Source organism: Amycolatopsis sp. lyj-109, from assembly GCF_046548995.1.
Lineage (GTDB): Bacteria > Actinomycetota > Actinomycetes > Mycobacteriales > Pseudonocardiaceae > Amycolatopsis.
On sequence record NZ_JAJPWR010000010.1, the window covers coordinates 164,044 to 279,135 of the forward strand.

Here is a 115,092-nt window from a genome sequence, read left to right on the forward strand (position 1 = left end):
TCGACCCGGCCGAGCGCAAGCGGCTCGTCGCGGCCTACCTGGAGGCCCGCACCGAGCTGGGAAACCGGCCGGTCGAGGGCGAACTCGAGCTGCTCACCGTCTTCGCCGACCTGTCCGAGCTGAGCCGCAACACCCCGGGCGGCGAGCTCGACACCGAGCCGGGCAGCCCGGTGCACAGCTCGCGCGAGTTCTTCCACAGCTACCTGCAGAGCCTCGACGTCGAACGCGCCGGTGTCACCGATGGCTTCCAGACGAAGCTGAAGCGCGTCCTCGCGCACTACGGCGTCGACGACCTCGAGCGCACGCCGGAACTGGAGGCCGCGGTCTTCCGGGTTTTCCTGGCCCAGCAGCGGATGGCGGCCGACGTCGCGGTGGTCTCGGAGCTGCTGCGGCAGTGGCTGACCGGCGCCCAGCCGGCCGAGGCGCTGAGCGAGCGCGCCGGGCTCACCCTGGAACACCTGGTCGAGGCCACGCAGGTGCGCTTCCCCACGGTGTCCGACCTGGCCCGCGGCGTGGTCTTCCGCTGGTTCGCCCAGCCGCTGCTGCGCCGCAACCGCGCCCGCGTCTACGCCGCCGTCCGCACCGAGCTGACCTACCTCGACCAGCACCCGGACGCGCCGGACCGCGCCGAGCGGATCCAAGCCATGATCACCGGTTCGCAGCCGCTGGTCCGGCTGATCGGCCAGCGGATCGGACGGCCGGGCCGCGACCACGCGCCGCTGCTGGAGGTGCTGACCCGCCGGTACTACGGCAACCGCCGGCTCTCCGGGGTCGCCGTGCGCGAAGCCGGCGGCCACCGCTGGCTGACCGCCGAGCTGAACGCCCCCGAAGGCGTGCTGCCGCTGGTCACCACCGCCGTCGACATCGCCGCCCTGCCCGACGCGCTGCGCGCGCTCGGCGAGGTGGCCACCGAAGGCGTGGTCGCCGACCTGTACCTGCGCTGGGAAGACCAGCCGGACGTCGACGCGACCGCGGAGCGGCTCGGCACGCTGCTGGGCGAAAACCCGCTGCCCGCGGGAGTGCGCCGGATCGTGGTCACCGTGGCCGGTACCGGCGGCGCGGTGATGCACCACCACTTCACCTTCGAGCGCGCCGGCGACAGTTTCACTGAAGACCGCCTGATCCGCGGCCTGCACCCGCAGATCGCGCAGCGCCTGCAGCTGCAGCGGCTGCGCGAGTTCGACCTCACCCGGCTGCCGTCGGCGGACGAGGAGATCTACCTGTTCAAGGCCGCGGCGAAGACCAACCCGGCCGACGAGCGGCTGATCGCGATGGGCCAGGTCCGCGACCTGACGCCACTGCGCGAAGCCGACGGACGGCTGGTCGCACTGCCGGCGCTCGAGGACGCGGTCACCGCCTGCCTCGACTCGATCCGCAACATCCAGGCGCAGCGGCCGCAGAACAAGCGGTTCGACACGAACCGGATCATGATGTACGTCTGGCCGCCGACCGACCTGACCACCGAAGAGCTGAACACCCTCGTCCAGCGCATCCTGCCGACCTCGGTCGGCGCCGGGCTCGAAGAGGTCCAGTTCCTGGCGCGGCGGCGCACGGACGCGGGCAAGCTGACCGAGCTGGCCGTCCGGATCACCCTCGACCCCGGGCACGGGGCGCGGCTGCACGTCGAGGCGCCGTCGACCGAGCCGGTGAAGCCCCACGACGACTACCGCCTGAAGGTGCTGCGCGCGGCGCGGCGCGGGACGGTCTACCCGTACGAGCTGACCGGCCTGCTTTCCGGGCCGGAGGGCACCTTCGTCGAATACGACCTCGACACTGGGTCCGATGCGCCCTCGGCGGGGAAGAGTGCCTCGGGCGGCGGTGTCCTGGTCCCGGTCGACCGGCCGAAGGGCAAGAACGCCGCGGCGATCATCGCCGGCGTCGTCACGACCCCGACCGAGCGGCACCCCGAAGGCGTCACCCGCGTCGTGTTGCTCGGCGACCCGACGAAGTCGCTCGGCGCGCTTTCGGAGCCGGAGTGCTCGCGCGTCATCGCGGCGCTCGACCTGGCCGAGCGGATGCAGGTGCCACTGGAGTGGTTCGCGCTGTCGTCGGGCGCGCGGATTTCGATGTCGTCGGGCACCGAGAACATGGACTGGGTCGCCGCGGCGCTCAAGCGGATCGTCACGTTCACCCAGGACGGCGGCGAGATCAACATCATCGTCAACGGCATCAACGTCGGCGCCCAGCCGTACTGGAACGCCGAAGCCACGATGCTCATGCACACCAAGGGCATCCTGGTGATGACGCCGGATTCGGCGATGGTGCTCACCGGCAAGCAGGCGCTCGACTTCTCGGGTGGCGTGTCGGCCGAGGACAACTTCGGCATCGGCGGCTACGACCGCGTCATGGGCCCGAACGGCCAGGCGCAGTACTGGGCGCCGAACCTGCCCGCTGCGCGGCAGGTGCTGATGGCGCACTACGACCACACGTACGTGGTGCCGGGTGAGGCCGGGCCGCGGAAGGTGGGCACGAGCGACCCGGTCGACCGGGACGTCTCGCCGTTCCCGCACGCGATCGTCGGCAGCGATTTCACGACGGTCGGCCAGATCTTCTCGGCCGAGCACAACCCGGACCGCAAGAAGCCGTTCGACATCCGCACCGTGATGCGCGCGCTGTCCGACCAGGACCACCCGGTGCTGGAGCGCTGGGCGGGCATGGCCGACGCGGACACCGCGGCGGTGCAGGACGTGCACATCGGCGGCCGCCCGGTCTGCCTGGTCGGCATCGAGTCGCGGTCGGTCCCCCGCCGCGGCTTCCCGCCCACCGACGGGCCGGACACCTACACCGCGGGCACGCTGTTCCCGCGGTCGTCGAAGAAGACGGCGCGAGCGATCAACGCGGCGTCGGGCAACCGGCCGCTGGTGGTGCTGGCGAACCTGTCGGGCTTCGACGGCTCCCCGGAGTCGCTGCGCAAGCTGCAACTGGAGTACGGCGCGGAGATCGGCCGGGCGATCGTCAACTTCGAGGGCCCGATCGTGTTCACCGTGATCTCGCGCTACCACGGCGGCGCGTTCGTGGTGTTCTCCAAGGCGTTGAACCCGAACATGACGGTGCTGGCCCTGGAAGGCTCGTTCGCCTCGGTGCTGGGCGGCGCCCCGGCGGCGGCGGTGGTGTTCGCCGGCGAGGTCAACAACCGCACGGCGAACGACCCGCGCGTGACGGAGCTGCAGGCCCAGGTGGCGGCGGCCACCGGCGCTTCCCGCGCCGCGGTGAACGCCCAACTGGCGGAGGTCCAGTCGGCGGTCCGCGCGGAGAAGGTCAGCGAGGTGGCGGCGGAGTTCGACCGGGTGCACAGCATCCAGCGCGCGGTCGAGGTCGGCTCGGTGGACGCGATCATCTCGGCGGCGGAACTGCGGCCGCGGATCATCGAGGCGATCGAACACGGCCTGAAGCGCTAGCAAGTCCGAGGTCTGCCGCAGCTCGTCGTGAGTGGTAATTCGGGTTCTAACCCTAATTACCACTCACGACCGGGCCGCGGTGGACTCGCGACTTTCGGGGGTATGGCCCCTTTGCCCCGTACCGACACACTGTGCGTGCCGGTACGGTGACCACGGGTTCCGACCGGACCTCCATCCGTGCGGCGTGAGGAGATCCCCCGATGGCCTCAAGGTCCCTGTCCCGGCTCGCCCTCGCGGCGTCCGGTGTCCTGCTCACCTCCCTGCTCGGCGGCACCGCCGTCGCGCAGACGGCGGACACACCGGTGTTCTGGCGCGTCCCGGCCACCGTCACCCAGGCGCAGGCGCTGGCCGCGGCCGGTTTCGACGTCGAAGAAGGGGATGACGCCGGCAGCGTCAACGTCGTCGGCGGCCGTGCTGTCGCCGCGAAGCTGCGGGCGCTCGGTTACCGGCCCTCGTTCTTCGACACCGTCTACAAGGAACTGCCCGCCGAGACGAACAGGCTGGCGGCGGACACCTACTACGGCGGGTACCGGACCGTCACCGCGCACGAGAGCCACCTCGCGCAGGTCGCCTCGGCGCACCCCGACCTGGCCACGAAGTACACGATCGGCCAGTCGTGGAAGAAGACGAAGGGCCAGGGCGGCCACGACATCCAGGCGATCTGCCTCACCAAGAAGCAGGCCGGCGACTGCACGCTGTCGACGACGTCGACCAAGCCGAAGTTCTTCCTGATGGCCCAGATCCACGCGCGTGAGCTGTCGACCGGCGAGCTCGCCTGGCGCTGGATCGACTACCTCGCCGACGGCTACGCCACCGACGCCACCGCGAAGTCCATTCTGGACACGACGGAGGTGTGGGTGGTGCCGATCGCCAACCCTGACGGCGTCGACATCGTCGCCTCCGGCGGCAACTCGCCGAAGCTGCAGCGCAAGAACGCCAACAACTCCCGCGGCTGCAGTGGCACGAGCATCGGCGTCGACCTCAACCGCAACTCGACGTTCAAGTGGGGCGGCGACTCCAACTCCGCCTGCTCCGAGACCTACCAGGGCGTCAGCGCGGGTTCGGAGCCGGAGGTGCAGGCGCTGGAGAAGCTGGCCCGCGCGATCTACCCGGACCAGCGCGGCACCGGCAACAACGACCCGGCGCCGTCGACCGCCAAGGGCACGATGATCACGCTGCACAGCTACGGCAACGACATCATCATCCCGTGGGGCTTCACCCAGGCCACCTCACCGAACGACGCCCAGTACCGCAAGCTCGGCGCGAAGATGGCCGCGTCCAATGGCTACCTCGTCGGCACCAACGAGGAGACCGTCGGCTACGACACGACCGGCACCACCGACGACTTCACCTACGGCGAACTCGGCGTCGCCAGCGTGACGTTCGAGGTCGGCAGCTCGAGCGGTACCTGCGGCGGCTTCCTGCCGAAGTACACGTGCGTCGACAGCACGTTCTGGCCGAAGAACAAGGGCGCGCTGGTCACCGCAGCCAAGGCCGCCGCGGCGCCGTACCAGCAGTGATTCACGGGCGGCAGGCGTAGATGCAGTTCTGCGGGCGCGGGGATTCGAGCACTTCGACGTGCCGGAACCCCGCGTCCGCGAGCATTTCCGACGCCTTTTCGGTGCCCCACACGGCACCGAGCGCGGCGCCGCCTTCGGCCAGTGACGTCGTCGTGCAGTACAGCAGGCTGATCGAGTAGGTGAGGGCCGCCAGCGGGTTGCCGACGTTCTTTTCCAGGTGGCTGGAGAAGTTGGTGTCCACCATGAAGAACAGCCCGTCCGGGGCGAGCGCTTCGCGGATCCGGCGCAGCACGACGTCCGGGCGGTCCTGGTCGTGGATCGCGTCGAACGCGGTGATGACGTCGTAGGGCGGATCGGCGCTCAGCTCGGCGGCGTCCCCGACGATGAAGCCGATGTTCGGCAGGCGGTGTTCTCTCGCCTGCTCGACGACACCGGCGTTGATGTCCAGGCCGGTGAAGTGGGAGGCAGGGAACGCGCGCGCGGCGACGGCGACGGCGTTCCCGGTGCCGCAGCCGAGGTCGAGCACGCGGGCGCCGGCCGTGAGCCGATCCTCGAGACCGGGGACCGCGCCGAAGAAGCCGTCCACGAGGTGCTCGCGGTAGATGTGCTTCCAGCTGTCGCCGGCTTTCGCGCCGAGGGTCTCGAGGTAGGGCCCGTAGGCCGACCTCGGGACGCCGCCGCCTTCGGCGAACGCGCGTTCCAGGTCGGGGAGGATGCCGGTGAACGCGGACAGGGTCAGCAGCGAGGGCATGAGGTTCGACGCGGTTTCGCCGAGCAGGAACTTGGCGTGCTGCGGCGGGAAGGTGTACTCGCGGCCGTCGTAGGTGAAGACGCCGCCGGTGACCATGGCGCCGAGCCACTCGCGGACGTAGCGTTCGTGCAGCCCGGCGCGCTCGGCGAGCCCGGCACTGGTGGCGGGCCCCCAGGCGGCGGCGGTGAGAAGGCCGGTGCGGTGGCCGACGCCGATGAGCATGGTGAGGGCGCTGCCGGTCATGGCCGCGGTCAGGTGCGCGGCGAAGTCCTTCTCCTCCATGGGTGAAGCTTACCCGCCGGCCGGACCGTCCGATGTGGACGATCCGGCCGGCAGGGACGGCATGACAGGCCGTCAGGCGTCCTCGTCCTCCAAGCCCGCGTCCGCCAGTACCGCGTAGACCCGGCGACGCGCGTCCGCGAGGATCTTCTTGACCTCCGCGACCTGGGCCTCGTTCCCGCTGTACCCCACCTGGGCCGCCGCTCCCGACAGTTCGCCCAATGCGTGCCACAGCGCCGCGAAACGGTCGGCGCCCGGCTCCTCCTCCGGTTCCTCCCACAGCGCCGCGAACTCCGCCTCGCGGCCCGCCACGTGCTCGCGCCCGGCGTCGGTCAGTTCCGCTACCCGGCGACCGGCCGTCTCGACCGTGTGGACCATGCCTTCGTCCTCCAGCTGCTGCAGGATCGGGTACACCGAGCCCGGGCTCGGCCGCCAGCGGTCGTGCGTGCGGCGGCGGATCTCCTGCATCAGCTGGTACCCGTGCCTCGGCTCCTCGGCCAGCAGCGCCAGCACCGCCGGCCGCACCGGGCGGGCCGGTGGGCGGCCGCCGCGGAACTCACGTACCCGCTGGAACGGCCCGGCACTGCCGAACCAGCCTCCCGGGCCGCCGAACGAGCCCGGGCCGCCCGGGAAGCCGGGGAAACCCGGCCCGCCCGGCGGCTGGGGTGGGTGCGGTGGCGGCGGTGGGAAGCCGCGCGCCAGCTCCGGGCCGCCGTCCCAGTCCTCGTGCCCCGGCACGCCGTGCTCCGGCCCGAAGTGGCCGTGCCCCACCCCGGCATGCCCCGGCCCGCCGTACCCCGGGTGCCCGAGGTGGTGCTGCCCCCCGAACCCGGCGAAGATCCGTCCCGCTCCCGCGCTCATCTCCATGATGACCTCCTAGTCGTATCGGCGACATTCACACGATATATCGCCGCTCGATCGACGGCAAGGAAGGTCAGCCGAAGTGAGTGCCCGGCGTAGCCGTGCCGGCCCACCTCACCAGCCCGGAGACGCCCGCCACCGAACGTCCTGAATGAGTCGTTCAGGACGCCGCCGGTCATGCGTTTCCGGACTTCACCGCCAGCGTCAGCAGGTCCGCCGCCGGGCCCGCCAGGCGTCGGCCGGCAGGCCACACCGCGCGCAACACCCGGTTCAGCTCCATCCCCTCCACCGGCACCGGCACCAACCGTCGGCCCGCCACTTCGCGCACCACGTCGAGCTCGCTGATCACCGCCGGCCCGGCGCCCGCGATCACCGCGTTGCGCACCGCCGAAGCCGAACCCAGCTCCAGCAACGGCTTCACCGGCCCCGCCCCGGCCCGGCGCAGCGCCGCCTCGACCGTCTCGCGGGTTCCCGAACCCGGCTCGCGCACCACCAGCGGCGTCGCGGCCAGCTCGTCGGCCCGCAACGGACGACGGCGCCGGGCCCAGGCGTGCCCGGCCGGGACCACCACGACGAGCCGGTCCGTCGCGACCCGGCGCGTGGCCAGGCCTGGCCACGGCCCCGGCGACTCGACGAATCCCAGGTCCACCCGGCCGCGCGCGACCAGCTCGGCGACCTGCTCGGAGTTGACCACCTCGAGCCCGACGTAGGTGTCCGGTCCGGTCCGCTTGACCTCGCCGATCCAGACGGGCACGAAGTGCTCGGCGAGCGTCATGCTCGCCGCGACCCGCAGCTGCGCGCCGCGCTGCGTGCGCAGCGCCTCCGCGCCGGTGCGCAGTCCGTCCACTTCGGCCAGGACGCGATGGGCCCAGCCCGCGATCACCCGGCCGTCCGGGGTCAGCGCCGAGCCGCGCCGGGTCCGGTCCACCAGGGACAGTCCCAGCTGACGCTCCAAAGTGGACAGGCGTTTGCTCGCCGACGGCTGGGCAATACCGAGCGCCCCGGCCGCCTGGCCGATGCTGCCGAGGTCGTCGACGAGCACCAGCAGGCGCAGGGAGTCCAGATCCGGTCCGGTCATAGCTTCAGTCTATGACCTCAGCACGAATCACCGGCTACCGCGCATGCCCGGCACCGGCGACGCTGGAGGCATGGCACTGACGACGGCCAAGACTTCCGGCCTGGCGATCACCGGGCTCGGCGTCGCCGTGGCGTACGCGTTCAGCTCGGTGTGGCCGGTGGCCGGCGCGCTCACCGTCGCCGTCGTGCTCGGCGTCGCCTTGGGCAGCACACCCGTCCTGAGCGACGAGCACCGCCGGGCCGTCGCCCGCCTCACGAAACGCCTGTTGCGCGCGGGCGTCGTCCTGCTCGGGCTCCAGCTCGCCGTCCCCACCGTGCTCGCGCTCGGCCCCGGCACGCTCGCTGCGGTCGTGCTGACGGTCGCGGTCACCTTCCTCGGCACACTCGGCCTCGCCCGCCTGGTCCGAGTGCCGCGCCCGCTCGCCCTGCTGGTGGCCACCGGCTTCTCGATCTGCGGTGCCTCGGCGATCGCCGCCGTGGAAGGCGTGATCGAGCGCGACGACGAAGACGTCGCCACCGCCGTCGCGCTCGTCACCTGTTACGGCAGCTTCGCGTTGGCCGCGCTCCCCCTGCTCGCCCGCGCGCTCGGCCTCGACGCCACCAGGACCGGCAGCTGGGCCGGGATCTCGGTGCACGAGGTCGCCCAGGTCGTCGCGGCGGCCGGCCCCGCGGGTGCCGCCGCGGTCGGCATCGCCGTCGTGGTGAAGCTCAGCCGCGTCGTCCTACTCGCCCCGGTGGTCGCGCTCGTCGGCGCCACCGAACGCGGCCGCCGCGACGCGCACGCTCCGCTCGTGCCGCTGTTCGTCCTCGGCTTCCTCGCGATGGTCGCGGTCCGGAGCACCGGCTTGGTCCCGGGGTTCGTGCTCGACGTCGCGAAGACCGCGTCGACGCTCCTGCTCGCGGGCGCGCTGTTCGGCCTCGGCTGCGCCGTCCGGCTCGGCGCGTTGCTGCGCGGCGGCGGACGGGCGCTGCTCCTGGGTCTCCTTTCCACGCTTCTGGTGCTGGCGACCGGATTCGGCACGCTGGCCGCGTTCACCTGAATCTTCCCTCGCGGTCACGCATAGTTCGTTATACGCGCCGTTGTACGGGGCTTGTACGGGCCGGGTCGACGCTTCTGCCCAAGACATCGGACGTAGAACGAACTCGTAGGGAGTTTCCCCGTGAAGATCACCCGACTCGCGCAGGGCCTGCTGGCCGGGCTGCTGGGGTGCGCCGCCCTGGCGGTCCCGGCGGCTGTCGGCGCCGCCACCGCTCAGGCCGACGTGGCCAGCTCGGTGGTGTTCGCCAGGGGCACCGACAACCATGACTGTTACCGCATCCCCACCATCGTCAAGGCGAACAACGGCGACCTGCTCGCCTTCGCCGAGGGCCGCAACGACGGCGCCAGCTGGTGCAACGACCTCGGCAAGATCGACCTCGTGATGAAGCGCTCCACCGACGGCGGCAAGTCTTGGGGAGAGCTGAACACCGTCATCACCGCGTTCGGCGACGTGAAGGGCAACCCCGCGCCGATCGTCATCCCGGGCAGCAACCGGATCGTGCTGCTGTCGACCATGGAGTGCTTCACCAGTCCCGACTGCGGCCGGGTCCCGCGCGTGTCCATCAGCGACAACAACGGGGCCACGTGGAGCGCGCCGAAGACGCTGACCACGGAACTCGGCTTCTCGACCGCGCCGAAATGGCTGGCCACCGGACCGTCCCACGGGATCGTGCTCACGCGCGGCGCCCACGCCGGGCGGCTCGTCGCCGGGATGGGCTACTCGAACGTCGGCGCGCTGATCTACAGCGACGACAAGGGCAGCACCTGGCACCTCGGTGCCAAGGACCAGCCCTCGTCGAGCGCGATGAACCCGCAGGAAATCAGCGTCACCGAGCTGGCTGACGGCCGGATCTACACCGCCGCGCGCAACCACGCGAACAGCGGCAAGTGCGACAATGGTGGCACGCAGAACCACGCCTTCGCGATCAGTTCGGACGGCGGCGCGAGCTTCAGCCAGAAGTTCGCCTACACGACCGACCTGGTCGCCCCGGACGTGGAGGGCTCGACGGGCCGGATGAGCGCCACCGACACCGGCGGCAAGTACAACCGCCTCCTGTTCGCCGCGCCGTCCCTCTGCGACGACCGCAAGGAACTCCGGATCCACTCGTCGTTCGACGAGGGCGCCAACTGGACCGGCACCGCCGGCAGCTTGCTCGTGTGGGGCCAGGACGCGGCGTACTCGGACATGGTTCCGCTGTCCCAGTCGTCGACCGGAGTGATCTTCGAAGCGGGAACCGGGGGCGAATACCGCAACTCGATCCGCTACGCCACGATCACCGAAGCCGCGCTCGGCGCGCCGGCCTGCGGCGGCGGCTACACCGTGATCGAATCGCAGCCGCTCGGCACCGCGGGCACGGCTTACCTGTCCTACAACGCCGCCAACGGCAAGAACTGCGTCAGCACGATGAAGAGCGCGTCCGCCGGGACGGCCACCACGACCTCGGCCTACCTGGAGGTCAAGGGCTCGGCACGGGTCACGGACTCCGGCTCGTTCTCCTACTTCGCCGGACCGGTCTCGGCCGTCGCCGCGGACAAGTGCGTGAAGTGGGGCGGCTCGACCGGGGGCGAGTCGTTCAACAGCGAGTTCTCGCACTGCAGCTGAACGCGAAGGGTGGGACCCGCCCCCTGGCCGGGTCCCACCCTCTTCCCGGTGCCACCCGGCCCCCTCAGCCGGGTGGCACCGGCGGTTCAGAAGCCGGTGCAGGTGGCGACGGCTCCGGCGCCGGCCGCGGTCGCGGTCTTGGCCTCCTTGCCGTCGACGATCACCTTGCAGCTGACCGAACCGCCGTCGGGGCCGGCGGTCGCGGTGAACTGCGCCCCGGCGAGAAACCCGGTGGCTTCGACGGTCTTGGTCCACGGCACCGCGGCGCCGGCCTCGGTGTTGATCAGGATCGTGTTCCGGTCGAAGGTGCTGTAGTCGATGTCGACGGCCTTCGCGTCGCCACTCACCTGGTAGACGATGGTGTGGTGCGCGGTGGCCTCCTGGTTGACGTCGTTGATCGCCTTGCCGATCACCACCGTCCACAGGATGCACACGACGAGGCCCAGCAGCGACACGATGACGCCGGCGATCGCGAGCCCCTTGTTGGTCGCCTTCCCGGACCGCACTCTGGCGACGCCGACCGCCGACAGGATCAGGCCGAGCACCACCAGCGGCCAGGCGACCACGCCGACGATCGGGATCGGCGAAAACACCAGCCCGAGCAGGCCGAGGACGAACCCCGCCGTGCCGAGGCCGTTGCGGGGCGGCGCGGCCTGCGGGGCCGCGTGCTGCTGGAGCGGGGTGTAGTCGGTCATCGGGATTCCCTTTCGCCTCTGCTTGACGGCGAGAAGGAAACCAGCGGCGCGGCCCGGCCCGCGTCGTCCGCAGGCCTCGACCCGGTACGACGAAAGTCGTCACCGGCCGGGCGGTGAACGAGCGGAACGGCTGATGGGGCCGCGGTGGCCACCTCGTAGGCTGATCCCCATGGGACGGTCCGTGCTGGGCGTGGTGTGCACCGTGCTGGCAGTCGCCGCGAGCCTGGTGACGGGCATCGTGAATGTATCGCTGGAGATCAGCCTGCCGGGCACCGACGAACTGCACGTGACCGCCCCGGCGGTGCTCGGCTGGTTCCTCGGGGTCGGCGCGTCGATCCTGCTGGTGTGGCGATGGCAGTGGCCCCTGGTGGTGACGGGCATCGCCGTGGTGCCACCGTTGCTGCTGGTGTCCGACTCGCTGGCCGCGTTGATCGCCCTGGCCGCGCTCGCGACCCGCTTCACCGGCTGGTGGCGCTGGAGCGCGGCGGCGCTCGTGTTCGCCGCGACGGGGCTCGCGGTGTGGCGCGACGCGAGCCGGTACCAGGACTCGTCGCTGGCGGAGGCCTGGATCTCGACCGAGACGACCACCGCCAAGCTGATCGGCGTCGCCGTCACCGCGGCGGTCTACACGGCGGTTCCGCTCACCCTGGGGATCGTCCGGCACACGATCACCGAGAAACGCCGCCTGGCCGCCGAGGAGGCGACCCTGCGCGACCAGGTCGCACGCCGGGAAGAGCAGGCGCGGATCGCCCGCGAGATGCACGACGTCCTCGGGCACCGGCTGTCCCTGCTGTCCCTGCAGGCGGGCGCGCTGGAGGTCACCACCGCCACGACGCCGGACGCGGTGGAGGCGGCCAAAACGGTCCGGACCACCGCCCGGCAGTCGCTCGACGACCTGCGTCAGGTGATCGGCGTCCTGCGTGGCGCGGGCTTCGCCGACCGGGCGCCCGGCGGGCCCGCGGAGCCGCCCCAGCCGACCCTGGCCGACATCCCCGACCTGATCACCGGCGCCCGGCAGGCGGGCTTGCCGATCAACCTGACGATCCTGCTCGACCAGTCGTCGGCGGCCCCGGCCCCGCTGGGCACGGCGGCGTACCGGATCCTCCAGGAGGCCCTGACCAACGTCCTGCGGCACGCACCGGGGGCGACGGCGGAGGTGCTGGTGCGGGGCGGCCCGGGCGCGGGGCTGTCCGTCGAGGTGTTCAACCCGCTGCCGCCGCACCCGGTGCCGTCGCCGGGGTCGGGCACCGGCCTCACCGGCGTCAACGAGCGCATTTCCCTGCTCGGCGGCGCCCTCACCGCGGGCCCGGTCGACGAGCGGACGTTCGCGTTGCGGGCCTGGCTGCCGTGGGTGACAGCGGCGCCCTAGCATGGGCGGGTGAGCGTGCGCGTACTGCTCGTCGACGACGACCCGCTGGTCCGCACCGGACTGTCCATGATCCTGGGCAGCACGCCGGATCTGCGGGTGGTGGCCGAAGCGGGCGACGGCGACGAAGCGGTCCAGCAGGTCGCCCTGCACGCGCCGGACGTGGTGATCATGGACATCCGCATGCGCCGCATGAACGGGCTGGTGGCCACGGCGGCGGTGCTGGCCCAGCCCCGCCCGCCGAAGGTCCTGATCCTGACGACGTTCGATCTGGACGAGTACGTGTTCGAGGCACTGGCGGCGGGAGCGAGCGGCTTCCTGCTGAAGGAAGGCTCGCCGCAGGAGATCATCGAGGGCGTCCGGGTGGTCGCGAACGGCGACGCGATGTTGTCGCCGCGGACGACGAAGCAACTGATCGGCCAGTTCGTGGCGTCGCGGGCGAACCCGCGGCGGGGCCGGGCCCAGGCGAAACTGGAACTGCTCAGCGACCGGGAACGCGAGATCGTGACGGCGGTGGCGCAGGGGAAACCGAACGCGGCGATCGCGGCGGAGCTGTTCCTCAGCGAAGCGACGGTGAAGACGCACATCACGCGGACGTTCGCGAAGCTCGATGTGTCAAACCGGGTGCAGTTGACGATCTTCGCCTATGAAGCGGCGCTCGTGACGCCCTGAGCTACTTCGAACCGGCCGGGGCCGTCGCCACCGCGGACTCGCCGAACCTGATCCCCTTCGCCTCCTTCCCGATCGCCGTCAGCACCGCCACCGCGATCAACCCCGGCACCACCGTCCACACCAGAGCCGACGGGTACCCGTGGGACTCCGCGATCGCCTGCTGGATCGGCAGGTTCAACGCCGCCAGCAGGTTCCCCAGCTGGTACGTCACGCCCGGGTAGAAGCCGCGGATCGCGTCCGGGGACATCTCCGTCAGGTGCGCCGGGATCACGCCCCACGCCCCCTGCACCATGATCTGCATCAGGAAGGACCCCAGGGCCAGCATCCCCGCCCCGTGGTCGACCGCGAAGATCGGGACCACCGGCAACCCCAGCACCGCCGCCGCCACGATGGTCCGGCGGCGGCCCAGCCGCTCGGACAGCGTCCCGAATGTCAGGCCGCCGATGATGGCGCCGATGTTGTACAGCACCGCTATCCACGTGCTCGTCGCCGCGCTCAGGCCCGCGCCGCCGTTGTCGTGGGCCTTCAGGAAGCTCGGGTAGACGTCCTGGGTCCCGTGGCTCATCCAGTTGAACGCCGTCATCAGCAGGATGAGATACCCGAAGCGGCGGATCACCTTCGGGTTCAGCAGGATGTCCTTCACCGACGTCCGCGTCACCTTCAGCTTCTCGCGAGCCGTCTCCCACACCTCCGACTCGCGTACGCGCGCGCGGATCAGCAGGCTGATCAGCGCCGGGAAGATGCTCAGGACGAAGATCCACCGCCACTGCAGGTCGAGCGCCGAATGGAACAGCAGGTACGCCAGCGCCGCCAGCAGGTAGCCGATCGAATAGCCGACCTGCAGCAGGCCGGAGAAGAACCCGCGGCGTTCCGCGGGGATCTTCTCCATCGCCAGCGCCGCGCCCAGGCCCCACTCGCCGCCCATGCCGATGCCGTAGACGAACCGCAGCACCAGCAGCACCGTGTAGTTCGGGGCGAACGCGCACAGCAGGCCGGCCACCGAGTACAGCACGACATCGGCCATCAGCGGGATGCGGCGGCCGACCCGGTCGGCCCACAGGCCGAACAGGAGCGCGCCGACCGGGCGCATCACCAGCGTCGCCGTCGTGATGAACGCCAGTTGCGTGGCCGTCGCTCCGAACGAGGAGTCCTTCGCGATGTCGGCCAGCACGAAGACGACGAGGAAGTAGTCGAACGAGTCCATGCTCCAGCCGAGCAGCGCCGCGAGGAACGCGTTGCGCTGATCGGAAGTAAGCGCTTTCCGGTCCGTCACGTTCGCCCCGTTCCGTCGGTTTCCCACCGGAATACCTCAGGATCGGTCTAGCACCCACCACCCCCGACGGGCAAGAGGTCAGTGCGCGACGCGGGTGCGGACCCGGCGGCCGACGTCCCGGGCCCACGCCCTGATCCGGTCCCAGTCCCGGAAATCGCCGGCGCGCCGGCCCGACGCCAGCAGCTTCGGGATCAGGCCGCGCACGGTCGCCGGGTCCAGCCGGCCGCCGAAGGTGGCCGTGCGCTCCGCGTCGATGCGCGCGGCGAGCAGGGCCACGTTCGCCGGCAGGCTGACCTGGTGCGTGGCCGCGCCGGGGCCGCACGGTCCGCTGTGGAACAGCCACACCGGACGCTCGGCGAGCGCGCGGGCGTTGCGTTCCAGCAGCCGGACGGCTTCCGGCCGCCACCGGTGGTAGTACAGGGCACTGCCGATGACGACCGCGGCGTAGTGCTCGACGCCGGCCACGTCGGCGGCGTCGCGCACCTCGACGGTCAGGCCGGCTTCGCCGAGCTCGGCGGCGATGACCTCGGCGATCTGCCGGGTTCCGCCGTGACGCCCGGCGTAGGCGACGAGGACTGCGGTCATGGGCTCCATTGTCGGGCCTCACGGACGGGACTGCCCCGTGGGTTGCACACGATCCGCCGAACGGGCGCTTCCACGCTACTCTCCGCATTCCTCATGACGGCGGCAGGAACGCGGGTCGCTCCGAAGGGTCCGCTTCGTCGTAATAGCGGTGGAAGACCGCGGTCTGCGCACCGGACAACGGCGGCACGATCCAGCTCCACTCCGCCGGGCACCGGCGCCCGGCGCGCTCCTCGCGTTCCAGGTGGGACAGGAACCGGTGGGACTCGGTGTGGTGGTCGGCCATCGTGATGCCGGCCGCGTCGAAGGAGTGCTGCACCGCCAGCGTCACCTCCACCAGCGCGCGATCGCGCCACAGCGTGCGTTCGGACGCGGTGTCCAGGCCCATCAGCTCGGCGACGACCGGCAGCAGGTCGTAACGCCGCTCGTCGGCCAGGTTGCGCGCGCCGACCTCGGTGCCGAGGTACCAGCCGTTGAACGGCGCCGCCGGGTAGGTGACGCCGCCGATCTCCAGCGGCATGTTGCTGATCGCGGGCACGGCGTGCCAGCGCAGTCCCAGCCCGGCGAACCAGCGGTGGTCGGGGTGGGTCAGCGGGACCTCCAGGACGGCGTCCGGCGGCAGCGTGAACAGCCGCGGCTCGCCGGGCGCGGCCTCGATCAGCAGTGGCAGGACGTCGAAGGAACCTCTTCGTTCCGGCGGGCGCCAGCCGAGTCTTCGCACCTGCTCGGTGAACTCGGCGTACCGCGGGTCGCCGAGGACCGAGCCGTCCTCGAAGCGGTAGCCGGCGTAGCGGATGAGCTGTTCGTTGTGGATGCGCGGGCCCGGCGTGCCCGGGGTGTCCGGCGCGAACACGGTGACCGTCGGCCGGATCCGGCCGCCCCGGGTCGCCTGGCGGAGGTGGGCGACGCATTCGCCGGCGATCGCGGCGGGGTCGGTGACCCCGCGGCGGTCCCGGATCCGCAGGCTGCGCCAGTACAGCCGGCCGATGCAGCGCGCCGAGTTGCGCCACGCGACGCGCGCGCCGTACGCCAGTTCGGCCGGCGTGTGCCGATAGGTGCCGGTTTCCTGGATTTCCGCGCGCACCGCCGTCAGCCGCGTCTCGAACCGCTCACCTTCTTCCGCGGCGCCTTCGGCGAACATCCGGTCCAGGAATTCCTCCGCCTCCGCGGAATTGACGCTCTGCTCCTCCGAGACGCGCTGGGGACAGAGCGACAGCGAGGGCGTCACCCGCTCGGGTGTAACGGTCACCTCGGTTCCCCACTCTCCGAAATCGCGATCTGCAGCCCGACGAAAAGGTTCACCGTTCCTCCGAAGGTCGCCGACGACACTGCCGGCCGGAAGTCCCCCTGCCCTGGGAAATCCGGTCAGGCCGGGGAGGATACCCCACGTTCCACGAGGCAGGCTCCGCCACTCGGGAACAACGTCCCGGCGAACCCGGAATTCCGGCGAAAGCCGGGCGGGGGCCGAAAAAATAACTGCTACCAAGCGTTATTCGGACATGGCTCAGCGCATTTTTCGTCAATCGATCACTCCGGGCGGCGAAATCCGCGTGATCCTTTCCCGCGTGGCCACCTTCGTCTTTTCGTGGGCATTCGCCGAACGGCCTTCACCGAGGGCGGCCACCCGGGTACGCGCGCCCGCGTTAGAGTCGCGGTGATCAGCAGAGGAGGAGTTCAGTGAACGCCAGGCGCATCCCCGTGGTCCTCGTCGCCGGGTTCCTCGGCGCGGGCAAGACGACGCTGCTCAACCACCTGCTCGCCAACCGCGAGGGTGCCCGGGTCGGCGTCGTGGTCAACGACTTCGGCCAGGTGAACGTCGACGCGCTCGCCGTCGCGGGCCAGGTCGACACGATGGTCTCCCTCGGCAACGGCTGCCTCTGCTGCGCCGTCGACGCGAGCGGGCTGGACGCGATGCTCACGAAGCTCTCGAGCGCGGAGGCGGGCATCGACGTCATCGTCGTCGAAGCCAGCGGCATCGCCGAACCCCGCGACCTCATCCGGCTGATGATCGCCAGCGAGAACCCGGACATCCGCTACGGCGGGCTGGCCGAGGTCGTCGACGCCGCGGAGTTCGAAGCCGCCCGCGAACGCCACCCCGAACTGGCCGACCACCTGCGGCTGGCCGACCTCGTGGTGCTGAACAAGGCCGACCGGGTGCCCGCCGAGGCGCTCGCGAAGCTCGCCGCGACCGTCGAAGAGCTGGCGCCGGGCCGGCCGCTGCTGGTCACCGAGCACGGCCGGGTCGACCCGCGGCTGTTCTTCGACCCGGAACCCCGCGGCGAACGGGCCGGCCAGCTGTCGTTCGACGACCTGCGCGAGGACGACCACGACCACTCGCGGCACCTGCACGCCGAGTACCAGACGGTCACCTTCACCGCCGGGACCCCGCTCGCGCCGCGCGCCTTCGTCGAGTTCCTCGAGCGGCGGCCGGCCGGGCTCTACCGGATGAAGGGGCAGGCCGACTTCGGCCCCACCGGCCCGAAGTCGCGCTTCCACCTGCACACCGTCGGCGGGTTCGTGCAGCTGGACCGATCCGCCTGGCCGCCGGGCGAGCCGCGGCGGACCGAGCTGGTACTGATCGGCGCCGGCATCGACACCGACGCCGTGCTCGCCGACCTGGGCCGCTGCCTCGCCGAAGACCCGGACACCGTGGACGAACGCGGCCTGTTGCACGTCCTGCGCTACCTGCCCGACCAGGCCTGACCGCCCCGCCACGCCGAAGATCGGCAAATGCGGTCCGGTCCCGGCCACCGCGACGGACACTGACCGCCATGACGACCACCGCGGTGAGCGCACCACGCTGGTACCTGGTCGGCGCGCTGCCCGAAGACATCCCCCTGGCCCACCTGATGACCCGCTCCGGCGACCTCCGCTACCGGCGTTCGGCCTGCGGGGCGCGGGAGTCCCGCAGCTGGAAGCCGGTGGACCTGACCACAGCGGAGCTCACGCCGTGCCCGGCGTGCGTCGCGACGCTGTCCGGCGTCGGCGCGGACCGCGGCCAGCTCACCCTCGACCTGGAGGTCTAGGCGGTCAACGTTCGCGCCAACCGCTTCGCCGTCTCGAACGGCTGCGAGCTCTGCGCGACGACCGAGGTGACCGCGGCGCCCTCCAGCAGGAGCATCAGCTCGTCGGCCAAGGCGTCGGCACGCCCGGGTTCGCCGGTCCTCAGCTGCGCCCGCAGATAGCCGTGCAACGCGGTCTTGTGGTGGCGGACCACCTCGCGGACCGGATCGGCGGGGTCGGGGAACTCCGAGGTCGCGTTCAGGAAGGCGCAGCCGCGGTAGCCGTCGCGCGAAACCCAGGCTTCATAGGCGTCGAAGACCGCCGGCACCCGCTCTCGTGGATCGGGGTGCGCGACGGTGATCCGGTCGATCTCCTCCTGCCACCGCCGGTCGCGTTCCCGCAGGTACGCGACGACGAGCCCGCTCTTCGAACCGAAGTTGCCGTAGAGGGCCGCCTTCGTCACCCCCGCCTCGGCCGCCACCGTGTCGACGCCGACGGCGTGGATGCCGTCGCGGTAGAACAACGTCGACGCGGCTTTGAGCACCTTCGCGCCCGCATCCCCGGGACGGGTCCGGCCCACAGCAGTCCTCCGAACAGGTTGGTATCACCACCTAACTGCGGTGACCCTACCATCGCTTGACACAAGACAGACCTGTCTGTTCAGTGGCGGTGATGGCGACACAGACGAAGACGGACCGCTGGTGGTCCACGGCCGCGGTCGGCGCGGTCGTGATCGCCCTCTGCTACGGGTTCGCGCGCTACGCGTATGGGCCGTTCGTGCCCCGGTTCAGTGAGACGTTCGGACTGACAACGGTCGGCGTCGGCGTACTCGGCGGCCTCTCCACCGCGGGATACGGCCTCGGGCTGCTGCTCGCGCCGAGAACGTCGGCGCGGTCGGCGCGCGGCACCGTGCTGCTGGCCGCGGCGTCGGCGGCGCTCGGACTCGGCCTCATGGCGTCGGCTCCGCACGTCGTGGTGTTCGGCGCCGGGATCGCCGTCGCGGGCGCCGGCGCGGGACTCGTGTCGCCGGGCGTCGCCCAGCTCATCGGCGAGACGGTCGGAGCGCGCACTCGCGACCGGGCGCAGACCTGGGCCAACACCGGGACCGGCCTGGGGCTGGCCGCGTCGGCGTTCACTCCCCTGCTGGCCTTCGGCTGGCCGGTGATCTGGGCGGCGTTCGCCGCCCTCGGCGTGGCGGTGACGCTCGGTGCGTGGCGGACGTTGCCGCGGTCACCCGGCGTCCCGGCGGCCGCCGGTCCCGTCCGCGGGATGGTCCCGCTCGTGGTCAACTCCGTCCTCATCGGCGTGACCAGCGCGCCGTACTGGACGTTCGCCACCTCCCGGCTCGCCGAAACCGGGCTGAGCCCGGTGGCCGCGACCTGGTGCTGGGCCGCGATCGGCGTGGCCGGGTTGCTCGGCGGCCTCGCGGGACGGGCGGCCGGGCGCGCGGGCCTGCGGACGGTCAACCTTGCGACGTGGACACTCGCGGCCGCGGGCATCGCCCTCCTCGCGCTACCCGAGCCGGGGGTACCCGTCGCCCTGCTTTCCAGCGCCCTGTTCGGCAGCACCTACATGGCGCTGACCGGGCTGTGCATCCTGTGGGCGGCGCGCCTATTCCCCGAACGGCCCGCGCGGGGCATCACCTGGTCGTTCGCCGGGCTCGGCGCGGGCCAGACCGTGGCCTCACCCCTGGCCGGCGCGGTGGCCGCGGGCATCGGCTCCGGGGCGGTGTTCGGCCTGGCCGCGCTGGTGGCGCTCGCGGCGTGGAGCCAGCTCCACGTCCGTCTTGCGCCGCCACCGCGGTGACGCCGCTGGGGGCGCAGGCGGCGTCAGCTCGCCGTTACGCCTTCTTCGCGCGGCTCGGTGCCACCCGCGGCGGTTCGTTGGGCATCTTCGGGTACACCGGCGGCCACGGCGCGTCCATCAACCCGGCCGCCATGTCGCGTCCGGACATCTCGAGCAGCGGCTCGATCGACTGCGGCCGCTCCCCCGCGCCGGCCCACGGATCGCCTCGCTCCGCGACCCGCGCGGGCACCGTGCTCAGCGTCAGCGTGCCGGGCTCGACGGTGTCCAGCTCGTCCCAGCCGATCGGCGTGGACACCTGGCCGCCGGTGCGCGGGCGCACGCACCACGCGCCGAACACCGTTTTGTGCGGGGCGTTCTGGTTGAAGTCGACGAACACGCGGCTGCCGCGTTCTTCCTTCCACCACTGCGCGGTGATCTTGTCGGGGTGACGGCGTTCGAGCGCCCGCGCCAGCGCGACCGCGGCCGCCCGCACCTGGAAGCCGTCCCAGCGCGGCTCGAGCTGCACGTACAGGTGCAGCCCGCGCGAGCCCGACGTCTTCAGGCGGCCCTCGATGCCGTGCTCGGCCAGGAACTCCCTGGTCAGCACCGCGGCTTCGCGCAGTTCGTCGAAGCCGATGCCGGGCGACGGGTCGAGGTCGACGCGGAGTTCGTCGGTGACCTCGGGCGTGTCGGCGAGGTAGGGCCAGACGTGGAAGCCGAGGCAGCCGAGGTTCACCGCCCAGAGGATGTGGGCGAGGTCCTTGGCCACCAGCGCGTCGCTCGTCGTGCCGTTCGGCGTCGAGACGACGGTGGTGGTCAGCCACGGCGGCGCGCCTTTCGGGACGCGCTTCTGGTACCAGTTCTTGCCGCCGGCGCCGTCCGGGTAGCGCTCCAGCAGCAGCGGGCGGCCGCCGAGCCGGGCCAGCAGCGGCCCGGACACCGCCCGGTAGTACTCGACGAGGTCGAGCTTCGTCTCGCCGCGGTCCGGGAAGTAGACCTTGTCCGGACTGCTGATCTTGACCTCGACGCCGTCGACGTCGAGCAGGACCGCCCCGCTCATCGTGCCTCCCCGAACAGCTTCGCGAGCTCGGCCGGCGGCGCCTCGTCGAGCTGGGCGTACGTGCAGGACTCCGGCGTGCGGTCGGGGCGGAAGCGGACCAGCCGACCGCCGTGCCGGAACCGGCCGCCCTGCAGGTGCTCGTAGCGGACCTCCGCCACCCACTCCGGGCGCAGCGGCTCCCACGAGAGGTCCTTCTGCGGCGCCCACCGGCTGTTGACGCCCGGTTGCCGCCCCGGCTCGGGCTCGTACTCGGCCCAGGACCGCCACGGGTGGTTCTCGAGCGCGTTCTCGCGCAGCGGCGCCAGTTCTTCGACCAGCTCGACCCGCCGGGCCTTGGTGAAACTGCTGGCCACCCCGACGTGGTGCAGGACGCCCTCGTCGTCGAACAGGCCGAGCAGCAGCGAACCGACGCCCACGCCGTCCTTGTGCCAGCGGAACCCGGTGACCACGCAGTCGGCCGTGCGCTCGTGCTTGACCTTCAGCATGACGCGCTTGTCCTGCTCGTACGGCAGGTCACCGGGCTTGGCCATGACGCCGTCGAAGCCCGCGCCCTCGAACCGGGTGAACCAGTCCTCGGCCTGTGCCGGGTCCTCGCTCAGCGGGGTCAGGTGGACGCGCTGCAGCCCCTCGGCGGTCGTGGAGAGCACGCTTTCGAGCAGCTTGCGCCGCTCGCGGAAGGGCTGCTCGGTGAGATCGGTGTCGCCCAGGGCGAGCAGGTCGAAGGCGATGAAGCTGGCCGGTGTCTCCTCGGCGAGCTTGCGCACGCGCGAAGCCGCCGGATGCAGCCGCAGTTGCAGCACCTCGAAGTCGAGCCCCTGTGGCGTGACCAGCACGATCTCGCCGTCGACGACGCACCGGGGCGGCAACGCGGCGGCCAGCAGCTCCACCAGCTCCGGGAAGTAGCGGGTCAGTGGGCGGTCGTTGCGGGAGCCGAGCTCGATCTCGTCGCCGTCGCGGAAGACGACGCAGCGGAAGCCGTCCCACTTGGGTTCGTACAGCAGCCCCGGTGCACGAGGTACCTCGTGCACCGCTTTCGCGAGCATCGGCCGCACCGGCGGCATGACGGGCAAGTCCACGACCGAGAGCTTAAAACACGGGTACGACAATTCTCGGCGAAAGACAGATCTGGGCGTGATACACACTCCTTCGTGACCACCGAACGCCCCGCACCGCCCCTCACCGGCGGCGAGCGCGAAATGCTGCGCACCTTCCTCGACTTCCACCGCGCCACCCTCGCGATGAAGTGCGACGGACTGTCCGACGAGGACCTCCGCCGCGCCTCGAGCCCGCCGTCCACCCTGTCGCTGCTCGGCCTGGTCCGGCACATGGCCGAGGTCGAGCGCACCTGGTTCCGGCGGGTGATCAACGCCGAGGACGTCCCGCTGCGGTGGTCGTCCGAAGGGGACTTCCAGGCCGCCTACGACGCGAGTTCGTCGACGCGCGCCGAAGCTTTCGAAGCGTGGCAGGCCGAGGTCGAGCAGTCGCGCAAGATCGAAGAGGCGGCGGAGTCCCTGGACGTCACCGGGCACCAGCCGCGCTGGGGCGAGGACGTCTCGCTGCGGCTGGTGATGCTGCACATGATCCACGAGTACGCCCGGCACAACGGCCACGCGGACTTCCTGCGCGAGGCCATCGACGGCGTCACGGGAGCCTGATGGACGTGCTCGCCTGGCTGCGCGACGCCGATCCGGCCCTCCGCTGGCAGGTGGAGCGCGACCTGGCGGGCGAACCGTCCTCGGTTTGGGAAGCGACGCGCGCGCGGATCGCCACCGAAGGGTTCGGTGCGCGGCTCCTCGGCCTTCAGGACCCCGACGGCCGATGGGCGGGCGGCGCGTTCTTCCCGGCGGGCTTCCGCGGGGACGAGGACCAGCCGTGGACGGCGACGACGTGGTCGTTGAACGCCCTGCGCGAATGGGGCCTCGACGGCGCCGTCCTGCGCGGCACGGCCGAGCGGCTCGCCCGGAACTGCCGCTGGGAGTACGACGACCTGCCGTACTGGGACGGCGAAGTCGACTGCTGCATCAACGCCTGGACCCTGGCCAACGGGGTGTGGCTCGGCGCGGACGTCACCGGCATCGCCGAGTGGTTCGCCGGGCACCGGCTCCCCGACGGCGGCTGGAACTGCGCGTGGGTCGAGGGCTCGACGCGTTCGTCGGTCCACTCGACGCTCAACGCGCTGAAGGGCCTGCTGGCCTGGGAAACCGCGACGGGCGGCACCCCGGCGTCCCGGGCGGCACGGCTCTCGGGCGAGGAGTACCTGCTGGAGCGCGGGCTGTTGCGCCGCCTGTCGACGGGCGAGCCGATCGGCTCGTGGGTGCGCGAGTTCGGCTACCCGTTCCGCTGGCGCTACGACGTGCTCAACGCGGCGTCCTACTTCCGTGACGCCGGCCGCCCGGACGAGCGGCTGGCCGAGGCGATCGCGCTGATCCGCGACGCCCGGCAGCCCGACGGGACGTGGCTGCAGGTACGGACGGATGCCGGCCGGGTGTGGTTCGACGTGGACGTCCCGGCCGGGCAGCCGTCGAAGTGGCTGACGCTCCACGCCACCCGGGTCCTGAACTGGTGGGACGCCCGCTAAAGCTCCGCCAGTACGAGCCCGCTGCGCGGCTTCGGCGTGAAGTACGTGGCCTTCCGCGGCATCCGGCGGCCGGACGCGTGCACGGCGAGGACGTCCGCGTAGCTCACCGGCGCCAGCAGCACCACCGCGTCCGCGTCCGGCGGCAGCGGGCGCCCCGCCGGGAGCGGGCGGACGCACGGCCCGTCCGGATCGACGCCGAGTGCGTGGGCGAACAGGACCTGCTCCACGAGCTCGTGGTCGATCACCGGCCAGGGTCCCTCCCGGGCCGGGAGCGGCACCCGCAGCACGACCGCGCCGGCGCGCACCACGGCCTCGCCGGTCACCGGCACCGCGTGCTCGTCGTAGCGGACGTCCAGCCCGGCCGCGCACCAGCGCGTCACCAGGTCCTCCGGGCCGAAGCCGGTGCCGGTGAGGACGCGGTGGATCGCGCCGATCTCCAGGGCCGGTCCCGCGGTGACCAGGGCGAGCAGTGCGCCGTGGCCGGCCGCCGCCGCGGCGGCCACGCGGTGGTTGCCGTCGGCGACCAGCAGGTCCGTGCCGGCCACCGCGGCCAGCAACCGGCGCTGCAGTGGTCCTTCGGGCACCACCCACAGGTCGTGCCGCCGCCCGGCCGCGTCCGAAGTGGACAGATCGGGCAGGCCGAGGCCCGCGCAGGCCTGCTCGACCTGCTCGGTCAGCTCCGGGCCGCCGGCGGCCGGGACGAGCAGCGCCGCGCTCGTCGCGCAGCCCAGGCCGGCGAGCACCGCGGCCCGCTCGGCGACGACATCGGGGTAGACGTCTTCGGTGTGGCGGACACGCGCGGCGCCGTCGTCGGCCACCGCCGCCGGGTCGACGAGGCAGAGCAGCCCGAGCGCGATGCCGTCGGGCCCTTCCACCCGGTAGGGCGCGACGATGTTCCGCACCGGCCGGTAGAACCGCTTGCGGAGCCGTTCGAGCACGGCGCGCGCGACCGGGACGGCGGCCGTCAGGTCCAGGCCCCGCGCCAGGGCGGCCGGCGTGCGCGCGGGGTGCTGCACGGCCAGCAGGCTGTCCGCGGCACCGGACGCGGCCAGCGCGGCGATCACCCGCTCGGGCTCGGCGAACTCGTCGACGTCGGGGCCGGGGACCGCGTCGCGGACCACCCAGCCACGCCCGATCGGCCGGATCCAGTCGCTCATCCTGACCATCTTGCGCCACGGGCACCGGGAAATTCGCTGGGGCCGGTGCCGCCGGGATGGAATGCTTAGGACTGCAAAGTAGTTGACCCCGGTCATGACCGTTTCGAGGAGCACCCCGCCGATGACGACACCCGCCGCCACGCCGGGGGTCGGCTTCCGGTCCGAACGCGGCCCGGTGCTGATCGCGGTCATGCTCAGCACGGCGCTGGTCGCGCTGGACAGCACGATCATCGCGACCGCCGTCCCGTCGGTGGTGCGCGACCTCGGCGGGTTCGCGCAGTTCCCGTGGCTGTTCTCGATCTACCTGCTCACCCAGGCCGTCACAGTGCCGCTGTATGGCAAGTTCGCCGACGTCCTCGGCCGGCGGCCGGTGATGTTCTTCGGCATCGCGGCGTTCCTGGTCGGTTCGGTCCTGTGCGGCGTGGCGTGGAGCATGCCGGTGCTGATCGCCGCCCGCGCGGTCCAGGGCATCGGCGCCGGCGCGATCCAGCCGATGTCGATGACGGTGATCGGCGACCTGTACACGGTGGAGGAACGCGCGCGGGTCCAGGGCTACGTGGCCAGCGTCTGGGGCGTGGCTTCGGTGATCGGCCCGACACTCGGCGGCGTGTTCGCCGAGTACCTGGACTGGCGCTGGATCTTCTTCATCAACCTGCCGCTGGGCGCGATCGCCGCGCTGATGCTGTTCCGCGGCTTCCGCGAGCGCGTGGAGCGCAAGCCGCACAAGGTCGACTACCTGGGCGCGAGCCTGCTCACCATCGGCTGTTCCCTGATCATCCTCGGCCTGCTCGAGGGCGGCGTCGCGTGGGCGTGGGGTTCGGTGCCGAGCGTGGCGATCTTCGTCTCCGGCGCGGTGCTGCTGGCGGCGTTCGTGCTGGTGGAGAAGCGCGCGGCGGAGCCGGTGCTGCCGCTGTGGGTGTTCACCCGGCGGGTCCTGGTCGGCGGCAACCTGGTGGCGGTGGTGGTCGGCGCGGTCCTGATGGGACTGACGTCGTACCTGCCGACGTACGCGCAGGGCGTCCTCGGCGCGGGAGCGCTGGTGGCGGGCTTCGCGGTGGCGGCGTTGACCGTGGGCTGGCCGATTTCGGCGTCCCTGGCGGGCAAGATCTACCTGCGCATCGGTTTCCGCGACACGGCACTGATCGGCAGTGTGTTCATCATCGCGGGCGGCGTCCTGGTGGCGCTCTTGGGCGCGGGTTCGTCGCTTTGGGCGGCGGCTTTTGCGGCGTTCGTCCTGGGGATCGGGCTGGGGCTGGCGGCGAGCCCGACGCTGGTGGCGATCCAGTCGGTGGTGGGCTGGGACCGCCGGGGCGTGGTGACGGCGACGAACCTGTTCAGCCGGTCGCTGGGCAGCGCGGTCGGAGCGGCGGTGTTCGGGGCGATCGCGAACGCGACGCTGGCTTCGCGGTTCGCTTCTCCGCCGCCGGAGGTCGGGCCCCTGCCGCCTTCGGTGGACGCGACGAGCCTGGTGCTGGGCGGGCACGCGGACGATTCGCCGGCAGCGGTGTTCGTGCGCGGGGCGTTGGCGGATGCGACGCACTATGTTTTCCTGGGGTTGCTGGCGGTGGCCGTGTTGTCCGTTGGGGCACTGCTGCTGATGCCGCGGAAGACCGAGCAACTGGAGTTCTGACTGGCCACGGAGAACTTCCTGCTGATCACCTCGGTCGGGGTTCGGCGGCAACTGACCGTCCCGGCCGGGCCGGTGAACCGTCCGTCAGGATCAGGAACCACCGGCAACCAGGAAGGCCCGACCTTGTCCGTCGCCGAACTCCCGCCGTACCGGGCCCTGCTGGTGGTCGACACCAAGGGGTTCGGCAGCAATCCCGACGCCACCCAGGCGATGCTGTCCGCCGCCATCCCCGATGTGCTCTCCCAGGCCTTCACCCGCGCCGGGCTGCGGGAAGTCTGGGAAACCGCACTGTTCCCGCATGGCACCGGTGACGGCTACGGCCTGGGCTTCGACCCGCGGTTCCTGCCCGCCGTGGTCACCCGGTTCTTCGACGAACTCCAGGCGGTGCTCGCCGAGCGGGACGCGCGGCTGCGGTCGGTCGCGCGGTCGGTGCGCCTGCGGATGCGGGCCAGCCTGAACGTCGGCCCGATCCTCGAGCCGGCGCCGGGCACGACCTCGGCGGCCGCGATCGGCAGCGCCGTGATCACCACGCACCGGCTGCTCGACGCCGCCCCGGTGCGTGCGGTGCTGGAGCGGTCCGACCCCGATGAGACGTTCCTCGCGGTGGCGCTGTCCCAGCGGGTCTTCGAGGACGTGCTGGCCAGCGGGTACGCCGAACTGCCCGAGTCGAAGGTGGTGCCGGCGGACGTCCGGATCAAGGAGTACGGCGGCACCGTTTACCTCTACATCCCGAACCCGAGCGGGGACCTGCTGCGGCACGGCGCCGGCGGCGCCTACGAGAAGGAGCTGGCCGTGGCCAAGGCGAAGATCGAGCCGCCGGGGCCGGGCAGCACGACGAACACCATCAGCGGAACGGTGAGCGGGACCGCGATCCAGGTCGGCCAGGTGCACGGCAATCTCAGCCAGAGCTAGTTCTGCAGCGGCACCAGTTCCGCCTGGAACCTCTCCAGGAAGCCGTCGAAATCGGCGTGCGCCGGCCGGATCACGAACTTCGAAAGCCCGGCCTCGATGTGCTGCTCCACCAGCCGCCGGGCTTCCGGCCAGCTCGTCGCCACGAGATCTTCCAGCGGGGCGTCCGGGCGACGCCGGGCCGCCGCCGCCGCGAGTTCGTCCGGGATCCCCTGGTCCGCGACCGCCAGGCTGAGTCCGAAGTGGTCCTCCTCGATCTCGCGGCCCGCCTCCGCCGCGGCCTGCTGGATCGCGATCCGGGCGTCGCGGGCCTGCGACGGTGTCTGGAAACTGCCCAGCCAGCCGTCCGCGAGGCGGCCCGTCCGGCGCAGGGCGGCCGGGGCGGATCCGCCGAGCCAGACGTCGAGCCGTTTCTGCGGGCGCGGGCCGAGGCGGACACCGTCGACCTGGAAGAACTCGCCGTGGAAGGAGACCTCGTCCTCCTCCAGGAGGCGGCGCAGCAGCACCAGCGATTCGTCGAACACCGCGGCGCGGCGGCCCGCCGGTACCGGGAACAGATCGGCTTCGGCCGCGCGGGCCGGGCGGAGGCCGAACACCGGCAGGACCCGCTTGGGCGCGAGCCCGGCCAGGGTGCGCAGTTGCTTGGCCACCAGCACCGGGTGCCGGCCCGGCAGGATCGCGACGCCGGTGCCGACCTTGAGCTTCGACGTCCGGGCCAGCGCGTGTGCCATGCCGATCATCGGGTCGACTTCGGGCGAGTAGACCAGCTCGGACAGCCACAGCGAGTCGACGCCGGCGTCTTCCAGCCTGGTCGCGAGCCCGGCGAACTCCGCCGGCCCGGTTCCGGCCGCGGGCGCGACGCCCAGCCTGATCTTCAGCAAGGTTCCTCCCGGAGGTTCTCCGGGAGCAACGCGCCGGGCGGCCGGGAATTCCTCAGGCGGTCGCGTCGATGACCCGGATCAGCACGCCGTGCAAGGCTTCCAGCTCCGAGACGTCCATGCCCAGCGTCTCGACCACCTTGTACGGGATCTTCTCCGCCTCCGCCCGCAGCGCCCGGCCCTGCCCGGTCAGCTCGACCGTCAGCCGGCGTTCGTCCGAGCGGCTGCGGGTGCGCGTCACGTACCCGAGCGCCTCCAGCCGTTTGAGCAGCGGTGACAGCGTCGCGGGTTCGTGCCGCAGGGCCGCGCCGAGGTCCTTCACCGACCGGGGCGACCGCTCCCACAACGCCAACATCACCAGGTACTGCGGATGGGTCAGGCCGTACGGCTCGAGCAGCGGCCGGTAGATCGCGATCACGCTGCGCGAAGCCACCGACAGCGCGAAGCACACCTGCCGGTCCAGCTTCAGGGGGTCCTCACCCAGGTCGATCATGTCCCGATCCTACTGTGTCGTCGATCGCGCTAATGATTAGTGCACTAAGCATTAGTGTACTATCAGAGTCATGGAACGACCGAGTGTGCTCCGCTGGTTCGGTTACGCCGTGGGCGTGCGGCTCCCCGAGCGCTACAACGACTGGGCGTTGCACGATGCGACGTCGAAGCACTGGCGAGCCCGGTACGTGCTCCAGCGGTCGGTCGGCATCGCGCCGCTGTGTGCCGTCTGGCTGCTGCTTCCCGGCTCGATCTGGCTGCGGCTCTCGCTGGTCCTGATGGCCGCCCTGGTCGCGTACTTCTACTCGTGCGCGTACATGGAAGAGAGTGTCGAGCACCGGCTCGGCCGGCAGGGCTTCTCGCACAACAGCGGACGCCGCCTCCGCGCCGAGGCCGCCGAAGTGAAGAACGCCGAGGTCACCGCCCGCTACCTCGCGCGCTACCGGACGCCGTCGGAGGGTTAGCTGTGCCGATGGCTGCCAATCCGACCACAGCCACGGCCGAATGGCTTCGTAGCAAGGGTTACGTTCGCCGTGGGGGTCGGCCTACTTTTGGCCGGATCGGCAGTTACAGTCGGGGGACGATGAGACGCAAGCTCCGCCCGCCGATCCCGCCCCGCCACGGCCTCGACCCCGCCCGGCTCAAGCTGCCCGCCGACGGCGATTGGCCCACCTTGCTGGCACACCTCGTCGACCGGCTGCCGCGCGTCGCACCCGATCGCATCGAGCAGATGCTGCGCGAAGAGCGGATCCACGGCACCGACGGCCCGCTCGGCGTCGACACGCCGTACGCGCCCGGCTCGTTCATCTGGTTCCACCGCGACCTCCCCGACGAGGTGCCGGTGCCCTTCGCGATCGACGTCGTGCACCGCGACGAGCACCTGCTCGTCGTCGACAAGCCGCACTTCCTGGCGACCATCCCGCGCGGGCAGCACATCCTGGAGACGGCGCTCGTGCGGCTGCGCCGCGACCTCGACCTGCCGCACCTCTCCCCCGCACACCGGCTGGACCGCGTCACCGCGGGGCTGGTGATGTTCGTGATCACCCCCGAACTGCGCGGCAAGTACCAGACGCTGTTCCGCGACCGCCGGGTGCACAAGGAGTACGAGGCGATCGCGCCGTACGACCCGGCTCTTACGCTCCCCCGGACTGTCCGCAGCCGGATCGTGAAGGAACGCGGGGTGCTCGCCGCCCAGGAGATACCCGGCGAACCGAACGCCGAGACCTACGTCGACCTGCTGGAGCACCGCGACGGGCTGGGCCGGTACCGGCTGGCCCCGTCGACCGGCCGGACCCACCAGCTGCGCGTGCACCTGAGCGGCCTCGGTGTCCCCATCCTCGGCGACGACTTCTACCCGGTGCTGCGCGAGAAACCCCTGGGCGACTTCACGAAACCACTGCAGCTGCTGGCCAAGGTGCTCGACTTCGACGACCCGCTGACCGGCGCGCACCGCCGGTTCACCAGCGCGCGGCGGCTGGCCGCCTGGGACGACCCCGAGGCCTGGGCGGCGCCTCCGGCGTGACCCGGGGACGCCGCCGCGGGCTTCACTTGTGCCAGAACCTGATGCCGCTCCACTCCACCGTGATCGGCCCCTTGCCGCTCGCGGTGCGGTAGCTGCCGAACTTGTCGTAGTAGCTGCCGCCGGGACTCGAAACCGAGTCCTTCTGCGAGCCGTTGATGTACACCTTGTGCGTGCTGCCGACCTGGTTGATCGTGTTCACCCGGACGCTCGTGCCCACGGTCGCGCCGGTGGCGATCGTCTCCCCGCCGTGCACGGCGTAGAGCCGGCCGCCCTTCTCCACCGCCAGCATGAAGTACGGCCCCGCGTCCGAGCCGTCCCGGAAGGTCTGCTTGAGGCTGATCCGGGAGCCGGTCATGCTGGTGATCTTGAAGGAGCCTTCGAACTGGTGGGTGCCGCCGGTGTAGGTGGTGTAGCGGCGTTCCGCGCGCTGGTCGCCGCTGCCGGTCGAGCAGGTGAGCTTGAACGTCAACCCGGAGATGTCACCGCACCCCCGCTCCTGCTCCGAGTAGCCCGGCGAGTCCGCGATCCACGGACCCGTCCCGACCTGGGCGTCCGCCACCGGGGTGAGCACCGCGAGCCCCAGCGCCGCCGCCGCGAGCACGCCCGCACCGTGAAGTCTGCGCACCGTCAACCTCCTGTGTCACTCGAGGCGGCGGTGGCTCGGATAAAGGTCCAGACCTTTATCCGGCGTGCCAGTGACTGTACGAGCCCGCGCGGCCACGGGCAAGACCCACTTTCCGGCCGTGCGGTGTGTCGGAAGTTTCCGCGGCCGCCGTGTCGAATCCGGCTTGCCCCGTTCGACAGACTTGCAGAAGCAAGATCGACCACCGAGGAGCACCGCATGCGCACCCTGATCTCCACCTCGTTCGTTTCGCTCGACGGTGTCGTCGAGGCCCCCGGCGGCGAGCCGGGCTACCGCAACGCGGGCTGGACGTTCAAGGACATCGAGTTCGACCCCCGCCGCCTACGCGATCAAGGGCAGCGAGCAGGAAGAAGCCACCGCACTGCTGCTGGGCCGGGTCAGCTACGAGGCGTTCGCGCCGGCCTGGCCGGGCATGACCGTCGAGTTCGCCGGGTACAACGCGATGCCGAAGTACGTCGTGTCGACCACCCTCGGCGAGGCGGACCTGGTGGACAACTGGGGCAAGACGACCATCCTGCGTTCGCTGGACGAGGTCGCGGCCCTGAAGGAGACCGAGGGCGGGCCGATCATCGTCAACGGCAGCGCCACCCTGAACCGCGCGTTGGCCGACGCGGGCCTGATCGACCGCTACCACCTGCTGGTCTTCCCGGTCCTGCTCGGCGCCGGCAAGCGGCTGTTCGGCGAGACCGACAAGGACAAGCAGAGCCTGAAGCTCGTCGAGAGCGAGGCCTACGGCAACGGGGTCCAGAAGCTCGTCTACGACGTCGCGCACTGACCACCGGCGGGGCTCGGCCGGCATTCGCGATGTTTCACGTAGAACATCTGTTCGAACATCGTGTACGGTCGGACCCATGACGACCCCGGCCCTGCAGGCATCGCTGTTCGGCGAGTCCGGCCCCGTCACGCTGCACACCCTGGCGCCCCGCCGGACCGAACTCGGCGCCGGCGCATGGGTCGATGTGCAGCCGGGCTGGCTCGCCGGCGCCGACGAGGTGTTCACCGACCTCGCCACCGGCGTCCCGTGGCAGGCGGAACGGCGGAAGATGTACGACCGGGTCGTCGACGTTCCGCGGCTGCTGTGCTTCTACCGGGAGGAGGCGCCTCTCCCCCACCCCGTGCTGGCGGAGGCCCGCGCCGCGCTGAGCGAGCACTACGCCGGCGAACTCGGCGAGCCGTTCCGCACGGCGGGCCTGTGCTACTACCGCGACGGCCGGGACAGCGTCGCGTGGCACGGCGACACCATCGGCCGCGGCAGCACCGAGGACACGATGGTCGCGATCCTCTCGGTGGGCACGGCACGCCAGCTGGCCCTGCGTCCCCACGGCGGCGGCGAGTCGCACCGCTACGCGCTCGGCCACGGCGACCTGATCGTGATGGGCGGCTCGTGCCAGCGCACGTGGGAACACGCGGTTCCGAAGACGACCCGGGCGGCCGGGCCGCGGATCAGCATCCAGTTCCGGCCCCGCGGAGTCCGCTGAGCTCAGTCCACCAGCACCGGCAGCTCGTCCAGACCGTACACAATGGACACCTGACGGAAGGACAGCTTCTCCTCGGGCACCGCGAGCCGCAGGTTCGGGAAGCGGCTGATCAGCGCCGGGTACGCCGTGCGCAGCTCCATCCGGGCCAGCTCCGCGCCGATGCAGCGGTGGATGCCGTAGCTGAACGCCAGGTGCGACGTCGGGTCGCGGGTCGCGTCGAACGTCTCCATGTCCGGGCCCAGCTTCGGGTCGCGGTCGGCCGCCGACAGCGACACCAGCACGATGTCGCCCTCGGCGATGCGCACGCCGCCGATCTCCATGTCCTCCTTGGCGAACCGGGGGAACGCCATCTGCACCACGGTCAGGTAGCGCAGCAGCTCCTCGACGAAGCGGTGCACGGACTCGTCGTCGCCGCGGACGGCGTCCATCGCCTTCTCGTCGCGCAGCAGCACCAGCGCGCCGAGCGCCAGCATGCTCGCCGTGGTCTCCAGGCCGCCGGTGAGCACGCCGTCGGCCAGGCCGGCCAGCTCGCGGTCGTCGATCTCGTCGCCGTGTTCCTTGATCAGCATGCCGAGCAGGCCGTCGCCGGGCTGTTCGCGCTGCTTCTTGACGATGTCGAGCAGGTAGGTCAGCGACTCCGACATCGCGCCGAGCGAGGCGCCCGCGCCGCCGAAGAGGTCGAAGCGGGCGGTGCTCAGCCGCTGGAAGTCCTCGCGGTCCTCATAGGACACACCGAGCAGCTCGCAGATGGTCAGCGACGGGATCGGCAGCGCGAACGCCTGCCACAGGTCGACCGGGCCGTCGGCCGCGGCCATCGCGTCGAGCTGCTCGGCGACGATCTCGTCGATGCGCGGGGCCAGCCTGTTCAGCCGGCGCATGGTGAACTCCGGCGTGAGCAGCTTCCGCAGCCGCGTGTGCACCGGCGGGTCCGCGAAGCCGAGCCCGCCGGGGTTCTGGTCGGCGGTGACGCCGGCGTTGCCGACGAGGTTGCCGAAGTCGCTGGAGAACCCGGTGGCCTTCCCGAGGACCGCCTTCGCCTCGTCGTAGCCGGTGACGAGCCAGGCGTTCATCCCGAACGGCAGGTCGAGCTTGCCGATCGGCGCCTCACTCCGTTGCGCGGCCATCGCGGGGACCGGGTCGAGACCCTCCCGCCGCAGCGGCAGCAACGCCGAATCGGGCAGGAGGGACGACATCTTTTCGAGGTCGAAGCCCTTTTTCGACTGCCGGGCGAGGTAGCGCCGGCCGACCCAGCCCAGAACTCGTGAGCGGAGACTCCCCATGGGACCGACAGTACCGTACTAGCCCGATCGGGTGACGGGGAGCGAGACGGGGTTCACCCCGGCCTGCGGCCAGCAGGTAGGCCTGCGGCGTCTTCTCGGGCGGCCGCGGCGCCCGGACCAGCCGCGCTTCCACGACCAGCCCGGCGGCGGCGCACAGTTCGGCGACGAAGTCCGGCTGCAACCGGTACGCGTCCAGGGAAACGTCGTGGCCGTAGCCGTGGGCGACGTGGCGGCGCTCGTCGCCGACCTGGAACGCCGTCAGCAGCCGGCCGCCCGGCGCCAGCACCCGCGCCAGCTCCGCCACCACCGGCGGCAGTTCCTCCGGCGGGGTGTGGATCAGCGAATACCACGCCAGGACACCCGCCAGGCCGCCGTCGGCCAAGTCCAGGGCGGCCAGCGAACCGACCTCGAAGCGCAGCCCGGGGTGCGCCCGGCGGGCCACCTCGACCATGCCGGGCGAGAGGTCCACGCCGAACACCTCCAGCCCGAGCGAGGCCAGGTACCCGGTCGGCCGGCCCGGGCCGCAGCCGAGATCACCGACCGGACCGCTTCCCCCGACCAGTTCGGCGAACGTGCCCAGCATCGCCCGGTCCCACGGACTGTCGTCCAGGTGATCCCGCGACTGCTCGGCGTAGGAGTCGGCGACGGTGTCGTAGGCGATCCGGGTCTCGGTGACGAAGGCGGGTTCGGTCATGGGCCGGACCCTATCCGCGGCCACCGACAATTCGGTTCTCGGTGATCAGCCCGTGCTCGGTCGCGACGTAGTGGAAGTACGGCCGGCCCACGTCGTCCGAGCCGGTGAACAGCGTCTTCGAGCGGCCGTCGGCCTCGGTGTTCACGCCGTTCGTGCGGGCCAGCACGCCGGCCGAGGCCAGCCACTCACGCGACGCGCGCACCGGTCGCCAGTTCCGGCCGTCGCCGGTCAGGTCGCCGAGGATCTTCGTCATGTCCACCGAGCCGGAGATCCGCAGGTTCTGGTCGTCGGTGATGGTGGCGGTCGCGTCGGTGGTCAGGGGGTAGGACCAGGTGTGCCGGGCCGCCGACCGGACTCGCCCGTCCACTGTGGACACCGATGTCTGCTGCCCGGCGTCGGCCTGCACGACGTGCTGGGTGAAGCCGCCGCCGGTGACGTCGTCGCTGTTGCGGTAGTCGCGGGTGCGCTCGACGCGCGTGTACACCCGGCCGGCGGAGGTGTCGACGTAGCCGGCCGTGACGTCGTCGCGCTTCGCGGTGACCGTGACGTTCACGCCGCCGGAGATGTCCTTGACCGTCGTCTGCCGGGCCGGCGCGGCGGCGACGTCGTGCCGGGTGAGGGCGCCGGACGTCCGCGCGGCGTTTTTGTCGGTGTAGAGCAGTAGCGTCGGGACGACGGTGAATTCGCCGCCGATGTCCGGGAAGGAGAAGGAGAGGTCATGGGTACCGCCGTCGACGAGGCGCCCCGCGAAGGGCGTGACGTCGTAGGTCTCGGCGTGCAGGCTGAAGGTGTCGATCGCGACGACCGGCCGCCACAGCTGCGGCACGATCCCGCCGGAGTAGATGTGCGGGAAGGTGAACGCGCTCCCGGCGGGGGTTCCGTCGATCGCGAAGTTCGCCTCGCGGTAGGGGCCCTTCCCGCAGAGCCCGGCCGCCGGGTACTTCGCGGCCACCTCGTCAGGGACGTCGTCGAACCACTGCTCGTCGCAGGCGTGGCCCTCCAGCGTCACCTCGAGGTAGGCGCGGGTGATGTTGCGTGGCAGGCCTTGCGCGGTGAAGTACACGGTGGGCGCGGCGGGCGTCGCGTCGGCGTGCCCGAACCCGGCGACGTGGCCGGGCGTCTCGGGCGCCGGGTGCGTGCGGTCGGCCTGGTAGTAGGTGAGCGTCACGGTCTGGGCGTAGACGCCGGTGTAGACCGAGGAGGTGTAGTTCTCGACACCGCCGTGGAAGGGCTGCGGGGTCCGCAGCAGCGCGGTGTAGGGCGTGAGGTCCTTGTCGAAGTGGTAGGTGATCGCGCGGCGGCCCTCGCCGCTGGGCTCCTCGGTCGTGCCCCACCAGACTTCGGTACCGCCGATCTTCAGGTCACCGATCCGGTCGTACTGCCGCCCGCTCACGGTGACGGTCTGATCCATGACGACCTTCGCCCACGGCCCCGGGCAGGCCTTCGGCGGCGCGAGGGTGCCTTCGTAGTACTGCGGGCTGCCGTCGGCGGCGTTGGAGCGGAAGCCGTCGGCGAGCGTGACGCTGCAGTGCGGCGTGTCCGGCCGCGTGACGCCGGGCGCGGCGGTGACGGGATTGTCGGTATCGCCTTCCACCACCGGCGAAGCCGAGGCGACCCCGGGGAGGAGCAGCAGGGACGAAAGGACCGCACCGATCAACACCAGTCGATTCCGCACGCGGCCACCCTATCCCTGCGGGTTCCCGACGAACGGCTGGACATTCTGCGGACAAAGCCCGGTCACCCGGGTCTGAGCCCTTGGTCCCGACCACGCACGTCCGTAGCATGCTCGGCGGGCGAGGGAGGTCGGCGTGAGCAGCCTGACCGGGGACTTTCCCCCGGGCAGCTTCCTGGCGAAGCTGCCGGAGACGTCAAGAACCGGCCTGCTCGGCCTGGGCACATTGCGCGAATATTCCCCGGGCAAAGTGCTGCTCCGGGAGGGCGAAAGGACCTCCCACACCTTCGTGCTCGTGACCGGGTTCGTCAAGGTGACGGCCACGACGCCCGAAGGACACCTGGCGTTGCTCGCGATCCGTGCCGCCGGAGAGCTGATCGGTGAGCTCGCAAGTATGGACGGGCAGCCCCGGGTCGCGACAGTCACCTGTGCCGGGCGGGTCCGCGCCCAGCTCGTCCCCCAGCCCGAGTTCCGCCGCTTCCTCACCGGCCACCCCGACGTGGCCCTCGCGGTCGGCAGCAGCGTGGCCGGCAAGTTGCGCTGGGCCACCCGGCGCCGGGTCGATTTCGGGAGCCGCGAAGTGCGGATCCGGCTCGCCAGGGTACTGCTCGAGCTCGCCGCCGCCTACGGATCGGTCGGCGGCGGCGGCGTCGAAATCGGCGTGGACCTCACCCAGCCCGAGCTCGCCGGACTGGTCGGTGCCGCCGAGCCGACGGTGCATCGCGCACTCGCCGGGTTCCGGCATGCCGGTCTCGTCGGCACGGGCTACCGGCGGATCACCGTGATCGACCACGCGCGACTGGAAGCCGTCGCCGACGGGTGATCAAGCGAGCGCGGTGACCACGAGCAGCAGTGGACCGCACAGGAACAGGACCACAGTGCCGGCCAGGGCCCGCCGGACGTGGCGGTGCTTGACCATCGCCAGGTCCGCCAGGAGCCGCGACAACTGATGGGCTTCGGCGCACTGTCGGCGCACCGGGCCGGGCACAGTCGTGACGCCGCCGCCCGCGACGGTCGGGAAGGCGAACCGGTTGGGTACCGCGAGGCGCTCCGTCCGCGGCCTCAGGGCTTGGACCAGCTCATAGGCCGAATAGCCGTAGCCCATGACGAAGCAGGCCAAGATCGCGAACACGGCGGTCCGCAGCCAGGCAGCCGGCTGGACCGCCGGCAGGAATGCCAGCTGCGCGGCGACGAGCGCTGTGATCGTGCTCTGCACGGCGACCACGGTGCGCACTTTGTCGTCCGCGTGCTGCACCGCGCCCTGGAACGACGTGATGGTGCTCAACGCGGTGTCCAGCTCGCGCACCAGGTCCGAATCCTTCGCCTGCGCGCGGTCGGCTGCTCTGAGGCTCATCAACGACTCCGTTCTCCCGCTCCCAGATTCGCGTGGTCCACTCGGCCGTACCCCATCGGAAGACGGGTTCACCGGAAGCGATCCGGGCTTGCCTGGCGTAACAACCCACGCACGCGCCGCGACTGGAGCGTTCGGACCCCGGGGGTAGCGCTGAACCAGCAACGGAATTGGCCGGCGGACTCGGTGCTCGGGCTGTTGGGCGCGCGCACCCGGAGCGCCCTGCTCGACCTCGGCAACTCGGTGACCTACGGACGCCGGCAGATCGTCATCAGGCAAGGCGAGCCGAGCCACCACGTCGTGATTCCGCTGACTGGCGCGCTCAAGGTCGTCGTCGACACCGAGTTCGGCCGTCCGGTCCTGCTCGCGCTGCGCGGACCCGGTGACATCCTCGGTGAGATGTCCGTCTTCGAGGGGCGGTCGCGTTCGGCCAACGTGCAAACCTGCACGCCGGTGCAGGCGAGACTCGTCGGCAAGGCCCCGTTCAACGAATTCCTGGACCGCCACCCCGACGTCTGGCGAGCGGTGGCCAGTTCCCTGAGCACCCGGCTCCACTGGGCGAACAGCCGCCGTGCCGAAATCCTCAGCTGTCCGGCGCCCCTGCGCGTCGGCCGGGTGCTGGCCGACATCGTCCAGCGCCACGGTCACCGCTCCGGCGACGGCTGGGTCCTCGACCTGTCGCTCACCCAGGCCGAACTCGCTTCGCTCAGCGGAGTCGCGCTGAGCACCTTCGAAAAGACGACGCAGCGCCTCCACCGGCGAGGTGTCCTACGCAGCGAGTATCGACGCATCGTCGTCGACGACCTCGCCGCGCTGCTCCGATTCGGCCGCCTCGCCGAGCAGAACCCGTATCTGTACGGGGTCGACGACGCGGATGTGGCTCAGAGTTAGGAGAACGCACAGTCGATCACCGGAGGTCACCGTGACGGATGAAGGCCAGTTCGCCCGGATGCTCCTGCTCGCGGTAGACGCCTGGCGGTACGGGACCCGCGACGACCGGCAGCAACACGATCTGCAGCGAGCGCTCGCCGAGGCCCTCCGGGTGGCAGCTACGCGCAGCGGGCTCGATCCGGCGCGGTGGCGGCGGCAGGAGGCCGGCGACGGGCTGTTCGCCATCGTCACCGACGAAAGCGCCGAGCCCAAAGTGATCGGTCCCTTCATCCGGGAGCTGGACGAGTGGCTCGGACGGCACAACCACGACCTCCGGCTCCGCGCCCGGCTGCGGCTGCGGGTGGCGGTCCACCACGGCGTCACACTGCCGGCGGCCCTCGGGTACGCCGGCGACGCGCCGGTCCACGTCTGCAGACTCCGCGATGCCCGTGCGGTCCGGGAAACGCTTGAAGTGTTTCCCGAGGTGAACCTCGTTCTCGCGGTGTCCGAACCGATCTTCGACGGCTCGGTCCGCCAACGCCACACGTCGTTGGCGGCGAAGGACTTCACGCGTGTCGAAGTCGCCGACCCGGCGAAGCAGTTCTTCGCGACGACGTGGGTGTACGTGCCCGGAGTCACGAGCGAACGTGTCGGCGCCTGTCTCGGCACCTTGGCCGTGAGCCTGCGGTTCGCCGGGGCGGCCGCACCTCCCCCCGGTTTCTTCGAACAGGTCCTTCGGCCGTCCTTCGAAGCCGTCGGCGTGGCCGCGCCGGACGGCGAGGAGCCGACGTTCCGCGTGCCCGCAGAGCTCGCCGGAACGGCCCTGACCGGGCGGTGGCTCGAGGAGGTGCGCACGGCTGTCACCGCGCACTGCCCCCTGGCCCGCATAGCCGTCGGCATTGCGTTGGCCCCGGACCCGGCGGCCGCCAGCGCCGAGGCCGCCGAACTCGCCGACGCGGAACCTGCGGCCCGCCTGCTGGCCGCCACCGACCGAGGGCGAATCGTGATCGTCGTGTCCGAGCGGGTCCACGAGGTGGTGGTTGCCCGAGGCGGTCGCCTGGTGTTCCCGGAGTCATACCGACGGTCCCAAGGGAAAACCGGTTGCTGGATCAGGGTTCCCGGGCACTCGGTGCCCCCGGAGGCCGCGCCGGGCCCTGATTCGCCGCCGGCCGGCCGCGAGGTTCCGGCCGCCGACCAGTCCTTCTCCGCCATGACGCACGGAGAGCGCTCGCCGATCCTCGGCCAGAGCACTTTCACCGCCCCGGTCATCCTGGGCGACGTCCACCGTCATGGAGGTCCCCGATGACCGACGCATCGAGCGCGCCGTCGGACAGCTCCACCCCGGCGGCCGCAGACCAGCCGGATGCCCAGACGGGGCCGGGCTCCGGGGACAAGACCCCCGACAATCTGCTCGGGGACGAGAAGCGCGGTTTCACCGAAAGTTTCAAGCAGGGGCAGCACTTCTTGTCCCCGGAGGTCAACCAGTACGCCCGATCCGCGTTGCTCACCGGGAACAACATCAAAGAGCTGCAGATCGGCGACCGGACCCAGATCTTCGTCGGGCACACCGTGTCACGCACGTCCGGATCGGTCCGAGAGGAGGTCCTGAGCTGGATCCGGGAGCGCTACCTCGAGGTTTCCGGGTACGGGGAAATGCTCCGTGCGCTCCGCACCAACCGGGTGCTCCTGCTGCGCGGTCAGCCGGGTACCGGACGTGTCACCACCGCTCTGCACCTGCTGGACCACCTGACGCCCGGTCGGGTGTTCCGCTTGGACAGCGGCGAGACCGTCAAGTCGCTGACCGAGGCCGGGCTGCCCGAAAACAACGCCGGGTACGTCGCCGAGGTCCCGCGCCGGATCGCGGGCTCGCTCACCGAGACACACCTCGAGAAACTGCACGGGCTGTTGAAAGACCATGACGCTTACTGCGTCCTGGTCGGCGAAACCGATCCCCGGCCTTCCGGCGTCTTCGGCGACTACGCGCACGACTACACCGCCCCGGACGCCGGGGCGCTGCTGGAGAGGCACGCTTCGCATGAAGCCCGCACCGAGGACGCGGAGGACTTCGAAGACCGGATGTCCGAGTTGCGGGAGACGGACTGGGTCGCCAAGGCACTGGGCCCCTGCCCCCGCCCCCTCGAATCCGTTCGCATGGCGGCCATGCTCGCCCGGCACGCGAGAGGCCGGATCACCCGGATCGACGTCGAGCGCGAGGCCGCGCGCGCGGTGTACTTCCAGATCACCGAATGGTTCGCCGGGCTCCAGGCCGTGCCCCCCGGCGAGGAGCGGGACGAGGCACTGCGCCTCGCCGCCTTCCGGATCGCGCTGGCCGTGCTCAACAAATCGCCGTACCACCTCGTCGCCGATGCCGCCGGGCGGCTGGCCGGCCGGCTCATCGCCGCGACCGGCGCGACCGGGACGCGGCGCACGTCCCTGTTCACCGACGATCAGGAGCACCGCCTCCCCGCCCTTCGCGCGAAGGTGATCGACGGCTACACCACCTTCGGCCAAGAGCTCGTTCCCATGCCGCTGCTGGTCTTCCACGACGAGCGGTACCCCAGCACCGTGCTCGAGTACGTCTGGGACAACCACCACCGCATGCGGGACGCCATCACCTGGTGGCTGACCAAGCTCAGCAAGGATGCTCGTGCTCTCGTGTGGGTTCGCGCCGCCCAAGCAACCGGTTACCTCTGTGGGCTCGACTTCGTCTACGGGTACACGAAAATGATCGCCTCCGGAGCCTTCGTCGCCCCCACCAAGAAGAACTCGTGGCAGCGCCGCATGTCCGCGGCCATCGCACTGGACCAGGCAGCGCAGAACGAAGACCTCCGTCCGGCGATCCGGCGCATGCTGCGTCGCTGGTGCCGTTCCGGGAGTTACACCGCACGGTGGACCGCCGCAGCGGCACAGGGATTCACCCTCGGACGGCGCTACGTCACGGAATCCTTGAACGAGCTGCGCATCATCGGGACACCCGCGGAGCGCCCCTCGTTCGGCGGAGTCGACGAAGGGCTCGTCTGGGCTGCCGGCTTCAGCGTCGCGAAACTGCTGGCGTTCGGTGAGATCCGTCCGGTACTCGACTGTCTCGGCCAGTGGATCCGGAGTGAGCGCAGCAGTCTCCGCCGGCTGGCGCTGAACGCGGTCGACCAGTTGACGGACCTATACGGGTTCGAACTCGACTATCTGCACATCGCCGCGGGCAGCGAACGGCCCGAGCTGCCCGCCGCGGCGCAGAAGTGGCCGTTGCTGCTCACGCTTCAGTGGCAACAGCCCGCGCTCACCGAGCCGATCGCCGACCTGCTCCGCCAGTCGCTACGCGCCCGGGCCGGCGGGTCCGTGGCCAAACAGGTCCTCGGCAAATGGGTCCGCGTAGCCGAACGCGACGCCGAATGCCTGGAGACGCTGGCCCGATTCCTCCCCTACGTCGTCGACGCGGAAAGCGACCGGCTCCGGCTGAAGCACCTGGTCGACCGGCTCCAGGTGGATTGGGCCGATCCGCTCCGGCCGGAGGTGGCGGCCCGGTTGACCGACGCGGTCCACGCCCGAGAAGAAAGGTGTCTACCGGCATGAATGACGAAGAGAAACCGGACGAAACCCCGCAGCCGGCCACCACGCCGGAGCCGTCCGCCCCACAGGCAGCCAACTGGCGGGAAGACGCGAAGCAGGAGGACGCCCCGGAAGAGGAGGTCCGGACCGTCGAGCCGTCCAACTTCGCACCGCTCGTCGGGGAGTACCGGGTCGGTCGACTGGACTTCCTCGTCCGCCGCGCCCCGGCTCGGCCCTGGACGGCGACGGTCTTCGTCCGCAAGAACGGGGCCATGACGACCTTCCGCGGCGGGAAGCAGCCGACCGTGCGCAAGATGCTGTGGGGCGGGTTCCGCAGCCAGTACGAAGTGGACATGTCCCTACGCCGGCTGACACTGGGCGTCACCCTGCCGAGCGCCGGGGAGGCCTTCGTCTTCCGGGCGGCGGTCGACGTGCAGTGGCGGGTCGTCGACCCGGAACTGGTGGTGCAGAGCGGCATCACGGACGTTCGCCGGGTCCTGGTCCCGCAGCTGCTCGAAGGGTTGCGGCAGGAGACCAGGTCGCTGCAGATCGGTGACGTCGAATCCGCGGAGAAGGCAGCGGCCGCCCGCTTCGAGTCGGCCTGGCTGGAGGGGGAACACGGGCTGTGGACGAAGGTGCTCGTGCGGCTGCGTATGGACAAGCAGACTGAGCAAAACCTGCGCCTGACGTCCGAGGTACAGGCCTTCAAGACGCTGATCGAAGGCGGCGACATCGACCAGTTCGCGCTCCAGCTGGCGCAGAACCCGCAGCAGGTGGCCCCGGTGGTCGACGCGCTCGTCAAGGAGCGGGACACCCATCGGAGGGAGGTGTTCGACTTCGTCAACAACCTGCTTGCATCGGACGCGCTGGACCGCTGGCAGATCGATGACCAGGTTCGGGTCACGCTGGAGTGGCTCAAGGTCTCGATCAACCGCGTCATCTCCGGGACCGACGAGGCTCGTCAGCTATCGTTCGGTGGTGCTCAGCCGGCACCGGCGAGCGGTCGGGAAAACGGGATGGCTCCTGAGGCCTGAAACGTTTCAGATCGTGATAGGCTCACGCCTTCTCAGCGAGGGGGTCCGGTGGTCGGCATCAAGGACGTCGCGAAGCGCGCGGGCGTCTCGATCGGCACGGTGTCCAATGTGGTCAACCGGCCGCACGTCGTCGCGGCCGCGACGCGGAGCCGGGTGCTTTCGGTGATCGAGGAACTCGGGTACGTCCGGGACGAGTCCGCCCGGCAGCTGCGCGCCGGGCGCAGCCGCGTGCTGGGGCTGCTCGTCCTCGATCTGGGGAACCCCTTCTTCGTCGACGTCGCCCGCGGGGCCGAGCAGGCCGCGCACGCCGAGGGCCTCAACATCATCACCTGCAACAGCGGGCAGCGGTCCGAACTGGAAGCGTCGTACCTGGCGATGTTCGCCGAGCAGCGGGTGCGCGGGGTGTTGCTGAGCCCGGTCGCGACCTCCGGCGAGGCCCTGCGGACGTTCCGGCGCAGCGGCACGCCGTACGTCTTCGTCGACCGCAAGGCCCCGGCGGCCGAGGCCAGTTCCGTGTCGGTCGACGACGTCGCCGGCGGGGCGCTCGGCGGACGGCACCTGCTGGAGACCGGGCACCGGCGGATCGCGTTCGTCAACGGCCCCGCCATCCTCGCCCAGTGCCGCGATCGCGAGCAGGGCCTGCGCACCGCGCTGACCGGCTCGGGCGCGGAACTGACGGTACTGGAGGCGATCGGCCTCGACGTCTCCTCGGGCCGCGACGCCGGCGCGCGTCTCCTGGGCGCGAGCCCTCGCCCGACGGCGGTGTTCTGCGCGAACGACCTGCTCGCCCTGGGCGTGCTGCAGGCGATGGTCGGCGCGGGCGTCCGCGTCCCGGACGAGATGGCGATCGTCGGCTACGACGACATCGAGTTCGCGGGTGCGGCGGCGGTCCCGCTGACCTCGGTCCGCCAGCCCGCCCGCCGCCTCGGCCGCACGGCCGCGGAGTTGCTGCTGGCGGAGACGTCGGACACCAAACCCGAACGGCAGGCCGTGGTGTTCACCCCGGAGCTGGTCGTGCGCGAATCGACCCGGGTGCGCCGCTGAGTCCCGCGGCTCAGGTCGTGGCGAACAGCCGGTAGTTCAGCACGATGTAGCCGGACACCTTCACGTCGTTGCAGCCGACCCAGCCCACCTTGCCATCGGAAGTCCGCATGCAGAACTGGTATCCGGCAGCCAGGACGACCTGACCGCTCTGGGCGGGCTTGTCGTTGGCCACCGCTTTGGGGCAGGCGGCGCTCGCCGCTTGCTCGCCGCCGTTGTAGTAGTACGTCGCGGACCGGTTGGCCGTGATCAGGACACCCGAGTAGTAGAGGTCGATGTCCCCGTTCGGGCCGGTGGTTTCGACGGCGCGGGGATCGGCCGCGTCGAGGTCGACGCCGGTCCCGGCTTCGAGCCGCACCTGGGCGGACACCCCACTTGCCTGCGCCGCGCCGGTCGACGCGGGCGGAGGCGCGTTCGGCGGCGCCGTGGCCGTGACGGTCACCGTCCGCGGTGGGACCTCGGCAGCGCCCTGGTCGTTGCCGACCTTGTAGGCCGCGAACAGGCCGCCGATCAACGCGGCGATGACCGTGGCCATCGCGGTGATCAGCGTGCCGCGGCGGTTGATGCGCGCCGCCTGGATCGCCGGGTCGACCGGACCGCCTGCACCTCGCCTGCCCAACTGCTTCCCTTCGCCGAGGACGCCCACCGGCGCGCCACGGGTCATGAGTCTCGGATTCGCTCCGCAGCGTTACGACGGCGCGGCGCGGGAGATCCCTCCCTCACCGGCGGCTAAATCGGTTGGAATTCACCGATCGCTTCGGCAAGCTCGGGATCATGGCGTCCAGGTGGGTGCGGCTGCAGGCCGTCGCGGTGTCCGGTTCGTCCGCCGAAGGCCTGATGCTGGCCGCTCTTCCCCTGCTCGCGGTGTCGATCACCACCGATCCGCGCGAGGTGTCGCTGGTCAACATCGCCGGTCAGGCACCGTGGCTGCTGCTCTCGCTGTTCGCCGGGGTGCTCATCGACCGGGTACGCCGGACCACCGTGCTCGCGTGGGCCTACGCCGTGCAGGCCGGGGCCGCCGTCCTGCTCGCCGCCGTCGCGTCCGCCCATCTGCTGACCCTGCCCGTGCTGCTGCTGGTCGCCTTCGTCGTCACCTCGGCGCAGGTGCTCGGGGACGGCGCCAGCGGCGCGCTGGTGCCGGAGCTCGTCGAGCCGGACCGGCTCGCCCACGCCAACGCGCGGCTCACCGTGATCGACCAGGGGGTCGTGCGGTTCGTCGTGCCGCCGCTGACCGGGTTCCTGATCGCGTTCGCCGCCGGCTCGCCCGCCTGGCTGGCCGCCGGCTGCGCGCTCGTCGCCCTGCTGCTCGCCCGCCGGATTCCGTCGCAGTCCGTGGTGGCCGCGACGACGCACCCGCTGCGGGACCTCTCCGGCGGCCTGCGGCACCTGGTGCGGACGCCGCTGCTGCGGTCGATCACCATCAACGTCGCCCTCGGCTCGTTCGCCGCGAGCGCCGGCAGCTCGATGTTCGTGCTCTACGCGACGCAGGTCCTGCACGTCGGCTCGGTCGGCTACGGCCTGCTGCTCGCCTGCCTCGCCGTCGGCTGGGTGGTGTCGTCGTTCGTGGTGCAGAAGGTGGTGGACCGGCTCGGCTACTCGTGGTCGATGCGGTTCGCGCAGAGCTTCGGCGCGGTCGCGGACCTGCTGATCGCCGTCGTCCCGCCGTGGCCGCCGCTGGTGGGCCTCGTGCTGGTGTCGCTGACGGCGTCCGTGCTGATCTGGAACGTCTGCTCGCAGTCCAGCCGACAGCGCTTCACACCCGCACCCCTGCTGGGCCGGGTGCTCACCAGCCACCGTGCGCTGGCCTGGGGCCTCACGCCGCTGGGCGCGCTGGCCGGCGGCCTGGTCGCGGCGCACTGGGGCCTGCGCGCCGTCTGGGTGATGGGCGCGGCCGTCCAGGCCGTCAGCGCGGTCCTCGTGTGGGTCCAGCTCTCCCCCGCCGCGTTCCGGCGGACCGAGGAACTCGCCGCGGCCGGAACCTGACCCGCTGAAGCCGGGTGGTGTGCCGGGTCGGGGCACCGGCACACCACCCGGACGCTCAACCGCCCAGGGCCAGCGCCACCGCGCCCAGCAGCGCCGCGTCCTGGTCGAAGCGGGCCGCCACCAGCTGTGGCGGGAACGGCACCGCGTGCGCGAGCCGGTCCGCCAGCGCCGGCAGCAGCACGTCCGCCGAGCGCACGAGCCCGCCGCCGACCGCGATGCGCTCCGGATCCAGCGCGATCGCCAGGTTGGCCACGTGCATCGACAGCTCGTCGAGCGCGGCCGTGACCAGTTCCTTGGCCTGGACGTTCTCCTTGGCCAGTGCGAACAGTTCCCCCGCGGTGACCGGGCGGCCGAGCAGTTCGCTCGCCCGGCCGCCCAGCCCACGCCCACCGACGGCTTCCTCGAGCGGCGCCGCTCCGCTCGCGAAACCCTCGGTGTCCTGCGGCGAGAGCAGGTTGTACCCGATCTCGCCGGCAGCTCCGTTGGCGCCGGTCAGCAGCCGGCCGCCGACCAGCACCGCGGCCGCGATGCCGGTGCCCAGTGACAGGAACACCGCCGGGTCGGCCCCGGCCAGCGCGCCCCAGCGCCACTCCGCCAGGGCCGCCGCCTTCGCGTCCGTGCCCACCGAGATCGACACGGCGGGGAACGCCGCGGCCACCAGCTCCGCCAGCCGCAACTGCTCCCAGCCCGGCACGTTCGGCGCGAGCAGGATGCGATCCGGCAGCACGATCCCCGGGCTGACGACGCCGATGCAGGCGGGCTCCGCGCCCTCGTCGGACAGGAGGGCCCTGGCCGCGGCGAGCGCGCGCACCACCACCTGCCTGGCCCCCGCGTGCGCGTCGGTGTCCAGCCGGCGGGTCGCCAGCAGGGTGCCGTCGCGGTCGGCGAGCCCCAGCGCCACTTTCGTGCCGCCGAAGTCGATCCCGAGAATCCGATCCTCGCTCACGCGTGCGCCCCTCCCGTCCCCCGCACCACGATCCGGCCGGCGTTGAAGCCGTCGACGCTGATCACCGGCACCGCGCCGCGCAGGTCGGCGGCCCGGTAGGTGACGGTCAGCGTCTGCGACTGGCCCGGCCAGAGCGTGATGTCGTTGTCGTCCCAGGTCGCGTTCGCGAGCTGGTTGTCCCCCGGCGCTTCCCGCCCGTCCGGCGTGCCGCGGCGGACGTCGGCCCGCAGGAAGAACGCCGCACCCGGCGTCTTCGAGGTGTTGGTGATCGTCACCGCGGTGACCAGGCCCGTCCCGTCCGGCCGGGTCGACGCCACCGCGGCGACCTGCGACTTCGGCAGGTTCTGCAGGGCCTGCAGGTTGCCGTACTGCGACAGCGTCGCCTGCGGGTTCCCCAGCGTCTTGGCCCAGTCGACGACGTCCTTCTGCGTGGAAAGCCAGTAGACGTTCCGGTCGACGACCTTCCCGCCCTGCTTCACCTGCAACTCGACGAAATAGACCTGCGCGGGCGCCGGCGCCTTCGTCTCGGCGGGCACCTTCGGCTTCAGCACCCCGGTCTTGACGCCCTGCGACGCGAGCGAGAGCCCCGAAGCGGTCTGGTCGTCGAGCACCTTGCCCGCGGTGTCGAGCACGCGCGCCTGCACCGAAAGCCCGGACTGCGTCGCCGCCCCGAGGTTGTCCAGGGTGACCGACCCGTTGTCGTAGCCGTAGATCGCGTGCAGCGGCTTGTTCGCCTTCTGCGCGCCGAAGTACGCGCCCGCCTGGTCGCCGTCGTCGTTGTAGAGCGACCACAGCAGCGTCGGCCAGCCCTTGTTCAGCTGCCAGTAGACGACGCCGGTCGCCGGGTTGGCCTTGTCCGTCGAGTGGTGCAGGAACGCCTCGAACTGCGAACGGGTGTTCTCGTAGTTCGCGATGTTCGCCAGGTCCACATAGGACTTGAGCGAGCCCCACTTCCCGTACCGCCGCGCGATCGACTGGTCCAGTGTGTACAGCGTGCCGAAGGCGTAGCCGCCGTGGCCCGGCTCGAAGTTCGCGTGGTACTGGTTGTACGCCGGGTCCTGCCACAGCTTCGCCTGCTCGGCGGGCGAGAGGAACCGCCTGATCGAGTCGAGCGTCGGCACGGTGTGCCCGGCGCTCTGCTCGCTCGCGAAGCCCCACGCGCCACCCGCGTTCGTGCGGGAGGAGTCCTCGGCGTCGAAGTGCGAGCTGTCGTACCAGTACGACGGCGGGACCCAGTCGTACGGGCCTTCCTTCTCCCCGGACTGGCCAAGCGTCGGCGTGCTCTTGTACTCCGCCGAGGCGATCACCGGGACCTGGAAGTCGGCTTCCTTGAACGCCTTGAGCGTCTCGGACTCCTGGCGCGGCACCGGCTCGTTGTCGCTCCAGCCGTAGTTGAAGACGCTCGGGTGGTTCCGCTCCAGCTGCGCGATCGTGTAAGCCGAGTCGTGCATGATCCGGTAGTCGCGCTCGGTCAGCGTCGAGGCGTCCTCCGGCTGCCAGGCGTCACAGCACAGGAACCCGCCGATCACCAGCAGCCCGGCGCGGTCGGCCTGGTCGTAGAAGTCCGGCGGCATGTCGTGGCCTTCGAGGCGGACACCGGTCAAGCCCAGGTTCTTGATCAGCGCGAGCTGGTGGGCGGTGTCGGCCTTGTCGTAGCGCAGGAACAGGTCCGGGGCGAACCCGCCGCCGCGGAACACGAAGTCCTTGCCGTTGATCGTGAACTGCCGCGCGCCTTCGGGCAGCGGCGCGGACTTCCCGACCAGGCGCGAGGTCACCGTGCGGATGCCGAAGGTGCTCTTCGACGACGTCGACAGCACGCCGTCCTGCGAGACCGCGGTGGTCAGCGTGTACAGCGGCTGGTCGCCCATCGAGTACGGCCACCAGACCTGCGGGTGCGCGATCTCGATCGGCGCGAACGTCACCGTCCGCTTGCTGTTCGCCGGGATCGTGACGCGCTGCTTGACGACGACCGGCGCGCCCGAGGGCGCGGTGACCGTCGCGGCGACGTCCCCGGTCTGCGCCGTGCCCGCGTTGTTGGTGACGTCGAGCTTCACGGTCAGCTTCGAGCTGGAGAGATCGGGCGTGTTGTCCTGCACGACGTGGGCGTTGTCGCCGGTGAGCGCGTCGGAGACCTGTAGGGTGGGCGGGAACTGGATGCCGGTGTCGTTGTCCGGCGGGATCTGACCCCAGTCGACCTGGTCGAGGGTGTACATCTTCAGCGGGTCGTTCGGGTAGACCTTGATCGCCAGGGTGTTGCGGCCCGGCTTCACCAGCTTCGTGACGTCGAAGGTGTGTCCGGCGAACGCGCCGCTCACGATGTCCTTCGTGGCGACGAGCGTGCCGTTCACCCAGACGTCGCCCTCGCCGACGATGCCGGGGATGGTCAGCTTCGCGTGCTGCCCCGGGCGGAAGTCCGGGGCGAAGTCGGCGCGGTACCACCACGGGTCGGAGAACGGCTTGGTGACGACGGGCCCGAGCTTGTCGACGTACCCGAAGCACTTGCGCATGGTATCCGAGTAGAAGACGTCCGGGCACTTGCCGTTCTGGACGAGGGCGGTGATCTCGGTGCCGGGCGCGCCGGCGTCGTCCGGCTTCACCGGAAGCCAGCCGCCGGTGGCGTACCCGGGGGTGGAGACCTGGTCGCCGCCGTCCTTGACGCTCGCCGTCGTCAGGACCTGCCAGCCCTGCAGCCCGATGGTGGTGAGCCCGTGGGGCTTCCCGAGGGTTCGGACGTCTTGCGCGGCGGCGGGTCCGGCCACGCTGAGCACGCCCGGTACGAGGAGCAGCGCGGCGAGCACCGCGAGCTTCTTCGTCATGCCTGAGCCCCTTCCGGTTCGGTGGCGAAGGCTTCGTTGATTTCCTTGGGACCGAACGGCCAGGTGTTCTCGGCCTTGGCGTAGACCAGGTAGGCGAGGCCGCCGATGGCGATCCAGCCCAGGGACAGGCCGATCGAGAGCCAGTCGGCCGAGAGGTAGATGTAAACCCAGCCGACGAGCGCGACGGCCGTCGGCATCGGGAAGAGCCACTGCCGGTACGGCCGCCTCAGGTTCGGCTGCCGGAAGCGGAGCACGAAGATCGCGGCGACCTGGGCCAGCGACTGGATGATGACCAGCGTCGCGACCGCCGCGTTGATCACCGTGGTCAGGGTGAACAGCGAGCCGAGGATCGTGATGGCACCCATGGTGAGCACGCCGGCGGTCGGCAGGTGCAGCTTCGGGTGCAGCTTGCCGAACACGGGCAGGAACACCTTGTCACGCGCGGCTTCGAACGGCACCCGGGAGCCGCCGAGCAGCCCGGCGAACACCGACCCGATGGCGGCGATCACGATCAGCACGGTGACGGCCTTCGCCGTGCCGGTGCCCCACGCCTGTTCCAGCACCGACGACGCGACCGACTTCGCGTCCTTCAACTGGTCCAGCGGGATCGACCCGAGCACGCCGACTTGCAGCAGGAAGTACAGGCCCATGATGCCGAGGATGGAGAAGATGATCGAGCGGGGCAGCGTGCGGCCCGGGGTGCGCACCTCGCCGCCGAGGTAGGCGGAAGTGTTGTAGCCGAGGTAGTCGTAGATGGCGATGATCAGGCCGGCGCCGAGGCCGCCCCAGAACGTGCCGTGGCCGAAGGAGCTGAATGCGCCCGGGGTGAAGGCGAACGCCTGCGCCGCGCTGAAGTGCGAGAACGCCGCGACGATCGTCGTCAGCACCGCGACGAGCATGATGACGAACAGCACCGTGGTGAGCTTCGAGATCTGGCCGATCTTGCGGAAGAGCGCCAGGATGATCATCAGCGTGATGCCGACACCGATGATCTTGCCCAGCGGCGTGGTGCCCGCGTCGTCGGTGACGCCGGGGATCAGGTAGCCCAGGTACTGCACCAGGCCGATGATGCCGGTCGACATGATCAGCGGGATGAACAGCACCGCGCTCCACACGAACAGGAACGGCATCAGCCGTCCGGTGCGGTATTGGAACGCTTCGCGCAGGTACAGGTAGGTGCCTCCCGCGCCCGGCATGGCTGCGCCGAGTTCGGCCCAGATCAGCCCGTCGGCCAGCGCGACGATCGCCCCGATGAGCCAGCCGAACATCGCCTGCGGGCCGCCCATGGTGGCGACCATGGCGGGGATGGTGACGAACGGGCCGATCCCGCACATCTGGGTCATGTTGATCGCGGTCGCCTGCAGCGGGCCGATCCTCCGTTCAAGGGCGGGCGACTCCCCGGAACGAGTGGGTGAACTCACGACGTGCCTCCGGCTAGTAGTTAGTAAAGTTTCTTAACATAGAACGCCCCGAGCCGGAAGGGTTCGCGGATAAACTTGCGGCAACTCGGGAGGACGCGCGGGACGAATCGGGCCGCAGGTCGGGACTCCGGCACGGCCCGCGAGCCGACCTTCGACCGCCGGGGCCACCTCAACGCCCCAAGGCGGCCTTCGGTGCGTCAGACGCACCGAAGGCCGCCTTGGGTGCGTCTGACGCAACCAAGGCCACATTGGGGCGCTTGAGTCAGGCGCCGGTGACCGGTTCGCGTAGCAGCGAGCGTGTCCGAGGGGCGGCCGGAACGCATCCACAGTGGACTAGTCGGACGGCCTCCGCAGGGTGAGCACCACCCGCAGCACGTACTCCACCGCCGTCGGGAACGGCGCGCCGCGTAGTTCGCCGCGATCGGCGAGATTGCGGGCGGCGAACTCCAGCTCACGCTCCGGGCCGCCCCGGCGGACGACGAGCGCCGCGATCTCCTCGAGGTCGAGGTCCGGGTGGTCCATGCGCCTCAAGGCGAACTCGATGATCAGTTCCTCGGCCGTCACATCCGCCCCCTCTCACTGCCTTCAGCTTACCCGTGGGCCACGTCACCAGGGTTACTGTACCGTCCAGACGGTATAGTAAACGGCATGACCACCACCCTGCCGACCTCCGCCGGGCTGGTGAGCCCCCGGCGCCGCTGGGCCGCGCTGGGCGTCCTCGTCGGCGCCGTGCTCCTGCTCGCGGTCGACGGCACCGTGCTGTACCTGGCCGTGCCGTCACTCACCCGCGAACTCGCGCCGACCGCCACCGAAATCCTCTGGATCGGGGACGTCTACTCCCTCGCCCTGGCCGGGCTGCTCGTCACGGCCGGGAACCTCGCCGACCGCTTCGGGCGCAAGAAGGTGCTGCTCATCGGCACCGCGGCGTTCGGGATCGCCTCCGCGCTGGCCGCCTTCTCCCCCACCGCCGGCGTACTCGTCGTCGCGCGGCTGCTGCTGGGTGTCGCGGGCGCGACGATCATGCCGTCGACGCTGTCGCTCATCCGGACGCTGTTCGCCGACCCGCGCGAGCGCACCCGCGCCATCGCGATCTGGTCGGCTGGGTCCGGCGGCGGCATCGCGCTGGGCCCACTGGTCGGCGGGATGGTGCTCGAGCACTACTGGTGGGGCTCGGTGTTCCTGATCAACGTCCCGATCGTCGTCCTCTTCCTGATCGCGGGCACCTGGCTGCTGCCGGAGTCGCGGGATCCGGACCCGGGCCGGTTCGATCTGCTGTCGGCCGCCCTGTCGCTGGCGGCGATCGTCCCGCTGGTCTACGCGGTCAAGCACGCCGTCGGCTCGGGCCCCGACGTCCAGGTGGCGATCGCCGCCCTGCTCGGGCTTGCGGCGGGTGTCCTGTTCGTCCGCCGCCAGCGGCGGGCCGCGGCGCCGTTGATCGACGTCACGCTGTTCCGGCACGGCGCCTTCAGCGGCGCGGTGCTGGCGAACTTCATCGCGGTCTTCGCGCTGATGGGCCTGCTGTTCTTCTTCTCGCAGTACCTGCAGCTCGTCCGCGGCTTCTCGCCGCTGCAGGCGGGGTTCGCGGAGATGCCCGCGACGCTCGCCTCGATCGCCGTGGTGGCGGCGGTCGGCGTGGTCGCCGGGCGGCTCGGCCGGGGCCGGGCCGTCGCGGCGGGGCTCGCCGTCGCTGCGCTGGGCCTCGCGCTGGTCGCGGGCGCCGAACGGGCGCCGCAGTACTGGTGGCTGGGCCTGACGCTCGTGCCGGTCGGGCTCGGCGTCGGACTGGCGCTCACGCTGACCGTCGATTCGGTGCTGTCCGCCGTCCCGCGGGACAAGGCCGGTTCGGCGTCGGCGATCTCCGAGACCGCCTACGAACTCGGGGCGGCCCTGGGCATCGCGATCCTCGGCTCGGTGGTGAACCTCGTCTACCGCGCGCTCCTGCCGGCCGGCCCGGTCCCGGGCGAGGTCCGCGACTCCCTCGCCGGCGCCGCGAGCGTGCTCGACCCGGACTCGGAACTCGCCCGCGCCGCACGGGAGGCCTTCACCGGCGCGATGCAGGTGACGTCGCTCGCGGCGGCCGCCGTGACCGCCGTCGCCGCGGTGATCGCCTGGCGTACGATTCCGTCCGGAAAGGACTGACATGCCACGCAAGGCCGGGCGCAGCCCGGAAGAGACCCGCCGCGCCCTGCTCGACGCCGCCGCGACGGTCATCCGCACCCGCGGCGTGTCGGCCTCCCTCGACGACATCGCCCGGGCGGCCGGCGTGTCGAAAGGCGGGCTGCTGTACCACTTCCCCGCCAAGGACGCACTGGTGCGCACCCTCGCCCAGGACCTGCTCGACGCCTTCCGCGCCGAGGTACAGGCCGCGCTCGACCCGGCCGACACCGCCCCGGGCCGGCTGACCCGGGCGTACGTCCGGGCGTCGCTCGACACGTCTTACGACGAGGTCGCGATCCGCGAGACCATCACCCTGATCGCCCAGCTGATCTCGATCCCCGAGATCGCCGGGCTCGCCCGCGCGGACGCACAGCGCTGGGACCGCGAACTCCACGACGACGGCCTCCCCGGCGACGTGGTCACGCTGGTGGTCGCGGCGGCCGACGGCGCGAGCACGGCGCCGCTGTGGGGCGCGGGCATCGACGTGGCGGCCGCACGGAAGCTGGAACAGCAGCTGCTCGCCCTGACCCTCAGGTGAGCAGCCCGGCCGGGGCTCCCGCCCGCACAGCGTGAACCCGGCGATGTCAACCCGACTTTGGTGTTGGGAAATCACCAGTTTCCGGGCCCTACGTTAGTCGGCTCCGGCGAAGGTGTCTTCCGGGTAAATTCTCGACAGCGCGCGCAATTCCGGCAAATCCCCGTCCCCTCACGAGGAGTCTTCCGATGTCGAGGAAGTTCGCCCTGGCCGGCGCCGTTGCGCTCGCCTTGACCGTGACCCCGCTCGCCGCGGGCACCGCGTCGGCCGCCACCGAGCAGGAAGCCGCCGTCACCACGGTCTACTACAGCACCGCCAGCGCACCGACGTTCCGCTCGGTGATCAACGCCGGTGCCGCCAACTGGAACCGCAGCGTCACCAACGTCCGGCTCGTCGAGCGCAACTCCGGCGCGAGCCTGCGCTACACCGAAGGCAACGACCCCCGCGGCTCCTACGCCTCGACCAACGGGCACGGCAGCGGCACCATCTTCATCGACTACAGCCAAGCCCGCCAGTACAACCCGACCCGCATCGCGGCGCACGAGACCGGGCACGCCCTCGGGCTGCCCGACCACTACTCGGGCCCGTGCTCCGAGCTGATGTCGGGTGGCGGCCCCGGCACGTCCTGCACCAACGCTGTCCCCAACGCCGCCGAGCGCAGCCGGGTGAACTCGCTGTGGGCCAACGGGCTCGCCGCGACCGACGCCGGGCAGCGGGTCTACGAAACCGTCTACGGCTTCTGAGCACGAGGGCTGTGGCCCGGGCCCGGTGCCCGGGCCACACCCCTGTCCGGTCGATCTCGGTGATCATCCCGATGTGGAACACTCCGGCCGTCAAAACGGTCAAAGCATGCGAAAACCACCTCTCGTCGCCGGGCTTGCCGGCATCCTTTTACTGACCGCGCTGCCCGCCTCCGCGGCCGCGGCCACCCGGCTCGCCCTGCCCGCGCCCACCGGGTCCTATTCCGTCGGCAGCGTCGATCTGCACCTCGTCGACCACGCACGGCCGGATCCCCGGGTCGCCGGGAGGACGCGGGAGCTCATGGTGACCGTCCGGTACCCCGCGTGCTCCGGAGGGTGGCCCGAAAACTCCTTACCTGGCACCGGAAGCCGCCCGGCTCATCGCCGAGGAAGACGCGCGGACGCTCGGCATCGCCGCCGACCGGCTCGACTACACCTTTCCCACGCACGCCCGCACCGGCGTGCCCGCGGCCGGTGGACGGCGGCCGGTCGTGCTCTATTCGCCCAGCGCCAAGTACCCGCGCTCGGTCGGCACCGCGCAGCTGGAGCAGCTCGCGAGCGAGGGTTACGTGACGGTGGCGATCGACCACACCCACGAGCCGGCGGCCGTGGAGTTCCCCGGCGGCCGCGTCGAACGTCAGGTGCTGCCCTCCGGTCCCGACGCGGGCCGGCAGCTGATCGCCACCCGGGTGGCCGACACCCGGTTCGTCCTCGACGCACTGGAAACGCTGGCCCGCGGCGGAAACCCCGACGCCGAGCGCCGGGCGCTCCCGGCCGGGCTGGCACCGGATGTCTCCCGCGCCGGCATGTTCGGGCACTCCGCGGGCGGGTTCACCACGGGCGAAACCATGGTGTCGGACGCCCGCCTCGACGCCGGAGCCGACCTCGACGGCAGCATGGCGTACTCCCGGTCGAACCGTGAGTACGGCCGGGTCGCCGACGAAGGCCTCGACCAGCCCTTCCTGCTGTTGAGCGCAGGCGACCACAGCGCGGTTTCCGACCCGTCGTGGCAGGAGTTCCTCGCCCGCCGGCGCGGTCCCGTGCGCACGCAGCACCTGCCGGACGGCGAGCACTTCAGCTACACCGACTACCAGGTGCTCCTCCCCCAGCTCGGCCTGGACCCCGCGGCGCTCGCGCCGTTCATCGGAACCGTCGAGGCGGGGCGAAGCCTGGCCACCCAGAAGGCAGCCCTCAGCGCATTCTTCTGCCGATATCTCGCGCAAGGATAATCCCTTCACCGCAGCACCGGATAGCCGATTCCCGAAACCGGGGATCGGCTGTTCTTTTGGGCTTTTTCCTGTTCGCGTGACCATTTCCGGCGTAAGGTCGCAGGCTCCGGGTTTCTCTCCTTCTGTCGATGTGAGGGCACAATGCGGCGATCACCCTGGCCGGCGGCGGCGATTCTGCTGACCGGCCTCTTCACGGCGGCACCCGCGCGCGCGGCGACCACGTTCAGCAGCACGATGGTGAACCAGGGCAGCGGAAACTGCGCCGAGGTGCCCGACGGATCGAGCGCGGTGCAGCTCGTCCAGCGTGGTTGTTCGGCCGCGGCGAACCAGAGTTTCACGTTCACCCCGTACCAGAACAGCACCGACGTCTACACCCTCGCGACGATGACCGCGGGCAGCTGCGTCGACATCTACGGCGCGTCCACGGCCGACAACGCGACCGTAATCCAGTACGCCTGCCATTCCGGCACGAACCAGCAATTCCGCCTGCAGGCGGTCGGCACGAACACGTTCACCGTCGTCTCGGTCGGTTCCGGGAAATGCGTCTCCCCGGCGGCGAGCGGGGCCGGGCTCGTGCAACTGCCGTGCACGACGGCGGCGAACGGCGTCTGGCGGATCGCCGCCGGGACGAGCGCGGCCACCTTCACCAACCCGCTGAGCCAGCACGGCCCGGACCCGTGGCTGCAGTACCACAACGGCTACTACTACCTCGCCACCACGACGTGGAACTCGACGATCACCATGCGGAAGTCCCGCACGCTCGGCGGGCTGGCCTCCGCGCCGGACACGGTGCTCTTCACCCTCACCCGGCCCAACGGCGCCGGGACGATGTGGGCGCCCGAATTCCACCTGCTCACCGGGCCGAACGGGCCGCGCTGGTACCTCTACTACGTCGCCGGGCGCGAGCCGTACGACCTCGGCACGCAGCGCATCCACGTGCTCGAGAGCGCCGGCACCGACCCGATGGGGCCGTACAGCTTCAAGGCCGACCTGCTCGATCCCACCCAGGACAACACCTGGGAGCTGGACCCGAGCATCCTGCAGCTCGACGGCAAGCTGTACCTGCTGGGCACGTTCTACAACGGCTCCCAGCCGAACTTCATCCGGCCGCTGTCCAACCCGTGGACGGCGAGCGGGACGCGGCACCTCCTCTCCAGCCCGAACTACAGCTGGGAGACCGTGGGCGGCGCGGTCAACGAAGGCGCCGAAGTGCTGCAGCGCAACGGGAAGACGTTCATCGTGTTCTCCGCCAGCCACTGCTCCACTCCCGACTACAAGCTCGGCATCCTGACCTACAACGGCGGCGACCCGCTGCAGCAGTCGTCGTGGGTCAAGGCCGCGCAGCCGGTCTTTCAGCGCAGCAACGCCAACTCGGTGTTCGGCCCGGGGCACAACGGGTTCTTCAAGTCCCCCGACGGCACCGAGGACTGGATCGTCTACCACGCCAACAACTCCGTGAACGGCGGCTGCGACCTCAACCGCACCACCCGCGCCCAGAAGTTCACCTGGAACGCGGACGGGACGCCGAACTTCGGCACCCCGGTCGCGCTGGGCACCCGGCTGGCGGTCCCCTCCGGCGAGCCCGCGCAGTGAGATTCGTGAAGGCCACCTTGAGGAACTTGAAGTTCCTCAAGGTGGCCTTCACGAACTTTCAGCCGACGATGATCCGGTCGATGTCCGGTGCCCAGCCCGAGCCGTTGCCGAGGCGGATCGTGTTCGCGCCCGCGGCGAGCGTCAGCGTCACCTGCACCGATCCGACCGTGTCCCAGCCACCCGTGCTCGGCGTGGCGACGGAGACCGCGGCACCACCGTTGACGCTCACCGTCAGCGAACGGGCCTCACCCGAGGCGTAGCAGATCGTCACCGGATGCGCGCCCGCGGTCGAGTTCACGCCGGAGAACTGCAGGTAGTTCGCGCTGCCGTTCCCGACGTAACCCACCAGGGCACCACCCGACGCACCGGAGGAACTCCGCACCGCGGCCTGACCGGCGAGGGTGCCCGCCTCCGCTTCGTACGACGTCCCGGTGGGCGGCGTGCCGGTCAGCCGCCAGTACACCGTGTACCGCTGGTGGTGCGTGGCGTAGAACGGCAGCAGGGTGACCGCGCCCGTGCTCGCCGTCCCGGTGAAACGCAGCGGGTTCGCGGAGTCCTGGACCAGCGAGCCCGTCTGCAACGTCGGCAAGGCGCTGAGGTTCGTCGAGCCGTACTGGCCCGCGAGCACGATCGCGCCGTACTTCGCCGCTCCGACACCTCCGTCGTCGGCGGTCCGCGGGAAGGTCAGGGACGCCGGGACCGCCACGTCGACGACGTCACCGGAGGCCCAGGTCCGGTCGAGCGTGAAGTAAGTCCCTGCCGCCGGGCTGCCCTGGGCGACGCCGTTGACCTTCACCACCGCCCCGGACGTCCACTTCGGAATGCGGAGCTTCAGCGCGATGTGGCCCGACCCCCCGATGGTCAGCTTCGTCCCGGACGACGCCGGGAACGTCGTGTCCTGCCGGACGGTGATCCCGCGGCCCGGCCACGTCAGCACCGACGCGATGAACAGGTTGACGTACAGCGTCTCGCCGGTGAAGAAGTAGACGCTGTCGGCGAACTTGGTCTGCGACTCCATGCCGGAGCCGTGGTCGCAGGTGAAGTCGTCGTAGTCGTTGGCGTAGGTCTTGATCCCGCCCGCGCGCAGCGGCGTGTAGTAGGTGACGAACCCGTGGCTCGAGTTCGGGTCCTGCTCGCCGAGGATCTGGTTGAACAGCGCCAGCTCGTAGTAGTCCATGTACTCGGGCACCGGGTTGGTGAAGAACAGCTGCCGGGTCAGCTTGAGCATGTTGTAGGTGTTGCAGACTTCGCACGTGGTGTCCGACAGCCGGCCGGCGATCGCGTCCGGGGTCTGGAAGTACTCGCCGTCGGAGTTGCCGCCGATCACGTACGAGTGGTGGTCGAGCACGATCCGCCAGAAGTTCGTCGCGATGTCGCGGTAGCGGGTCGTGCCGGTGGCGTGGTACTCGCGGATGGCGCCGATGATCTTGGGGATCTGGGTGTTGGCGTGGAACCCGGACAACCGGTCCTGGTTCGCCGCGAGGGGGTCGAGGATCTGGGCGTGGTCGAACCGCTGGGCCGTGGCGAGGTGGTTCGCGTCGCCGGTGACCTGGTACAGGTTCGTCAGAACTTCCGGCATCCCGCCGAACTCCGTGCGCAGCGCGGCCTGCATCTGCGTGACCGACAGCGGATCGGTGCGGGTCTTCGTCCAGGCCGCCTTGCGCAGCAGGACGTCGAGGGCCTGCTGATTGCCGGCGAGCAGGTACTGGTCGAGCAGCCCGGCCATGATCTTGTGCAGCGTGTAGTAGGGCGCCCAGACCGACTGGCCGCTCTCCAGCCGGTCGAAGAAGTTCTCCGGGAACGCCGAGAGGTAGCCGGCGTGGAAGCCGCGACCCGGCGAGGCCGCCTGGCACACGGCCAGGGCGTCGACCAGGTAGTCGCCCTTGCTCTGGTACGCGGTGTCGCCGGTGTTGGCGTACGCCTGCGCCAGCCCGGACAGCAGGTGGCCGGTCGAGTGCCCGCGCAGTTCCGTGCCGGGGCTTTCCCAGCCACCGCACGGCTGGGCCGAGCTGGCAAGCCCGGCGTTGGTCCGGAACGTGTGCAGCAGGCGGTCGGCGTCGACGAACCGGAAGTACGCCAGCTGCCGGTTCATGTTGTCGAGGAACGGCCCGGCCTGCAGCCGCACCGCGCCCAGCGGGAACGGGAACACCGAGACGCCGATGTCGGGCCGGGAGGCGGCGGCAGCGGTCCCGGCGAGGACGGGGGTCAGCGCCGCGCTCGCGGAGAGCGCGCCCACGGCTTTGAGCAGCAGGCGACGGTCGAAGGTGGGTTCGCGCATCATCATGCCTTTCCGAGTGCGCGGCTTGTCGTGAGTGGTAATTAGGGTTAGAACCCGAATTACCACTCACGACAGCCACGGCAGACTCAGCTCGCGAGGGTGATGGTCACGGTGTTCGCGCTGGCGGTGACCGTGTGCGTGGCGGCGTCGTAGCTGCCGCCGCTGACGGAGTTGACGCCGGTCGTGAGGAACGCCGGCAGCTGGATGGCGACCGCGCCGCCGGGCAGGGTGCCCGACAGCGACACCGTGACGACGCGCGCGCCGCTCGAGCCGCTCACCGCGAGGGAGACCCCGTAGGTGGACCGGCTGCCCGAGGCGACGTCGTAGGTGGTGGTCAGGTTGCCCACCGAGATCGTCTGGCCGGGTGTGAGCCAGGCGTTCGGGACGCCGCGGCCGATGTAGAGCGGCCGGGTGAACGTGTACGGCCCGGAGCCGCTCGACGCGAGGCCTTCGGCCACCAGCGACTCCAGCAGGCCCTGCTGTTGCCCGGCAATCGGCCACGCGTACGGGCACGCGCCGAACTGCGGGCCGGCGTGGCTGCCGATCCACGGGTTGGCCGTGCTCGGCCCGCTGCCGTTGGCCTCCCACCAGGCGTTCGGGCCGCCGGTGGTGGTCTTGAGCTGCCAGGCGTAGCTGGTGATCGGCAGGTCGCGGTAGTTGTTGGAGAACAACCCGTCGGAGGAGTACGACGTGTTGTAGGCCGTCGAGTACCCATTGAACGCCCCGAAGGTCGGGAACGGGTAGCCGTTGGCCGACAGCCGGTTGAAGCCCCACTGGTACATCCGGTCGATCTGGCCCGGGTCGCCCATGATGCCGGTCAGCGCGCCGCCGGACAGCATCGTCGACCACTGGTTCTGCCCGACCCACCCGGGCGAGGCCCAGTTGGCGTCATTGAACGTGTTGCAGCGGTTGGCGCTGTTCGGCTTGTCCACCTCACAGGGCAGGTAGTTGAAGCCGTTCGCGGACTGGTTGCGGCCCACGACGGTGTTCAGCGCGTTCAGCAACGAGCTATACGCGGTGTTCGCCCACGTCGCTTCGGCGGTCTGGCCGATCTTGGTCGCGATGTACTTGTAGGACGCCAGCATCTGCAACGCCGAGAAGTTGCTGAACAGCCAGCGCCCGGTGGAGTCGTTGTCGAAGTTGGTCTGCAGCGTCCCGTCCGAGGCGAGCTGGGCGGGGTACTTCACCCGGGCGATGGTGCGGAGGCTGGGCCCCCACGCGCCGGTGTCGTTGAAGTACTGGCTGACGAACGCGGTGTCGTTCGTCTTCGCCAGGTACGTCGCCCAGGAGCCCATCGTCTTCCAGACGCCGTCCCAGTACCAGTTGGCGCCGACCTCGTCCCAGCCGTCCTGCTGGGAGATCCGGGCGGTGAGCAGCAGGTTGCGTGCGTCCCGGAAGTCGCCGGTCTGGAACTTGGCGGTCAGCTCGCCGGGGACGTCATGGTTGAGGATCCAGTTGTAGTTGTTGGCGCCGGAGAACTGCGCCTTGCCCACCTGCATGATCAGGTTGTAGATGGTCCCCGCCTTATAGGCGTTCGTCATCGCGGTACCCGGGTTCGCCAGGTTCCCGGTGTTGGGCAGGGTCGTGTTCGGCAGGCTGAAGGTGTTCGTCTCGGCCAGCCGCGAGGTCCAGTACGACGTCATCTGGGTGTAGGCGGTGTCGTAGTTCGGCGCGTTCGAGGACAACGTCGAGCCGGTCGGCAGCGCGACGCCGCTGCCGAAGTTGTCCACGGCCACCACGAAGTCGTGGTTGCTGGTCTGACCGGCCGCGACGGTGTCCAATGAGGACGACGTCAGCCGGACGAGACCCGGACCGGAACCACCCGGCGGGACCGTCACCGAGCCGGAGCCGTTGTTCTTTATGGACACCCGCGTGTAGACGAGCATGACCGCGGAGCCGTTGATGGTGACCTTGTCGGCGAAGTTCTTGATGGTGATCCCGACACTGCCGGAGGTCCGGGACGTCGTCATCGCCGGCAGGTAGCCGTTGTCCTCGGTCCACTGCACCGACTGCGCGCCCGGGTTGCCGCCGTAGGTGTAGGCGCTGAACGAGTACATCCCGCCGCACAGGCCGTTGTACGTCGTGTTCACGCCGCGGGCGAAGAACGAGCCGGACAGGTAGCTGAAGACCGGCCAGTAGTTGCCGTCCCAGCCGATCGCGGTGGTGTTCTGGAAACCCTGGCCGTACGGGTCGTTCGGCGTCTGGAAGTTCGTGCCGTACGACCTGGGCAGCCCGGAGTTCTTGCACGCGTTCGGCGCAAGATTGGGAATGCCCTGGTAGGCGTCGGACGTGCCGGGGACGTAACCCGGGACGCGCCAGGCGCTCGCGCTCGAACACGGCAGCTGGACGAGCGCGTTGTTCGCCGGGGTGATGCACTTGCCCGAGCTGACCGCCACGACGTCGAACGTGTTCGTCCCGACCGACTGCAGGCGGAACTGCTGGTTGGTCTCCCCGTGGCAGGCGTACTGGATCACCGCGGCGTTGTCCGCGGTGGACGCGCCGTAGATGTCGACGCAGCTGCCCGAGGTGAAGGTGCCGATGGTGTAGACGTCACCGGACGCCGGGGTGAAGGTGTACGACTGCCCGGCACCGGAGGTGCAGGCGGTCTGGGTGAGCTGGGCGGCGCTGTCGCCGTTGGGGACGGTGGCGCACTGGCCGCTCGTGGAGTTGACCATCGTGCTGGTGAACGTGGCCGCGGCGCGTGCCGGGGCCACCACGGCGAATCCCGCCACCAGGAGGGCAGCGGTGAGCAATACCGGACGTCTCATCGGGGTCTCCGGTTCAGAAGAGGAAGGAGCCGTACGGGCCGGTGAGGATCCCGTTCTTCTGGCTCTGGCTGAAGTGCGTGTTCGGGTAGTCGTAGAACGACGCCGACATCGGCGTCCCGTCGGTCGAAGTGGAGTCCGGCAGGCCGAAGGCGTGGCCGAGCTCGTGCACCATGCCGCCGTACCACCGGTTCATCGGGCCGTTGATCCCGGCCGCGCCGTCGGCGTCGTGCTGGCAGAGGATCACCCAGCCGTTGCCTCCGCCGCCGCCCGCGCCCTGGCCCTCGGCGATGACCTCGCCCACGTTGAGCCACCGGCTGTCCCCGTCGCGGACGTCGAACCGGCGCACCAGCTCCTGCTGCATGTTGAACACGGCCCACCAGTAGCGGTCGCCGCCGTTGGGCGTGTTCTCGTACCAGCTCTTCACGTGCTCGCCGGTGACGACCTGGACGACGGGCTCGTTCAGCCGGAACGTCTTGCCCAGCTCCTGCCGGTAGTACCGCTGGGCTTCGCGCAGCACGTTCGCGATGCCGTCCGGGTAGCGCTGGTCGAAGGGCACGTCGGACGGCCGCAGCAGCCACACCCGCACGGTCTTCTCCGGCGGCACCTGGGGGTCACCGCCGGACTGGTAGCCGGGCAGCCGCCACGCGCTCGCCGCGGCGCAGGGCAGCTGGACGAGCCCGTTGTTCGCCGGGGTGACGCACTTGCCGGAGCCGACCGCGACCAGTTTGAAAGCGCTTTCTGTAGCCTGGAGGCGGAACTGCTGGTTCGTCCCGGAATGGCAGGCGTACTGGATCACCGTGGCGTTGTCCGCGGTGGACGCCCCGTAGATGTCCACGCAGCTGCCCGAGGTGAACGTGCCGACGGTGTAGACGTCACCGGACACCGGGGTGAACCGGAACGACTGCCCGGCGCCGGAACTGCAGCCGGACTGGGTCAGCTGGACAGCACTGTTGCCGTTCGGGACGGTGGCGCACTGGCCGCTCGAGGAGTTGACCACCGTGCTGGTGAAGGCGGTCGCGGCCTGCGCGCTGCCCACGGAGAGCAGCGCGGCCACCAGGCACAGCACCACGGCAGCAGCCAGCCTGAGCACGCCACGCGGATGCCGAAAAACAGGACGCATCATCGAGTCCTCGCAATCTTCGGTTTTGTGAGCGTTAACAGTGACGGCCGGGTGCGCTCCCGTGCTCGTGAGTGGTAATTCGGGTTAGAACCCGAATTACCACTCACGACCGTCAGGTGAGGTGGTTGTGGGCGGCGACCGGGATCCAGACCCGCATCGGGCCGGGTTCCCGGTTGCCCCAGAGGAAGTACGGGATGGCGGTCAGCTCGACCGGCTCGCCGGGCGCCCCGGCGCCCGCGCCGTACAACTCCGCCGACGCGGGAACCTCGACGCGGCCGTGCGCGGTGAGGGCCACCGGCACGTCGGGCAGCGGCCCGGACGAAAACGACGCCGCCGGGTCGATCCGCACATCCTCGAGGATGACGCCCTCAGGCAGGTCGGCCTGCTCCAGGCAGTACACGAGCGGCCCGCGCGTCACGGCGACGCAGCCGCGCACGGCGTCGATCCGCGGGTGCGGCCGGACGACCCGGGCGGGCATCGGCAGTTCGAGCGTCACCGTGGTACCGGCCGTCCAGTCGCGCCGCACCTCCGCGTAGCCGTCGCGGACCTCCGCCGGGACGCCGTCGATCAGGGCCACCTCGGCCCAGCCGGGGACACGCAGTGAAAGCATGAGCGGGGTCGGCGTGGTCACGGTCAGCTCGACCCGGCCGTCCCACGGGTATCCGGTGCGCGTCTCGACACGGACGTCGACACCGTCCACAGTGGTCTGGATCGACCCGGCGGCGTACAGGTGCACCTGCAGCCCGCCGGGGTCGGTGGTGGCCACGTAGCCGGACAGCGACGCGACCAGCCGGGCGAGGTTGGGCGGGCAGCAGGCGCACGAATACCACGGCAGCCGCCGCGACGGCGCGTCTTCGTGCGAGCCGTCGTGCCCGGTCCGCAGATGCAGCGGGTTGGCGTAGAAGAAGTGCGTGCCGTCGAGGGCGGTCGACCCGGCGACGGCGTTGTACAGCGCGCGTTCCATCTCGTCGGCGTACTTGCCTTCGCCGGTGGCCAGCAGCAGCCGCCAGTTCCACTGGAAGCTCGCGATCGCGGCGCAGGTTTCGCCGTACGCCCGGTCCGGCGGCAGTTCGTACGGGTCGCCGTACGCCTCGTCGCGGTGGCGGGAGCCCTGGGCGCCGGTGAGGTAGGTCTTGGCGCCGAACGCGTCGGCCCACAGCCGGCGAGCGGCCTCGAAGAGCGCGTCGTCCCGGGTCTCGACGGCGACGTCCACGACGCCGGCCAGCAGGTAGAGCTGGCGCACGACGTGCCCGGCGACCTCGTCGGCGTCCCGGACCGGGACGTGGTCCTGCAGGTACCGCGGGCCGAACCGCTCGCCGTTGAGCAGGCCGCGTCCGCGCAGGTCGAGGAACCGCAGCGCCAGGTCCAGGTACGGCCGGTGCCCGGTCACCCGGTACAGCTCCACCAGCGCGGTCTCGATCTCCGGGTGCCCGTCGACGTCATCGACGGTGGCGAAGCGCTCGACGATCAGGTCCGCGAAGCGGCGGGCGACCGTGACGAGCTGGGCCCCGACCCCGGCCCGGGCGGCGGCGACGGCGGCCTGGATGAGGTGGCCCGCGCAGTACAGCTCGTGGCTCCAGTGCAGCTCCCGCCACTTCAGGTCCGGCTTGTCGATGCTGAAGTAGGAGTTCAGGTAGCCGTCCTCCTCCTGGGCCTTGGCCACCAGCGCCGCGGTGGAGTCGAGGAACGCGCGCAGTTCGGCGTCGCCCGGGTCGCGGCCGAGCTGCCAGGCGGCGGCTTCGAGGGTCTTGTAGACGTCGGAGTCGGAGAACCACATGTTGCGGCGGTCGCCGTCGACCTCGCCGGTGACGCGGCGGAGGTTGTCCAGTGCGCCCGCCGCGTCGAGCTGCTCGACGCAGTGCGGCAGGGTCCGGCTCGCGTTGCGTGTCTGCCAGCCGCCCAGGAGGCTGTCCGGTGCGAAGGAGACCGCGCCGAGGAAGAGCGGCCGCAACGCCGACTTCGCGGCGGACGTGGGGTGGACGGGCCCGAGGATGCGTTCGGTCATCGAGGTGCTCCTGTCTCAGCCCTTGAGGGCTCCCGAGGTGAAGCCGCGGACGTAGTACCGCTGCAGGACGAGGAAGACCGCCACGCACGGCAGGGCGGAAACCACCACTCCCGCTTGCAGGGCCCCGAAATCGACCGAGCCGAGGCTGCCGGACTGGAGGTTGAACAGCGCGACTGGCAGGGTGAACTTCTCACCGTCGGTGAGGAAGATCAGCGGGGCGACGAACTCGTTCCAGGCCGCCAGGAACGAGAACAGCGCGACGGTGACGACGCCCGGGAGGACGCCACGCAGCAGCACCCTTCGCAGCGCGCCACCGATCGAGCAGCCGTCGATCAGCGCCGCCTCCTCCAGTTCCACCGGCAGTGCCTCGAACGAGTTGCGCATCATGAATAGGCCGAATGGCAGCTGGAGCACGGCCATCACCAGGCCGAGGCCGAGCAACGAGTTCTGCAGACCGAGCCAGCCGAGCAGGATGTAGAGCGGCACCAGGATCGTCGTGTAGGGCACCATCAGGATGGCCAGGGTGACCAGGAACAGCAGGGTGCGCCCGGGGAAGGCGAGCCGGGCCATCGCGTAGCCGCCGAGCGTGGTCGCCACCACCGTGACGCTCACCGCGACCAGCGCGACCACCGTCGTGTTGACCAGGTAGGTGCCGAGGCCGCTGCCGTAGTCGGCGAGCCGCCGGTAGTTGTCGGTTCCGGCGTCCCCCGCCTCCCGCCCGGTCAGCGACGAGTACAGCGTCCACAGCAGCGGCAGCAGGAACAGCACCGCGAGGGCGGCGCTGGTGACGTGCAGGCCCGCGGCCCGGAGCCGGTTCACTTCCCCTCCCGGCGGATGAGCCGCAGCTGGGCGACGTTGAGGACGATGAGCACGGCGAGCGTGGCCACCGAAACCGCGGCGGCGCGCCCCAGGTCCTGGGACAGGAACGCCTCGCGATAGATGTCGATGACGACCGTGGCCGTGTCGTGGCGGCCGCCGGTGAGGATGAAGAACTGGTCGAACGCCAGCAGCGAGCCGGTCAGCGACAGCACCATCGCGAGCGCGAGGGTCGGCCGCAGCAGCGGCAGCGTCACCCGCCACAGGATCTGCCACCGGTTCGCGCCGTCGATGCGCGCGGCCTCGTACAGCGCCGGGTCGATGCCCTGCAGGCCGGTCATCAGGATGAGCATGTAGAACCCGGCGAACCGCCAGGTGATCATCCCGACCGTCGAGCCGAGCGCGCCGCCGCCGGAGCCGAGCCAGTCGACCCGGCCCAGCCCGAGGAAGTCCACCACCTGATTGAGGGCCGACGAGTCGGTGTTGAACAGGCCGTAGAACAGCAGGCTCGTCGAAGCCAGGCCGACTGCGCTGGGCAGGAAGAAGACGGTGCGGGCGAAGCCGGTGCCGCGCCGGTCGTGCTGCACCAGCAGCGCCAGCCCGAAGGCCACGAGGCTGAGCACGACGGTCGTGACCAGCGTGTACTTGAGCGTGAACCCCACAGCACGGAGGAACAGCGGGTCGCTCAGCGCGTCGAAGTTCCCGACCCCGTTGGGGTAGGACGCGCCGACCAGCGGCCAGTGGTTGATTGACATCCACAGCATCAGCCCGAGCGGGATGACGAAGAAGACGGCGACCAGCACGGCCATCGGCGCCGCGTAGGCGATCCCCAGCCGGCGCCGGCCCCGGGCGATCGAGCCGCGGCGGCGGGGTGCCGGCGCCGGGGTCTCCGGCGCCGACACCCCCGGGGAAAGGAGCGAAACCATGGTCAGCTGCCACCGGAGAGGGACTCGGTGACGGCCGCGTTGTGCTGTTTCAGGGCCGATCCGGCGTCACCGCTGCCGAAGACCGCGTCGATCACCGTCGCCGTCCAGGGCCCGTTGGCGTCGTTGAACGTCTTGCCGAAGTTGACCGAGATCGGCGTCTGGCCCTGGCTCGCGAGCCGGTTGAACACGCCGAGCCGGGCATCCTGCTTGGCGTAGGTGTTGTCGGCCAGATCGGACCGGACGGTGATGTTCTTGCTCTTCGCGACGACGTCGACCTGGGCCTGGTCGGAGAGCGTCCAGGCGATGAAGTCCCACGCGGCCGCGGCGTGCGTGCTGTTGCTGCCGATGCCGAGCACGTCCCCGCCGACGAAGGACGAGCTGCCGCCCTTCAGCCCGGGGATCGGGGCGACGCCGACCTGCAGGTCCGGCCCCTCCTTCATGCCCTGCAACGCGGTGGCGCCCAGCGGCTGGATGCCGATCTTGCCGTCGAGGAAGGACTGCGTCCAGGTGGGTCCGGACTCGTTCTTCGCCGACGCCGGCACGACACCCTCGGCGTAGAGCTGCCGCAGGAAGGAGTAGACCTGCGCCGCCTGGGGGCTGTCGAGCGTGGCAGCGGTGCCCTGCTCGTTGAGCACCGTCCCGCCGGAGGCCCAGATCATCGGCCAGCTGGTGAAGAGCTGGCAGCCCGGGCAGGCGCCGCCGAAGAAGTAGCCCTTGGTGTCCCCGCCGAGCGCGGCGATCCTGCGCGCGTCGGCGGCGATCTCGTCCAAGGTGGACGGTGGCTTCTCCGGGTCGAGACCGGCGCGGGTGAACAGGACCTTGTTGTAGAACACCGCCGACAGGTCGATGTCGTGCGGCACGGCGTAGTGCTTGCCGCCCGCGGTGGCCGCCTTCATGTGCGCCGCGGCGAGACTGCCGCTGAACGGCAGCTGCGTCACGCGGGCGGTGAGGTCGAGGAACAAGCCCTTGGCCGCGTAGTTGGGCGCGTAGACGACGTCGGCCGCCAGCAGGTCGGGCAGCTGTTTCGCCCCCGCGGCGGTGCCGACCTTCTGCTGGTAGGAGTCGGCCGGGAAGACGGTCAGTTTCACCTTGTTCTGGTGGCTCGCGTTGTAGGCGTCGATCAGCGTCTGGCTGAACGTCGCCGTCGGCGAGCGGGTCCACATGGTGATCGTGGTGCCGTCGTCCACGCTCGCGGTGTCCCCCGCGGCCGCCCCGGACGGGCCGCTCTGGCAGGCCGCGAGGACGAGCACGCCGGCGACGGCGGCTGCGGCACGCCCCCACCGTGCCCTGGTTCGGATGTGCGAAGTCATCGACTCTCTCCTATCGGGAGGCCGCCGCCTGCGGGTGTCGAAGAACGAAACCGGGAAAATTCAGAAACCGGTTTCCGACTCAAGCTAGGGCCGCTCGACCAGCTCGTCAAGGGGCTGTTTGCCGTAGTCCACGGGTGTTGCGTTGGGTTGCAGCGGGCGCGGAGGTACTGTGCCACCATGCCCTCGCGGAAACTTTCGGAAACTCCCGGCGCTGTTGCGAAGCCGGCCACGATCAGCGAAGTCGCGCTGCTGGCCGGGGTCTCGGTCGGCACCGCGTCGAAGGCGCTCAACGGGCGCGGGTCGCTCCGCGCGGAAACCCGGCAGCGAGTGCTGTCCGCGGCCGAGCAGCTGGGGTTCCAGCCCAACCGCGCGGCGGTGACGCTCAACTCCGGGCGCACCTACACCGTCGGCATGATCACCACCGACACCATCGGCCGGTTCAGCATCCCGCTGATGATGGGCGCCGAGGATGCGCTGGGCGCCGGGGAGATGTCGGTCTTCCTCTGCGATGCCCGCGACGATCCGATCCGCGAGCAGTACTACCTGCGCACGCTGCTGTCCCGCCGGGTCGACGGCATCATCGTCACCGGCCGCCGGACCCAGGCCCGCCCGCCGATCGGCGCGGACCTGCCGATCCCGGTCGTGTACGCCTTCATCAGCTCGACCGACCCGCACGACTGTTCCGTCGTGCCGGACGAAGCCGGCGGGGCACGCAAGGCCGTCGAGCACCTCCTGGCCACCGGACGGCGCCGCGTCGCCCACATCACCGGCCCCGAACGGCACCACTCGGCGACCGTGCGCGCGGCGGCCGCGACCGAGCGGCTCGCCGAGGCCGGGCTCGACCTGGCCGGCGCCCCGATGTTCGGCGAGTGGAGCGAGGCGTGGGGCCGGCAGGCGGTCCGGATGCTACTGGGCACGGAGACCCCGTTCGACGCCGTCTTCTGCGGCAGCGATCAGATCGCCCGCGGTGCCGCCGACGCGCTGCAGGCGGCCGGCCGCCACGTGCCGGGTGACGTCGCCCTGGTCGGGTTCGACAACTGGGACGTCATGGCCCTGGCCTGCCAGCCACCGCTGACCAGCGTCGACATGGAGCTGGAGGCGCTCGGCCGGACCGCCGCCGAAATGCTGCTGGCGGCGATCAACGGCGAGCCCTCCCCCGGACGGCACACCCGGCCGTGCCGGCTGGTCATCCGGGAATCGACGGCCTGAGTCAGCGCCGGGTCCACCGCTGGTTGGCGCCCCCGCTGCAGGACCAGAGGATGATCTTCGTACCGTTCGCGGTGGCCGCGCCGCTCGCGTCCAGGCAGAGCCCGGACACCGCGTTGGTGACGGTCCCGTTCGCGTTGAGCGTCCACTGCTGGTTGCGCTGGCCGTTGCAGTCCCAGACGACCACCGCGGTGCCGTTCGCCGTCCCGCTGTTGTAGGCGTCGAGGCACTTGGTGCCGTTGACGACGAGCTGCCCGCGGACCGGCACCCAGGTCTGGTTCGGCCCCGCCGCGCAGTCCCACAGCTGGGCCTGGATCCCGTTGGTGATGCCGTTGTCGTTCACGTCGAGGCAGCGGCCCGCCTGCGCGCCGACCACCTCGACACCGGTGGTGCCCGGGAGGGGGAGAATGGCGACATCGGTGACCTGCGGCGGGGTGCCCGAGAACGTCAGGGAGTTCGTCCCGTTGCCCAGCGAGACCACCGCCGAGACGGTCTTGGCCGCTCCCCCGGTCGCCGGGAAGGCCACGACGGTCGGCTGCTGGCCGTTCACCGCGAGGGTCGAGGTTTGCGTGGTGGTCGCGTTGTAGGTGAAGGTCGCGACAGCCAGACCCGTGGCACCCGCGGTGACCGTCGTGCCGTGCGTGGCCGCGGCGTCGGTCCCCTCGACGGTCAGCAGCACCGAGTCGCCGGCGGGGACATTGATGCTGTAGCCGGTGGCGAAGCTCCCGGCATTGCTTGCGCCCCAGACGTTCCGGACCTGCGCGGCGGCCGTGGTCAGGCCGAGATCGGCCCACCGCACGGACATCGCCGCCGCCGAGGACGTCCGGTTGAGCAGCACCACCGCGCGCTTGCCGGATCCACTGAGGACCTTCGAGTAGACCTGGAGGCCGGCGGCGTCCTCGGCGACCTTGACGCCCTGCAGGCCGCGCGGGTCCTGGTCGACGGCGATGACTTCCCGGTTCGCCAGGATCGACTTCGTGGCGGCGCTCATCGTCGCGAGGTTGTTGCCCGCCAGCAGCGGCGCACCCGAAACCGACCACAGGCTCAGCTCCGTGCGTGCCTGCGCGTCGGTGAGGCCGGGCATGCCCACGGTCAGCATGTCCGGGTCGTTGACGTAGCCGGTGTGCTGCGAAACCGGGTGCTGCGCCTGGTCGAAGTTGGTCAGCACCTGGCCCAGGTTTGCCGTCTGGCCGTAGTAGATGATGTCCGTGCTGGTGCGCCACATCGGTGCCGTCCCGGCACCCCAGTTCCAGGGGTTCTTCTTGCCCCAGTTGCAGACCGACAGCGTGAGGGTGCGTCCGGTCTGCGCGGTCGCGGCCTTGTTGGCGTCGCTGATCGCCTGGTAGGTGCTCTTCGGGTCGAGACCCTCGGCGTCACCGCCGCACCAGTCGACCTTGACGAAGTCGAAGCCCCAGCGCTGGAACTGCAGCATGTCCTGCAGGTAGTGGCCTTCGCTGCCGCTCCCGGGCGCCGCGGGGCGGCCGGTCGGGAAGTAGTAGCCGCAGCCGTCGCGACCGGCGTCGGTGTAGATCCCGGCCTTGAGTCCCTTGCCGTGCAGGTAGTCCGCGATCGCCTTCATCCCGCCGGGCCATTCGGCGGTGTCCACGGTGATGTTCCCGCCGCTGTCGCGGGTGCCCTGCCACCAGCCCTCGTCGATGTTGACGTAGCTGTATCCGGCGTCCTTGAGGCCGGCCGACACGAGCGCATCGGCCTGGGCCTTGATGGTGTCGTAGTCGATCTTGGCGACGAAGGTGTTCCACGACGCCCAGCCCATCGCCGGCGCCGGGACGGCCACCTCGGCGGCGGTCGTGCTCGCCGCGGCGACCCCGAATCCCGGGACGGCTCCGGCGATCAGCACGAGCGCGGACAATCCGAGGCGCAGCTTCATGGCGGGCTCCGACTTCGTCGTCGAGAACTGTTAGCGCTAACAAGAACGCCTGGATTGTTGACCTCGCGCGGCGTGACGTCAAGATGCGGACGGCGGGACTTGCGAACTTAGCTTGCTAGCATGCTAGCCTCGGCGGGTGGGCGATGACGACGTCAAGCAGTTCAACGTGTACCTGCCGATCGGGTTGATCCGGCAGGTCAAGTACCGGGCCGTCGAGACGGAGCAGTCACTGTCGGCGCTCGTCGCCGCGGCACTGCGCGCCTACCTCGAGACCGATCCCGAAGAGGAGCACTGACATGACGACCGAGGGCATCGAGGCGATGTACCTGGAGACGCACAACTGGGGCAAGGCGGCCAAGTTCTTCCAGTCGCTGGGCTACGAAATCGACTTCGCGACCGACCACAACTCCGGGCAGCTGCGCAACGGCGACGGACCCTGGCTGTTCATCGCCGAGGTACCCGAGAGCCAGGAGCCGCGGACGCAGATCGTGTTCAAGGTCCCGGACGCGGACAAGTTCGAGGCCGGCGACCTCGTCGAGGTGGTCACCCCGTTCGAAGAAACCCATTACGGCACCAGGGAAATGACGGTTCGCGATCCCGACGGGCGGACGTGGAAGCTGTCGGCGCCGGGTGCGGCCTGAGGTGGCCGCCCCGAACAGCACGGCGGTGCGGACCGCGTTGTGGCGCGCTCTGCACCTCGCCGTCGACCCACCGCCCCACGCGTGTTCGCCGACGAACTCGGCCTGCGGCTGGCCGGCCCGGACGACGGCTGGCGGCACCGCGACGACATGGATCCGGCCACCGCCGGCCGCTACCGGGCCGGCATGGTGGCGCGGGCCCGGTTCGTCGAGGACCTGGTCGCCGAGCAGGCGGACCGGGGTGTCGGGCAGTACGTGATCCTCGGGGCCGGGCTGGACACTTTCGCCCAGCGCCGTCCGGAGCTCGCGTCCCGGCTGCAGGTGTTCGAAGTGGACCGGCCGGGGCCGCAGGCGTGGAAGCGTGCGCGGCTGGCCGAGCTCGGCCTGGGCGTGCCGGACGGGCTGCATTTCGTCCCGGTCGACTTCGAGACGACGTCGTGGTGGGACCGGCTCACGGCCGCGGGCTTCTCCCCGGGCGAACCGGCCGTCGTCGCCTCCACCGGCGTCAGCATGTACCTGACGAAGGAGGCGAACGCGGCCACGCTGCGCCGGATCGCCGGGTTCGCCCCGGGATCCACCCTGGCGATGACGTTCATGCTGCCGGCCGAGCTCCTCGACGACGGCGAACGCGCCCGGCACCAGGCCACCGCTCGCCGAGCCGAAGCGGCGGGGACGCCCTTCGTCAGCTCGTTCTCCCCCGCGGAAATGCTGGCGATGGCCCGGGACGCCGGATTCCGCGACGCCGTCCACGTTTCGGGCGCCGAGCTCGACGAGCGGTACTTCGCTGACCGGGCCGACGGGCTCCGCGTCGTGCGAGGCGAGGAATTCCTCGTCTGCGCCACCGATCAGGTGCCTTCGGCCCGGTCGAGGCGTGGCTAGAGGCCGCTCTCGCGGAAGCCCAGCAGGTCGGTCACGGATCCTGCGGAGATGCCCGGGCCCGCACCGGTCAGCCGGCCGGAGCTTTGGAAGCCGCCGATGTCCACCGCGTGCCCGGCGTTCCACCGGTTGCCGGCCGCGGCGACCGCCCGGGCGTTCTCGGTGGCCGCCAGCGCGCGGTTCGCCGCGGCCGCCGCGACGACGATCGCCTCGGCGAAGTAGCAGGACACCGGCATTTCGGGTGTCGTCAGTTCGAGCGGGCGCACCGCGAGTTCGCCGTCTGTCCATTGTGTCGAGGCCGCGAGTTCGAGCCGGTTCACCATCGTCATCTCTTCCTGTGTGCTGAGCGATACCGCTCGATCTCAGCACAACGCCCGGACCGGTGATGCGGTTGCCGGGAATTATCCGCTGCCCTCGGAAAGGATTTCCGAAACAAGCCGTGACCGGCGCTACGGCCGCGGCTGCTGCCCGAGGTACGCCCGCAGCATCGTCTTGACCGGCTCCAGGAGTTCCGGGGCGCCGTCGCCGCGGAAGGCCTCCTGGATCACGGCGTCGGCGGCGAGGAAGGCCGTGCGGCATGCGACCGCGGCTTCGTAGTCGTCGTACAGCAGGCCCTGCGCGACGAGGATGCGGTGGACGCCGGTGGCCATCACGCGCTTGTGCCCGACGTCGGCTTCCCGGGTTCCGTCGGTGAGGCCGCGGCCGAACCACAGCGCACGGAACCCGGGTTCCGCTCGGTAGAGCCCGGCGAAGGCGTCGACGAGGAGACCGACGGGATCTTCCCAGGCCTCTTCGGCCGCTCGTTCGGCGAACGACGTCATGAGGTCTTCCAGGCGGGCGAGGTACACCTCGCCCAGCGCCTCGGCGATGGCGTCACGGTCCGGCAGGTACTGGTACAGCGCGCCCACCGAGACGCCGGCCTCCGCGGCCACGCGGGTGGTGGTCAGCGCCTCGACGCCGTCCGTGGCGAGCAGCCGGTCGGCGGCCGCCAGCACCTGGGCCAGCTTCTGCCGCGAACGTGCCTGGCGGGGCACCCGGCGCAGGCGGACGCCCGCTTCGATCGGCTCCGGGCCGGCCATGCGGCCTCCAACCTGAACGTGACTTTGATTCAGATTCCAGTCTACCTCGCCCGCTCGTCTCCGGCAGCCCGGAAACCGCCCCCGGCCGCACGGCGAGAGAGCCTGCGGAAAAGTCGGTCGCCGCGATTCCCGCGGCGGTTTATGGTTGCCGTGCGGGAAATCGCCCGGAGCTCCGCCTCCGCGCCCCGCACCTTGGAGTAGTTCAGCAGGCAGAACACCCGGCTCGAATCCGGGAAGGCGCAGGTTCGATTCCTGCCTCCAAGTCCAGGTCCACAGGGGGAGTCCAGATGGCACAGGAGGCCGCGCCCGGTTACGCCTACGGGCAGCTCGAGCACGCGCTGCGCACCGCGTCGTCCACAACGGACGGCGAGGTCCGCCGCCGCGCGCTCGCCAAGGCCGGGCGGTGGCACGCGGTGCTCACCGGCATGGCCGACGGGTCGCTGACGATCGGCTCGCGGACCCCGGTCGCGGACACCCCGGCGTGGGTGACTCTCGAGGTCGCGCACGGCGGGTTCGCCACCGGCCGGTACCTCGCCGAGGTTCCGGTGCGCCCGGAGGAACTGGCCGCCGTACCGGCCGGCGCGCCGGGCAGCACCGCACGCGAGCGCGTCAACCTCGGGTACCTCACCGACGCCGGGCTCGCCGCTCTGCGTGCGGCCCTGGCCACCGAGGCCTACCGGGTCGAGATCCCGGAGGACGCCGCGCTCCCCGTGGTCGCCTGGCTGCTCGACCACGGGCACGCCGAGGCCGCCCTCGACCTGGTCGCCGAGCTGCGGCCGCTGCTGCACCGGCTGCGCCTGGCCCCGCTGCCCGGCGCCGCACCGCGGCCGTCCGGCGCGCTGGTGCGGCTGGCCACGGTCGGCGAGGTCCGCGCAACGCTGCGGTCGGCGACGACCAAGCCCGCGATCGCAGCGATGCTGGAGACGCTGCGGGTCTGGCACCCGCTGTACGACCGGCTGGTCGCCCTCTGGGCGGAGACGGTCGAGGGCGAACTGCCGCGGCTGACCGAGGACGGCGTCACCGGCGGCTGGCCGTGCCGGACCTGGCCCGAGGGCTGGGGATCGCGGCGGGCGCGATGGCTCGCGGACTACGCGACGGCGTGCGTCCAGCACCGGGCCTCGACGTCCCACACGCAGCCGAAGGGCAACTTCGCGCGGCTGTACCGGGCGTTGCAGCTCTGTCAGTTCGCGAGTGCGCGGCTCACCGGCCGCGACGTCGGCTGGATCCGCCGGGCGCTGGCCAACACCGTCACCAAGCACGGCGAGCCGGGCTCGGAGCGGCGGGCCGCCCTGCGGGCGGTGCAGGCGGAGGTGGCCGCGCGCCCGACGCACGCCGAGCTCGCGGCCGTGCTGGCCGGCCGGCTCGACGGCTACCCCGCCGACGGTGGTCTTCCCGCGCTCGACCCGGTCGTCGAGCCGGCGGACGACGTCCCGCCGCACCTGGTCGCGAAGGTGACCCGCGCCCTGGAGGCACCGGTCGAGGAGCTGGTCGCGCGCGGCGTGATCACCTCGGGCGACGTCCTGGCGGCGGTGCTGCCGCAGATCACGGCGCAGCTGATGGCGGCGAACGTCGAGGACGAGCGGCTGGCGGCGTTGTACGCGCAGACGTACGCGGCCTTCCGCCGTCGCCGCGGGCTGCTGCTGCTCGACCTCGAGCAGCAGGTCCGGCTCGAAGAGCTGCCGTGGATCCGGGTGCTGGAGCCGTTCCGGGCCCGGCGTCCCGACGTCGCCCGGGCGGCGCTGCAGACGCTGACGCAGACGGTGCTGCTGGCGCTCGGCTCGTTCCCGCAGGCGATCCTGCCGAACACGCTGCTGCGCGAACTCGGCGCACTGGCCAAGCAGGCGGGGCGCCCGATGCCGCTGCTGGAGGAGCTGGCGGCCGACATCTTCGTGGGCACGTTCACGGAGAAGTGGCGCACCGCGGCGGCGGCGACCGGCCGTATCATGGCGGGCACGCTGTACGCCCGGTACTACGACCTGCCGGACGAGAGCCGGTGGGCGGCACCCCGGCGGCGCCTGTTCGGACGCACGGCGGACGACTTCGCAGCGGTGTGCGAGGCCCGGGCGGGCCGCCGGCGCAGGTCGGTGGCGGGCAACGGGATGGTGATCGAGCAGAGCCAGATCCTCACGACGCACAACCTGGCGGTGCTGACGGAAACCCTCGGTCTGGGACCGCGTCTGGCGGGCCCGGAACGGGCCGGACAGGTGTTCACGTGGGTGGTGCGCCACCTCGGCGGACAGCACCACTGGAACCGGCAGCTGGTCAAGAACGTCGCGTATGCCTGGCGGCAGGCGCTCTTCTTCCTGAGCTTCTGCGAGCCGGACGAGCAGCGGGCCGCGGTGGCGCGGCTGGGCGAGCTGGTGACGCAGGCGGGTCTGGAAGAGCGGTTCGGCCCGGCGGTGACCGGCCTGGCGGAAGTGGTGGAGGGCGCACAGTTCTTGCCCGACGGCACGCTCCCGGGCACCTCGGGACGGCGGCTGCTCGGCTGGACCACCGGCCCGCACTGGTGCCGGTAACGACGGGAACAGGGGCACTTTCACGTGAAAGTGCCCCTTGGGGGGCGCAGGTCAGGCGCGGCCGAACAGCCGAGCCCCCGCTCCCCTGCGCCGCACCGCCAGCCGGCCGGCCACCACGTCCTCCAGCAGTGCCCCCACCGTCTCCCGCGCGCACGCCTTGTTCGCGCCGATCCCACCCGACGGCCCGCGCTTGATCCACCCCGCCACGTACACCCCCGGCCGCCCGGCGACCCGGCCCGACTCGTTCGGCACGATTCCCGCCTCGTCGTCGAACGGCAGGCCCGGCACCGGAGCCCCGCGGAACCCCGCCGCCCGGACCACGCGGCCCGTCGCGATCTCGACGTCCCCCTCCGGCCCCGACGTCACCACCGCGCGGACTTCGGTGTCCCCGCCGAACGCCAGTGGCGCTGAATGGAACCGCAGCACGATGCGACGTCCGTCCGGCGGCGGGGCCGGCCAGTCCACCCGCTCGCGCGGCACTCCCCGCAGCCACGCCGCCTTCTCCCCCGGCTCCGCGCCGTCGATGGCCGCCGGAACGCGGGGGTCGTGCGTGTCCACCACCAAGCCGCCGCGGGCCGCCAAGGCCTGCAGCTCCGGTCGCGTGTAGGCCGCCGTCTCCGGACCGCGGCGAGCCAGCACCACCACCTCGCGGACCTTGGCCGAGCGCAATCGCGCCAGCGCGGCCGGCGCGATCGACGTCTCCGCGAGGGCCTCCGGGTCCGCCGTGAGAATGCGGGCGATGTCCAGGGCGACGTTGCCCGTGCCCACGACGACCACGCGCTCCACCGAGAGGTCGACGGCGTCCGGCGCGACGTCCGGGTGGCCGTTGTACCAGCCGACCACCGTCGCGGCCGGCAAGCTGCCGGGCAGGTCCTCGCCCGGGACGCCGAGGCGGCGGGCGTCCGTCGCGCCGACCGCGTAGATCACCGCGTCGTGGCGGTCGGCCAGTTCGGGACCGGCCGGCACGCCGAGCCGCAGGCGCAGCCGCGGGTGGTCGTGGAACCGCGCGAACGTCTCGCCGATCTTCTTCGTCGACGGGTGATCGGGCGCGACGCCGTAGCGGATCAGGCCGCCGGCCACCGGCAGGCGGTCGACGAGCGTCACGCGGGCGTTCGTGTGCAGCAGCAGGTCCTCCACCGCATACATCCCGGCCGGGCCGGTGCCGACGACTGCGACGTCCAACGCCGGGAAGTCGCTCGGCAGCACCCGCGTGAACGACGGCGGGGCCCACCGGTGGAAGTTCGGCGCGACCGGGACGCCGGCCAGCAAGTCTTTGCCCGCGTAGTAGTCCGCGTTGAGCTGCTCGTAGGCCCGCAGCGGCCCGGTCAGGTCACCGGCCGGGAAGATCGCGTCGACCGGGCAGGCGTCCGCGCACGCACCGCAGTCGATGCAGGTGGCCGGGTCGATGTAGAGCAGGTCCGTCGTCCCGAACTCGGGTTCGTCCGGCGTCGGGTGGATGCAGTTGACCGGGCAGACCGACACGCAGGACGCGTCGGCGCAGCAGGTCTGGGTGATCGCGAAGGCCATCTCAGATCAGGTTCGCGCGCTTGTAGAACCACAGCGCAGGCTTGGTGAGCAGCCCGGCCGAGTGCAGGAACTCCATCAGCCCGGAACAGCTGGACCGCAGCATCGACTTGTGGTGCTCGTTCGCCTTCGCCTCGCGGCGCGCCCGCTCGCCGTCGAGCCCGGCGTTCTCGTAGACCTTGCCGTTCACCATGCTCGTCACGATGAAGTACGACGCGATCGCGACGACCAGGCCGTTGAGCTGCCGCCGCAGCCGCCCGGCGCTCTTCAGCCGCTCGCGGGTCTCCTCGCGGGCGAACTTCATGTGCCGCGACTCCTCGACGACGTGGATGTTGTTGATGGTGCGCACGAACGGGACCACGCGCTCGTCGCGCATCCAGTCACGCTGCATGACGTCGAGGACCTCTTCGGCCACGAGGATCGCCGCGTAGGCGGCTTCGCCGGTCGCCGTGGCCTTGAAGACCCGGCCCAGCTCGACGACGAACCGGCGCGGCCGGTAGGCGGGCGCCCGCAGCTTCGCCGCGCCGCGGGCGAACATGATCGAGTGCCGGCACTCGTCGGCGATCTCGGTCAGCGCCCACTGGAAGGCCGGATCCGTGGGGTCCTTGGCGTAGAAGTCGCGCAGCACCATCTGCTGCAGGATCATTTCGAACCAGATCCCGGTGCTGGCCACCGACGCCGCTTCTTGGCGGGTCAGCTCGCGCTGCTGTTCCGGGGTCAGGTCCGTCCAGTAGGAGGTGCCGTAGAGCGTGCTCCACTCCGGACTCGCGCCGTGGTAGTCCGTGTCCAGCGGCGTCTCCCAGTCGACCTCCTTGACGGGGTCGTAGGACAGCTGCTCCGCCGAGTCGAGCAGCCGCCGCGCCACGGTCTCCCGATCCGGCACGCCCGATTCGCTGATGCTCGTCACGACCGACCTCCTCGTCAGGTGTTACTCAGGTTCACTGTTACCAAACGTAACACATACACCCGAACCCGTCTGCGAGCAATTCAGTGAACGACCGTACACTCAAATGGTGACCCCAGGACGCGCCCCGGCGGAGCCGTTCGGCTCCGGCCTGCTCGGGCCGCTCGACCAGAACGCCACCGCGTTGCGCCGGCGCGTCCAAGGCCTGCTCACGGCCACTTTGATCGCCACCAACGTGATCGGCGCCCTGGTCGTGGCCGGGCTCGCGGCGCTGCTCATGCCGGCGCCGGGCATGTCCCGCGAACTCGTGCGCGTCACGGCGGTCGCAGTACCCGTGTACGTCGTTTCGGCCGTGGTCGCCGGCACGCTCTGGGGCACCCGCGGCGCTCTCCGGACCCTGCGCTGGGCGGCCGACGGACGCCGTCCCACCGACGACGAACGCGCCGCGAGCCTGCGTGTTCCCTTGCGGCTGACGGTCGTGCAAGCGGTGCTGTGGGGCATCGCGACCCTGCTCTTCGGCGGCCTGGCCGCCCTGGTGCAGCCGGAGGTCGTGCTCACCGAGTTCCTCGTCGTGGCCTTCGCCGCGGTCGTCGTCTGCGCGATCGCCTACCTGTTCGGCGAGTTCGCGCTGCGGCCGTACGCGGCGCTCGCGCTGGCGGACACCACGCCGCCGCGGCCGGTCAGCGGCGGTGTCAACCGGCGGATGCTGCTGTTCTGGTGCCTGGGTACCGGCGTGCCGGTGGCCGGGCTGGTCGTCACGGCGGTGCTGGCCTGGGTGCGCGGCGACGTCTCCACCACGAAGCTCGCCGTGTCGGTGATCGCGCTCGGGCTGGTCGTGCTGTGCTTCGGGCTGCTGGTCACCGTGTTCACCGCCCGCTCGGTGGTCAACCCGATCTCCTCGGTCCACCACGCGCTCGGGCGCGTCCGCGCCGGGGACTTCACCGTCGAAATCCCGGTCTACGACGGCACCGAGCTGGGCCTGCTGCAGGCCGGGTTCAACGACATGACGGCCGGGCTGGCCGAGCGCGAACGGCTGCGCGACCTGTTCGGCCGGCACGTCGGGCACGAGGTCGCGGTCGCGGCCATGCGCACGTCGACCGAGCTGGGCGGCACCGTCCGCACGGTGTCGGTGCTGTTCGCCGACCTCGTCGGATCGACGGCGCTGGCCGCGAGCCGCCCGCCGGAGGAGGTCGTCGGCCTGCTCAACCGGTTCTTCGCGGTGGTGGTCGACGAGGTCGACCGGCACCACGGGCTGGTCAACAAGTTCGTCGGCGACGCCGCCTTGGCCGTGTTCGGCGCGCCCGCGCCGCTCGGCGACCACGCCACCTGCGCGCTGGCCGCGAGCCGCGCGATCGCCCGCCGGCTGGCCGCGGAGGTGCCGGACGGCCCGGCCGGCATCGGCGTGGCGACCGGGGACGCGGTCGCCGGGAACGTCGGGGACCCGCGCCGCTTCGAGTACACGGTGATCGGCGACCCGGTCAACGAAGCCGCGCGGCTGACCGAGCTGGCCAAGAACGCGCCCGGCCGCCTGCTGGCCTCCTGGACGGCCGTCGAGGCCGCGGACGCGGACGAAGCGGCCCGGTGGACGGCGACCGGGGACGTCACCCTGCGCGGCCGCACCCGGCCGACGACGCTCGCCTCGCCGCTTCCGGCCGCGAACGGCTGATGCCGTACGGTCCGTTGTGGACACGGCGAACAGGAGACACGAATGCCCACGCACCGGACCGTCGACGTCGGCGGCCTGCGCATGCAGATCGCCGAAGAGGGCACCGGGCCACTGGTGCTGCTGCTGCACGGCTGGCCGGAGACGTCGTACTCGTGGCGCCACCAGCTGGGACCGCTGGCCGCCGCCGGCTACCACGTCGTGGCGCCGGACCAGCGCGGCTACGGCGGCACCGACGCCCCCGCCGACCCGAGCCGGTACACGCTCCTGCACCTCGTCGGCGACGTCGTCGGGCTGATCCACGCGCTCGGCGAGCGCGAGGCGATCGTGGTGGGCCACGACTGGGGCGCGCCCGTCGCGTGGCACACCGCGCTGCTGCGCCCGGACGTGGTCCGCGGGGTCGCCGGCATCAGCGTCCCGCCCAGCCTCCGGGCTCCCGCACCGCCGCTGAGCCTGCTGCGCGAGCGGTTCGGCGACGGTTTCTACCAGAACTACTTCCAGCGGCCGGGCGTCGCGGAGGCCGAGTTCGGTGCGGACCTGCGCACGACGTTCCGCAAGCTGCTCGGCGGGAACGCGGACGCCCCGGTCGTCCGGGACGGCGAGGGCTTCCTCGACCGGTTCACCGAGCCGGAGACGCTGCCCGCCTGGTTGAGCGACGAGGACGTCGACACCTCGGTCGAGGCGTTCGGCCGCTCGGGGTTCACCGGCGGGCTCAACTGGTACCGCAACATCGACCGCAACTGGGACCTCCTGGCCGCGTGGCGGGACACCCCGATCACCCGGCCGGCCTTCTATCTGTGCGGCGACGGCGACCTCACCCTGGCGTTCACCGACACCAGCCGGATCGCCGAAGCCGCGACCGATCTGCGTGGCTTCGTCGACGTCCCGGGCGCCGCGCACTGGGTCCAGCTGGAACGCCCGGACGCGGTGAACGCGGCCCTGCTGGAGTTCTTCGAGCAGCTCTGAGCGCCTCAGCGGCGCGGGTCGATGTGGACTTTCGGGCCCGCGCCGCCGATCCGCTCGCCCGCGAGCACCGCTCCGACGTCACCGAGGCCGACGGTCGCGGCGACGAGCGGGCGCGGGTCGACGGCACCGCCCGCGTACGCGGCGATCGTCTCGGCCAAGCCCGGGGAGGCGGAGAGCACCCCGACCGCCGTGACGTCCTTCAGCACCAGCGCGCGGGTATCGAGCCGGCTGGGCTGCCCGGACAGTCCGATGTAGACGACCCGGCCCGCGGGCTCCACCAGTTCCACGGCCAGCGCGGGCGAGCCGGCGGCGCCGGTCGCGTCGACGACCGCGTCGAAGGGCAGGCCGGGCAGCGTTTCCCGGGTCCAGGTGTTCGCGAAGCCGAGGCTGCGGGCGAACTCGGGGGAACCGAGGCCCAGCACGTGCACTTCGGCGCCCGCCGCGCGCAGGAACATCGCCGTGAGCAGCCCGATCGTCCCCGGGCCCAGGACCAGCGCCCGGTCCCCCGCGCCGACACCGGCCGCGCGGGCCGCGCGCAGTGCGTTGCCGCCCGGCTCGACGAGGGCGCCGAGGACGGCGTCCACCGCGTCGGGCAGGGCGTGCAGCGACCACGCGGGGACGGCGAGCCGTTCGGCCAGCGCGCCGGCCCGGCCGCCGCGGATGCCGACTTCCTGGCGCCGCTCGCAGGTGTGCTGGTGCCCCCGGCGGCAGCGGCGGCACGTCCGGTCGCCGAGCATGGTGTCGCCCATGACCCGGCGGCCGAGCCAGGCCGGGTCCACCCCGGCCCCCACCTCGGTGACCGTGCCCGCCCACTCGTGGCCGAGCCGCATCGGGTAGGCGGAGTGCCCCTGGTGGAGGTAGGCCATCGCGCCGGTGAAGAACTCGACGTCGGTGCCGCACACCCCGGCCCGTTCGACGTCGACGACGACCTCGCCCGCGACGGCCCGTGGCGCGGGCACCTCCCGCACCGAACATTCCCGCGGCCCGGTAAGCACGAAGGCTCGCATGGTCGAAGACATGGCCGCATCCTCGCATCCCGCAGAACGCCCAGGTTACCGAACACTTGCTATTTTCTTGACACCTGTCCATTATCGACGCCGTGACCGACGACTGGACGACCGAAGCGCCCGCCAAGGACCGGCGGGTGCGCCGGTCGCGCGCGGCGCTGATGCGGGCCGCGGTCGAGCTCGTGTCCGAACGCGACTCCACCGCCGTCCCGGTGTCCGAGATCGCCGAAGCCGCCGACGTCAGCCGCCAGGTGCTGTACCAGCAGTTCGGCGACCGCGACACGCTGCTGCTGGAGGCCGCGCTCGACCTCGTCCGGCGCGAACTGCTGGACAACCTGCCCGACGACACGACGCCGGACGGCGAGCGGGCGTCGATGCTCGCCTTGGGCCGGCACTTCGCCGCTCACCGGCAGTTCTACCGGGCCCTGCTGACCAGCTCGTCCTCGTTCGCCCTCAACAAGGCGCTGACCGGCTTGTTCCTGCCGATCAACCGGCAGCACATCGCCCGGCTGCTCGGCAGGCGGCTCGACGCGCGCGGGGTCGAAGACCTGGCCGCCTTCCTGACCGGCGGCGCCGCCGCGGTAGTCAACACGTGGGTCATCGAGGGGCCGGAGCCGCTCGACCCGGAAGAGTTCACCGGCAGACTGATGCGGATCCGCACGGTCGTGACGGCGATGATCACGAAGGAGCCCCGGTGAACCCGATCAGTCATCTGCTCGAGCGGTTGCTGAAGCTGCCCGCCCCCGCCACGCGGAACCTCGTCGTCCAGCGGGACCTGCGTGTCCCGATGCCCGACGGCGTCGAGCTGCTCGCCGACCGGTGGGCGCCTCGCACGGGTGGTGAGGGACTGCCGACCGCGTTGGTGCGCAGTCCCTACGGCCGGAAGGGCGCGTTCGGCGCGGGCCTCGCCAGGCCCTTGGCGGAGCGCGGTTTCCAGGTGCTGATGCAGAGCACCCGCGGCGGCTTCGGCTCCGGTGGCGCCTTCGACCCGCTGCGCCAGGAACGCGAAGACGGCCTCGCGACACTCGACTGGGTCGTGAAGCAGCCGTGGTTCGGCGACGCGATCGTGCTCACCGGCGCCAGCTACCTGGGTTACGTGCAGTGGGCCGTGGCCGACCGCCTGCCGCCTCAGGTCAAGGCGATGATCCCGCACATCACCGAGTCGCGGCTGACGCTGGAGTTCCTGCGGGAGGACGGCCTGTCGCTGGAAACACCGTTCGGCTGGGGCGTCCAGGTCGCGACCCAGGAGCGCCGCTTCGCGCTGCTCCGGCAGCGCAGCCAGGCGAAAAAGGTGCACCAGGCGCTGAACACGCTGCCACTCGCCCAGGCCGACGTCGTCGCCATCGGGCACCGCTCGGACTACATCCAGGACGTCCTCGCCCACCCGGAGACCAGCCCGCGCTGGACGGCGCTCGACCACCGGGACCGCGTCGCCGACGTCACCGTGCCGGTCAGCTCGATCGGCGGCTGGTACGACATCTTCCTGCCCGGCCAGCTCCGCGACTTCCGGACGCTGCAGGACGCCGGACGGCGGCCGCGGCTCACGGTCGGGCCGTGGACCCACGCCGGCGAACTGCTCGCCGGCGCGAGCGTCTCCCTCCGGGAAACCCTGGAGTTCGGGCTCGCGCACGCCCGCGGCGAGGAACCGCCGGAACGCGCGCCGGTCCGGTTGTTCGTGATGGGCGAGGAAGCCTGGCGCGACTTCGCATCGTGGCCGCCGGAAGGCTATGCGCCGCAACGCTTCCACCTACAGCCCGGCGGCACGTTGTCCCCGGAGTTGCCCGGCGGGTCAGCGCCGGACACCTACCGCTACGACCCCGCCGACCCGACCCCCGCGGCCGGCGGCGTGCGCATGGCCCCCGACGCGGGGCGGGCGGACAACACCGCGCTCGAAGCCCGTGCCGACGTCCTCACCTACACCACGGCCGTCCTCGGCGAAGACGTCGAAGTGATCGGGGACGTGCAGGCGGAGATCTGGTTCCGGTCGAGCCTGCCGTTCGCCGACGTCTTCGTCCGGCTCTGCGACGTCGGCCCGGACGGCCGTTCGGTCAACGTCTGCGACGGCCTCACCAGCCTGCGCGACGCGGCCGAGCTGACGGCCGTCACGGTCCGGCTGTGGCCGACGGCGCACCGGTTCCGGCGCGGGCACCGCATCCGGGTCCAGGTCTCCAGCGGCGCTTTCCCGCGCTACGCCCGGAATCCCGGCACCGGTGAACCCCACGCCACCGCCGTCACGCTGCGCGCCGCGGACCAGGAGGTCCACCACGACCCCGTGCACGCGTCGGCGATCGTGCTTCCCGTGCGTGCGTGAAAAAGTCCTTCCCGCGACGCGCCGCCCACCGTGTAACACCTCTTCCGGCGCCGCGACTAACGCGGTGTTCCGGCTTGCGGGAGGCATGGTGGACGTCAAGACGGACCGGCAGTCCGAGCAGGAGGCGGCCGCGGCCGCGCGGGCCGCGGAGCGCACCGGCGAACGGCAGGCCAAGATCGCGTTGCTGCGCAAGCCCGGCGGGATCGCCGAGGCCGACGAGCCGAGCCGGGTGGCGACCCGGATCGCCCGGCTCGGCGGCTACCACCCCGACCTCCGGCCGGTGAGCCCGGCGGCGATCGCGGCCGGGGATCCGGCCGCAATGACGGCCGCGGGCGCGATCCTCGAACGCATCGCCGGAACGAACGACCTGCTCGGCGTCGGCTACCTCGAAGGCGGCGTCACGGCCTCGGCCGCCGTCGGCCGGGTGCACATCCGGAACGGCCAGGGCCGGCTGGTCGGCTACGGCACGGGATCGCTGGTGTCGCCGGACCTGCTGCTGACCAACCACCACGTGCTGCCGGACGCCGGGGCCGCCGGGTTCAGCGTCATCGAGTTCGGCTACCAGGACGGCATCGACGGCCTGCCCCGGCCGGTACGGGCCTTCCCGCTCGACCCGGACCGCTTCTTCGCCGCCGACCGCGAGCTCGATTTCGCGCTCGTGGCGGTGAAGGCGACCGCGGACGAACTGCGCCCGTTCGGCTTCAACCGGCTGATCGGCAGCGAGGGCAAGGCGATCGTCGGCGACTTCGTCACCATCGTCCAGCACCCCGGCGGCCGCAAGAAACAGGTCGCACTGCGGGAAAACCGGGTCGTCGACGTCCTCGACGAGTTCCTGCACTACGAAACCGACACCGAACCGGGGTCGTCCGGGTCGCCGGTGTTCAACGACCAGTGGGAGATCGTGGCGCTGCACCACGCGAGCGTCCCGGCGGCGGGCCACGCGGAGTACGGCGAGTTCCTCAACGAAGGCATCCGGGTCAGCAAGCTGCTGAAGTTCCTGCGGGAGCAGCCCCTCGAACCGGCGCAGCGGGCGCTGCTCGACCGGCTGCGCGCCGAACCGGCCACCGGGCGGATCGACCCGGACTACTCGGACCGGGAAGGGTACGACCCGGCCTTCCTGCCCGGGCACACCGTGCCGCTGCCCGGCCTGTCCGACGCGCTCGCCGGACTGGCGGCGATCAACCGGGAGGCCACTGGCGAACCGCGGTACGTCCTGCCGTACCACCACTTCAGCGTCGTCATGCACCGGGAGCGGCGGCTGGCGATGTTCACCGCGGTCAACATCGACGGGCGCACGAGCCGGTCGCTGCGGCGCGAAACCGACCACTGGTCGCTCGACCCGCGCGTCGCCGTGACCGAGCAGATCGGCGAGGAGATCTACCGGGCCAACCCGCTGGATCGCGGGCACCTGGTGCGCCGGCTCGACCCGGCGTGGGGCGCGACCGAGCCGATCGCGCAGCAGGGCAACGACGACACGTTCCACTTCACGAACTGCTCGCCGCAGCACAAGGACTTCAACCAGAACAAGACGACGTGGGCCGGGCTCGAGGACTACGTGCTGAACAACGCGGACAACTTCGACCTGAAGGTCAGCGTGGTGACCGGCCCGGTACTGGCCACCGGCGACGACCCGTACCGCGGTGTGCAGCTGCCGCGCCAGTTCTGGAAGGTCGTCGCCATGGTCAGGTCCGACGGGACCCTGTCGGCGACGGCGTACCTGCTGAGCCAGGAGGAGCTCATCCACGGCCTGGAGGCGGCGGCCGAGTTCAGCTACGGCGCCTACCGCACCTACCAGGTGCCGGTGCGCCGGATCGCCGAGCTGACGGACCTGTCGTTCGGTGCCCTCGAGGCCGCCGACCCCCTCGCCGGCCTGGAGTCCACGAGCCGGATCCAGGAGATCCGGACGGCCGAGGACGTGGTGCTCTGAGGCGTTTCCGCGCTACGCCGGGTCACCGAAGAGCAGAGCCGTTCCGTGGGCCCGCTTGAAGTACAGGTGGGCGTCGTGCTCCCAGGTGATCGCGATGCCGCCGTGGAGCTGGATCATCTCCGCCGCCGCGTGGGCGAACGCCTCGCCGCACACGACCTCCGCGGTCGTGACCGCCTCCGGGTCACCGTCCACCAAGGCCGCGTACAGCGCCGAGCGGGCCGCTTCGACGTGGACGTGCACGTCGGCCATCCGGTGCTTCAGCGCCTGGAACGACCCGATCGGGCGGCCGAACTGACGGCGTTGCTTCGTGTACTCGACCGTCAGCTCCAACGCCCGTGCGGCCGCGCCGACCTGCTCGGCGGCGACGGCGACCGCCGCCGTGTCGCGCAGCTGCCGCAACGGCTCGGTGAAGCCGCCGGCGTCGAGCCGGCGGGCCGGTGTCGACGCGCACTCCACGACCGCCAGGCGCCGGCCCGGATCCAGGCCGGTGACCCGGTCGCGCCGGACGCCCTCGACGGGCACCTCGAAGAGACCGACCCCGTCGTCCGTGCGGGCCACGGCGAGCAGGACGTCGGCGATGTCGCCGTCCAGGACGTAGTGGGCACGCCCGTCGAGGCCCGCGTCCGACGCGCTCAAGGCCGGCGTCCACCGGCCGTCCGCGCCGGAACAGGCCAGCGCCGCCAGGGTCGTGCCCGCGGCGATGCCCGGCAGCAGCCGTTCGCAGGCTTCGTCGTTCCCGGTGCGGAGCAGCGCTTCGCCGCACAACACGGCCGAGCCCAGCATCGGTGCGGGGGTGAGCGTCCGGCCGAGTTCCGCCAGGACGACGCACACCTCGGCGAGCCCGGCGCCCGCGCCGCCGTAGTGCTCCGGGATCGCCAGCGCGGCGACGCCGATCTGCTCGCAGAGCGTCGACCACAGCTTGTCGTCATGACCCAGCGGCGAGTCCATCGCGGCCCGCACCGCCTCGGGCCCGGACCGGCGCGTCAGCAGGGCCCGGACGGCGTCCCGCAGCGCCCGGGCTTCCTCGGTCTCCATCGGATCGGTCATCGCAGGACCCGCGCCCGGTGGAACGACCCGGTCCCCCAGGCGCCGGCGAGGGCCCGGACCTTCGTCAGCCGGAGACCGAGGTCGTGCTCGGCCGTGTAGCCGATGGCGCCGTGCACCTGCAGGGCGGTCCGCGCGGCGAGGAGGGCGGCGTCCCCGGCCAGCACCTTCGCCGCCGAGACGTCGCGGGCGAAGGTCTCTCCGGCGACGGCGGCGACGGCGGCGCCGCGGACCAGCGGCCGGGCCAGTTCGAGCCGGGTGGCGACGTCGGCCAGGAGGTGCTTGATCGCCTGGTACTCGCCGATGGCCCGGCCGTACTGCTTGCGCTGTTTCGCGTACGCCACCGACGTGTCGAGGAGCCACTGCCCCGCGCCCAGCAGCTGGGCGGAGACCGCCAGCACACCGCGGTCGAACGCGACGCCACTCGAAACACCGGCCGCGGCCGGGACCCGGAACAACCGCCGCGGCGGGTCGATCGAGCGCACCGGCTCGGCCCCGGCTCCGGTGAGCAACGCACCGGTGAGGTCGAGGACCACGCCCGCGACGTCGGCGTCGAGGGCCAGGGGGACTTCCGGCGGCGCGACGACGGTGGCCACGAGGTCACCCTCGGCGAGCGAGGTGAGCCGGTGGCCGGTCAGCAGCGCCGGGGCGACCGCGGCCGACTCGACGAGCGGGCCCGGGACGGCGTGGTAGCCGAGCGCTTCGCAGGCGACCACCAGGTCGACCGGGCCGGCGCCGAGGCCGCCGTAATCCTCGCTCACCAGCAGCGCGAAGACGCCGACGTCGGCGAGCGCGCGCCAGAGCTTGAGGCCGCGCTCGTGCTCCCCCGCCGCCCAGGCGCGGGCGGCGGCCGCGGTGTCCGCCCCGCCGAGCAGCTCGTGCAGCGTCGCGGCGAACTGCCGTTGCTCCGGCGAGAGCTGGAACCTCATCGGCGGGCCTCCCTCGGGAGCTTCAGCAGCCGTTCGGCGATGGTGTTGCGCTGGATCTGGTCGGTGCCGCCGTAGATCGGGCCGGCGAGGGAGAACAGGTAGCCGTCGACCCAGGCCCGGTCGGTCTCCGCGGCCGGGCCGAGCACGTCGAGCGCGGTTTCGTGCAGTTCGACGTCGAGGTGCGACCAGAACAGCTTGTTCACACTCGACTCCGGCCCCAGCTCACCGCCGTCGGCCAGCCTGCTGACCGTGCCGAACGTGTAGAGCTGATACGCACGGGCGCCGATCCACGCGTCCGCCACGCGGTCCCGGGTGGACGATGGCTCGCCGTGCTCCCGCCACCGGTCCACCAGCCGATCGGCGGCAGCGACGAACCGGCCCGGGCTGCGCAACGACAGGCCGCGTTCGTTGTTCGCGGTGGTCATCGCGACCCGCCAGCCCTGCCCGACCTCGCCGATCACGTCCGCATCCGGCACGAACACCCCGTCGAGGAAGATCTCCGCGAACCCCGGCTCGCCGTCCAGCTGCGGAATCGGCCGCACGGTGACGCCCTCGGCCCGCAAGTCGAGCATGAAGTAGGTGAGGCCGTGGTGGCGTTGGGCATCCGGATCACTGCGGAACAGCCCGAACGCCCGATCCGCGAACGTGGCCCGGGAACTCCAGGTCTTCTGGCCCGACAACAGCCAGCCGCCCTCGGTGCGGACCGCCGCGGCGCGCAACGCGGCGATGTCACTGCCCGCTTCGGGTTCCGACCACGCCTGCGCCCAGACCTGCGCACCCGTCGCCATCGGCGGGAGGATCCGGTCGCGCTGCTCCTGGGTGCCGTGGGCGAACAGCGTCGGGCCGAGCATGAAGATCCCGTTCTGGCTCACCCGGCCCGGCGCGCCCGAGGCGTAGTACTCCTCCTCGAACAACAGCCACTGCAGCATCGAGGCGTCCCGACCGTGGTACTCGGCGGGCCACGAGACCACCGACCAGCGTGCCTCGGCGAGTTCGGCTTCCCATTCGCGGTGGGCTTCGAAGCCCTCGGCGGTGTCCATCGAGGGCAGCGCGCGGACGTGCGTCGCGAGCCAGTCCCGGGCCTCGTCCCGGAACGCGGCCGAGGCTTCGTCGATGTCGAGGTCCATCACGCCCCCTTGTTCGCGTCGCGCATCGACCGCGCGGACTGCCCGCCGAGCGAATCCTCCGAGGTCTCGGCGTTGTGGGCGTGGGCGAGGTGGTGCAACCCGAAGACCGAGTCCATTCCGGACCGCAGCCCCATCAGGTCTTCGGCCTGGTTGACGGCCTTCTTCGCCAGCGCCAGCCCGAACGGCGGCATCCCGGCGATCTTCTCCGCGAGTTCCAAGGTGTGCTGCTCCAGCTCGGCGCGGGGCACGATCCGGGTGACCATGCCCCATTCCTTGGCCTGCTGGACGGTGAACCGCTCGCCGGTGAACAGGACCTCCTTCGCCGCGCGGGGCCCGAGGACCCAGGGGTGGGCGAAGTACTCGACACCCGGAATGCCCATCCGCACCACCGGATCGGCGAAAAACGCGTCATCGGACGCCACGATCAGATCGCACACCCAGGCCAGCATCAACCCACCCGCGATGCACGCACCCTGGACACTGGCGATCATCGGCTTCGGGATCTCCCGCCAGCGACGGCACATCCCCAGGTAGACCTCGGATTCGCGGGCGAACCGCTGATCACCGCCGACCTTGTCGGTGTGGTCCCACCACATCACCGCCCGCCGGTCGAAGGGGACGTCCACATCGCGCCCAGGCGTGCCGATGTCATGCCCCGCCGAGAAGTGCTTGCCTTCGCCCGCCAGCACGATCACCTTCACCTCGGGATCGTTCACCGCGTCGGTGAAGGCGTCGTCGAGGGCGTAGGTCATGGCCGAGTTCTGGGCGTTGCGGTATTCCGGCCGGTTCATCGTCACCACCGCGACCGGCCCGCGCCGTTCGTAGCGGACCACCGATTCACTCATGCCGTCTCCTCGGTCAGCAGCCGCTTCAGCACCTTGCCGGAAGCGTTGCGGGGCAGTGCGTCCACGAACTCGACGAACTTCGGGTTCTTGTAGTTGGCGAGCCGCTCACGGCAGAAGCCGAGGACCGCCTCCGCCGTCAGCCCGGTTCCGACGACGAAGGCCTTGCCGACCTCGCCGAGCCGCTCGTCCGGGACGCCGACCACGGCGACGTCGCGGACGCCGGCCAGCTCGGTCAGCGCGCTCTCGACCTCGGCCGGGTAGACGTTGAAGCCGCCGCAGATGTACATGTCCTTGAGCCGGCCGGTGATGGTGAGGTTGCCGTCGACGTCGAGCTCGCCGACGTCACCGGTGTGCAGCCAGCCTTCCTCGTCGATCGCCTTCGCCGTCGCCTCGGGGTCGTCGAGGTAGCCGAGCATCACGTTCGGCCCGCGCAGGACGATCTCGCCCGGCGAACCGTGGATCGCCACTTCGAAGCCCGCGGTCGCCCGGCCCGACGTGCTCGCGACGAGGTCCGCGGAGTCGCCGGGGCGGCACATCGTCACCATGACGGCTTCGGTGAGGCCGTAGGCGGTCAGGACGGTCTCGAACCCGAGCTCGGCCCCCATCCGCCGGACCAGGGAGGCGGGCACGCTGGCCGCCCCGGTGACCGCGAGCCGCAGCGAGGAGAGGTCGCCCTTGCGCGGCTCGTGCAGCAGGGACTGGAAGACCGTCGGCGCGCCCGGCAGCACGGAGATCCGCTCCCGTTCGATGACTTCCAGGGCCTTGCGGACGTCGAAGACCGCCTGCGGGACGATCGTCGCGCCGGTCAGCAGGCCCACCACGATGCCGGCCTTGTAGCCGAAGCTGTGGAAGAACGGGTTGATCACCAGGTACCGGTCGTCGGCGGTGACCTGGCCGCACTCCGCCCACGCCGCGGCGACCTCGACGGTCTGGCGGTGCGCCGAGAGCACGCCCTTGGAGCGGCCGCTGGTGCCGGAGGTGAAGAGGATGTCGCTGACGTCGTCCGGGGCGACGGCGTCCGCCCGTGCCTCGGCTTCGGCCGGCGTGACCCGCTCGGCCGTAGCCAGGAACTCGTCCCATCCCAGCGTGCCCTCGACCGGCCGGTGCGGCTCCTGCAGTGGCACCCGGACGACGGTGCCGAGGTCCGGCAGCTCGACGCCGGTGTCCCGGATCGCGGCGTGGCGATCGGCGCCGAGGAAGTCGGCGGCCACGACGAGTGCCTTGGCCCGGCCGCGGACGAGCAGGTCCACCGTTTCGGTGGCGGTGAAGCGGGTGTTGACCGGAATCAGGGTCGCGCCGGCGTAGAGGGCGCCGAGTGCCGCGAAGACCCAGTGGTGTGTGTTGGGGAGGGCGATCGCGACCCGGTCGCCCGCTCGGACACCGCAGGCGGCGAACGCCCGCGCGGCGGTTTGAACACGTTCCAGAAGCTGGTCGTAGCCGAGCCGCAGCGGACCGTCGACCAGTGCCTCCGCGGATCCGAACTTCGCGGCGGCATCGCGGACGACGGCCGGGATCGTGGTCTGTCCCACCACAGCCTCCTCTGGACCGACAAAGTAGAACGTGTTCTCATTACCCTAGGTGCCGGACCGGCCCGGCAGCAAGGAGGCGTGCGTGGAACCGTCGCGATTCCGCCGCGAAGTCGCGGACTGGCTCGCCGCCAACCTGACCGGCGCGTTCGCCCGGCTGCGCGGTCTCGGCGGGCCGGGGCGGGAACACGAGGAGTTCGACCTGCGCCTCGCCTGGGAACGCCACCTCGCCGCGGCGGGCTGGACCTGCGTGGGCTGGCCGGTCGACCACGGCGGCCGGGGCTTCTCCCTGGACGAACAGGTCGCCTTCCACGAGGAATACGCCGCTTCCGGCGCCCCGGCCCGGGTCAACCACATCGGCGAGCAGCTGCTCGGCCCGACCCTGATCGCCTTCGGCACGCGCGAACAGCAGGAACGGTTCCTCCCCGGGATCGCCGCCGTGCGGGAGCTGTGGTGCCAGGGCTACTCCGAACCCGGTGCCGGCTCCGACCTCGCCGCCGTCTCGACGTCCGCGGTCCTGCGTGACGGCGAATGGGTGCTCAACGGCCAGAAGATCTGGACGTCACTGGCCCACGTGGCCGACTGGTGCTTCGTCGTCGCCCGCACCGAACCCGGCTCCCAGCGCCACCACGGCCTCTCCTACCTACTGGTCCCCCTGCACCAGGACGGCGTCACCATCCGCCCGATCCAGCAGCTCACCGGCACCTCCGAATTCAACGAAGTCTTCTTCGACGACGCGCGCACCCCCGCCGGGCACATCGTCGGCGAACCGGGCGAGGGCTGGAAGATCGCCATGGCCACCCTCGGCTTCGAACGCGGCGTCTCCACCCTCGGCCAGCAGATCGGCTTCCGCCGCGAACTCGACGACATCACCGCCGAGGCGAAACGGCTCGGCACCTACGACGACCCGCTCCTGCGCGCGGACCTCACCCGGGCCCGCATCGGCCTGCGCGTTCTCCGCGCCCACGCCCTGCGCACCCTCGGGCAGCCCGCCGGGCCGGAAGTCGCGGTCGGGAAGCTGCTGTGGGCCCAGTGGCACCGCGGGCTCGGCGAACTCGCGGTGCGTGCCCGGGGGGCGCGGTCTCTCGTTTCCGACGGTGCCGAGCTGGACGAGTGGCAGCGGCTGTTCCTCTTCACCCGCGCCGACACCATTTACGGCGGCTCCGACGAAATCGAACGCAACATCATCGCCGAGCGCGTGCTCGGCCTGCCCAGGGAGGCCCGCCCGTGATCCCGACCTACCCACCCGGCCACGACCTGCTCGCCGGCAAAGTCGTCGTGGTCACCGCGGCGGCGGGCACCGGGATCGGCTCCGCCGTCGCTCGCCGGTGTCTCGAAGAAGGCGCGAGCGTGGTCATCAGCGACTGGCACGAACGCCGCCTCGCCGAAAAGGCGGCCGAACTGGCCGAACTGGGCAAGGTCCACGCCATCACCTGCGACGTCACGCGCGAAGACCACGTCCAGGCGTTGATCGGCGGCGCCGTGGACCACTTCGGGCGCCTCGACGTCATGGTCAACAACGCGGGCCTCGGCGGCACGAAGTCCGTGCTGGAGATGGCCGACGACGAGTGGTCGAAGGTCCTCGACATCACCCTCACCGGCACCTTCCGCTGCACCCGCGCGGCCTTGAAGCAGTTCGTCGCCCAGGGCGGCGGTGGCGCGATCGTCAACAACGCGTCCGTGATCGGCTGGCGCGCCCAAGCAGGCCAGGCCCACTACGCGGCCGCCAAGGCCGGTGTGATGGCCCTGACCCGGTGCTCGGCGCTGGACGCGGCCGAACACGGCGTCCGGATCAACGCCGTCGCCCCCAGCCTCGCCATGCACCCGTTCCTCGCCAAGGTGACCAGCGACGAACTCCTCGAAGACCTCACCAGGCGCGAAGCCTTCGGCCGCGCCGCCGAACCCTGGGAGGTCGCCAACGTCATGGTCTTCCTCGCCAGCGACTACGCGAGCTACCTCACCGGCGAAGTCGTCTCCGTCAGCAGCCAGCACCCCTAGGAGCCCCCGTGCCCGAAGCCTTCCTCCTCGACGCGGTCCGCACCCCCGTCGGCCGGCGCGGCGGCGCACTGTCCGGGTGGCACCCGGCCGACCTCGGCGCGCACGTCATCAAGGCCGTCGTCGCCCGCGCCGGCGTCGACCCCGACCTGGTCGACGACGTCATCCTCGGCTGCACCGACACCCTCGGCCCCCAGTCGGGCAACATCGCGCGCACCGCGTGGCTGGCCGCCGGCTTCCCCGACCACGTGCCGGGGGTGACGATCGACCGGCAGTGCGGGTCGAGCCAGCAGGCCGTGCACTTCGCCGCCCAGGCGGTCATGTCGGGCACCCAGGACCTGGTGCTGGCCGGGGGCGTGCAGAACATGAGCCGGATCCCGATCAGCGCGGCGATGCTCGCCGGGCGGGAGTACGGCTTCGACGACCCGTTCTCCGGCTCGAAGGGCTGGCAGGAGCGCTACGGCAGCGCCGAGGTCTCCCAGTTCCGCAGCGCGGACATGATCGCCGAGCACTGGGACATCAGCCGCGCGGACATGGAGGAGTACGCGCTGCGCAGCCACCGGCGGGCCCTGGCCGCCATCGACGAAGGCCGGTTCGCCGCCGAAACCGTGCCGGTGGAGGAGTTCCGGCACGACGAGGGCCCCCGCCGGGACACCACCCTGGAGCGCATGCGCGGCCTGAAACCGCTGAACGAAGGTTCGCGGCTGACGGCGGCGGTGGCCAGCCAGATCTCCGACGGCGCGAGCGCGGCCCTGCTGGCGTCGGAGGCGTTCGTGACGGAACACGGCCTGCGGCCGAAGGCGCGCATCCACCACCTGTCGGTGCGTGCGGCGGACCCGGTGTGGATGCTGACCGGCCCGATCCCGGCGACGGCGCACGCGCTGCGCAACGCCGGGCTGAAGGTCGAGGACATCGACCTGTTCGAGGTCAACGAGGCGTTCGCCAGCGTCGTCCTGGCCTGGCTGGACGAAACCGGCGCGGACCCCGACCGGGTCAACGTGAACGGGGGCGGGATCGCCCTCGGCCACCCGATCGGGGCCACCGGCACCAAGCTCCTCGCCACGCTCCTGCACGAACTGGAGCGCCGCGGTGGTCGTTACGGCCTGCAGACGATGTGCGAAGGCGGCGGCACCGCCAACGTCACCATCATCGAACGCCTGTAAGGAGTCTGCCGCGGCTCTCGTGAGTGGTAATTCGGGTTAGAACCCGAATTACCACTCACGAGGACTTGCGCCGAGATCAGGCGAGGGCGCGCAGCTTCGGCAGCACGTCCTCGGAGAACTGGGTCAGGAAGCGTTCCTGGTCGTGCCCCGGTCCGTGGAAGACGAGGTGGTTGAGGCCCGCGTCGAGGTACGGCTTGATCTGGGCCACGGCCTCGTCCGGGTCCGACGCCACGATCCACCGCTTGGCGACCTGCTCGATCGGCAACTCGTCCGCCAGCCGCTCCATCTCCTCGGCCGAGGAGACCGTGTGCTTCTGCTCCGCGGTCAGCGACAGCGGCGCCCAGAAGCGCGTGTTCTCCAGCGCCTTCTCGTGGTCGCGGTCGTACGACAGCTTGATCTCGATGGTCCGGTCGATCGCCTCGGCATCGCGCTCCGCCGCGGACGCGCCTTCCTTGACCGCCGGCATCAGCTTCTCGGTGTAGAGATCCATCCCCTTGCCCGAGGTGCAGATGAACCCCTCGCCCGACCGGCCCGCGTACTTCGCCACGACCGGGCCGCCCGCGGCGACGTAGATCGGCACCGGCTGCTCCGGCCGGTCGTAGATCTTCGCGTTCACCAGCTGGTAGTACTCGCCGTCGAAGTTGACGTTGTCGCTGGTCCACAGCTCCCGGATCAGCTTGATCGACTCCCGCAGCCGGGCGAAGCGCTCCTTGAACTCCGGCCACTCCCGCCCCGACACCGCAATCTCGTTCAACGCCTCCCCCGTGCCGACACCCAGGATCACCCGGCCGTTCGACAGCAGCGACATCGTCGCGAACGCCTGCGCGATCACCGCCGGGTTGTACCGGAACGTCGGGGTCAGCACGCTCGTCCCGATCTGCACCCGGCTGGTCCGCTCGGCCACCGCCGGCATCCACGCCAGCGCCCACGGCGCGTGCCCGCCCTCGTGCCGCCACGGCAGGAAGTGATCGGACACCCACACCGAGTCCAGGCCCACCTCTTCGGCGCGCACCGCGTACTCGACCAGGTCCCGCGGCCCGAACTGCTCCGCAGACGCCTTGTATCCGACCTTCAACGCCACGCTCTCATCCTCCCGTTTGCCGGCCGAGGCGCTGCAGGATCTCACCTGCCTCGGCCACTGCGCCTTCGACGATCTGCGCCACCGTGGGCAGGTCGTGGATCATGCCCACCACCTGTCCCGACGCTAGCACTCCCGCGTCCGTCCGGCCTTCGACCAGCCCCGCCCGCAGCAGCATCGGGGTGTTGGCCGCCATGACCAGCTGGCTCCACGTCAGATCGTTGCCGTGCTTCATCGCGAAGCCTTCTCGCACCATCGCAACCGGGGACAAGCCGGTGATATTCCGGAAGCGCAGGGCGTTGCGGGCCGCCTGCGCGAGACCGCGGATCCGGCCGGTGTGCTCGAGCTTCTCGACGAGGTCGGTGCGCAGCACGCGGTGCGGGAGGCCGTCGACCCGCTTGGTGACGACCGTCCCGGTGAGACCTTGCTCGAGGTAGAGGCGCTTGACCTCGTCGGGGACCGTGCTCTCCTTGCTCAGCAGGAACCGGGTGCCCATCGCGACCCCGGCCGCGCCGTAGGCCAACGCCGCGGCCAGGCCACGTCCGTCGAAGAACCCGCCAGCCGCGACGACCGGGATGTCGACCGTGTCCAGCACCGACGGCAGCAGCAGGGTGGTGGCCACTCCCCCGGTGTGCCCGCCGCCCTCGCCACCTTGGACGATGACGGCGTCCGCGCCCCAGGCCGCGACCTTTTCCGCGTGCCGGGCGGCCCCGACCGACGGGATCACGACGATCCCGTGGTCCCGCAGCTTCGCGATCATCTCCTTCCGCGGGGCGAGCGCGAAGGAAGCGACCTTCACGCCTTCGCGGATCAGCAGGTCCACCCGGTCACCGGCGTCGGCCGCGTCGGCGCGGAGGTTCACGCCGAACGGTTTCTCCGTCCGCTTCTTGACCTCGGCGATCGCCGCTTCCAGCTCGCCGAACGTCATCGTTGCGGACGCCAAGATGCCGAGGGCACCGGCTTCGGCGGTGGCCGAGACCAGCCGCGGCCCGGCGACCCAGCCCATCCCGGTCTGCACGACGGGGTGTTCGACCCCCACCAGCCGGGTGAGCGCGGTCTTCACGCCGGAACTTCCTTGTCCCGCAGGCTCTTCGGGTCCAGCACCTCGCGGATCAGCCGCAGTTCCTCGTCGGTCGGCTCGCGGCTGGTCCCGGTGCCGGTGAAGTCGATCTCGAACGTCGTCGCCGCCACGACGTCCTCGCGGGTGACGCCCGGGTGCAGCGACACCGCCCGCATGACGTGGTCCGGACCGCCGAAGTCGAACACCCCCAGGTTCGAGACGACCTGGTGGACGTCGTGGTACTTCTGCGCGGACGCGCCGGCCTTGGCCGCGTTGTCGTAGCCGACGCCCGACACGACGTCCACGCTCTCGACGAAGACCCGGGTGCCGTGCCGGGGCACCCAGTAGCTGGTGCGGTGGTTGATGGTGTTGCCCGGCGCGCCCCGCACCCCCAGCAGCTGCTTCTTCGGGCGGGCATGGTCGCCGATGGCGGAGATGTTCTGGTTGCCGTACCGGTCGATCTGGTTCGCGCCCATCACGACGTGCCGGCGTCCGTGCGGGACGATCGTGTCCAGCATCTTGCGGAACGGCTGCCAGCCCTCGACCACGCCGTCGGTGGTCAGCAGGTAGGCCTCGCCGTCGGACAGCAGCAGGTCCGGCTCGAACGTCAGCCGCGCGAGTTTCGCGCCCAGCTGCGGGATCAGGCCCATCGGGCTGGCCACGATCTCGCCGTCGCCGCGGAACAGCTCGGCCACCGCCACCACGGCGATTTCGGCCCGGGTCGCACTCATGCCGCCTCCGCCTCGAACTTGTCCACTTCGGACAGATACTGCGCGTCGCCGCCGGAGAGGAACCGGTCCACGAACCCGGGCCACGCGTCGAGATCCTTGGCGCAGGCCGCGTAGTGCCGCTGGAACCGCTCGTCACGCCCGTAGTCCGGGACCGCGGTCGTGAAATGCGCACCCCGCGGCGCCTCCACCACCCCATCGACGGCCCCGCGGTTGAGCAGCAGCGACTGCACCGGCCCACCCTCGGTCAGCTCGGCCGTCTCGACGACCTTTTCCACCGACACGAAGCACTTCTCCGCGGCCAGGCCGAACAGGTCGTCGAAGTACGGGTCCGGGCCCAGGTACTGGGCGTTGCCGCGGGCGTCCGCGCGGTTGAGGTGCACCAGCGCCACATCCAGGTGCTGCGCCGGCACCGCCACCAGCTCCTCGCCGTCCGCATAGGGCGATCGCACCGTGCGGAGCCCGGGGTTGGCGCGCATCACGTCCGACCCGAGCCCGGCCCGGGTCGGCAGGAACGGCAGCCGTTGCATCGCCGCCGACAACGCCGTGCCGAACATCCCCTCGTCGTACTCGGTCACCTCGATCGCGCCGGTCTCGCGGGCGCGGCCGAACCACGGATCGAACGGGATCGAGTCCAGGGTGACGAACCCGAACACGACCCGCTTCACCTTCCCGGCCGCACAGAGCAGGCCGACGTCCGGGCCACCGTAGGACACCACCGTGAGGTCCTTGACCGGGGTGCGCAGGATGGCCCGCACGAGGGCCATCGGCTTGCGCCGGGAGCCCCAGCCGCCGATCCCGACGGTCATGCCGTCCTTCAGCTCGGCCGCCACGTCGTCGGCGGTCGTGCGCTTATCGGCCATTCAAGAACTCCTCGCGGGCTTCGTCGGACGCGCCGAGCAGGTTGAGCTCGAAGGTGAAGCCCTGCTCGAAGCGGTAGCTGCGGTGCACGTGCTGGGTGTCGATGCCGTTCAGGGCCTCTTTCGCCGCCCGGATCACCCGCGGGTCCTTCTTCGCGATGTCCCGGGCGATGGCCAGCGCCGCGTCGTCCAGCTCCGCGCGTGGCACGACCTGGTAGACCGAGCCGTGAGCGTGCAGTTCGGCCGCGGTGATCTTGCGGGCGGTGAAGTACAAGGTGCGCATCAGGTGCTGCGGCACCAGCCGCGCCAGATGCGTTGCCGCGCCGAGTGCACCCCGCTCGACCTCCGGCACCCCGAACGTCGCATCCTCGGAAGCCACGATCACGTCGGCGTTGCCGACCAGGCCGATCCCGCCGCCCAGGCAGAAGCCGTGCACCGCGGCGACCACCGGAACTTCGCAGTCGTAGACCGCGCCGAACGCGGCATAGCAGCCGCGGTTCGCGCCGACCAGCGCGTCATAACCGGCGCTGCGCTGGATCTCCTTGATGTCCACCCCCGCGTTGAACCCGCGGCCTTCCGCGCGGAGGATCACCACGTGCACGTCGGGGTCGCGGCCCGCCTGTGTGAGCGCGTCGGCGAGATCGAACCATGCCTGCACCGGCAGCGCGTTCACCGGCGGGAAGTCGACCGTGACGACCTCGACGTGGCCGTCACGCTTGGTCAGGATGCCCATCAGCTCGCTCCGTAGACGGGTTCGGGCTCGGGCGCGCGCTCGAGCAGTTCCTTCACCACCGGACCGAGCTCGGCCGGGTCCCACCGCTCGCCCTTGTCCACCGCCGGGCCGTGCCGCCACGCCTGCGCCAGCGCAACCTTCCCGCCTTCGACCTCGAACACCCGGCCGGTGACGTGCCCGGACTCCGCACTGCCCAGCCACACCACCAGCGGCGAGACGTTCTCCGGCGCCATCGCGTCGAAGCCCTCGTCCGGCCGCGCCATTTCGGACGCGAACACCGCCTCGGTCATCCGAGTCCGCGCCGCCGGCGCGATCGCGTTCACCGTGATGCCGTACCGCGCCAGCTCCGCGGCCGCCACCACCGTCAACCCCGCGATACCCGCCTTCGCGGCCGAGTAGTTGCCCTGGCCGACGCTGCCGAGCAACCCCGCACCCGAACTGGTGTTGATCACCCGTGCGCTCGGCGTCCGCCCGGCCTTGGCCTCGGCTCGCCAATGTTCCGCAGCGTGCCGCAACGGCGCGAAATGCCCCTTGAGGTGCACCCGCACGACCGCGTCCCACTCGTCCTCGCCCAGGTTCACCAGCATCCGGTCCCGGAGGAACCCCGCGTTGTTGACCAGCACGTCCAGGCGCCCGAAGTTCTCGACAGCCGCGGCGATCAGCTCCCGGGCCCCGGCCCAGTCGGCCACGTCCGAGGTGTTGCCCAGGGCCTTCCCGCCAAGTTTCTCGATCTCGGTGACGACTTCGGCGGTCGCGTCCGCGTCCACGTCGTTCACCACCACCGGCGCGCCCTCGGCGGCGAACGCCAGCGCGTGCGCCCGCCCGATACCCCGCCCGGCGCCGGTCACCACGACCACACGGTCCTGGCACAACCCGCTCACGAATCCTCCCGATGATTGACGTCGGCCGCGGCGAGGAACGCCGGGACCTCACCTCCGCCGTGCACGCGCAGGGTCGCGCCGGAAACGTAGGAAGCCAGCCCGGAGGCCAGGAACGCGGCGCAGTGCCCCACCTCTTCAGGTTCGGCCAGCCGCCCGAGCGGGACGGTCTTCCCGACCGCCTCGACCGCAGCCTCGCTCCCGTAGTGCAGGTGCGCCTGCTCGGTCCGCACCATCCCCACGTCCAGGGCGTTGACCCGTACCTTCGGCGCCCACTCGACCGCCAGGCTCGCGGTCAGGTTGTCCAACCCGGCCTTGGCGGCGCCGTAGGCCGCCGTCCCGGGCGACGGCCGGGTACCGCTCACGCTGGAGATCATCACGATGGAGCCGCCGGAGTCCTGGCGCTGCATCACCGCGTTGGCGTGCTGCGAGACCAGCAGCGGGGCCAGCAGGTTCAGCTGCACGATCTTCTCGTGCAGCCTCGGCGACGCCTCCGCCGCCGAGCCGAACGGCGCCCCACCGGCGTTGTTGACGACGACGTCCAACCGCCCGTGCCGCTCGACGATCCCCTCGACCAGCGCGCCGACCTGCGTCTCGTCGCGGACGTCGCACGCGACGAACTCCGCCTCCGTGGGCGCCTCCCGGCGCGCGCAGACCACGACGTGGGCACCATGGGCGAGGAACACGTCGGCGATGCCCCGGCCGACGCCGCGGACGCCTCCGGTGACCAGCACCACCGTCCCGGCCAGGCCCAGCTCCGTCTTCACCGGCACACCACCTTCCGTCCCCAAAACTAGAACATGTTCTCGCTGGGGACAAGGTCGGGAGGTGAGCGGGGCGGCCTACTGGTCTTCGGGAGGGGAGAACTCGTTCCGGGCGATCCGCAGCCCCGACGCGCGCAGCGCGGCCTGCATGGCGAACCGCGCGTCGGGATCGTCGAGCCGATCACCGAAGGCCTGCTTCAGCTGGCGCACGCGGTAGCGGACCGTCTGCGGGTGCACCGAAAGGTCGACCGCGATCTTCTCGGAGTTCCCGCCGTTCTGCAGCCAGGACAGCAGAGTTTCGCCGAGCCGCCGGCGCGTCCGCTCCGGGAACTGGTCCAGGGGGGCCAGTTCCTGCCGGGCGACCTGCTCGGCCAGCGGCGAGTCCGACAGCAGCCACAGCTCCGTCAGGTGATCGGTGCACCAGGTCACGGGCGCGTCCGGGAGCGCGCCGTCCGCCACCAGCCGCAGCGCCGTGCGCGCCCAGCGCAGGGAATGGGCCGCCGCGCCGAGGTCCGTCGGCGGCCCGACCGCGACGCGCGTGCCGAGCCGAGTCAGGGCCTTCGCGTCCACCGGGGCGGGCAGCAGCAGGTACGGCTGGGGCGAGTCGAGGTCGGCGAGGACGTCGGAGCCCCACGAAGTGCTCACGGTCGTTTCGGCGGCGACCGCCGCCACCTCGCGGGGGACGGGCCAGCCCGCCGCGGCCGCGAGTTCGGCGAGGATCGCGTCCGGGATGGCGCCCGGGCCGGTCAGCAGCCGCAGCAGGCGTCGCCGCAGGTCCACCCGGGTGCCCTCGATCTCCGCCCACGCCTCGCGGTGGCCGCGGCTCGACATCCGGGCGAGTTCGTCCGCGTAGCCGAACAGCATCTCGGCCAGCTGCGCCATCACGGCGGAGGAAAGCCGGTGCCGCCGGCCCAGCCGCATGATCCAGCGCCAGCCGACCCGGGTGCCGACGCGGTAGGCCGCCTGCAGGTCGTCGAGGGTGCGACCCTCGCGCGCCTCGCCCGCGCCGAGCCGGCGGCACGTCTCGTACAGCCGGTCGCGTGAGGCCAGCGGATCCTCGACCAGATCCACGAAGAGCTCGACGGCGCACTCGACGCCGTGCCGGGTCTTGCGGCCGTAGGTCCCGTCGCCCGGCCGGGCGTAGATGGGGACGGCCCGCAGCACCTCCCGGACGATTCCGTCCACCAGCGCCGGGAGCGCCGGACGCATGAGCGCGGCCAGCTCTTTCCGCCGGACAGCTTCTTCGACGGCATCGCGGGGAGCCGGGACGGGTTGCCGAGCACTGTCGCGGGACACCAGGGTTCCTCCACCGGGGACGGCGATCGCAGCTCCGTCGGGGGTCCGGGTGGCGGAGCCCCCGGCCCGGGGCGAAGCCCCGGATGCCATGCTCCTTGCTTTACCGGACAGTAAAGCAAGGAGTCCGTACAGTACACCTCCATGAGCCGGCAGAGTCCTCCTGATCGATCCAGCGCTCGCCGCAGCCCGGCCGCCCGGCCCACCGACGACGAGCTGCTCGACGCCGCCCGCGCCGTGTTCGCCGAGCGGGGCTACGCGCAGGCGACCATGGGCCTGATCGCGGACCGCGCCGATTCCACCAAGCCGACCCTCTACGCCCATTTCGGTGACAAAGCCGCCCTGTTCCGCACCACCGTCCGGCGGGAGGTCGCCGCGTTGCGGGCCTGGGTGATCAGCGCGCACGAAACGGCGAACGCGCGCCCGCTGGAGGAGCGCGTCCGCCTGTCGGTGATGGCCATGTTCGGCTACGCCAGTGCCCACCCGGAAAGCTTCCGGCTGCTGTTCGACTCGGCCGTCGACGAGATGTCGAACGAGCGGCGCGCGCTGGCCGATTCCATCGCCGCCCACGTGATCGGCCAGGTCCGGGAGCACCTGCTCATGCACGGGAGACCGATCGGCCCCGGCGCGGACCTGCTCGGCGAGATGATGGTCGGCCTGGTCGGGCGGGCCGCGATGCACGTCTCCCACTCCCCCGGCCTCGATCCGATCGCCGCCGGGGAACTGGCCACCGGGTTCGTCATGGCCGCGCTGCGCGGGCTGGATCCCGTGCTGCTCAAACGCCTCGACTCCCCGCACCCGGCCGGGCAGTCCGCCACCTGAGCGTCCACACCGGACTGTTTGTCACCGGCTGAACAATTCCCGGCGCGCCCGGAAATCACCTCTTGCCGGGTTCGGCAACCACTGCGACGCTGCGATCACCGCAAGCGGCGCACGCATTTCCGTCCCCCACGGAAAGCGCTTGCCGACCCCTTTCCCACACAACGAGGTGTGATCAGCCATGATTCGTGCTCCCAGGAAACCCCTGTTCTCCGCCGCGGCCGCCGTCTGCTTCGCCGTCGCCGGGCTCACCGTGGCCGCCGCACCGGTCGCCTCGGCCGCGCCGTGCACCGACATCGACGTTCCGGTGGCCCGCGGCACGGGCGAACCCGGCACGCTGGGCTTCATCGTCGGCGACCCGGTCTTCTCGGCCGTGCAGAACCGGCTGCGCCCGCGGTCGGTGAGCAGCTACCGCGTCGACTACCCGGCCGACCTCGGCGAGCCCGCGTCGGTGCAGAAGGGCAACACCGACCTGGTCAACCACGTGCGGGCGCAGGCCGCGGCCTGCCCGTCCCAGCGGTTCGTCCTGGTCGGCTACTCCCAGGGCGCCAACGTCGTCGACAACTCGATCGGCATCAGCAGCGACGGCGCCATCGTCGGCGGCCCGATCGTCGCGACCATCCCCGCGGACCTGGCGCCCCGGATCGCCGCGATCCTGTTGTTCGGCAACCCGATCCGCGCGATCGGCCGTTCGGTCACCGGCACTTACCAGAGCCGCACCAAGGACTACTGCGCCCTCGGCGACCCGATCTGCCAGGCGGGCGGCTTCAACATCCTGGCCCACCTGAGCTACGGCGACAACGCCAACGACGCGGCCGCCTTCGCTGCCACCAAGGTCTGACGCTTCGTGAAGGCCACCTTCAGGAACTTGAACTTCCTCAAGGTGGCCTTCACGAACTTCGGCTCAGCAGTTCGAGGGTGCGGGTTCTCCGGTGAACCGCTTCACGATCCACTGGTGCGCGTCCGCGTTGCCGGCGAGGATCCCGCTGGCGTGCTCGGCCACGTAGGTGGTCCACTGTTCCCGCACCCCGGCCGCGCAGTACGCCCGGTGCAGCGTTTCCGCCTGCGGCGTGTTGACGATTTCATCGGTGCTCGCGTGGTACTGGAACACCGGCACCCGCGGCGGGTGGGCGCCCAGCTTGTTCTGCGCCAGCCGCGCCTGCCACTGCGGCGTCCCCAGTGGATTCGACGTCGTGAAATCACCGATCTTCTTGAAGGAATAGTTCAGCAGCAGTTCCGCGACGCAGGCGTTCTTCTTCGCGTCGCCCAGCTGCTGACGGCCGGTGTCGTTGAGGAAGGAATCGAGCTTCAGCTCCGGGTAGGCGGCGTCGAGCCCGATCGCGGCGAAGGCCAGGAACCCGAAGCCGAGGTAACCGTCGAGGCCCTTCGCGACCTCGGTCAGGTCAGCAGGCACGCCGCCCGCGACGACGCCGACGACGTTCAGCTCCGGCGCGTACGCGGGCTGCTTCTCGCCGGCCCACATCGATCCACCGCCGCCCTGCGAGTAACCCTGGAAGATCACCTTGGCGCTCTTCGCAAGCCGGGCGGACGGAAGGTCCTGCGCCGCTCGGACCGAGTCGATCACGGCGGGCCCCATGGACTGCCCGGTGATGTAGGTCGGCACGGTCGCCGGCGAATAGCCCTCGTAGTCGGTCACCGCGACCGCGTAGCCGCTGGACAGCGAGTCGTTGATGGCGGGCTGGTCGTACAGCGTGCCGCGTTCCATCGCCTTGGACGCCGTGCACTTGAACGCCGGGCCCTGCGTGCCGACCGCGTAGCCGATGATCGGTGCCTTGGCCGGGTCCACGCCCTTCGGCACCAGGATCGTCCCGGTCACCGCGTTCCGGTTCCCGAGGGCATTGGTCGACAGGTACATCACCTGCCAGGCGTCGGCGTTGAGCGCGTTCAGCAGCGGTACCGCCGGCCGCCACCGGATGACGTCACCGGCCTTCCCGGCCGGCAGGGGCGACGGCGGGGTGTAGAAGGAATCGTCGAACGGTCCCGGCAGCAGCGGCGCCGCGCCGGCGGGCGGGTTCGCGGCCGCGACGCCCAGCGCCACCAGGCAGCAGGTCAGGAGCGCCGAAAGCACGGCGCGACATCGGGCATGCTTCACCACAACCTCCATCGGGAAAGGGACTTGCGCTCAGGCCGGGAGGCCGAGCGCGCCGGCCAGAACCGGCCAGGACTGGTGCAGGGCCCGCTGCCAGTACGGCCAGCTGTGGGTGCCGGGCCCGTAGTAGTCGACGGTCACCGGGATACCGGCGGTCCGCAGGCGGTCGGTGAAGCTGCGGGACGACATTTCCGCCGTCGACTCCAGGAAGTCCGCCTGGTTCGGCGGATCGAGCGGCCCGGTCTGCCCGTTGCCGCAGGAGACGTAGAGCGCGGTGCCGCGCAACTGGTCGACGTGGTCGTACGGGTTGTTCGCCGACCAGCGCGCCGGATTGCCGAACGCGTCGCCCCAGAGGTTGAGGTAGCTGTAGAACCCGGCGCGCGCCAGGATGCCGATGATCCAGACCGGCAGCCCCGGGTAGAGCGTGTTCGGCACCCCGCTGTAGGACGCGGCCGCGCCGAACATCCCCGGGTGCTTGAACGCGTACGCCATCGCGCCGTACCCGCCGATCGACAGCCCGGCGACCGCGCGGCGCGTGCCGCCGCGGTAGCCGCGTTCGACGATCTGGCGCACTTCGGCGGTGTGGAAGGTGTCCCAGTCAGGGGTGTTCCAGAGGCCGAAGTTCCACCACTTCGTGTACATCCCCGCCGCCCCGTCCGTCGGCATCACGACCAGCGCGTCCTTGGCCGCGGTGAACGCCTTGACGTCGGTGAACTGGTCCCACGAGCGGTAGTCGACCGGTTCGCAGCAGCCGTGCAGCAGGTACAGCACGGGCCAGGTCCGGGTGGGCTGCGCCGCCCAGCCGGTCGGCACGATCAGCCGCACCATCCCGGTGGTGCCCAGGGCCGGCGAGCTGATCTGCAGGTCGACGGTCCGGGCGTCCACCCAGGTCTCCTGGACGACTTTCGCGCCGTCGTCGGCCACGGCCGGGCTCGCCTGGGCGGGCGCCACGGCCCCGGCAAGCAGGAGGGTGACGGACAGCGCCAGCAGGGCGATCCGCTTCATAGGGGCTCCTCAGAGGGGGATGTTTCCGTGTTTGCGGGCCGGCAGGCTCTGCCGTTTGGTGCGCAGCATCCGCAGGGCCCGCGCCACCTGGAGGCGGGTCTGCGACGGCGTGACGACTTGATCGACGTAACCGCGTTCGGCCGCGAGGTACGGGCCGCCGTGGTGTTTGCGGTACTCGTCGGTGAGCCGGTGGCGCGCCGCCTCCTGCTCTTCCGGGGGCAGCGCGGCCAGCTCGCGCCGGTAGAGCACCCGCACCGCGCCTTCGGCGCCCATCACGGCGATCTCCGCGGTGGGCCAGGCCAGCACGACGTCGGCGCCGAGGTGCTTGGAGCCCATCACCGCGTAGCCGCCGCCGTAGGCCTTGCGGACCACCACGGTCACCTTCGGCACGGTCGCCTCGGCGTAGGCGTAGATCAGCTTGGCGCCGCGGCGGATGATCCCGCCGCGTTCCTGATCGGTGCCCGGCAGGTAGCCGGGGACGTCGGCGAGGGTGAGCAGCGGGATCGAGAACGCGTCGCAGAAGCGCACGAACCGCGCGGCCTTCTCCGACGCGTCGATGTCGAGCACGCCGGCCTGGTGCCGCGGCTGGTTGGCCACGACGCCGACGGTGTGGCCCTGCACCCGCCCGAACGCGCAGATCATGTTGGCCGCGAAGGCGCTGTGCACCTCGGTGAACTCGCCGTCGTCGACCAGCGCGGCGATCAGCTCGGCCATGTCGTAGGTCTGGTGCGGCGAGTCGGGCACCAGCCGGTCGAGTTCGAGGTCGGCCGCGGTGAGCGCGGGGCTGGTGTCGTCGGCGTAGGCGGGCCCGGGGTCGAGGTTGTTCGCGGGCAGGTAGCCGAGCAGCGTCTGCACCCAGTCGACGGCGTCCTGTTCGTCGGCGGCCCGGTGGTGGGCGTTGCCGGCGACCTCGCTCTGCACGGCCGCCCCGCCGAGTTCCTGCGCGGTGACGCGTTCGCCGGTGACGGCTTGCACGACGTCCGGGCCGGTGACGAACATGTGCGAGGTGTCGTCGACCATCACGGTGAAGTCGGTGATGGCCGGCGCGTAGACCGCGCCGCCGGCGCACGGGCCCATGATCATCGAGATCTGCGGGATCACCCCGGACGCGTGGGCGTTGCGGCGGCCCAGCTCGGCGTAGTACGCCAGCGAGACGACGCCTTCCTGGATCCGGGCGCCGCCGGAGTCGTTGATCCCGACGACCGGGCAGCCGATGGTCATGGCCAGGTCCATCAGCTTGAGGACCTTCTCGCCGGAGACCTCGCCGAGGCTGCCGCCGAAGACGCTGAAGTCCTGGGAGAACACGCAGATCTGCCGCCCGTCGACGGTGCCGTGCCCGGTGACGACGCCGTCACCCCACGGCCGGTTCGTGTCCATCCCGAACTCGGTGCACCGGTGCCGCGCGAACTGGTCGGCCTCCACGAAGGACCCGGGGTCCAGCAGCAGCGCGATCCGTTCCCGCGCGGTCAGCTTCCCCTTGGCGTGCTGCCGGTCGACGGCCCGCTTTTCGGCGATCCGCACGGCCTCGTCCTGCCGGGCGGCGAGATCGGCGATCCGGAACGCGGTGGTGGGGGTGAGCTCGTCCATCACCGCACCACCGCCCCGAGCCGCCCGGCCAGGACGGCCACGTGCGGCGGGTCGATCATCGACACGTGATCGCCGGGTACCCGCACGACCTCGAGGTCGCCGCAGTGGGCGTCCCAGCCGAGGGTGTCGTCGGTGCGCAGGTACCGCGGGTCCAGTGCGGTGGTGAGCGGATGCGGTTCCGTTGCGCGCAGCAGGACCACGCGCCCGTCGTACGGTTCCGGCCGGTATCGCTCGGCCACCCGTGCGTCCACATAGGACTCGTATTGGTGCTTGAGGACACCGTCGCCCATGCCCGGCACCTGCTCGGCGAGCTTGGCCATGACCCAGTGGATCTGGGCGTCTTCGTCCAGCTTCGCCAGTTCCTCGCGGGGCACCTCGAACGGGACGCCGTAGGTCCGGGCGATGTGGCCGGCGAACCGGTCGAAGCGGTCCAGCACCAGGTCCGCCGGGGTCCCCTCGGCGGGCAGCGGCAGGATGGTGTCGATGAGGAAGACGAGTTCGGCGCCGCGCAGGCAGCGCGCGGTCTCGTAGGCGAGGCAGCCGCCGAACGACCAGCCGCCCAGCCGGTACGGGCCGTAAGGCTGGATGTCCCGGATCAACTCGGCGTACCGCGCGGCTTTGCCCTCGATGGTGTTCTCGTCGTCGAGGCGTTCGAACCCGTAGACGGGTGGGCCTTCCGGGAGCAGCCGGGCGAGTTCGCGGTAGACGCTCGCGGTGCCGCCGGCCGGGTGGAAGAGGAAGACGGCCTCGTCGGAGACGCCGTCGCGGAGCAGGCGCACCGGGCCACCGCCATGGCCTTCGAGCTCGGCGCGCAGCAGATCGGCCATCGCGGCGATGGTGGGGGTGGCGAAGAGCTGGTGGTCATCGGGAACGGCGGTGAGGTGTTCGGTGAAGGCCGCCCGCAGCTGCCGGGCCTGCGCGGGATCGCCGCCGAAATGCTCGTGAACGCTCGGTTCCCGGCCGCCGAGGACGGCTCGCCAGTGCCGGGCGACCCAGCGTTCGGCCGGATCCCGCGGCCCGGTCACGACCGCTGCGGGTGCAAGATCGGCCTGCGGTTCGGCAGGCCCGAAACCCGCCTGCTCCGCGAGATTCCCGGCAAGCTCCGCCAGACTCGCCCCCCGCAGCAGCAACGGAATCGGCAACGGCAGCCCGAAGTCCCGTTCCACCGCGCCGCGGGCCCGCATCGCCGACAGCGAATCCAACCCCAGCCGAGTGAGCGGGACCGTCCGGTCGACCTCCGCCAGCCCCAGCAGATCCGCGACCAACCCCGCCAGGTGCGAAGCGATCGCCGCGCGGGCCGCTTCCGGCGGCTCCGAGCGCAGCGCTTCGAGTCCGTCCCAAGTGGACGATTCGGTCCGCGGTGAGAAGAGCCCGAAGAACGGCCGCTCCCCCAGCCGCGGGAAGAGTTCCAGCACGGTCTCCGGGTCCACCCGGGCCACCCCGGTCGCCGCCCGGTCACGCGCCAGCACGAAGTCCAGCGCCGACAACGCTTCCTCGGTGCCGAGCGGGTCGAGCACCGGGTTGACCGACCCGGCCGCCGCTCCCACCTCGCCCCACGCGCCCCAGCCGATCGTCGCGGCCGGGAGGCCCTGGGCGCGGCGCCACGCGACCAGCGCGTCGGCCCACGCGTTCGCCGTCGCGTACGCTGCCTGGCCCGGCGATCCGAACAACGCTGCCGCCGACGAGTACACCAACCACCAGTCGAGGTCGTGCCCGGCCGTCGCCTCGTGCAGCCGCCACGCTCCCTGCGCCTTCGGCCGCCAGACGGCCTCAAGCGCGTCGCCGTCGAGGCTGATCGCGGCGCCGTCGGCCAGGACGCCGGCGGCATGCAGCACCCCGCGAAGCGGCACACCCCCTTCGACGGCCACCGCGACCAGGGTTTCGGCCGTGCCCGGGGCGGCGATGTCGCCGGGCACCACGCGGACGTCGATGCCCAGCTCGCCGAGCCCGGGGTCGGCGGCATGCCTGCTGTTCAGCACCAGCCGCGTCGCGCCCCGCGCGGCCAACCACTTCGCCGCTGCCAGCCCCAGGCCGCCGAGGCCGCCGGTGACGATATAAGCGCCGTCGCGGACCGGCTCGCGCGCCGGGTCGCCGAGGGCGGGACGGATCAGGCGCCGCGTGTACCGCACGCCGCCGCGCCAGGCGATTTCGTCGTCCGGCGCGCCCGCGCGGACCTCGTCCCGCAGCCGGTCCGCGCCGCCGTCGACCTGGCTCACCCGGAGTTCGGGGTGCTCGAACGCCAGGACGCGCACGAGCCCGCGCAAAGCGGCCAGTCCGGGGTCGCCCCGCTCGCCGGGCTCGACGGCGTGCGCTCCGGCGGTCACCAGCCACAACCTTGGTGCCACCGGCAGTTCGGCCAGTTCGGCGACGACCCCGGAGAGGGTCTCGACCAGCCGCGCCCCGCGCGCCGGGTCCGGTTCGACCGCGTCGCCGAGCAGGGCGAGGACCGCGGTCGGTTCCCCGTCGCGCAGCAGCTTCGCCAACTCGGCCCGGTCGCCGAGGCGGGCGGTCCGGACGTCCTCGCCGGCGAACTCCCGGTTGTCGGCGGACAGCACGATCCAGCGGTGCTCCCGCTTCGGCCCGCGGGGGCGCCCCCCGTTTTCCACACTACCGGCCGGCACCGACAATTCCGGCGCGGCGGGCAGCGGCGCCGGAAGCCAGGCCGCCTCGAACACCAGGCGCGCCAAGGCCGCGTCGCGGTAGCGGCGGCAGTAGACGTCGCGGAATTCGACGAGGACGACGTCGTCGGCGTCGACCAGCTGGACGCTGCCGAGCACGCCGTCGCCGGACTCCTTCAGGACGGCGTCCACCCGCACGCCGCGGCCGGGATCGCCGGCGACCACCACCTCACCGACGCTGAGCGGCAGGTAGAGGGCGTCCGCCTCGCCGACGGCCGCGGCCAGCGCGTGCAGGCAGGCGTCGGCGAGCGCGGGGTGCAGCACGTAGGCGGGATGGTCGGCTTCCGGCTGCCGGATCGACGCCGACGCACGCCCGGGCGCGGCCGTCACCCGGCGCAGTCCGCGGAAGGCCGGGCCGTAGGACTGCCCCAGCTCGGCCAGCGCCCGGTAGACGTCGACCGGCTCCCCGGTGGTTTCCCCGAACGGCGCCGACGGCGTGCCGCCGGTGCCGATCCGCGCGATGGCGTGGCGGACCCACTGCCCGGCTCGCGTGTGGACGCTCAGTTCGGTGCCGCGGAGGGTCGTGGTCACCTCGGTGTGCTCGCCGAGCGGGAGGACTTCCTGCAGTTCGAGGTCGTGGACGCGGCCACCGGGGCCGGCGGCGGCGAGCGCGAGTTCGAGGAAGCCGGTGGCCGGGAACACCGGGACGTCCCGGACGGTGTGGTCGGCCAGCCACGGCAGCGCCGCGGTGCCGATGTCGGCGCGCCACAGATGGCCACCGCCGGGGTCTTCGATGTGCACGCCGAGCAGGGGATGCGCCCCGCCGGTGTGGATCCTCCGGCGCGGCCAGAAGCGTTCGTGCCGCCACACCGGGCCGGGCAGCTCGACCGGCGGCGTCTGCGGCCGAGCGGCCAGCAGGCCGGGATGCCGGCTCTTTCGGGGGTCCGGGTGGCGGAGCCCCCGGCTCGGAGCGAAGCTCCGGTTGTCACCGTCGAGCACGTGCAGCCGGGCGAGGCTGCTGAGGAACGCCGTCCGCTCGTCGATGCGGCGGCTCGCCGAGGGCAGGCCGAGGACGCCGGCCTGCTCGAGCGCGGCCAGCGCCACCGGGTGCGGCGAGATCTCGACGAAGACGGGGTGCCCGTCGGCGGCCGCCGCGGCCACCGCCTGGCTGAACCGCACGGGACGGCGCAGGTTCGCCGCCCAGTACTCGACGTCGAAGGCGGGCGGTTCGCGCGGATCGTCCAGAACGCTGCTGTAGCAACGGATTCCGGGCGGGGCGGGGGTCAGCCCCGCTACCGCGGCGCGGAACGGGCCGAGCACCGGCTCGACGGCGGCGGAGTGCCCGGCGCCCCCGACCGGCAGCCGCCGGGCGAGCCTGCCGAGGGCTTCGGCGTGCGCGACCACCGCCTCGACGCGGTCGGCGGCCCCGCTGACGGTGCACTGGGCCGGCGAGGCGTAGACGGCGATGGTGACGTCGGGGAAGTCCGCGAGCTCGGCCGGCGAGAGTTCGACGACGGCCATCGCCCCACCACCGCGTTCGTCGAGTTCGGCGAGCAGTCGCGCCCGGGCGGCCATGACCTTCAGGCCACCGGCGACGTCGAGCGCCCCGGCCACGACGGCGGCGGCCACTTCGCCCATCGAGTGCCCGAGCACGGCGGCAGGCACGACACCGTGCGCGCGCCACAGAGCCGCCAAGGCGAGCTGCATCCCGAACAGGGCGAGCTGCGTCGCGGCCAGGTCGGGAAGGTCGTGCTCGAGCGCTTCGCGCAGCGAAAACCCGGCTTCGGCGCGGAAGACGGGATCGAGAGCCTCGATTTCGGCCCGGAAGGCGGGCTCGGAGCGCAGGAGCAGGCGCCCCATCCCGGCCCACTGCGACCCATACCCGGAAAAAACGAAAACGACCCCGAGCTCACCCAAGCGCCCCAAGGCGGCCTTGGTTGCGTCTGACGCACCCAAGGCGGCCTTCGGTGCGTCAGACGCACCGAAGGCCACATTGGGGCGCTCGGTGCCGGCGGCCAGGGCTCGCAGGGCCTCGACCACGTCACTTCGGCTCTCGGCGACCACCGCACCCCGCACGGGCAGGTGCTCCCGCCGGTGCGCCAGCGTCGCCGCCGCCGCGTCCAGCGGGACCGAGCCGTCCGCCAGCCGGTCCGCCAGCTCACCCGCCCGCGCCCGCAGCACCTCCTCCGAGCGAGCCGAAAGCGCGAACACCTGCGGACCGCCGTCACCGGCCCGGACCGGGAACGACGCCGCCGGCCACTCCTCCAGCACGACGTGCGCGTTCGTCCCGCCGAACCCGAACGCCGAGACCCCGGCCCGCGCCGTCCCGCAGTAGCGCGGCCAGTCCGTCCCCGACGCGACCACCCGCAACCCGGTGAAGTCGATGTGCGGGTTCGGTTCCCGGAAGCGCAGGCTCGGCGGCACCCTCCGGTGTGTCATCGCCAGCACCACCTTCACCAGCCCGGTGATCCCGGCCGCGCCTTCGAGGTGGCCCAGATTGCTCTTCACCGAACCCAGCAGCAGCGGACGGTCCGCGGGGCGCCCCGCCCCGAGCACCGCCGCCAGCGCACCCGCCTCCAGCGGATCACCCAGCGGCGTCCCGGTCCCGTGCGCCTCCACGTAGTCCACCGAGGACGGGTCGACGCCCGCCGTGGCGTAGGCGTCCCGCAGCAGCGCCGCCTGGGCGTCCGGGTTCGGCGCCGTCAGGCCGTTGGACCGGCCGTCGGAGTTCACCGCGCTGCCGCGGATCACCGCCAGCACCCGATCGCCCCGCGCCGCCCGCAACGGCTTCAGCACGACCACGCCGCAGCCCTCGCCGCGGGCGATGCCGTCGGCGCCGGCGTCGAACGGCTTGCAGTGGCCGTCCGCGGCCAGCACGCCCGCCCGGTGGAACCCGGCGGTGATGCCGGGCGAAAGCAGGACGTTCACCCCGGCGACCAGCGCCGTCTCGCTCTCGCCGCGGCGCAGGCTCTGCACCGCCTGGTGCACGGCGACCAGCGACGACGAGCACGCGGTGTCGAGAGTCAGGCTCGGCCCGCGCAGGTCCAGCAGGTACGACAGCCGGTTGGCCGCGATGCTCGCCGCCGCGCCGGTACCGGACCAGACGTCGACGCCCGCGACGTCGGTCATCGTCAGTGAGCCGTACTCGGTGGCCGACAGGCCGACGAACACCCCGGTCCGGCTGCCGCGCAGGGTGGCCGGCGGGATTCCGGCGTGCTCCAGCGCCGCCCAGACGACTTCCAGGAGGATCCGCTGCTGCGGGTCCATCGCCTCGGCTTCCCGCGGGGTGATGCCGAAGAACTCCGCGTCGAAGCCGGCGACGTCGTCGAGGAACCCGCCGCGCGACGGCACGCCGGCGAGGTCTTCGGCCGGGGCGAACGTCTCCCAGCGGCCCTCGGGGACGTCGCCGATGCCGTCGCCGCCCGCGTCGAGGAAGCGCCAGAAGGCCTCCGGGGACTCGATCCCGCCCGGCAGGCGGCAGCCGAGGCCGATGACGGCGATCGGCTCGCTCTCCTCGGCCAGCGGAACGTACGTCGAACCATGCTCCACAGTGGACAACTGCTCGGCGATGGCGGTGATCGTCGGGTACTGCCACACCAGCGTCGGGGCCAGCGGGCGGCCGACGAACGCGCCGAGGTCGGCCGCCAGGCTCGTCGCGTCCCGTGAGGACAGTCCGGTTTCGTGCAGCGGCCGGTCGGGGTCGACGACCCCGATCCGCGCGATCAGCCAGGCGCGGATCGCCGCGGCGTCCGGCGCGCTCATCCGAGCCGCCGGGCGGTGAGCGCACCGTCCAGATAGGACACCCGGCAGCGAGCCCGGCTGATCTTGCCGCTGGAGGTGCGGGGCACCTCGCCCGGCGCCAGGAAGACGACGTCGGTCAGGCGCAGGCCGTGCTCGGCCGACACCGCCGCCCGCAGGGCCGCCGTTGCCTCGGCGACGTCGGCTTCGGTGTCCTTCGCGCGCTCCAGGACGACGACCGCGGCTTCCCCGCCGTCGCCGTCGATCGCGAACGCCGCGGCCGAGTGCGGCCGGACGGCCGGGTG

At 71.4% G+C, this 115,092-nt stretch carries 95 protein-coding genes, 1 tRNA gene and 3 pseudogenes (2 of these 99 cut by a window edge); 45 read left to right on the forward strand and 54 right to left on the reverse strand.

Annotated features, from left to right (window positions below; all coding sequences use genetic code 11):
- Both ACLJQF_RS23530 and ACLJQF_RS23535 read left to right on the forward strand, forming a co-directional pair.
- Positions 1–3,398, forward strand: the 3' portion of a protein-coding gene (locus tag ACLJQF_RS23530; RefSeq protein WP_410611628.1) for a biotin carboxylase N-terminal domain-containing protein. It extends 2,113 nt beyond the left edge of the window; 3,398 of the gene's 5,511 nt are visible here — the last part of the coding sequence; the start codon falls outside the window, past its left edge; the stop codon is at positions 3,396–3,398.
- 200 nt (positions 3,399–3,598) lie between these two features.
- On the forward strand, positions 3,599–4,918 hold the full coding sequence (locus tag ACLJQF_RS23535) for a M14 family zinc carboxypeptidase (protein ID WP_410611630.1): 1,320 nt from the start codon (positions 3,599–3,601) through the stop codon (positions 4,916–4,918).
- A gap of 1 nt (position 4,919) precedes the next feature.
- Here the strand turns inward: ACLJQF_RS23535 and ACLJQF_RS23540 are convergent, their stop codons facing one another.
- From ACLJQF_RS23540 to ACLJQF_RS23550, 3 genes are all read right to left on the reverse strand, one after another.
- Positions 4,920–5,951, reverse strand: a complete 1,032-nt coding sequence (locus ACLJQF_RS23540) for a class I SAM-dependent methyltransferase (RefSeq protein WP_410611632.1) — start codon at positions 5,949–5,951, stop codon at positions 4,920–4,922.
- Positions 5,952–6,023: 72 nt separating this feature from the next.
- On the reverse strand, positions 6,024–6,815 hold the full coding sequence (locus tag ACLJQF_RS23545) for a PadR family transcriptional regulator (protein WP_410611634.1): 792 nt from the start codon (positions 6,813–6,815) through the stop codon (positions 6,024–6,026).
- A gap of 169 nt (positions 6,816–6,984) precedes the next feature.
- A complete protein-coding gene (locus ACLJQF_RS23550) occupies positions 6,985–7,887 on the reverse strand; it encodes a LysR family transcriptional regulator (protein ID WP_410611636.1) in 903 nt (300 codons plus the stop codon).
- A 70-nt stretch (positions 7,888–7,957) separates the two neighbouring features.
- On the opposite strand from ACLJQF_RS23550, the gene ACLJQF_RS23555 reads away from it, so the two are divergent.
- On the forward strand, positions 7,958–8,926 hold the full coding sequence (locus ACLJQF_RS23555; RefSeq protein ID WP_410611638.1) for a YeiH family protein: 969 nt from the start codon (positions 7,958–7,960) through the stop codon (positions 8,924–8,926).
- A gap of 120 nt (positions 8,927–9,046) precedes the next feature.
- Positions 9,047–10,528, forward strand: a complete 1,482-nt coding sequence (locus ACLJQF_RS23560; RefSeq protein ID WP_410611639.1) for a sialidase family protein — start codon at positions 9,047–9,049, stop codon at positions 10,526–10,528.
- A gap of 86 nt (positions 10,529–10,614) precedes the next feature.
- Here the strand turns inward: ACLJQF_RS23560 and ACLJQF_RS23565 are convergent, their stop codons facing one another.
- Complete coding sequence (locus ACLJQF_RS23565) at positions 10,615–11,223, reverse strand: MmpS family transport accessory protein (protein ID WP_410611640.1); 609 nt, start codon at positions 11,221–11,223, stop codon at positions 10,615–10,617.
- Positions 11,224–11,392: 169 nt separating this feature from the next.
- Here ACLJQF_RS23565 and ACLJQF_RS23570 point away from each other — a divergent pair, with 169 nt between their 5' ends.
- The gene (locus tag ACLJQF_RS23570; protein ID WP_410611641.1) at positions 11,393–12,592 is read left to right on the forward strand and encodes a sensor histidine kinase; all 1,200 of its coding nucleotides are present in this window, start codon (positions 11,393–11,395) and stop codon (positions 12,590–12,592) included.
- Positions 12,593–12,601: 9 nt separating this feature from the next.
- The gene (locus ACLJQF_RS23575; RefSeq protein ID WP_410611642.1) at positions 12,602–13,261 is read left to right on the forward strand and encodes a response regulator; all 660 of its coding nucleotides are present in this window, start codon (positions 12,602–12,604) and stop codon (positions 13,259–13,261) included.
- 1 nt (position 13,262) lies between these two features.
- Here ACLJQF_RS23575 and ACLJQF_RS23580 read toward each other — a convergent pair whose 3' ends face one another.
- The 3 genes from ACLJQF_RS23580 to ACLJQF_RS23590 form a co-directional block, all read right to left on the reverse strand.
- On the reverse strand, positions 13,263–14,534 hold the full coding sequence (locus ACLJQF_RS23580; protein WP_410611644.1) for an MFS transporter: 1,272 nt from the start codon (positions 14,532–14,534) through the stop codon (positions 13,263–13,265).
- 78 nt (positions 14,535–14,612) lie between these two features.
- On the reverse strand, positions 14,613–15,119 hold the full coding sequence (locus ACLJQF_RS23585; protein ID WP_410611646.1) for a flavodoxin domain-containing protein: 507 nt from the start codon (positions 15,117–15,119) through the stop codon (positions 14,613–14,615).
- Between the two features lie 91 nt (positions 15,120–15,210).
- Positions 15,211–16,344 carry a nitric oxide synthase oxygenase gene (locus ACLJQF_RS23590; RefSeq protein WP_410611850.1) on the reverse strand — a complete coding sequence of 378 codons (1,134 nt, stop codon included), beginning with the start codon at positions 16,342–16,344 and terminating at the stop codon, positions 15,211–15,213.
- A gap of 449 nt (positions 16,345–16,793) precedes the next feature.
- Between ACLJQF_RS23590 and ACLJQF_RS23595 the strand changes: the two genes are divergently transcribed.
- On the forward strand, positions 16,794–17,819 hold the full coding sequence (locus ACLJQF_RS23595; RefSeq protein WP_410611647.1) for a CobW family GTP-binding protein: 1,026 nt from the start codon (positions 16,794–16,796) through the stop codon (positions 17,817–17,819).
- A gap of 68 nt (positions 17,820–17,887) precedes the next feature.
- On the forward strand, positions 17,888–18,142 hold the full coding sequence (locus ACLJQF_RS23600; protein ID WP_410611648.1) for a hypothetical protein: 255 nt from the start codon (positions 17,888–17,890) through the stop codon (positions 18,140–18,142).
- Here ACLJQF_RS23600 and ACLJQF_RS23605 read toward each other — a convergent pair.
- Positions 18,139–18,699 carry a TetR/AcrR family transcriptional regulator gene (locus tag ACLJQF_RS23605; RefSeq protein ID WP_410611649.1) on the reverse strand — a complete coding sequence of 187 codons (561 nt, stop codon included), beginning with the start codon at positions 18,697–18,699 and terminating at the stop codon, positions 18,139–18,141. The genes ACLJQF_RS23600 and ACLJQF_RS23605 overlap by 4 nt on opposite strands.
- Before the next feature lie 92 nt (positions 18,700–18,791).
- On the opposite strand from ACLJQF_RS23605, the gene ACLJQF_RS23610 reads away from it, so the two are divergent.
- Positions 18,792–19,925 carry an MFS transporter gene (locus tag ACLJQF_RS23610; protein ID WP_410611650.1) on the forward strand — a complete coding sequence of 378 codons (1,134 nt, stop codon included), beginning with the start codon at positions 18,792–18,794 and terminating at the stop codon, positions 19,923–19,925.
- Between the two features lie 34 nt (positions 19,926–19,959).
- Here ACLJQF_RS23610 and ligD read toward each other — a convergent pair whose 3' ends face one another.
- Together ligD and ACLJQF_RS23620 are read right to left on the reverse strand one after the other, a co-directional pair.
- Positions 19,960–20,964: a non-homologous end-joining DNA ligase gene (gene ligD, locus ACLJQF_RS23615; RefSeq protein ID WP_410611651.1), complete on the reverse strand. Its 1,005-nt coding sequence runs from the start codon at positions 20,962–20,964 to the stop codon at positions 19,960–19,962.
- Positions 20,961–22,040: an ATP-dependent DNA ligase gene (locus ACLJQF_RS23620; RefSeq protein WP_410611652.1), complete on the reverse strand. Its 1,080-nt coding sequence runs from the start codon at positions 22,038–22,040 to the stop codon at positions 20,961–20,963. The genes ligD and ACLJQF_RS23620 overlap by 4 nt, the downstream gene beginning before the upstream one ends.
- A 72-nt stretch (positions 22,041–22,112) precedes the next feature.
- Here ACLJQF_RS23620 and ACLJQF_RS23625 point away from each other — a divergent pair, with 72 nt between their 5' ends.
- Together ACLJQF_RS23625 and ACLJQF_RS23630 are read left to right on the forward strand one after the other, a co-directional pair.
- A complete protein-coding gene (locus ACLJQF_RS23625) occupies positions 22,113–22,619 on the forward strand; it encodes a DinB family protein (RefSeq protein WP_410611654.1) in 507 nt (168 codons plus the stop codon).
- Positions 22,619–23,542 carry a squalene cyclase gene (locus ACLJQF_RS23630; protein ID WP_410611656.1) on the forward strand — a complete coding sequence of 308 codons (924 nt, stop codon included), beginning with the start codon at positions 22,619–22,621 and terminating at the stop codon, positions 23,540–23,542. Before ACLJQF_RS23625 ends, ACLJQF_RS23630 begins: the two co-directional genes overlap by 1 nt.
- On the opposite strand, the gene ACLJQF_RS23635 is transcribed toward ACLJQF_RS23630, so the two are convergent.
- On the reverse strand, positions 23,539–24,699 hold the full coding sequence (locus ACLJQF_RS23635; RefSeq protein ID WP_410611657.1) for a DUF1015 family protein: 1,161 nt from the start codon (positions 24,697–24,699) through the stop codon (positions 23,539–23,541). The genes ACLJQF_RS23630 and ACLJQF_RS23635 overlap by 4 nt on opposite strands.
- 121 nt (positions 24,700–24,820) lie before the next feature.
- Between ACLJQF_RS23635 and ACLJQF_RS23640 the strand changes: the two genes are divergently transcribed.
- Positions 24,821–26,329, forward strand: a complete 1,509-nt coding sequence (locus tag ACLJQF_RS23640) for an MDR family MFS transporter (protein ID WP_410611659.1) — start codon at positions 24,821–24,823, stop codon at positions 26,327–26,329.
- Between the two features lie 123 nt (positions 26,330–26,452).
- Positions 26,453–27,241: a hypothetical protein gene (locus tag ACLJQF_RS23645; protein ID WP_410611661.1), complete on the forward strand. Its 789-nt coding sequence runs from the start codon at positions 26,453–26,455 to the stop codon at positions 27,239–27,241.
- Here ACLJQF_RS23645 and ACLJQF_RS23650 read toward each other — a convergent pair.
- Positions 27,238–28,119 (reverse strand): TIGR03854 family LLM class F420-dependent oxidoreductase, encoded by an 882-nt coding sequence (locus tag ACLJQF_RS23650; RefSeq protein ID WP_410611662.1) that lies wholly within the window; start codon positions 28,117–28,119, stop codon positions 27,238–27,240. The genes ACLJQF_RS23645 and ACLJQF_RS23650 overlap by 4 nt on opposite strands.
- A 52-nt stretch (positions 28,120–28,171) precedes the next feature.
- Positions 28,172–28,609, reverse strand: a complete 438-nt coding sequence (locus tag ACLJQF_RS23655) for a MarR family winged helix-turn-helix transcriptional regulator (RefSeq protein WP_410611663.1) — start codon at positions 28,607–28,609, stop codon at positions 28,172–28,174.
- Positions 28,610–28,679: 70 nt separating this feature from the next.
- Here ACLJQF_RS23655 and ACLJQF_RS23660 point away from each other — a divergent pair, with 70 nt between their 5' ends.
- Positions 28,680–29,072 carry a DUF5313 domain-containing protein gene (locus ACLJQF_RS23660; protein WP_410611664.1) on the forward strand — a complete coding sequence of 131 codons (393 nt, stop codon included), beginning with the start codon at positions 28,680–28,682 and terminating at the stop codon, positions 29,070–29,072.
- Positions 29,073–29,191: 119 nt separating this feature from the next.
- Positions 29,192–30,130, forward strand: a complete 939-nt coding sequence (locus ACLJQF_RS23665; protein WP_410611665.1) for an RluA family pseudouridine synthase — start codon at positions 29,192–29,194, stop codon at positions 30,128–30,130.
- 22 nt (positions 30,131–30,152) lie between these two features.
- On the opposite strand, the gene ACLJQF_RS23670 is transcribed toward ACLJQF_RS23665, so the two are convergent.
- Positions 30,153–30,731, reverse strand: coding sequence for a hypothetical protein (locus tag ACLJQF_RS23670; RefSeq protein ID WP_410611851.1), 579 nt, complete (start codon positions 30,729–30,731; stop codon positions 30,153–30,155).
- A 240-nt stretch (positions 30,732–30,971) separates the two neighbouring features.
- Here ACLJQF_RS23670 and ACLJQF_RS23675 point away from each other — a divergent pair.
- Both ACLJQF_RS23675 and ACLJQF_RS23680 read left to right on the forward strand, forming a co-directional pair.
- Positions 30,972–31,548, forward strand: a pseudogene (locus ACLJQF_RS23675) (dihydrofolate reductase family protein).
- A gap of 76 nt (positions 31,549–31,624) precedes the next feature.
- Positions 31,625–32,251, forward strand: coding sequence for an alpha-ketoglutarate-dependent dioxygenase AlkB (locus ACLJQF_RS23680; protein WP_410611667.1), 627 nt, complete (start codon positions 31,625–31,627; stop codon positions 32,249–32,251).
- Positions 32,252–32,253: 2 nt separating this feature from the next.
- Here ACLJQF_RS23680 and ACLJQF_RS23685 read toward each other — a convergent pair whose 3' ends face one another.
- The 3 genes and pseudogenes from ACLJQF_RS23685 to ACLJQF_RS23695 all read right to left on the reverse strand — a co-directional run bounded on the left by ACLJQF_RS23685 (position 32,254) and on the right by ACLJQF_RS23695 (position 35,885).
- Positions 32,254–33,531: a cytochrome P450 gene (locus ACLJQF_RS23685; RefSeq protein ID WP_410611669.1), complete on the reverse strand. Its 1,278-nt coding sequence runs from the start codon at positions 33,529–33,531 to the stop codon at positions 32,254–32,256.
- A 55-nt stretch (positions 33,532–33,586) separates the two neighbouring features.
- Positions 33,587–34,225, reverse strand: a pseudogene (locus ACLJQF_RS23690) (class I SAM-dependent DNA methyltransferase); the annotation flags it as partial.
- Positions 34,226–34,235: 10 nt separating this feature from the next.
- On the reverse strand, positions 34,236–35,885 hold the full coding sequence (locus ACLJQF_RS23695; protein ID WP_410611853.1) for a peptide-N4-asparagine amidase: 1,650 nt from the start codon (positions 35,883–35,885) through the stop codon (positions 34,236–34,238).
- Positions 35,886–36,033: 148 nt separating this feature from the next.
- On the opposite strand from ACLJQF_RS23695, the gene ACLJQF_RS23700 reads away from it, so the two are divergent.
- Positions 36,034–36,720 carry a Crp/Fnr family transcriptional regulator gene (locus ACLJQF_RS23700; protein WP_410611670.1) on the forward strand — a complete coding sequence of 229 codons (687 nt, stop codon included), beginning with the start codon at positions 36,034–36,036 and terminating at the stop codon, positions 36,718–36,720.
- Here ACLJQF_RS23700 and ACLJQF_RS23705 read toward each other — a convergent pair whose 3' ends face one another.
- Entirely contained in the window at positions 36,721–37,251 is a 531-nt protein-coding gene (locus tag ACLJQF_RS23705; protein WP_410611672.1) for a hypothetical protein, read from the reverse strand.
- A 183-nt stretch (positions 37,252–37,434) separates the two neighbouring features.
- On the opposite strand from ACLJQF_RS23705, the gene ACLJQF_RS23710 reads away from it, so the two are divergent.
- From ACLJQF_RS23710 to ACLJQF_RS23730, 5 genes are read left to right on the forward strand one after another with little or no spacing between them, the layout of a single operon-like run.
- Positions 37,435–38,139, forward strand: a complete 705-nt coding sequence (locus ACLJQF_RS23710) for a Crp/Fnr family transcriptional regulator (protein ID WP_410611674.1) — start codon at positions 37,435–37,437, stop codon at positions 38,137–38,139.
- Positions 38,140–38,170: 31 nt separating this feature from the next.
- Positions 38,171–39,424, forward strand: a complete 1,254-nt coding sequence (locus ACLJQF_RS23715) for a hypothetical protein (protein ID WP_410611675.1) — start codon at positions 38,171–38,173, stop codon at positions 39,422–39,424.
- Positions 39,421–41,688: a hypothetical protein gene (locus ACLJQF_RS23720; RefSeq protein ID WP_410611676.1), complete on the forward strand. Its 2,268-nt coding sequence runs from the start codon at positions 39,421–39,423 to the stop codon at positions 41,686–41,688. The genes ACLJQF_RS23715 and ACLJQF_RS23720 overlap by 4 nt, the downstream gene beginning before the upstream one ends.
- The gene (locus tag ACLJQF_RS23725; RefSeq protein ID WP_410611678.1) at positions 41,685–42,698 is read left to right on the forward strand and encodes a hypothetical protein; all 1,014 of its coding nucleotides are present in this window, start codon (positions 41,685–41,687) and stop codon (positions 42,696–42,698) included. The genes ACLJQF_RS23720 and ACLJQF_RS23725 overlap by 4 nt, the downstream gene beginning before the upstream one ends.
- 48 nt (positions 42,699–42,746) lie before the next feature.
- A complete protein-coding gene (locus ACLJQF_RS23730; RefSeq protein WP_410611679.1) occupies positions 42,747–43,742 on the forward strand; it encodes a LacI family DNA-binding transcriptional regulator in 996 nt (331 codons plus the stop codon).
- 10 nt (positions 43,743–43,752) lie between these two features.
- Here the strand turns inward: ACLJQF_RS23730 and ACLJQF_RS23735 are convergent, their stop codons facing one another.
- Positions 43,753–44,403, reverse strand: a complete 651-nt coding sequence (locus ACLJQF_RS23735; protein ID WP_410611680.1) for a hypothetical protein — start codon at positions 44,401–44,403, stop codon at positions 43,753–43,755.
- Positions 44,404–44,513: 110 nt separating this feature from the next.
- On the opposite strand from ACLJQF_RS23735, the gene ACLJQF_RS23740 reads away from it, so the two are divergent.
- Positions 44,514–45,722, forward strand: coding sequence for an MFS transporter (locus ACLJQF_RS23740; RefSeq protein WP_410611681.1), 1,209 nt, complete (start codon positions 44,514–44,516; stop codon positions 45,720–45,722).
- Positions 45,723–45,777: 55 nt separating this feature from the next.
- Here the strand turns inward: ACLJQF_RS23740 and ACLJQF_RS23745 are convergent, their stop codons facing one another.
- From ACLJQF_RS23745 to ACLJQF_RS23760, 4 genes are all read right to left on the reverse strand, one after another.
- The gene (locus tag ACLJQF_RS23745; protein WP_410611682.1) at positions 45,778–46,668 is read right to left on the reverse strand and encodes an ROK family protein; all 891 of its coding nucleotides are present in this window, start codon (positions 46,666–46,668) and stop codon (positions 45,778–45,780) included.
- Complete coding sequence (locus ACLJQF_RS23750) at positions 46,665–49,484, reverse strand: glycosyl hydrolase 2 galactose-binding domain-containing protein (RefSeq protein WP_410611683.1); 2,820 nt, start codon at positions 49,482–49,484, stop codon at positions 46,665–46,667. Before ACLJQF_RS23750 ends, ACLJQF_RS23745 begins: the two co-directional genes overlap by 4 nt.
- A complete protein-coding gene (locus tag ACLJQF_RS23755) occupies positions 49,481–50,905 on the reverse strand; it encodes an APC family permease (protein WP_410611685.1) in 1,425 nt (474 codons plus the stop codon). The genes ACLJQF_RS23750 and ACLJQF_RS23755 overlap by 4 nt, the downstream gene beginning before the upstream one ends.
- A gap of 333 nt (positions 50,906–51,238) precedes the next feature.
- A complete protein-coding gene (locus ACLJQF_RS23760; RefSeq protein ID WP_410611687.1) occupies positions 51,239–51,469 on the reverse strand; it encodes a hypothetical protein in 231 nt (76 codons plus the stop codon).
- An 84-nt stretch (positions 51,470–51,553) separates the two neighbouring features.
- On the opposite strand from ACLJQF_RS23760, the gene ACLJQF_RS23765 reads away from it, so the two are divergent.
- From ACLJQF_RS23765 to ACLJQF_RS23785, 5 genes are all read left to right on the forward strand, one after another.
- The gene (locus tag ACLJQF_RS23765) at positions 51,554–53,044 is read left to right on the forward strand and encodes an MFS transporter (RefSeq protein WP_410611688.1); all 1,491 of its coding nucleotides are present in this window, start codon (positions 51,554–51,556) and stop codon (positions 53,042–53,044) included.
- Position 53,045: 1 nt separating this feature from the next.
- Positions 53,046–53,600 (forward strand): TetR/AcrR family transcriptional regulator, encoded by a 555-nt coding sequence (locus tag ACLJQF_RS23770; protein ID WP_410611690.1) that lies wholly within the window; start codon positions 53,046–53,048, stop codon positions 53,598–53,600.
- A 185-nt stretch (positions 53,601–53,785) separates the two neighbouring features.
- Entirely contained in the window at positions 53,786–54,340 is a 555-nt protein-coding gene (locus ACLJQF_RS23775; RefSeq protein ID WP_410611691.1) for a snapalysin family zinc-dependent metalloprotease, read from the forward strand.
- Between the two features lie 488 nt (positions 54,341–54,828).
- Positions 54,829–55,566: a hypothetical protein gene (locus ACLJQF_RS23780; protein ID WP_410611693.1), complete on the forward strand. Its 738-nt coding sequence runs from the start codon at positions 54,829–54,831 to the stop codon at positions 55,564–55,566.
- A gap of 234 nt (positions 55,567–55,800) precedes the next feature.
- Complete coding sequence (locus tag ACLJQF_RS23785; protein WP_410611854.1) at positions 55,801–57,159, forward strand: family 43 glycosylhydrolase; 1,359 nt, start codon at positions 55,801–55,803, stop codon at positions 57,157–57,159.
- A 58-nt stretch (positions 57,160–57,217) separates the two neighbouring features.
- Here the strand turns inward: ACLJQF_RS23785 and ACLJQF_RS23790 are convergent, their stop codons facing one another.
- From ACLJQF_RS23790 to ACLJQF_RS23820, 7 genes are all read right to left on the reverse strand, one after another.
- A complete protein-coding gene (locus ACLJQF_RS23790; protein WP_410611694.1) occupies positions 57,218–59,437 on the reverse strand; it encodes a beta-L-arabinofuranosidase domain-containing protein in 2,220 nt (739 codons plus the stop codon).
- An 86-nt stretch (positions 59,438–59,523) separates the two neighbouring features.
- On the reverse strand, positions 59,524–62,205 hold the full coding sequence (locus ACLJQF_RS23795) for an RICIN domain-containing protein (RefSeq protein ID WP_410611695.1): 2,682 nt from the start codon (positions 62,203–62,205) through the stop codon (positions 59,524–59,526).
- A 13-nt stretch (positions 62,206–62,218) separates the two neighbouring features.
- Positions 62,219–63,325, reverse strand: coding sequence for an RICIN domain-containing protein (locus tag ACLJQF_RS23800; RefSeq protein ID WP_410611696.1), 1,107 nt, complete (start codon positions 63,323–63,325; stop codon positions 62,219–62,221).
- A 112-nt stretch (positions 63,326–63,437) separates the two neighbouring features.
- Positions 63,438–65,330, reverse strand: coding sequence for a glycoside hydrolase family 127 protein (locus ACLJQF_RS23805; protein ID WP_410611697.1), 1,893 nt, complete (start codon positions 65,328–65,330; stop codon positions 63,438–63,440).
- Positions 65,331–65,345: 15 nt separating this feature from the next.
- Entirely contained in the window at positions 65,346–66,149 is an 804-nt protein-coding gene (locus tag ACLJQF_RS23810) for a carbohydrate ABC transporter permease (protein ID WP_410611699.1), read from the reverse strand.
- Entirely contained in the window at positions 66,146–67,072 is a 927-nt protein-coding gene (locus ACLJQF_RS23815; RefSeq protein WP_410611701.1) for a carbohydrate ABC transporter permease, read from the reverse strand. The genes ACLJQF_RS23810 and ACLJQF_RS23815 overlap by 4 nt, the downstream gene beginning before the upstream one ends.
- A gap of 2 nt (positions 67,073–67,074) precedes the next feature.
- Positions 67,075–68,382, reverse strand: coding sequence for an ABC transporter substrate-binding protein (locus tag ACLJQF_RS23820; RefSeq protein WP_410611703.1), 1,308 nt, complete (start codon positions 68,380–68,382; stop codon positions 67,075–67,077).
- 177 nt (positions 68,383–68,559) lie between these two features.
- Between ACLJQF_RS23820 and ACLJQF_RS23825 the strand changes: the two genes are divergently transcribed.
- Positions 68,560–69,591, forward strand: a complete 1,032-nt coding sequence (locus ACLJQF_RS23825; RefSeq protein ID WP_410611704.1) for a LacI family DNA-binding transcriptional regulator — start codon at positions 68,560–68,562, stop codon at positions 69,589–69,591.
- A gap of 1 nt (position 69,592) precedes the next feature.
- Here the strand turns inward: ACLJQF_RS23825 and ACLJQF_RS23830 are convergent, their stop codons facing one another.
- Positions 69,593–71,476, reverse strand: coding sequence for an RICIN domain-containing protein (locus tag ACLJQF_RS23830; RefSeq protein WP_410611706.1), 1,884 nt, complete (start codon positions 71,474–71,476; stop codon positions 69,593–69,595).
- 136 nt (positions 71,477–71,612) lie between these two features.
- On the opposite strand from ACLJQF_RS23830, the gene ACLJQF_RS23835 reads away from it, so the two are divergent.
- The 3 genes and pseudogenes from ACLJQF_RS23835 to ACLJQF_RS23845 all read left to right on the forward strand — a co-directional run bounded on the left by ACLJQF_RS23835 (position 71,613) and on the right by ACLJQF_RS23845 (position 72,993).
- A complete protein-coding gene (locus tag ACLJQF_RS23835) occupies positions 71,613–71,771 on the forward strand; it encodes a CopG family transcriptional regulator (protein WP_410611707.1) in 159 nt (52 codons plus the stop codon).
- A gap of 1 nt (position 71,772) precedes the next feature.
- Positions 71,773–72,117, forward strand: coding sequence for a VOC family protein (locus ACLJQF_RS23840; protein ID WP_410611708.1), 345 nt, complete (start codon positions 71,773–71,775; stop codon positions 72,115–72,117).
- A 1-nt stretch (position 72,118) separates the two neighbouring features.
- A pseudogene (locus ACLJQF_RS23845) lies at positions 72,119–72,993 on the forward strand (class I SAM-dependent methyltransferase).
- On the opposite strand, the gene ACLJQF_RS23850 reads toward ACLJQF_RS23845, so the two are convergent.
- On the reverse strand, positions 72,990–73,319 hold the full coding sequence (locus ACLJQF_RS23850; RefSeq protein ID WP_410611710.1) for a hypothetical protein: 330 nt from the start codon (positions 73,317–73,319) through the stop codon (positions 72,990–72,992). The pseudogene ACLJQF_RS23845 and the gene ACLJQF_RS23850 overlap by 4 nt on opposite strands.
- Positions 73,320–73,439: 120 nt before the next feature.
- Positions 73,440–74,069 (reverse strand): TetR/AcrR family transcriptional regulator, encoded by a 630-nt coding sequence (locus ACLJQF_RS23855; protein ID WP_410611712.1) that lies wholly within the window; start codon positions 74,067–74,069, stop codon positions 73,440–73,442.
- A gap of 191 nt (positions 74,070–74,260) precedes the next feature.
- On the opposite strand from ACLJQF_RS23855, the gene ACLJQF_RS23860 reads away from it, so the two are divergent.
- Positions 74,261–74,336, forward strand: a tRNA-Ser gene (locus ACLJQF_RS23860).
- A 20-nt stretch (positions 74,337–74,356) separates the two neighbouring features.
- Positions 74,357–76,585, forward strand: coding sequence for a hypothetical protein (locus tag ACLJQF_RS23865; protein ID WP_410611713.1), 2,229 nt, complete (start codon positions 74,357–74,359; stop codon positions 76,583–76,585).
- A gap of 51 nt (positions 76,586–76,636) precedes the next feature.
- On the opposite strand, the gene ACLJQF_RS23870 is transcribed toward ACLJQF_RS23865, so the two are convergent.
- Complete coding sequence (locus tag ACLJQF_RS23870; RefSeq protein WP_410611715.1) at positions 76,637–78,112, reverse strand: FAD-dependent oxidoreductase; 1,476 nt, start codon at positions 78,110–78,112, stop codon at positions 76,637–76,639.
- Position 78,113: 1 nt separating this feature from the next.
- Positions 78,114–79,016 (reverse strand): AurF N-oxygenase family protein, encoded by a 903-nt coding sequence (locus tag ACLJQF_RS23875; RefSeq protein WP_410611717.1) that lies wholly within the window; start codon positions 79,014–79,016, stop codon positions 78,114–78,116.
- A gap of 103 nt (positions 79,017–79,119) precedes the next feature.
- On the opposite strand from ACLJQF_RS23875, the gene ACLJQF_RS23880 reads away from it, so the two are divergent.
- Both ACLJQF_RS23880 and ACLJQF_RS23885 read left to right on the forward strand, forming a co-directional pair.
- On the forward strand, positions 79,120–80,679 hold the full coding sequence (locus tag ACLJQF_RS23880; protein WP_410611718.1) for an adenylate/guanylate cyclase domain-containing protein: 1,560 nt from the start codon (positions 79,120–79,122) through the stop codon (positions 80,677–80,679).
- A 42-nt stretch (positions 80,680–80,721) separates the two neighbouring features.
- On the forward strand, positions 80,722–81,642 hold the full coding sequence (locus ACLJQF_RS23885; RefSeq protein WP_410611719.1) for an alpha/beta fold hydrolase: 921 nt from the start codon (positions 80,722–80,724) through the stop codon (positions 81,640–81,642).
- A 5-nt stretch (positions 81,643–81,647) separates the two neighbouring features.
- Here ACLJQF_RS23885 and ACLJQF_RS23890 read toward each other — a convergent pair whose 3' ends face one another.
- Positions 81,648–82,661, reverse strand: coding sequence for a zinc-dependent alcohol dehydrogenase (locus ACLJQF_RS23890; RefSeq protein WP_410611721.1), 1,014 nt, complete (start codon positions 82,659–82,661; stop codon positions 81,648–81,650).
- Between the two features lie 80 nt (positions 82,662–82,741).
- Here ACLJQF_RS23890 and ACLJQF_RS23895 point away from each other — a divergent pair, with 80 nt between their 5' ends.
- From ACLJQF_RS23895 to ACLJQF_RS23905, 3 genes are all read left to right on the forward strand, one after another.
- On the forward strand, positions 82,742–83,347 hold the full coding sequence (locus tag ACLJQF_RS23895) for a TetR/AcrR family transcriptional regulator (protein WP_410611723.1): 606 nt from the start codon (positions 82,742–82,744) through the stop codon (positions 83,345–83,347).
- The gene (locus ACLJQF_RS23900; RefSeq protein ID WP_410611724.1) at positions 83,344–84,960 is read left to right on the forward strand and encodes a CocE/NonD family hydrolase; all 1,617 of its coding nucleotides are present in this window, start codon (positions 83,344–83,346) and stop codon (positions 84,958–84,960) included. The genes ACLJQF_RS23895 and ACLJQF_RS23900 overlap by 4 nt, the downstream gene beginning before the upstream one ends.
- Positions 84,961–85,045: 85 nt before the next feature.
- Positions 85,046–86,887 carry a DNA/RNA non-specific endonuclease gene (locus ACLJQF_RS23905; RefSeq protein WP_410611726.1) on the forward strand — a complete coding sequence of 614 codons (1,842 nt, stop codon included), beginning with the start codon at positions 85,046–85,048 and terminating at the stop codon, positions 86,885–86,887.
- 12 nt (positions 86,888–86,899) lie between these two features.
- Here ACLJQF_RS23905 and ACLJQF_RS23910 read toward each other — a convergent pair whose 3' ends face one another.
- Genes ACLJQF_RS23910 through ACLJQF_RS23930 form a run of 5 tightly spaced genes read right to left on the reverse strand, consistent with a single transcriptional unit; the run spans position 86,900 to position 92,361 of the window.
- Positions 86,900–87,934 carry an acyl-CoA dehydrogenase family protein gene (locus ACLJQF_RS23910; protein WP_410611728.1) on the reverse strand — a complete coding sequence of 345 codons (1,035 nt, stop codon included), beginning with the start codon at positions 87,932–87,934 and terminating at the stop codon, positions 86,900–86,902.
- Positions 87,931–88,860, reverse strand: a complete 930-nt coding sequence (locus ACLJQF_RS23915; protein ID WP_410611729.1) for an acyl-CoA dehydrogenase family protein — start codon at positions 88,858–88,860, stop codon at positions 87,931–87,933. The genes ACLJQF_RS23910 and ACLJQF_RS23915 overlap by 4 nt, the downstream gene beginning before the upstream one ends.
- Positions 88,857–89,987 carry an acyl-CoA dehydrogenase family protein gene (locus ACLJQF_RS23920; RefSeq protein WP_410611730.1) on the reverse strand — a complete coding sequence of 377 codons (1,131 nt, stop codon included), beginning with the start codon at positions 89,985–89,987 and terminating at the stop codon, positions 88,857–88,859. Before ACLJQF_RS23920 ends, ACLJQF_RS23915 begins: the two co-directional genes overlap by 4 nt.
- A complete protein-coding gene (locus ACLJQF_RS23925) occupies positions 89,987–90,832 on the reverse strand; it encodes an enoyl-CoA hydratase (protein ID WP_410611732.1) in 846 nt (281 codons plus the stop codon). The genes ACLJQF_RS23920 and ACLJQF_RS23925 overlap by 1 nt, the downstream gene beginning before the upstream one ends.
- The gene (locus ACLJQF_RS23930) at positions 90,829–92,361 is read right to left on the reverse strand and encodes a FadD3 family acyl-CoA ligase (RefSeq protein ID WP_410611734.1); all 1,533 of its coding nucleotides are present in this window, start codon (positions 92,359–92,361) and stop codon (positions 90,829–90,831) included. Before ACLJQF_RS23930 ends, ACLJQF_RS23925 begins: the two co-directional genes overlap by 4 nt.
- 82 nt (positions 92,362–92,443) lie before the next feature.
- Here ACLJQF_RS23930 and ACLJQF_RS23935 point away from each other — a divergent pair, with 82 nt between their 5' ends.
- From ACLJQF_RS23935 to ACLJQF_RS23945, 3 genes are read left to right on the forward strand one after another with little or no spacing between them, the layout of a single operon-like run.
- Positions 92,444–93,589, forward strand: coding sequence for an acyl-CoA dehydrogenase family protein (locus tag ACLJQF_RS23935; RefSeq protein WP_410611735.1), 1,146 nt, complete (start codon positions 92,444–92,446; stop codon positions 93,587–93,589).
- Positions 93,586–94,356: an SDR family oxidoreductase gene (locus ACLJQF_RS23940; RefSeq protein WP_410611737.1), complete on the forward strand. Its 771-nt coding sequence runs from the start codon at positions 93,586–93,588 to the stop codon at positions 94,354–94,356. Before ACLJQF_RS23935 ends, ACLJQF_RS23940 begins: the two co-directional genes overlap by 4 nt.
- Positions 94,357–94,364: 8 nt before the next feature.
- On the forward strand, positions 94,365–95,516 hold the full coding sequence (locus tag ACLJQF_RS23945) for an acetyl-CoA C-acetyltransferase (protein WP_410611739.1): 1,152 nt from the start codon (positions 94,365–94,367) through the stop codon (positions 95,514–95,516).
- 76 nt (positions 95,517–95,592) lie between these two features.
- Here ACLJQF_RS23945 and fgd read toward each other — a convergent pair whose 3' ends face one another.
- The 8 genes from fgd to ACLJQF_RS23985 all read right to left on the reverse strand — a co-directional run bounded on the left by fgd (position 95,593) and on the right by ACLJQF_RS23985 (position 102,913).
- A complete protein-coding gene (gene fgd / locus ACLJQF_RS23950) occupies positions 95,593–96,597 on the reverse strand; it encodes a glucose-6-phosphate dehydrogenase (coenzyme-F420) (RefSeq protein ID WP_410611741.1) in 1,005 nt (334 codons plus the stop codon).
- Between the two features lie 4 nt (positions 96,598–96,601).
- Positions 96,602–97,657, reverse strand: coding sequence for an NAD(P)H-dependent flavin oxidoreductase (locus ACLJQF_RS23955; RefSeq protein WP_410611742.1), 1,056 nt, complete (start codon positions 97,655–97,657; stop codon positions 96,602–96,604).
- Positions 97,654–98,385, reverse strand: coding sequence for a CoA-transferase subunit beta (locus ACLJQF_RS23960; RefSeq protein WP_410611743.1), 732 nt, complete (start codon positions 98,383–98,385; stop codon positions 97,654–97,656). The genes ACLJQF_RS23955 and ACLJQF_RS23960 overlap by 4 nt, the downstream gene beginning before the upstream one ends.
- Entirely contained in the window at positions 98,382–99,245 is an 864-nt protein-coding gene (locus tag ACLJQF_RS23965) for a CoA transferase subunit A (RefSeq protein ID WP_410611745.1), read from the reverse strand. Before ACLJQF_RS23965 ends, ACLJQF_RS23960 begins: the two co-directional genes overlap by 4 nt.
- A complete protein-coding gene (locus ACLJQF_RS23970) occupies positions 99,235–99,975 on the reverse strand; it encodes an enoyl-CoA hydratase family protein (RefSeq protein ID WP_410611746.1) in 741 nt (246 codons plus the stop codon). The genes ACLJQF_RS23965 and ACLJQF_RS23970 overlap by 11 nt, the downstream gene beginning before the upstream one ends.
- A complete protein-coding gene (locus ACLJQF_RS23975) occupies positions 99,975–100,856 on the reverse strand; it encodes an SDR family oxidoreductase (RefSeq protein ID WP_410611748.1) in 882 nt (293 codons plus the stop codon). The genes ACLJQF_RS23970 and ACLJQF_RS23975 overlap by 1 nt, the downstream gene beginning before the upstream one ends.
- Positions 100,853–101,620, reverse strand: a complete 768-nt coding sequence (locus tag ACLJQF_RS23980) for an SDR family oxidoreductase (protein ID WP_410611749.1) — start codon at positions 101,618–101,620, stop codon at positions 100,853–100,855. Before ACLJQF_RS23980 ends, ACLJQF_RS23975 begins: the two co-directional genes overlap by 4 nt.
- Before the next feature lie 75 nt (positions 101,621–101,695).
- On the reverse strand, positions 101,696–102,913 hold the full coding sequence (locus ACLJQF_RS23985; RefSeq protein ID WP_410611751.1) for a helix-turn-helix domain-containing protein: 1,218 nt from the start codon (positions 102,911–102,913) through the stop codon (positions 101,696–101,698).
- Positions 102,914–103,054: 141 nt separating this feature from the next.
- On the opposite strand from ACLJQF_RS23985, the gene ACLJQF_RS23990 reads away from it, so the two are divergent.
- Complete coding sequence (locus ACLJQF_RS23990) at positions 103,055–103,732, forward strand: TetR/AcrR family transcriptional regulator (protein WP_410611753.1); 678 nt, start codon at positions 103,055–103,057, stop codon at positions 103,730–103,732.
- 178 nt (positions 103,733–103,910) lie between these two features.
- Entirely contained in the window at positions 103,911–104,570 is a 660-nt protein-coding gene (locus tag ACLJQF_RS23995) for a cutinase family protein (protein ID WP_410611755.1), read from the forward strand.
- Between the two features lie 63 nt (positions 104,571–104,633).
- On the opposite strand, the gene ACLJQF_RS24000 is transcribed toward ACLJQF_RS23995, so the two are convergent.
- The 5 genes in view from ACLJQF_RS24000 to ACLJQF_RS24020 are tightly spaced (at most 30 nt apart) and all read right to left on the reverse strand, a layout consistent with a single transcriptional unit that may run on beyond the window.
- The gene (locus ACLJQF_RS24000; protein ID WP_410611756.1) at positions 104,634–105,842 is read right to left on the reverse strand and encodes a lipase family protein; all 1,209 of its coding nucleotides are present in this window, start codon (positions 105,840–105,842) and stop codon (positions 104,634–104,636) included.
- A 30-nt stretch (positions 105,843–105,872) separates the two neighbouring features.
- Positions 105,873–106,844, reverse strand: a complete 972-nt coding sequence (locus ACLJQF_RS24005; protein ID WP_410611757.1) for an alpha/beta hydrolase — start codon at positions 106,842–106,844, stop codon at positions 105,873–105,875.
- 9 nt (positions 106,845–106,853) lie between these two features.
- Positions 106,854–108,431 (reverse strand): acyl-CoA carboxylase subunit beta, encoded by a 1,578-nt coding sequence (locus ACLJQF_RS24010; RefSeq protein ID WP_410611759.1) that lies wholly within the window; start codon positions 108,429–108,431, stop codon positions 106,854–106,856.
- Positions 108,431–114,811, reverse strand: coding sequence for an SDR family NAD(P)-dependent oxidoreductase (locus ACLJQF_RS24015; protein ID WP_410611760.1), 6,381 nt, complete (start codon positions 114,809–114,811; stop codon positions 108,431–108,433). The genes ACLJQF_RS24010 and ACLJQF_RS24015 overlap by 1 nt, the downstream gene beginning before the upstream one ends.
- On the reverse strand, positions 114,808–115,092 hold the 3' end of the coding sequence (locus ACLJQF_RS24020) for a fatty acyl-AMP ligase (protein WP_410611762.1). 1,467 nt of this gene lie beyond the right edge of the window; only the last 285 of its 1,752 coding nucleotides appear in the window; the start codon falls outside the window, past its right edge; its stop codon occupies positions 114,808–114,810. Before ACLJQF_RS24020 ends, ACLJQF_RS24015 begins: the two co-directional genes overlap by 4 nt.

Bases quoted from the DNA above. Each gene is read 5' to 3' on its own strand.
- ACLJQF_RS23535 (WP_410611630.1), top strand. From the start codon at position 3,599: ATGGCCTCAAGGTCCCTGTCCCGGCTCGCCCTCGCGGCGTCCGGTGTC.
- ACLJQF_RS23540 (WP_410611632.1), bottom strand. From the start codon at position 5,951: ATGGAGGAGAAGGACTTCGCCGCGCACCTGACCGCGGCCATGACCGGC.
- ACLJQF_RS23545 (WP_410611634.1), bottom strand. From the start codon at position 6,815: ATGGAGATGAGCGCGGGAGCGGGACGGATCTTCGCCGGGTTCGGGGGG.
- ACLJQF_RS23550 (WP_410611636.1), bottom strand. From the start codon at position 7,887: ATGACCGGACCGGATCTGGACTCCCTGCGCCTGCTGGTGCTCGTCGAC.
- ACLJQF_RS23555 (WP_410611638.1), top strand. From the start codon at position 7,958: ATGGCACTGACGACGGCCAAGACTTCCGGCCTGGCGATCACCGGGCTC.
- ACLJQF_RS23565 (WP_410611640.1), bottom strand. From the start codon at position 11,223: ATGACCGACTACACCCCGCTCCAGCAGCACGCGGCCCCGCAGGCCGCG.
- ACLJQF_RS23570 (WP_410611641.1), top strand. From the start codon at position 11,393: ATGGGACGGTCCGTGCTGGGCGTGGTGTGCACCGTGCTGGCAGTCGCC.
- ACLJQF_RS23585 (WP_410611646.1), bottom strand. From the start codon at position 15,119: ATGACCGCAGTCCTCGTCGCCTACGCCGGGCGTCACGGCGGAACCCGG.
- ACLJQF_RS23600 (WP_410611648.1), top strand. From the start codon at position 17,888: ATGACGACCACCGCGGTGAGCGCACCACGCTGGTACCTGGTCGGCGCG.
- ACLJQF_RS23610 (WP_410611650.1), top strand. From the start codon at position 18,792: ATGGCGACACAGACGAAGACGGACCGCTGGTGGTCCACGGCCGCGGTC.
- ligD (WP_410611651.1), bottom strand. From the start codon at position 20,964: ATGAGCGGGGCGGTCCTGCTCGACGTCGACGGCGTCGAGGTCAAGATC.
- ACLJQF_RS23630 (WP_410611656.1), top strand. From the start codon at position 22,619: ATGGACGTGCTCGCCTGGCTGCGCGACGCCGATCCGGCCCTCCGCTGG.
- ACLJQF_RS23635 (WP_410611657.1), bottom strand. From the start codon at position 24,699: ATGAGCGACTGGATCCGGCCGATCGGGCGTGGCTGGGTGGTCCGCGAC.
- ACLJQF_RS23640 (WP_410611659.1), top strand. From the start codon at position 24,821: ATGACGACACCCGCCGCCACGCCGGGGGTCGGCTTCCGGTCCGAACGC.
- ACLJQF_RS23655 (WP_410611663.1), bottom strand. From the start codon at position 28,609: ATGATCGACCTGGGTGAGGACCCCCTGAAGCTGGACCGGCAGGTGTGC.
- ACLJQF_RS23660 (WP_410611664.1), top strand. From the start codon at position 28,680: ATGGAACGACCGAGTGTGCTCCGCTGGTTCGGTTACGCCGTGGGCGTG.
- ACLJQF_RS23665 (WP_410611665.1), top strand. From the start codon at position 29,192: ATGAGACGCAAGCTCCGCCCGCCGATCCCGCCCCGCCACGGCCTCGAC.
- ACLJQF_RS23680 (WP_410611667.1), top strand. From the start codon at position 31,625: ATGACGACCCCGGCCCTGCAGGCATCGCTGTTCGGCGAGTCCGGCCCC.
- ACLJQF_RS23685 (WP_410611669.1), bottom strand. From the start codon at position 33,531: ATGGGGAGTCTCCGCTCACGAGTTCTGGGCTGGGTCGGCCGGCGCTAC.
- ACLJQF_RS23705 (WP_410611672.1), bottom strand. From the start codon at position 37,251: ATGAGCCTCAGAGCAGCCGACCGCGCGCAGGCGAAGGATTCGGACCTG.
- ACLJQF_RS23720 (WP_410611676.1), top strand. From the start codon at position 39,421: ATGACCGACGCATCGAGCGCGCCGTCGGACAGCTCCACCCCGGCGGCC.
- ACLJQF_RS23725 (WP_410611678.1), top strand. From the start codon at position 41,685: ATGAATGACGAAGAGAAACCGGACGAAACCCCGCAGCCGGCCACCACG.
- ACLJQF_RS23735 (WP_410611680.1), bottom strand. From the start codon at position 44,403: ATGACCCGTGGCGCGCCGGTGGGCGTCCTCGGCGAAGGGAAGCAGTTG.
- ACLJQF_RS23740 (WP_410611681.1), top strand. From the start codon at position 44,514: ATGGCGTCCAGGTGGGTGCGGCTGCAGGCCGTCGCGGTGTCCGGTTCG.
- ACLJQF_RS23750 (WP_410611683.1), bottom strand. From the start codon at position 49,484: ATGACGAAGAAGCTCGCGGTGCTCGCCGCGCTGCTCCTCGTACCGGGC.
- ACLJQF_RS23765 (WP_410611688.1), top strand. From the start codon at position 51,554: ATGACCACCACCCTGCCGACCTCCGCCGGGCTGGTGAGCCCCCGGCGC.
- ACLJQF_RS23770 (WP_410611690.1), top strand. From the start codon at position 53,046: ATGCCACGCAAGGCCGGGCGCAGCCCGGAAGAGACCCGCCGCGCCCTG.
- ACLJQF_RS23775 (WP_410611691.1), top strand. From the start codon at position 53,786: ATGTCGAGGAAGTTCGCCCTGGCCGGCGCCGTTGCGCTCGCCTTGACC.
- ACLJQF_RS23785 (WP_410611854.1), top strand. From the start codon at position 55,801: ATGGTGAACCAGGGCAGCGGAAACTGCGCCGAGGTGCCCGACGGATCG.
- ACLJQF_RS23790 (WP_410611694.1), bottom strand. From the start codon at position 59,437: ATGCGCGAACCCACCTTCGACCGTCGCCTGCTGCTCAAAGCCGTGGGC.
- ACLJQF_RS23795 (WP_410611695.1), bottom strand. From the start codon at position 62,205: ATGAGACGTCCGGTATTGCTCACCGCTGCCCTCCTGGTGGCGGGATTC.
- ACLJQF_RS23800 (WP_410611696.1), bottom strand. From the start codon at position 63,325: ATGCGTCCTGTTTTTCGGCATCCGCGTGGCGTGCTCAGGCTGGCTGCT.
- ACLJQF_RS23805 (WP_410611697.1), bottom strand. From the start codon at position 65,330: ATGACCGAACGCATCCTCGGGCCCGTCCACCCCACGTCCGCCGCGAAG.
- ACLJQF_RS23815 (WP_410611701.1), bottom strand. From the start codon at position 67,072: ATGGTTTCGCTCCTTTCCCCGGGGGTGTCGGCGCCGGAGACCCCGGCG.
- ACLJQF_RS23820 (WP_410611703.1), bottom strand. From the start codon at position 68,382: ATGACTTCGCACATCCGAACCAGGGCACGGTGGGGGCGTGCCGCAGCC.
- ACLJQF_RS23825 (WP_410611704.1), top strand. From the start codon at position 68,560: ATGCCCTCGCGGAAACTTTCGGAAACTCCCGGCGCTGTTGCGAAGCCG.
- ACLJQF_RS23830 (WP_410611706.1), bottom strand. From the start codon at position 71,476: ATGAAGCTGCGCCTCGGATTGTCCGCGCTCGTGCTGATCGCCGGAGCC.
- ACLJQF_RS23840 (WP_410611708.1), top strand. From the start codon at position 71,773: ATGACGACCGAGGGCATCGAGGCGATGTACCTGGAGACGCACAACTGG.
- ACLJQF_RS23850 (WP_410611710.1), bottom strand. From the start codon at position 73,319: ATGACGATGGTGAACCGGCTCGAACTCGCGGCCTCGACACAATGGACA.
- ACLJQF_RS23855 (WP_410611712.1), bottom strand. From the start codon at position 74,069: ATGGCCGGCCCGGAGCCGATCGAAGCGGGCGTCCGCCTGCGCCGGGTG.
- ACLJQF_RS23865 (WP_410611713.1), top strand. From the start codon at position 74,357: ATGGCACAGGAGGCCGCGCCCGGTTACGCCTACGGGCAGCTCGAGCAC.
- ACLJQF_RS23870 (WP_410611715.1), bottom strand. From the start codon at position 78,112: ATGGCCTTCGCGATCACCCAGACCTGCTGCGCCGACGCGTCCTGCGTG.
- ACLJQF_RS23880 (WP_410611718.1), top strand. From the start codon at position 79,120: ATGGTGACCCCAGGACGCGCCCCGGCGGAGCCGTTCGGCTCCGGCCTG.
- ACLJQF_RS23885 (WP_410611719.1), top strand. From the start codon at position 80,722: ATGCCCACGCACCGGACCGTCGACGTCGGCGGCCTGCGCATGCAGATC.
- ACLJQF_RS23890 (WP_410611721.1), bottom strand. From the start codon at position 82,661: ATGTCTTCGACCATGCGAGCCTTCGTGCTTACCGGGCCGCGGGAATGT.
- ACLJQF_RS23905 (WP_410611726.1), top strand. From the start codon at position 85,046: ATGGTGGACGTCAAGACGGACCGGCAGTCCGAGCAGGAGGCGGCCGCG.
- ACLJQF_RS23910 (WP_410611728.1), bottom strand. From the start codon at position 87,934: ATGACCGATCCGATGGAGACCGAGGAAGCCCGGGCGCTGCGGGACGCC.
- ACLJQF_RS23915 (WP_410611729.1), bottom strand. From the start codon at position 88,860: ATGAGGTTCCAGCTCTCGCCGGAGCAACGGCAGTTCGCCGCGACGCTG.
- ACLJQF_RS23920 (WP_410611730.1), bottom strand. From the start codon at position 89,987: ATGGACCTCGACATCGACGAAGCCTCGGCCGCGTTCCGGGACGAGGCC.
- ACLJQF_RS23925 (WP_410611732.1), bottom strand. From the start codon at position 90,832: ATGAGTGAATCGGTGGTCCGCTACGAACGGCGCGGGCCGGTCGCGGTG.
- ACLJQF_RS23960 (WP_410611743.1), bottom strand. From the start codon at position 98,385: ATGAGTGCGACCCGGGCCGAAATCGCCGTGGTGGCGGTGGCCGAGCTG.
- ACLJQF_RS23965 (WP_410611745.1), bottom strand. From the start codon at position 99,245: ATGGCCGATAAGCGCACGACCGCCGACGACGTGGCGGCCGAGCTGAAG.
- ACLJQF_RS23970 (WP_410611746.1), bottom strand. From the start codon at position 99,975: ATGGGCATCCTGACCAAGCGTGACGGCCACGTCGAGGTCGTCACGGTC.
- ACLJQF_RS23990 (WP_410611753.1), top strand. From the start codon at position 103,055: ATGAGCCGGCAGAGTCCTCCTGATCGATCCAGCGCTCGCCGCAGCCCG.
- ACLJQF_RS23995 (WP_410611755.1), top strand. From the start codon at position 103,911: ATGATTCGTGCTCCCAGGAAACCCCTGTTCTCCGCCGCGGCCGCCGTC.
- ACLJQF_RS24005 (WP_410611757.1), bottom strand. From the start codon at position 106,844: ATGAAGCGGATCGCCCTGCTGGCGCTGTCCGTCACCCTCCTGCTTGCC.
- ACLJQF_RS24010 (WP_410611759.1), bottom strand. From the start codon at position 108,431: ATGGACGAGCTCACCCCCACCACCGCGTTCCGGATCGCCGATCTCGCC.
- ACLJQF_RS24015 (WP_410611760.1), bottom strand. From the start codon at position 114,811: ATGAGCGCGCCGGACGCCGCGGCGATCCGCGCCTGGCTGATCGCGCGG.